The sequence below is a fragment of the Pseudomonas sp. GW822-FHT06B12 genome, assembly GCF_058799675.1.
Map to the genome: position 1 here is coordinate 1 of NZ_JBXALR010000012.1, position 114,894 is coordinate 114,894.

96 protein-coding genes, 4 tRNA genes and 1 pseudogene (1 of these 101 only partly in view) are annotated in these 114,894 nt (G+C 59.3%); 57 read left to right on the forward strand and 44 right to left on the reverse strand.

The window, feature by feature from the left end; all coding sequences use genetic code 11:
- Positions 1–286 precede the first annotated feature (286 nt).
- Positions 287–2,179, forward strand: a complete 1,893-nt coding sequence (gene mrdA, locus AC1RKH_RS22935) for a penicillin-binding protein 2 (protein ID WP_493063871.1) — start codon at positions 287–289, stop codon at positions 2,177–2,179.
- 11 nt (positions 2,180–2,190) lie between these two features.
- On the opposite strand, the gene AC1RKH_RS22940 is transcribed toward mrdA, so the two are convergent.
- The gene (locus AC1RKH_RS22940; protein WP_493063870.1) at positions 2,191–3,147 is read right to left on the reverse strand and encodes a LysR family transcriptional regulator; all 957 of its coding nucleotides are present in this window, start codon (positions 3,145–3,147) and stop codon (positions 2,191–2,193) included.
- A 174-nt stretch (positions 3,148–3,321) separates the two neighbouring features.
- On the opposite strand from AC1RKH_RS22940, the gene AC1RKH_RS22945 reads away from it, so the two are divergent.
- The 5 genes from AC1RKH_RS22945 to qhpG all read left to right on the forward strand — a co-directional run bounded on the left by AC1RKH_RS22945 (position 3,322) and on the right by qhpG (position 9,898).
- A complete protein-coding gene (locus AC1RKH_RS22945; protein WP_493063869.1) occupies positions 3,322–4,077 on the forward strand; it encodes a class II aldolase/adducin family protein in 756 nt (251 codons plus the stop codon).
- A gap of 239 nt (positions 4,078–4,316) precedes the next feature.
- Positions 4,317–6,221 carry a sigma-54-dependent Fis family transcriptional regulator gene (locus AC1RKH_RS22950; protein WP_493063868.1) on the forward strand — a complete coding sequence of 635 codons (1,905 nt, stop codon included), beginning with the start codon at positions 4,317–4,319 and terminating at the stop codon, positions 6,219–6,221.
- Positions 6,221–7,939: an ABC transporter ATP-binding protein gene (locus tag AC1RKH_RS22955; protein WP_493063867.1), complete on the forward strand. Its 1,719-nt coding sequence runs from the start codon at positions 6,221–6,223 to the stop codon at positions 7,937–7,939. The genes AC1RKH_RS22950 and AC1RKH_RS22955 overlap by 1 nt, the downstream gene beginning before the upstream one ends.
- Complete coding sequence (gene qhpE, locus AC1RKH_RS22960) at positions 7,929–8,606, forward strand: subtilisin-like serine protease QhpE (protein ID WP_493063866.1); 678 nt, start codon at positions 7,929–7,931, stop codon at positions 8,604–8,606. The genes AC1RKH_RS22955 and qhpE overlap by 11 nt, the downstream gene beginning before the upstream one ends.
- Positions 8,603–9,898: a flavin-dependent monooxygenase QhpG gene (gene qhpG, locus AC1RKH_RS22965; protein WP_493063865.1), complete on the forward strand. Its 1,296-nt coding sequence runs from the start codon at positions 8,603–8,605 to the stop codon at positions 9,896–9,898. Before qhpE ends, qhpG begins: the two co-directional genes overlap by 4 nt.
- A 123-nt stretch (positions 9,899–10,021) precedes the next feature.
- Here qhpG and AC1RKH_RS22970 read toward each other — a convergent pair whose 3' ends face one another.
- Positions 10,022–11,512 (reverse strand): aldehyde dehydrogenase family protein, encoded by a 1,491-nt coding sequence (locus AC1RKH_RS22970; RefSeq protein ID WP_493063864.1) that lies wholly within the window; start codon positions 11,510–11,512, stop codon positions 10,022–10,024.
- Positions 11,513–11,667: 155 nt separating this feature from the next.
- Positions 11,668–12,330, reverse strand: a complete 663-nt coding sequence (locus AC1RKH_RS22975; protein WP_493063863.1) for an HAD family hydrolase — start codon at positions 12,328–12,330, stop codon at positions 11,668–11,670.
- A gap of 314 nt (positions 12,331–12,644) precedes the next feature.
- On the opposite strand from AC1RKH_RS22975, the gene peaA reads away from it, so the two are divergent.
- The 4 genes from peaA to peaD all read left to right on the forward strand — a co-directional run bounded on the left by peaA (position 12,645) and on the right by peaD (position 17,204).
- Positions 12,645–14,225, forward strand: coding sequence for a quinohemoprotein amine dehydrogenase subunit alpha (gene peaA, locus AC1RKH_RS22980; RefSeq protein ID WP_493063862.1), 1,581 nt, complete (start codon positions 12,645–12,647; stop codon positions 14,223–14,225).
- A gap of 81 nt (positions 14,226–14,306) precedes the next feature.
- Positions 14,307–15,737: a quinohemoprotein amine dehydrogenase maturation protein gene (peaB, locus tag AC1RKH_RS22985; RefSeq protein WP_493063861.1), complete on the forward strand. Its 1,431-nt coding sequence runs from the start codon at positions 14,307–14,309 to the stop codon at positions 15,735–15,737.
- A 1-nt stretch (position 15,738) separates the two neighbouring features.
- Entirely contained in the window at positions 15,739–16,062 is a 324-nt protein-coding gene (gene qhpC / locus AC1RKH_RS22990) for a quinohemoprotein amine dehydrogenase subunit gamma (RefSeq protein ID WP_054596428.1), read from the forward strand.
- A 23-nt stretch (positions 16,063–16,085) separates the two neighbouring features.
- Positions 16,086–17,204, forward strand: coding sequence for a quinohemoprotein amine dehydrogenase subunit beta (gene peaD, locus AC1RKH_RS22995; protein ID WP_493063860.1), 1,119 nt, complete (start codon positions 16,086–16,088; stop codon positions 17,202–17,204).
- Positions 17,205–17,366: 162 nt separating this feature from the next.
- Here the strand turns inward: peaD and AC1RKH_RS23000 are convergent, their stop codons facing one another.
- Positions 17,367–17,756, reverse strand: a complete 390-nt coding sequence (locus AC1RKH_RS23000) for a GFA family protein (protein WP_493063859.1) — start codon at positions 17,754–17,756, stop codon at positions 17,367–17,369.
- A gap of 184 nt (positions 17,757–17,940) precedes the next feature.
- Here AC1RKH_RS23000 and AC1RKH_RS23005 point away from each other — a divergent pair, with 184 nt between their 5' ends.
- Together AC1RKH_RS23005 and AC1RKH_RS23010 are read left to right on the forward strand one after the other, a co-directional pair.
- The gene (locus tag AC1RKH_RS23005) at positions 17,941–18,399 is read left to right on the forward strand and encodes an SRPBCC family protein (protein WP_493063858.1); all 459 of its coding nucleotides are present in this window, start codon (positions 17,941–17,943) and stop codon (positions 18,397–18,399) included.
- Positions 18,386–18,748 carry an ArsR/SmtB family transcription factor gene (locus tag AC1RKH_RS23010; RefSeq protein ID WP_493063857.1) on the forward strand — a complete coding sequence of 121 codons (363 nt, stop codon included), beginning with the start codon at positions 18,386–18,388 and terminating at the stop codon, positions 18,746–18,748. The genes AC1RKH_RS23005 and AC1RKH_RS23010 overlap by 14 nt, the downstream gene beginning before the upstream one ends.
- A gap of 525 nt (positions 18,749–19,273) precedes the next feature.
- Here AC1RKH_RS23010 and inhA read toward each other — a convergent pair.
- On the reverse strand, positions 19,274–19,972 hold the full coding sequence (inhA, locus tag AC1RKH_RS23015; RefSeq protein WP_493063856.1) for an isonitrile hydratase: 699 nt from the start codon (positions 19,970–19,972) through the stop codon (positions 19,274–19,276).
- Between the two features lie 109 nt (positions 19,973–20,081).
- Between inhA and AC1RKH_RS23020 the strand changes: the two genes are divergently transcribed.
- On the forward strand, positions 20,082–21,068 hold the full coding sequence (locus AC1RKH_RS23020; RefSeq protein ID WP_493063855.1) for a GlxA family transcriptional regulator: 987 nt from the start codon (positions 20,082–20,084) through the stop codon (positions 21,066–21,068).
- Positions 21,069–21,075: 7 nt separating this feature from the next.
- Here the strand turns inward: AC1RKH_RS23020 and AC1RKH_RS23025 are convergent, their stop codons facing one another.
- Positions 21,076–21,465, reverse strand: a complete 390-nt coding sequence (locus AC1RKH_RS23025; RefSeq protein WP_123426626.1) for a hypothetical protein — start codon at positions 21,463–21,465, stop codon at positions 21,076–21,078.
- A gap of 547 nt (positions 21,466–22,012) precedes the next feature.
- On the opposite strand from AC1RKH_RS23025, the gene AC1RKH_RS23030 reads away from it, so the two are divergent.
- Entirely contained in the window at positions 22,013–22,375 is a 363-nt protein-coding gene (locus tag AC1RKH_RS23030) for a DUF6124 family protein (RefSeq protein WP_493063854.1), read from the forward strand.
- 225 nt (positions 22,376–22,600) lie between these two features.
- On the opposite strand, the gene AC1RKH_RS23035 is transcribed toward AC1RKH_RS23030, so the two are convergent.
- The 9 genes from AC1RKH_RS23035 to idi form a co-directional block, all read right to left on the reverse strand.
- On the reverse strand, positions 22,601–24,427 hold the full coding sequence (locus tag AC1RKH_RS23035) for a glycoside hydrolase family 15 protein (protein WP_493063853.1): 1,827 nt from the start codon (positions 24,425–24,427) through the stop codon (positions 22,601–22,603).
- A 164-nt stretch (positions 24,428–24,591) separates the two neighbouring features.
- Entirely contained in the window at positions 24,592–25,872 is a 1,281-nt protein-coding gene (ispG, locus tag AC1RKH_RS23040) for a flavodoxin-dependent (E)-4-hydroxy-3-methylbut-2-enyl-diphosphate synthase (protein ID WP_493063852.1), read from the reverse strand.
- Positions 25,873–25,897: 25 nt separating this feature from the next.
- Positions 25,898–26,827, reverse strand: coding sequence for a 4-hydroxy-3-methylbut-2-enyl diphosphate reductase (gene ispH, locus AC1RKH_RS23045; protein WP_493063851.1), 930 nt, complete (start codon positions 26,825–26,827; stop codon positions 25,898–25,900).
- 99 nt (positions 26,828–26,926) lie between these two features.
- The gene (locus AC1RKH_RS23050; RefSeq protein ID WP_493063850.1) at positions 26,927–28,048 is read right to left on the reverse strand and encodes a terpene synthase family protein; all 1,122 of its coding nucleotides are present in this window, start codon (positions 28,046–28,048) and stop codon (positions 26,927–26,929) included.
- Positions 28,045–29,082 carry a Rieske 2Fe-2S domain-containing protein gene (locus AC1RKH_RS23055; protein ID WP_493063849.1) on the reverse strand — a complete coding sequence of 346 codons (1,038 nt, stop codon included), beginning with the start codon at positions 29,080–29,082 and terminating at the stop codon, positions 28,045–28,047. Before AC1RKH_RS23055 ends, AC1RKH_RS23050 begins: the two co-directional genes overlap by 4 nt.
- A gap of 11 nt (positions 29,083–29,093) precedes the next feature.
- On the reverse strand, positions 29,094–30,047 hold the full coding sequence (locus tag AC1RKH_RS23060; RefSeq protein WP_493063848.1) for an SAM-dependent methyltransferase: 954 nt from the start codon (positions 30,045–30,047) through the stop codon (positions 29,094–29,096).
- A gap of 25 nt (positions 30,048–30,072) precedes the next feature.
- Positions 30,073–31,998 (reverse strand): 1-deoxy-D-xylulose-5-phosphate synthase, encoded by a 1,926-nt coding sequence (dxs, locus tag AC1RKH_RS23065; protein WP_493063847.1) that lies wholly within the window; start codon positions 31,996–31,998, stop codon positions 30,073–30,075.
- Positions 31,999–32,040: 42 nt separating this feature from the next.
- Complete coding sequence (locus AC1RKH_RS23070) at positions 32,041–32,172, reverse strand: hypothetical protein (RefSeq protein ID WP_493063846.1); 132 nt, start codon at positions 32,170–32,172, stop codon at positions 32,041–32,043.
- 73 nt (positions 32,173–32,245) lie between these two features.
- The gene (gene idi / locus AC1RKH_RS23075; protein WP_493063845.1) at positions 32,246–32,791 is read right to left on the reverse strand and encodes an isopentenyl-diphosphate Delta-isomerase; all 546 of its coding nucleotides are present in this window, start codon (positions 32,789–32,791) and stop codon (positions 32,246–32,248) included.
- A gap of 498 nt (positions 32,792–33,289) precedes the next feature.
- Between idi and AC1RKH_RS23080 the strand changes: the two genes are divergently transcribed.
- The 7 genes from AC1RKH_RS23080 to AC1RKH_RS23110 all read left to right on the forward strand — a co-directional run bounded on the left by AC1RKH_RS23080 (position 33,290) and on the right by AC1RKH_RS23110 (position 41,630).
- Positions 33,290–33,718 (forward strand): hypothetical protein, encoded by a 429-nt coding sequence (locus AC1RKH_RS23080; RefSeq protein ID WP_493063844.1) that lies wholly within the window; start codon positions 33,290–33,292, stop codon positions 33,716–33,718.
- Between the two features lie 185 nt (positions 33,719–33,903).
- The gene (locus AC1RKH_RS23085; RefSeq protein ID WP_493063843.1) at positions 33,904–35,082 is read left to right on the forward strand and encodes an MFS transporter; all 1,179 of its coding nucleotides are present in this window, start codon (positions 33,904–33,906) and stop codon (positions 35,080–35,082) included.
- A gap of 196 nt (positions 35,083–35,278) precedes the next feature.
- Positions 35,279–36,013: a thioesterase II family protein gene (locus AC1RKH_RS23090; RefSeq protein WP_493063842.1), complete on the forward strand. Its 735-nt coding sequence runs from the start codon at positions 35,279–35,281 to the stop codon at positions 36,011–36,013.
- 226 nt (positions 36,014–36,239) lie between these two features.
- On the forward strand, positions 36,240–36,956 hold the full coding sequence (locus tag AC1RKH_RS23095) for an MgtC/SapB family protein (RefSeq protein WP_493063841.1): 717 nt from the start codon (positions 36,240–36,242) through the stop codon (positions 36,954–36,956).
- Positions 36,957–37,151: 195 nt separating this feature from the next.
- Positions 37,152–37,586, forward strand: a complete 435-nt coding sequence (locus AC1RKH_RS23100; RefSeq protein WP_493063840.1) for a response regulator — start codon at positions 37,152–37,154, stop codon at positions 37,584–37,586.
- Between the two features lie 150 nt (positions 37,587–37,736).
- On the forward strand, positions 37,737–38,384 hold the full coding sequence (locus tag AC1RKH_RS23105) for a response regulator (protein WP_493063839.1): 648 nt from the start codon (positions 37,737–37,739) through the stop codon (positions 38,382–38,384).
- Positions 38,385–41,630 (forward strand): transporter substrate-binding domain-containing protein, encoded by a 3,246-nt coding sequence (locus AC1RKH_RS23110; protein ID WP_493063838.1) that lies wholly within the window; start codon positions 38,385–38,387, stop codon positions 41,628–41,630.
- Positions 41,631–41,640: 10 nt separating this feature from the next.
- On the opposite strand, the gene dkgB is transcribed toward AC1RKH_RS23110, so the two are convergent.
- Complete coding sequence (gene dkgB, locus AC1RKH_RS23115; RefSeq protein WP_493063837.1) at positions 41,641–42,444, reverse strand: 2,5-didehydrogluconate reductase DkgB; 804 nt, start codon at positions 42,442–42,444, stop codon at positions 41,641–41,643.
- Positions 42,445–42,604: 160 nt separating this feature from the next.
- A complete protein-coding gene (locus AC1RKH_RS23120; protein ID WP_123426608.1) occupies positions 42,605–43,510 on the reverse strand; it encodes a LysR substrate-binding domain-containing protein in 906 nt (301 codons plus the stop codon).
- Between the two features lie 108 nt (positions 43,511–43,618).
- Here AC1RKH_RS23120 and AC1RKH_RS23125 point away from each other — a divergent pair, with 108 nt between their 5' ends.
- From AC1RKH_RS23125 to AC1RKH_RS23140, 4 genes are all read left to right on the forward strand, one after another.
- Positions 43,619–44,485: a pirin family protein gene (locus tag AC1RKH_RS23125; protein ID WP_493063836.1), complete on the forward strand. Its 867-nt coding sequence runs from the start codon at positions 43,619–43,621 to the stop codon at positions 44,483–44,485.
- A gap of 94 nt (positions 44,486–44,579) precedes the next feature.
- On the forward strand, positions 44,580–45,263 hold the full coding sequence (locus AC1RKH_RS23130; protein ID WP_123426606.1) for an isochorismatase family protein: 684 nt from the start codon (positions 44,580–44,582) through the stop codon (positions 45,261–45,263).
- A 57-nt stretch (positions 45,264–45,320) separates the two neighbouring features.
- Positions 45,321–45,947 (forward strand): isochorismate family cysteine hydrolase YcaC, encoded by a 627-nt coding sequence (gene ycaC, locus AC1RKH_RS23135; RefSeq protein ID WP_493063835.1) that lies wholly within the window; start codon positions 45,321–45,323, stop codon positions 45,945–45,947.
- 243 nt (positions 45,948–46,190) lie between these two features.
- A complete protein-coding gene (locus AC1RKH_RS23140; RefSeq protein ID WP_493063834.1) occupies positions 46,191–47,627 on the forward strand; it encodes a mechanosensitive ion channel domain-containing protein in 1,437 nt (478 codons plus the stop codon).
- A 299-nt stretch (positions 47,628–47,926) separates the two neighbouring features.
- On the opposite strand, the gene AC1RKH_RS23145 is transcribed toward AC1RKH_RS23140, so the two are convergent.
- Positions 47,927–48,307, reverse strand: a complete 381-nt coding sequence (locus tag AC1RKH_RS23145) for a DUF6124 family protein (protein WP_493063833.1) — start codon at positions 48,305–48,307, stop codon at positions 47,927–47,929.
- Between the two features lie 442 nt (positions 48,308–48,749).
- Here AC1RKH_RS23145 and AC1RKH_RS23150 point away from each other — a divergent pair, with 442 nt between their 5' ends.
- Complete coding sequence (locus AC1RKH_RS23150; protein ID WP_123426601.1) at positions 48,750–49,190, forward strand: carboxymuconolactone decarboxylase family protein; 441 nt, start codon at positions 48,750–48,752, stop codon at positions 49,188–49,190.
- 7 nt (positions 49,191–49,197) lie between these two features.
- On the opposite strand, the gene AC1RKH_RS23155 is transcribed toward AC1RKH_RS23150, so the two are convergent.
- Together AC1RKH_RS23155 and AC1RKH_RS23160 are read right to left on the reverse strand one after the other, a co-directional pair.
- The gene (locus AC1RKH_RS23155; protein ID WP_493063832.1) at positions 49,198–50,790 is read right to left on the reverse strand and encodes a DHA2 family efflux MFS transporter permease subunit; all 1,593 of its coding nucleotides are present in this window, start codon (positions 50,788–50,790) and stop codon (positions 49,198–49,200) included.
- Positions 50,787–51,914, reverse strand: a complete 1,128-nt coding sequence (locus AC1RKH_RS23160; protein ID WP_493063831.1) for an HlyD family secretion protein — start codon at positions 51,912–51,914, stop codon at positions 50,787–50,789. The genes AC1RKH_RS23155 and AC1RKH_RS23160 overlap by 4 nt, the downstream gene beginning before the upstream one ends.
- 299 nt (positions 51,915–52,213) lie before the next feature.
- On the opposite strand from AC1RKH_RS23160, the gene AC1RKH_RS23165 reads away from it, so the two are divergent.
- From AC1RKH_RS23165 to AC1RKH_RS23175, 3 genes are all read left to right on the forward strand, one after another.
- Positions 52,214–53,941 (forward strand): ShlB/FhaC/HecB family hemolysin secretion/activation protein, encoded by a 1,728-nt coding sequence (locus AC1RKH_RS23165; protein WP_493063830.1) that lies wholly within the window; start codon positions 52,214–52,216, stop codon positions 53,939–53,941.
- 107 nt (positions 53,942–54,048) lie between these two features.
- Positions 54,049–58,827 carry a hemagglutinin repeat-containing protein gene (locus AC1RKH_RS23170; protein WP_493063829.1) on the forward strand — a complete coding sequence of 1,593 codons (4,779 nt, stop codon included), beginning with the start codon at positions 54,049–54,051 and terminating at the stop codon, positions 58,825–58,827.
- Between the two features lie 608 nt (positions 58,828–59,435).
- Positions 59,436–60,266, forward strand: coding sequence for a PA4824 family protein (locus AC1RKH_RS23175; protein ID WP_493063828.1), 831 nt, complete (start codon positions 59,436–59,438; stop codon positions 60,264–60,266).
- A 77-nt stretch (positions 60,267–60,343) separates the two neighbouring features.
- On the opposite strand, the gene AC1RKH_RS23180 is transcribed toward AC1RKH_RS23175, so the two are convergent.
- From AC1RKH_RS23180 to AC1RKH_RS23195, 4 genes are all read right to left on the reverse strand, one after another.
- Positions 60,344–61,702: an OprD family outer membrane porin gene (locus tag AC1RKH_RS23180; RefSeq protein ID WP_493063827.1), complete on the reverse strand. Its 1,359-nt coding sequence runs from the start codon at positions 61,700–61,702 to the stop codon at positions 60,344–60,346.
- A gap of 63 nt (positions 61,703–61,765) precedes the next feature.
- On the reverse strand, positions 61,766–63,112 hold the full coding sequence (locus AC1RKH_RS23185; RefSeq protein WP_493063826.1) for a citrate-proton symporter: 1,347 nt from the start codon (positions 63,110–63,112) through the stop codon (positions 61,766–61,768).
- Positions 63,113–63,195: 83 nt separating this feature from the next.
- Positions 63,196–64,584 (reverse strand): amidase, encoded by a 1,389-nt coding sequence (locus AC1RKH_RS23190; RefSeq protein ID WP_493063825.1) that lies wholly within the window; start codon positions 64,582–64,584, stop codon positions 63,196–63,198.
- Positions 64,585–64,740: 156 nt separating this feature from the next.
- The gene (locus AC1RKH_RS23195) at positions 64,741–65,628 is read right to left on the reverse strand and encodes a LysR family transcriptional regulator (protein WP_493063824.1); all 888 of its coding nucleotides are present in this window, start codon (positions 65,626–65,628) and stop codon (positions 64,741–64,743) included.
- Between the two features lie 133 nt (positions 65,629–65,761).
- Between AC1RKH_RS23195 and AC1RKH_RS23200 the strand changes: the two genes are divergently transcribed.
- The 7 genes from AC1RKH_RS23200 to panB are packed head-to-tail and all read left to right on the forward strand — an operon-like array spanning position 65,762 to position 72,803.
- The gene (locus AC1RKH_RS23200; RefSeq protein WP_493063823.1) at positions 65,762–67,303 is read left to right on the forward strand and encodes an AMP-binding protein; all 1,542 of its coding nucleotides are present in this window, start codon (positions 65,762–65,764) and stop codon (positions 67,301–67,303) included.
- Positions 67,290–67,550: a phosphopantetheine-binding protein gene (locus tag AC1RKH_RS23205; RefSeq protein WP_493063822.1), complete on the forward strand. Its 261-nt coding sequence runs from the start codon at positions 67,290–67,292 to the stop codon at positions 67,548–67,550. Before AC1RKH_RS23200 ends, AC1RKH_RS23205 begins: the two co-directional genes overlap by 14 nt.
- 29 nt (positions 67,551–67,579) lie before the next feature.
- The gene (locus tag AC1RKH_RS23210; RefSeq protein WP_493063821.1) at positions 67,580–68,707 is read left to right on the forward strand and encodes an acyl-CoA dehydrogenase family protein; all 1,128 of its coding nucleotides are present in this window, start codon (positions 67,580–67,582) and stop codon (positions 68,705–68,707) included.
- Positions 68,708–68,751: 44 nt separating this feature from the next.
- A complete protein-coding gene (locus AC1RKH_RS23215; protein WP_493063820.1) occupies positions 68,752–69,933 on the forward strand; it encodes an acyl-CoA dehydrogenase family protein in 1,182 nt (393 codons plus the stop codon).
- A 6-nt stretch (positions 69,934–69,939) separates the two neighbouring features.
- On the forward strand, positions 69,940–71,142 hold the full coding sequence (locus AC1RKH_RS23220; protein ID WP_493063819.1) for an MFS transporter: 1,203 nt from the start codon (positions 69,940–69,942) through the stop codon (positions 71,140–71,142).
- The gene (locus AC1RKH_RS23225) at positions 71,142–71,936 is read left to right on the forward strand and encodes an alpha/beta fold hydrolase (protein ID WP_493184052.1); all 795 of its coding nucleotides are present in this window, start codon (positions 71,142–71,144) and stop codon (positions 71,934–71,936) included. The genes AC1RKH_RS23220 and AC1RKH_RS23225 overlap by 1 nt, the downstream gene beginning before the upstream one ends.
- Before the next feature lie 42 nt (positions 71,937–71,978).
- Entirely contained in the window at positions 71,979–72,803 is an 825-nt protein-coding gene (gene panB / locus AC1RKH_RS23230; protein WP_493063817.1) for a 3-methyl-2-oxobutanoate hydroxymethyltransferase, read from the forward strand.
- A gap of 136 nt (positions 72,804–72,939) precedes the next feature.
- Here panB and AC1RKH_RS23235 read toward each other — a convergent pair whose 3' ends face one another.
- Positions 72,940–74,091, reverse strand: coding sequence for an MFS transporter (locus AC1RKH_RS23235; RefSeq protein ID WP_493063816.1), 1,152 nt, complete (start codon positions 74,089–74,091; stop codon positions 72,940–72,942).
- A gap of 151 nt (positions 74,092–74,242) precedes the next feature.
- Here AC1RKH_RS23235 and AC1RKH_RS23240 point away from each other — a divergent pair, with 151 nt between their 5' ends.
- Complete coding sequence (locus AC1RKH_RS23240; protein WP_493063815.1) at positions 74,243–75,235, forward strand: diaminopimelate epimerase; 993 nt, start codon at positions 74,243–74,245, stop codon at positions 75,233–75,235.
- A gap of 141 nt (positions 75,236–75,376) precedes the next feature.
- Here the strand turns inward: AC1RKH_RS23240 and codA are convergent, their stop codons facing one another.
- The 3 genes from codA to AC1RKH_RS23255 all read right to left on the reverse strand — a co-directional run bounded on the left by codA (position 75,377) and on the right by AC1RKH_RS23255 (position 78,241).
- Positions 75,377–76,615, reverse strand: a complete 1,239-nt coding sequence (codA, locus tag AC1RKH_RS23245) for a cytosine deaminase (protein WP_493063814.1) — start codon at positions 76,613–76,615, stop codon at positions 75,377–75,379.
- Positions 76,616–76,710: 95 nt separating this feature from the next.
- Positions 76,711–77,067 (reverse strand): 6-carboxytetrahydropterin synthase QueD, encoded by a 357-nt coding sequence (gene queD / locus AC1RKH_RS23250; RefSeq protein WP_123426580.1) that lies wholly within the window; start codon positions 77,065–77,067, stop codon positions 76,711–76,713.
- Between the two features lie 94 nt (positions 77,068–77,161).
- Positions 77,162–78,241 carry a patatin-like phospholipase family protein gene (locus AC1RKH_RS23255; RefSeq protein WP_493063813.1) on the reverse strand — a complete coding sequence of 360 codons (1,080 nt, stop codon included), beginning with the start codon at positions 78,239–78,241 and terminating at the stop codon, positions 77,162–77,164.
- Between the two features lie 258 nt (positions 78,242–78,499).
- Here AC1RKH_RS23255 and AC1RKH_RS23260 point away from each other — a divergent pair, with 258 nt between their 5' ends.
- From AC1RKH_RS23260 to AC1RKH_RS23270, 3 genes are read left to right on the forward strand one after another with little or no spacing between them, the layout of a single operon-like run.
- Positions 78,500–78,814 carry a PepSY domain-containing protein gene (locus tag AC1RKH_RS23260; RefSeq protein ID WP_493063812.1) on the forward strand — a complete coding sequence of 105 codons (315 nt, stop codon included), beginning with the start codon at positions 78,500–78,502 and terminating at the stop codon, positions 78,812–78,814.
- Positions 78,814–79,482 (forward strand): response regulator transcription factor, encoded by a 669-nt coding sequence (locus tag AC1RKH_RS23265; protein ID WP_493063811.1) that lies wholly within the window; start codon positions 78,814–78,816, stop codon positions 79,480–79,482. The genes AC1RKH_RS23260 and AC1RKH_RS23265 overlap by 1 nt, the downstream gene beginning before the upstream one ends.
- Positions 79,479–80,792 (forward strand): sensor histidine kinase, encoded by a 1,314-nt coding sequence (locus tag AC1RKH_RS23270; protein WP_493063810.1) that lies wholly within the window; start codon positions 79,479–79,481, stop codon positions 80,790–80,792. The genes AC1RKH_RS23265 and AC1RKH_RS23270 overlap by 4 nt, the downstream gene beginning before the upstream one ends.
- Positions 80,793–80,938: 146 nt before the next feature.
- Here AC1RKH_RS23270 and AC1RKH_RS23275 read toward each other — a convergent pair whose 3' ends face one another.
- Positions 80,939–81,694, reverse strand: a complete 756-nt coding sequence (locus AC1RKH_RS23275) for a methyl-accepting chemotaxis protein (RefSeq protein ID WP_410017498.1) — start codon at positions 81,692–81,694, stop codon at positions 80,939–80,941.
- A 102-nt stretch (positions 81,695–81,796) separates the two neighbouring features.
- Positions 81,797–83,086, reverse strand: a pseudogene (locus AC1RKH_RS23280) (cache domain-containing protein); the annotation flags it as partial.
- A gap of 262 nt (positions 83,087–83,348) precedes the next feature.
- Between AC1RKH_RS23280 and AC1RKH_RS23285 the strand changes: the two are divergent.
- Positions 83,349–84,665, forward strand: coding sequence for a Na+/H+ antiporter family protein (locus AC1RKH_RS23285; protein ID WP_185015418.1), 1,317 nt, complete (start codon positions 83,349–83,351; stop codon positions 84,663–84,665).
- Positions 84,666–84,734: 69 nt separating this feature from the next.
- Positions 84,735–86,417, forward strand: coding sequence for a methyl-accepting chemotaxis protein CtpM (gene ctpM, locus AC1RKH_RS23290; protein ID WP_493063809.1), 1,683 nt, complete (start codon positions 84,735–84,737; stop codon positions 86,415–86,417).
- A 141-nt stretch (positions 86,418–86,558) separates the two neighbouring features.
- Here ctpM and trhP read toward each other — a convergent pair whose 3' ends face one another.
- On the reverse strand, positions 86,559–87,884 hold the full coding sequence (trhP, locus tag AC1RKH_RS23295; protein WP_493063808.1) for a prephenate-dependent tRNA uridine(34) hydroxylase TrhP: 1,326 nt from the start codon (positions 87,882–87,884) through the stop codon (positions 86,559–86,561).
- Between the two features lie 157 nt (positions 87,885–88,041).
- On the opposite strand from trhP, the gene AC1RKH_RS23300 reads away from it, so the two are divergent.
- Positions 88,042–89,103, forward strand: a complete 1,062-nt coding sequence (locus AC1RKH_RS23300; RefSeq protein WP_493063807.1) for an AI-2E family transporter — start codon at positions 88,042–88,044, stop codon at positions 89,101–89,103.
- Here the strand turns inward: AC1RKH_RS23300 and AC1RKH_RS23305 are convergent.
- The 3 genes from AC1RKH_RS23305 to AC1RKH_RS23315 form a co-directional block, all read right to left on the reverse strand.
- Complete coding sequence (locus tag AC1RKH_RS23305) at positions 89,100–89,282, reverse strand: hypothetical protein (protein ID WP_019692817.1); 183 nt, start codon at positions 89,280–89,282, stop codon at positions 89,100–89,102. The genes AC1RKH_RS23300 and AC1RKH_RS23305 overlap by 4 nt on opposite strands.
- A gap of 106 nt (positions 89,283–89,388) precedes the next feature.
- Positions 89,389–89,583 (reverse strand): hypothetical protein, encoded by a 195-nt coding sequence (locus tag AC1RKH_RS23310; RefSeq protein ID WP_123426570.1) that lies wholly within the window; start codon positions 89,581–89,583, stop codon positions 89,389–89,391.
- A gap of 261 nt (positions 89,584–89,844) precedes the next feature.
- Positions 89,845–90,186 (reverse strand): hypothetical protein, encoded by a 342-nt coding sequence (locus AC1RKH_RS23315; protein WP_123426569.1) that lies wholly within the window; start codon positions 90,184–90,186, stop codon positions 89,845–89,847.
- A 245-nt stretch (positions 90,187–90,431) separates the two neighbouring features.
- Here AC1RKH_RS23315 and AC1RKH_RS23320 point away from each other — a divergent pair, with 245 nt between their 5' ends.
- Entirely contained in the window at positions 90,432–91,250 is an 819-nt protein-coding gene (locus AC1RKH_RS23320) for a shikimate 5-dehydrogenase (protein WP_493063806.1), read from the forward strand.
- A gap of 220 nt (positions 91,251–91,470) precedes the next feature.
- Here the strand turns inward: AC1RKH_RS23320 and AC1RKH_RS23325 are convergent, their stop codons facing one another.
- From AC1RKH_RS23325 to AC1RKH_RS23350, 6 genes are all read right to left on the reverse strand, one after another.
- Positions 91,471–92,118, reverse strand: a complete 648-nt coding sequence (locus tag AC1RKH_RS23325; RefSeq protein ID WP_493063805.1) for a YceH family protein — start codon at positions 92,116–92,118, stop codon at positions 91,471–91,473.
- A gap of 194 nt (positions 92,119–92,312) precedes the next feature.
- Positions 92,313–94,136, reverse strand: a complete 1,824-nt coding sequence (ftsH, locus tag AC1RKH_RS23330) for an ATP-dependent zinc metalloprotease FtsH (RefSeq protein WP_493063804.1) — start codon at positions 94,134–94,136, stop codon at positions 92,313–92,315.
- Between the two features lie 179 nt (positions 94,137–94,315).
- On the reverse strand, positions 94,316–96,703 hold the full coding sequence (locus tag AC1RKH_RS23335) for an exo-beta-N-acetylmuramidase NamZ domain-containing protein (RefSeq protein WP_493063803.1): 2,388 nt from the start codon (positions 96,701–96,703) through the stop codon (positions 94,316–94,318).
- Positions 96,655–97,926, reverse strand: coding sequence for a putative glycoside hydrolase (locus tag AC1RKH_RS23340; RefSeq protein WP_493063802.1), 1,272 nt, complete (start codon positions 97,924–97,926; stop codon positions 96,655–96,657). The genes AC1RKH_RS23335 and AC1RKH_RS23340 overlap by 49 nt, the downstream gene beginning before the upstream one ends.
- Positions 97,923–98,741 (reverse strand): polysaccharide deacetylase family protein, encoded by an 819-nt coding sequence (locus AC1RKH_RS23345; RefSeq protein ID WP_493063801.1) that lies wholly within the window; start codon positions 98,739–98,741, stop codon positions 97,923–97,925. Before AC1RKH_RS23345 ends, AC1RKH_RS23340 begins: the two co-directional genes overlap by 4 nt.
- Positions 98,742–98,898: 157 nt before the next feature.
- Positions 98,899–99,600, reverse strand: coding sequence for a VIT1/CCC1 transporter family protein (locus AC1RKH_RS23350; RefSeq protein WP_493063800.1), 702 nt, complete (start codon positions 99,598–99,600; stop codon positions 98,899–98,901).
- 183 nt (positions 99,601–99,783) lie between these two features.
- Here AC1RKH_RS23350 and AC1RKH_RS23355 point away from each other — a divergent pair, with 183 nt between their 5' ends.
- On the forward strand, positions 99,784–100,293 hold the full coding sequence (locus AC1RKH_RS23355) for a DUF1993 domain-containing protein (protein ID WP_493063799.1): 510 nt from the start codon (positions 99,784–99,786) through the stop codon (positions 100,291–100,293).
- 167 nt (positions 100,294–100,460) lie between these two features.
- Here the strand turns inward: AC1RKH_RS23355 and sstT are convergent, their stop codons facing one another.
- Positions 100,461–101,693, reverse strand: a complete 1,233-nt coding sequence (gene sstT, locus AC1RKH_RS23360; protein WP_493063798.1) for a serine/threonine transporter SstT — start codon at positions 101,691–101,693, stop codon at positions 100,461–100,463.
- Positions 101,694–102,017: 324 nt separating this feature from the next.
- Between sstT and AC1RKH_RS23365 the strand changes: the two genes are divergently transcribed.
- The gene (locus tag AC1RKH_RS23365; protein ID WP_071554627.1) at positions 102,018–103,172 is read left to right on the forward strand and encodes an MFS transporter; all 1,155 of its coding nucleotides are present in this window, start codon (positions 102,018–102,020) and stop codon (positions 103,170–103,172) included.
- A gap of 4 nt (positions 103,173–103,176) precedes the next feature.
- Here AC1RKH_RS23365 and nhaR read toward each other — a convergent pair whose 3' ends face one another.
- Positions 103,177–104,076: a transcriptional activator NhaR gene (gene nhaR / locus AC1RKH_RS23370; protein WP_493063797.1), complete on the reverse strand. Its 900-nt coding sequence runs from the start codon at positions 104,074–104,076 to the stop codon at positions 103,177–103,179.
- A 135-nt stretch (positions 104,077–104,211) separates the two neighbouring features.
- Here nhaR and AC1RKH_RS23375 point away from each other — a divergent pair, with 135 nt between their 5' ends.
- From AC1RKH_RS23375 to AC1RKH_RS23385, 3 genes are all read left to right on the forward strand, one after another.
- Entirely contained in the window at positions 104,212–104,466 is a 255-nt protein-coding gene (locus AC1RKH_RS23375; RefSeq protein WP_493063796.1) for a hypothetical protein, read from the forward strand.
- A 29-nt stretch (positions 104,467–104,495) separates the two neighbouring features.
- Positions 104,496–105,251 (forward strand): TerC family protein, encoded by a 756-nt coding sequence (locus AC1RKH_RS23380; protein WP_493063795.1) that lies wholly within the window; start codon positions 104,496–104,498, stop codon positions 105,249–105,251.
- A gap of 468 nt (positions 105,252–105,719) precedes the next feature.
- Complete coding sequence (locus tag AC1RKH_RS23385; RefSeq protein WP_493063794.1) at positions 105,720–106,409, forward strand: peptidase C39 family protein; 690 nt, start codon at positions 105,720–105,722, stop codon at positions 106,407–106,409.
- 69 nt (positions 106,410–106,478) lie between these two features.
- On the opposite strand, the gene pbpG is transcribed toward AC1RKH_RS23385, so the two are convergent.
- Together pbpG and folD are read right to left on the reverse strand one after the other, a co-directional pair.
- Positions 106,479–107,420 carry a D-alanyl-D-alanine endopeptidase gene (gene pbpG / locus AC1RKH_RS23390; protein ID WP_493063793.1) on the reverse strand — a complete coding sequence of 314 codons (942 nt, stop codon included), beginning with the start codon at positions 107,418–107,420 and terminating at the stop codon, positions 106,479–106,481.
- A 260-nt stretch (positions 107,421–107,680) separates the two neighbouring features.
- The gene (gene folD / locus AC1RKH_RS23395) at positions 107,681–108,535 is read right to left on the reverse strand and encodes a bifunctional methylenetetrahydrofolate dehydrogenase/methenyltetrahydrofolate cyclohydrolase FolD (RefSeq protein WP_493063792.1); all 855 of its coding nucleotides are present in this window, start codon (positions 108,533–108,535) and stop codon (positions 107,681–107,683) included.
- Positions 108,536–108,810: 275 nt separating this feature from the next.
- On the opposite strand from folD, the gene AC1RKH_RS23400 reads away from it, so the two are divergent.
- The 8 genes from AC1RKH_RS23400 to lon form a co-directional block, all read left to right on the forward strand.
- Positions 108,811–108,887 (forward strand) — tRNA-Arg (locus tag AC1RKH_RS23400).
- Positions 108,888–108,919: 32 nt separating this feature from the next.
- Positions 108,920–108,995: transfer RNA gene (locus AC1RKH_RS23405), tRNA-His, on the forward strand.
- Positions 108,996–109,051: 56 nt separating this feature from the next.
- A tRNA-Leu gene (locus AC1RKH_RS23410) sits at positions 109,052–109,136 on the forward strand.
- A 77-nt stretch (positions 109,137–109,213) separates the two neighbouring features.
- Positions 109,214–109,289 (forward strand) — tRNA-His (locus tag AC1RKH_RS23415).
- A 399-nt stretch (positions 109,290–109,688) separates the two neighbouring features.
- Entirely contained in the window at positions 109,689–110,999 is a 1,311-nt protein-coding gene (gene tig / locus AC1RKH_RS23420; RefSeq protein ID WP_103316154.1) for a trigger factor, read from the forward strand.
- Between the two features lie 92 nt (positions 111,000–111,091).
- Positions 111,092–111,727 carry an ATP-dependent Clp endopeptidase proteolytic subunit ClpP gene (gene clpP / locus AC1RKH_RS23425; RefSeq protein WP_090456702.1) on the forward strand — a complete coding sequence of 212 codons (636 nt, stop codon included), beginning with the start codon at positions 111,092–111,094 and terminating at the stop codon, positions 111,725–111,727.
- A 112-nt stretch (positions 111,728–111,839) separates the two neighbouring features.
- Positions 111,840–113,123 carry an ATP-dependent Clp protease ATP-binding subunit ClpX gene (gene clpX, locus AC1RKH_RS23430; protein ID WP_493063791.1) on the forward strand — a complete coding sequence of 428 codons (1,284 nt, stop codon included), beginning with the start codon at positions 111,840–111,842 and terminating at the stop codon, positions 113,121–113,123.
- 197 nt (positions 113,124–113,320) lie between these two features.
- On the forward strand, positions 113,321–114,894 hold the 5' portion of the coding sequence (lon, locus tag AC1RKH_RS23435; protein WP_493063790.1) for an endopeptidase La. Its footprint extends 823 nt past the window's final position; only the first 1,574 of its 2,397 coding nucleotides appear in the window; its start codon is at positions 113,321–113,323; its stop codon lies beyond the right edge, outside the window.

Here is a 114,894-nt window from a genome sequence, read left to right on the forward strand (position 1 = left end):
CCCATGTGAGAGTAGGTCATCGTCAAGATTAAATTCCGAAACCCCTATCTGCGACCGCAGGTAGGGGTTTTGTTTTGTCTGCGAGAAAGTGACCTTCGCTCATGGCCGTGTCTTTACTGTGAGCCCGTAGCGCGTCCGACTGTCGTTTTGGCCGTCAAGGACAGCCACTCAGGAAATTAGTCCTAAAGCGGCCGTGCAGTTTTTGGTATGGTGCAGCTCGTTTTTTGATGGACTGATGTCACGCGCAGGGAATGGCGTTTAACCCAGTCAAAGAGTTGCTGCAGAAATGCCCGAACCGATCCCGATCAAAGACCATGAAACAGAAACGCGTCTGGTCAACAAGCGGTTGTTGGCTTGCGCGCTGTTCGTGGTTGCCATCACCTGTGCACTGGTTGCGCGCCTGTACGTTCTGCAAGTGGTCGAGTTCGACTATCACTCGACGATCTCCGAAAACAACCGGGTGCATGTGCTGCCCATTACCCCGACTCGCGGCCTGATCTATGACCGCAATGGCGTGCTGCTGGCCGACAATCGGCCGAGCTACAACCTGACCATTACCCGCGAGCGCGCGACCGATGTGAAGGGTGAGCTGGATTCGGTGGTCAGCCTGCTGCATTTACCTCCTGAAGACCGCACGCTGTTCGACAAGGCGATGAAACAGGCGCGCCATCCCTTTGTTCCGGTCACCCTGTTCTACGAGCTGACTGAAGAGCAGATCGCCGTACTGGCGGTGAACGAGTTCCGTTTGCCGGGAATCGACGTCGAGCCGCAGTTCGTTCGCAACTACCCGCTGGGCGCGCATTTCGCCCACTCGATCGGTTATGTCGGGCGCATCAACGAGAAAGAATCCAAGGCACTGGACACCGTCGAGTACCGCGGTACCCAGTCGATCGGCAAGACCGGTATCGAAAAATTCTACGAGTCCGAGTTGCATGGTCATGTCGGCTACGAAGAGGTCGAAACCAACGCCCAGGGGCGCGTGCTGCGAGTGCTCAAGCACACGGACCCGATTCCTGGGAAGAACATCGTGCTCAGCCTCGATGTAAAGCTTCAGGAAGCAGCAGAAGACGCGTTGGGCGACCGTCGTGGCTCAGTGGTTGCTCTTGATCCGGCAACCGGTGAAGTGCTGGCGATGGTCAGCAAACCGAGCTTCGATCCGAACCTGTTCGTCACCGGCATCAGCTTCAAGGAATACGCGGCGCTGCATGACTCCATCGACCGCCCGCTGTTCAACCGGGTATTACGCGGGTTGTACGCGCCGGGCTCGACGATCAAACCGGAAGTGGCGATTGCCGGGCTCGACACCGGCGTGGTGACGGCGTCCACTCGGGTCTTCGATCCGGGTTACTACCAACTGCCGGATTTCGACCACAAATACCGCAACTGGAATCACAGTGGCGACGGTTGGGTCGACATGGATGCAGCGATCATGCGCTCCAACGACACCTACTTTTACGACCTGGCGCACAAGCTCGGTATCGATCGTCTGCACGATTACATGGCGATGTTCGGCCTCGGCGAGAAGGTCTCGCTGGACATGTTCGAAGAGTCCGCCGGGTTGATGCCATCCCAGGCCTGGAAGCGCGCTACTCGTCGCCAACCGTGGTTCCCGGGTGAAACGGTGATCCTCGGGATCGGTCAGGGCTATATGCAAGTGACGCCGCTGCAACTGGCTCAGGCGACCGCTCTGATCGCCAACAAAGGCGTGTGGAATCGACCGCGCCTGGCCAAGACGATCGACGGCGTGGCGCCGGTGGACGAGCATCCGATGCCCAACATCCTGCTGAAGAATCCACGGGACTGGGACCAGGTCAACCACGGCATGCAAATGGTCATGCACGATCCACGCGGCATCGCTCGTGCGGCAGCGGTGGGGGCGCAATACCGGATCGCAGGCAAGAGCGGTACCGCACAAGTGGTAGCGATCAAACAGGGTGAACGCTACGACCGTTTGAAGACCCGCGAGCGTAACCGCGACAACGCCTTGTTCGTCGGTTTCGCCCCGGCCGAACATCCGCAGATCGTGATTTCAGTAATGATCGAGAACGGCGAGGCCGGCGGTCGGGTTGCCGGTCCCGTGGTACGGCAGATCATGGATGCGTGGCTGCTGGACAAGGACGGTCACCTGAAGCCGCAATACGCGAGCCCGAGCAAACCACCAAACGATCCTCACGTTTGAAGCGCTAACAGCTACAGCACCTGTTCATGCTTGCCGAGCAGGTGCTGGAAGCTATCCAGGAACACCGTTTCGGCCTGAGTCATTTTCTGCTCGCGATTCCAGAGCAATTGAATATCCAGATCCGCCACGCCTTCCGCAGGCGGCAAACGCCACAGCAACCCCTGCTCGACGTCTCGCCGTACCAAGTGAACGGGCAAACAACCAATCCCGAACCCTGCGCAGATCAATCGGTGAATCTCTTCGAAACTGGTCGATGATGCGACGATCTTGCCAGTAAAGCCTTGCTGGTCGCGAAACAGTGTCAGCGGTGAAAGATTGCCGCCCAACTGGTCGCTGGTGAAGCTGACGAAGTGCTCGGCGACCAGTTGTTCCAGCGTCAGGTTCTCCTGCCCAAACAGCCGATGACGCGGCCCACAGAAGTACCCGTAACGCTCGCGAAACAACACGCGTTGCTCCAGCCGAGGCTGGCGCAGTCGGCATAAACCAACGCCGACCGTCGCCGTTTTTTGCAGCAATGAACTGATGATGTCCGAACTACCCATCACCTTGACTTCCAGCTCGACGTTTGGGTGACTTTCATGGAAGTCCGCCAGAAACTCATCGTAATGCGCCGACTGGATGCCGCTGATGGCAAGAATCCGTACCTTGCCCACGACATCATCGTGACGACTCTCAAGCACCGTCCCCAAACGGGAAACATCACCATAAATATCCGCCGCGATACGCAGCACTTCTTCGCCGGTTTCGGTGAGGTCGAAGCGCCGGCCGCTGCGAACAATCAGTACACAGTCGAGTTGCTCTTCGAGACGCTTGAGCGCCTGGCTCACCGCCGATTGTGTGATGTGCAGGCGCGCAGCAGCGCGGCTCATGCTGCCTTCCTGGGCGATCACCAGATACGTGCGCAAGAGGTTCCAGTCGAGCCGGTCATTGAGAAAGCGTCGGCTGGAATGGGAGAGGAATGAGTGCATAAATGTTCCTGCTATTAGAGTGGCTAATAGCAAAGTTAAGAATTTGAAAATTGACTAATCCTAGCCCGGCCGCGATAAAGCCCACAAGCACACCGTGCTGTCGATAATCGGCGTCTGCGCTTCGCTCACCCAAGGAACGCCAGGTCGCCATCACGTACAAGAAGAGGTGGATTTGTGAGTAAGCCTGAAGAGATGAACGCTGTTGAATGGCAAGCCCGGTGCGAGTTGGCAGCCCTGTATCGGCTGGTCGCGCATTTTCGCATGACTGACCTGATCGACACCCACATCACGTTGCGGATTCCGGGTCCCGAGCATCACTTCCTGATCAACCGTTACGGGGTGATCTTTGATCGCATGCGCGCCTCGGATCTGGTGCGCATCGACCAGCAGGGCCGAATTGTCGACCCGGCTTACGCGGATCATCGAGTCAATACCGCGGGCTTCGTAATCCATTCGGCTATCCATATGGCGCGTGCCGATCTGAACTGCGTGATTCACACGCACACTGCGGCGGGCATGGCGGTGGCTGCGCAGAAGCAAGGCCTGCTGCCGATCACACAACACGCACTGAAGTTCTACGGCAAGCTGGCCTATCACACCTATGAAGGTATCGCCTTGTCGCTGGACGAGCGTCAGCGGTTGATTGCCGATCTGGGGCCGCACAAGGCGATGATTCTGCGTAATCACGGGCTGTTGGTGGGCGGCGCCAGCGTGGCCCATGCGTTCCAGGAAATTTACTTCCTGGAGCGCGCCTGTCAGGCACAGGTCCAGGCACTTGCGGGCGGTTGTGAGCTGAACTTCCCATCGTCAGCGGTTTGCACCCACACGGCTGAACAGTTCGAGCAGGACGATGCCGAGAACATCATCGAACTGGCCTGGACCGCGGCATTGACCCTGATCGAGTCACAACGCGAGTCCTATTGCTCATGAACACCGAGTCAGGCGCTCTGTGGCACTTGCCAGTCCTTTGACGTTAACGTAAAGATAAGCGCTGGCGCCGATTTCCCAAGGCGCAGGTTTTGCTTGAAGGAAGGGCTGTCCGAGGTATCGGGCAAACTTCCCTTTACTGCCATCTGAACCGGGTAGATATTTCCCCATGACATGCGTGCTTCGTCGCATGCCTGGAAGTGACCCGGCCAGAGACTGGGCGGACCGATCCGGAGCGCTTGATGACTCTTATAAAAACAATAACTCCAGAGCTGCAACATGAGGCCCGGCTGGCCCGGGAGAAACTTCACCTTGAAGGCGAAGTCCCCAGCGGGGTGTTGCGCGCTGAAATCGATGCCTCATGGCGGCGCAGCTTGAGCCATGGCGTGCACTTCAATGGCAAGCATGAGCTGGCGCTGGAATCGAGCGCGAGCCTCGAGGTGTTGCTGGCGAGCAATCGCTTGCTGATCGACGCCGCGATGCCGGCCATCGATTACCTGGCCGCGCGTCAGGGCAAGGAAGGGCTGATCATCCTCGCCAATTCCGACGCGACCATTCTCGCGGTCGAAGGCCGCGCCGACCGACTCAAGGGCAGTGGCCTGCAAGACATCACCCTGGGCGCCTGCTGGAGCGAAGCTGTACGCGGCACCAACGCCCTCGGCACTGCGCTGGTGGAAGCCCGGCCAACACTGATCGACTGCGGCGAACACTACCTCGATCGTCTCAGCGATTTTTCCTGCACTTCGGTGCCGATTCATTGCCCTCAGGGCGACATCCTTGGTGTACTCGACCTGACCCGCGAAGGCCCGTTGGGTCGGGTGCATGACAGCACCTCGTTGCTGGCGATGGCGGTCAGTCAGATTGAAAGCCGGGTGTTCAACGCAAGTTTCCCCGAGCAGATCGTCCTGGCCTTCCACAGCCGTCGACAGTACCTCGAATCGCCTTGGCAAGGGCTCTTGGCGGTAAGCCTCGGCGGGCAGATTCTGGCCGTCAGTGCTCAAGCCTGCCAGTTGCTCAATGCCGAGCGCTCAGCCTTGGTCGGTCGTCGTTGCGAAGAGTTTCTCGGGGTTGATGGCCTGCAATTGCTGGCGCGTCTGCAACAAGACGGGATCGGCAGTCTGCAAACCGCCAAGGGCGAATTTTTCTACAAAACCCTGCGTGCGCCACAGCGCTCGATCAACGTCAGCAGCACGCCGCGCAGCGTTGCCAAAAGCACCAAATCCCAACCTGATCTCGAATCCCTGGCCGGTAGCAATGCGCGGTATTCGCGTGCATTGCGCATGGCCCGGCAAGGCCTGGCCAATCAGTTGCCGGTGTTGCTGCTGGGGGAAACCGGCACTGGTAAGGAAGTCATCGCCCGGGCATTGCACATGGCCGGCAGCCGCTGCGACAAACCCTTCGTCGCGGTCAATTGTGCAGCGATCCCCGAAGGCCTGATCGAGTCGGAACTGTTCGGCTACCGTGAAGGCGCGTTCACCGGTTCACGGCGGGGCGGGATGATCGGTCGATTGCAACAGGCCCATGGCGGCACGTTGTTCCTCGATGAAATCGGCGACATGCCGCTGGCGTTGCAAGCGCGCCTGTTGCGGGTGTTGCAGGACCGCAAGGTCGCGCCGCTGGGCGCCGGTGAAGAGCAAGACATCGACGTCGCGCTGATCTGCGCGACTCACCGCGACCTCAAGCGTCTGGTCGAGGACAAACACTTTCGCGAAGACCTGTTCTACCGGGTCAATGGCATCAGCGTGATGCTGCCGGCGTTGCGCGAGCGCGATGACTTCAGCGAGCTGGTGAACCGCTTGCTTGGCAAACTGGACGCCCCGACGGTCAAGCTCAAGGACGACCTGAGCGACCTGCTCGCCGGTTACCACTGGCCGGGCAACATCCGCCAGTTGGAGATGGTGCTGCGTACCGCGCTGGCGATGCGCGAGCCTGGTGAAAGCGTGCTCAGCCTGGATCATCTGCCTGACAGCATGCTCGATGAGCTGAATGCCAGCGAACGTTTGCCCACCGGCAGTATCCGCGAGAACGAGCTGGAGCTGATTCGACAGTCCCTCGACAGCCATCACGGTAACGTTTCGGCCACCGCCGATGCGCTGGGCATCAGCCGAGCGACGCTGTATCGCAAGCTCAAACAGTTGCGCAACTGATGCGTCGCTTGATAGTCAGGCTGGTCGACAGCCATAACCCCCAGGCACTGGATGCCGCGCTTGCGTGGCTCTACGGCTTCGTGCGCCCGCATCGGCTGGCGATAGCCGGGCTGCTCGGGTTGTCGGTGTGCGCCTCGTTACTGGTGCTGGTGCAGCCCTGGCTGACCAAGTTGCTGATCGACGATGGGCTATTGGCGCACAACTTTTCCATGCTGGTGCTGATCGCCGGGTTGATGATTGTCGCCGGACTGCTCGGTACCGCGTTGTCGGGGATCAATCGCTACCTGCACACGCGGTTGTCGGGGCGCATTCTGTTTGCCCTGCGCGATGACCTTTATCGACACTTGCAGACCTTGTCGCCAGGCTTCTACGGGCAACGGCGGATCGGCGACCTGATGTCGCGCCTCGACGGAGACGTCGCGGAGATCCAGCGGTTTGCCGTCGACTCGCTGTTCTCGGCCGTTTCCAGTGTCATCGGTCTGGTCTGCTCGGTGGCGATGTTGCTGACCCTGTCATGGAAACTCTCGCTGCTGGCGTTGGTGTTGATTCCGCTGGACGTGCTCTGGCTGCGCTGGATGCGGCGCAAGGTCGAGCGCGATGTACGGCAGTTGCGTGAGCGCTCGGCGGACATGTCCTCGTTCATGGTCGAAACCCTGCCGGTGATGAAATTCATCCAGTCCGCCGGCCAGCAGCAACGCGAAGCGCGGCGTCTCGAAACATTGGGGCAGGGCTACATGAGCCAGTTGCTGCGCCTGCAAGTCACCGAGTTTTTCACCCAAGCAGTGCCCGGCACACTGACTTCGTTGTCGCGGGCCTGTGCGTTTTTGATTGGTGGTTACTGGGTGGTGCAGGGTACTTGGCAGCTCGGCGCGTTGATCGCGTTTTCGACCTATCTGGGGATGGCGGTCGGGCCGGTGCAGAGCTTGCTCGGGTTGTATGTGGCGATTCAACGGATGACCGTCAGCCTCGGTCGGGTCATGGAGCTGCGCGGTGAACAGCCGAGCGTCGTCACGCCGGTAACGCCGCAGCCAATGCCGAGTTCTGGCGAACTGTGTTTCGAGGCGGTGCATTTTAGCCATCCTGGCCGCCCGGTGACCTTGCGCGGGATCGAGGCGCGTATTCCTTACGGTTTGAAAGTTGCCCTGAGCGGCGGCTCCGGGGTTGGCAAGTCGACACTGATCGACCTGCTGCAACGGCACCACGACCCGCAGTCCGGCCGGGTGCTGCTCGACGGCATCGATCTGCGTGAACTGGAGCTGTTCGAGTTGCGTCGGCGGATTGCCGTGGTCAGCCAGGACATCGTGCTGTTTCGCGGCAGCCTGGCGGATAACCTCGCGTATGCGGTGCCGGACGCCAGCCGTGAGGCGGTGGTCGAAGTGGCGCGGTTGGCGCAACTCGACAGCTTGATCGCGTCCCTGCCCGAAGGCCTCGACAGTCCTTTGGGCGAGCGTGGTCAGCAGTTGTCCGGCGGGCAGAAACAGCGGATCGCTATCGCCCGTGCGCTGTTGCAGGATCCGCTGATTCTGGTGCTCGATGAAGCCACCTCGGCAGTCGACGAGGCCACAGAGCGGGAAGTCATCGAGGCCATCGACCGACTGTTTACCGGGCGCACGCGGATCCTGATCAGCCATCGCCCCTCAACCCTGGCCGATGCCGATCTGCGCTTTGAATTATTCGACGGTGTGCTGACGCCTGTGCAGGTGTTGCATGAAGCCTGAGCTACGGATTGGCGTGGTCGACAGTGGGCATTCCGTAGCGCAACGCGGGCAGGTGAGCGTCGGGCGAAGGTTTTATCTGGTCGAGGATGGGCTCGCCGAAGACGAACTGCGTGACGACCCTCTAGGCCACGGCAGCGCGGTCGTCGAGGCGATCAGCCGACGTGCTGCCTCGGCGCGTTTTTGTGTGGCGCAAGTATTCGACCAGCGTGGGGTGACCAGCGCCTTGCAAATCGCCACGGCGATCGATTGGCTGGTGGCGCAGGACGTGCGGGTAATCAACCTCAGCCTGGGCTTACGCCAGGACCGCAGCCTGCTGCGTGAAGCCTGTTCGGCAGCATTGGCCCGTGGTGTTTTGTTGTGCGCGTCGAGCCCGGCGCAAGGTGAGGGCGTGTACCCCGCGAGTTACCCGCAGGTGTTGCGGGTGACCGGCGATGCACGCTGCGGCGAACACGAGTGGTCGTGGTTGAACAGTCAGCAGGCCGACTTTGCCGCCTGCGTTCAAGGCACCTATCCAGGGCAATCCGGTGCCAGTCTCGGTTGCGCGGCGTTGACCGGGCATATCGCCAATTTCCTCGCCGGACACCTCGACGCGAGCAATCCGCAGATTCTTCAATGGCTGCGGGACAACGCCCGTTATCGTGGCCCCGAGCGGCGAGTCTGGACATGAGCGCGATCCTGATTCTCGGCGCCGGGCCTGCGGGTGCGGCGGTGGCGTTGGGGCTGAGCCGGCTGGGTTATACGGTAACGCTGGTCAGCGATTGGCGGCGTTTTGCCGCGCTCGAAGGCGTCTCGCAGCGGGTGCTCGAAGCCCTGCGCAGCGCCGGTTTGAATCAGGCACTGGCAGAGGCCGCGTTGCCGTCGCAGCGGCAGGTGTCGTGGAACGGTCAGCAGCATGCGCAAAACATCGAGTTTCTGCTGGATCGGCCGAGCTTTGATCGAGGCCTGCGTGAGGACTTGCGCCTGGCCGGCGTCGAGCTGATTGAAGGCCGAGTGCTGGCCGTCCACTCCCAGGCGTCAGGCCATCGGGTTGAGGTCGAAGGTCATGGTGAGTTGTTCACCGGGTTTCTGGTGGAGGCTCGCGGTCGTCAGGCGCCAGCGCTTGGCAAAGGACAGCGCGGACCGGAGACGGTCAGCCTGCTCAACCGTTGGCAGGGCGCGCCCGGCAGGACCGCCAGCGCAGTGGAAAGTCTGCAGGACGGTTGGGCCTGGATGGCGCGACGGGCCGATGGTCAATGTTATTGGCAGTTGACCGTGGACGTGGCCAGCGCCGAGTTGCCGGGCAAAGCGCAGTTGCTCGACTACTGCCGCCAGCGCCGTCAGGGCTCACCGTTGGCCGCCGATTTTTTCGGGGGGCAGGCTGAAACCGATCTGCAACTGCATGCCCGCAGCAGCACGGCGATTCTCAATCCACAGGTGTGCGGCGATAACTGGATTCGGGTTGGCGATGCGGCCATGGCGGTTGATCCGCTGTCAGGCAACGGCATCTTTCAGTCGTTGTCTTCAGCGTTGCAGGCGCCGGTGGTGATCAACACCTTATTGCGTAAACCTGAGCGGGCGGCATTGGCTCAGCGTTTTCATCAACAACGGGTCGAGCAGCTGTTTTTGCGGTTTGCGCGCATTGGCCGGGATTTTTATGCCGATGAACTGCGCTGGCCGGAACAACCGTTCTGGCGGGCGCGTCGACAGTGGCCGGATGCGGAGCTTGCTCACGCAGGCGCAGACTTCGCGTCTCTGAGAGTTGAACGCGCACCGGTACTGCGCGATGGATTTGTCGACGAGGCCGAAGTGGTGATCACGGCGGATCAGCCGTTGGGGATCTGGCACGTGCAAGGGGTGGAGTTGGCGCCGTTGCTGCGTCGCCTGCAAACCGAACCCGCCGAGCAAGCGCTGGCAGGTTTGACGGTGGGTCAGGGGCGAGTGGTGCGCAGTTGGTTGCTTGCGCAGGGGTTTAAACCCTGACAGTTGAGGTGACCGGTCTGGCGCCATCGCGAGCAAGCTCGCTCCCACAGGGATCTGGTGAACGCTAGAGATCCAACGTGGGAGCGAGCTTGCTCGCGATGGCGGTCTGGAGAGCGCCAGTGATTACAGTTTGATCAACACCGACTTCAACTCGGTGTAATGCTCGATCGCCGCATACCCCATCTCCCGGCCCACGCCGGACATCTTGTAACCACCAAACGGCAATGCCGGGTCGAGAGCGCTGTGGCAGTTGACCCAGACCGAACCGGACTTGATCCGTGGAATCATCCGGTGCACGGCCGCCAGGTCGTTGGACCAGATGCTCGCGCCCAAGCCATACGGACTGTCATTGGCCATGCGCAGCGCATCGGCTTCGTCATCGAACGGAATCGCCACCAGCACCGGGCCGAAGATCTCTTCCTGAACCAGCGAATGCTTTTGATCGACGTCGACAATCACTGTCGGTTTGACGAAGAACCCAGGGCCGAATTGCTCGCCGCCACAGGCGATGGTCGCGCCGCTTTCACGGCCCATTTCGATGTAGTTGTAGACCCGCTCCTGCTGGCGCGCCGAAATCAGCGGGCCCATTTCAACGCTCGGGTCCAGGCCGTTACCCAGCTTCATGGCGTTGGCAATACCGGCAATGTCGGCCACCACATTGTCGAAATGCTTGCGTTGCACATAGAGCCGCGAACCTGCGCAGCAAACCTGACCCTGGTTGAAGAAAATCGCGCCGGCCGCTCCGGCGGCAGCACTGCCGAGGTTGGCGTCGGCCATGACGATCGTCGGCGATTTACCGCCCAGCTCCAGGGTGACCCGGGTCATGGAATCCATGGCGATCTTGCCGATCTGCTTGCCGACGGCAGTGGAGCCGGTGAAGGTCAGTTTGTCCACCAACGGGTTGTGGGTCAGCGCCGAACCTGCGGTGATGCCAGTGCCGGTGACTACGTTGAACACCCCGCTCGGGTAGCCGGCTTCCAGCACCAACTCGGCGAGTTTCAGCGCGGTCAGCGGCGTTTCATCCGCCGGTTTCAGCACCACGGTGCAACCGGTGGCCAGGGCCGGGCCGAGTTTCCAGCAGGCCAGCAGCAGCGGGAAGTTCCAGGCAACGATGGCGCCCACCACACCCACTGCTTCACGACGGATAAAGCTGTGGAACTGATCGTCCGGCATTAACGGCAGCGAGACTTCGACGCTGGAGCCTTCGATCTTGGTTGCCCAACCGGCCATGTAGCGCAGGAAGTCGATGGACAACTGCACGTCCATGACCTGCGCCACCGCCGCACTCTTGCCGTTGTTCAGGCATTCCAGTTGCGCGAGCAATTCGGCGTCGCGCTCCATCAGGTCAGCGAGTTTCCACAACAGGTTTTGCCGCTCCCGAGGTCGGGTTCGGGTCCAGGCTGAATCATCGAATGCATGACGTGCGGCGAGCACGGCGCGATCAACATCGTCTGGCGTAGCCTTCGGTACAACGCACAGCACTTCGCCGGTCGCCGGGTTGTGCAAAGGCATGGTCTGGCCGTCGGTGGCCTCGACCCAGTCGGCGCCGATCAGCATGCGCGGCGCGCGTTGGATGAACGCCGAAACGGCAGGAAGCAGATAAGGGAGCGGCATGGTGAAACCTCGTCTTGTTCGTGTGACGAGGTCTTTCGCAACGGTTGTGCCAGTTTGCCGAAGGGCTGTGTTTAGCGGGGTTCAGTGCCAAAAGCAGCTGACTGAAGCGCGCGGAGCTGTCGCAATCTGAGACGTGAGTGAGACAGCCAAAGCCGTTAACGGCTCAACATGCGATCAATCACGGCCCACAACTGCGGATCGTTAAAGTCCTCGATCACCAGATGCGCACCCGCCGCCAGCAACGTCTCGCGGCGTTGGCTGGTTACCAGGCCCACGGTGAAGATCCCGGCTTTCACCGCCGCCGTCAGACCGGGGATCGAGTCTTCGAACGCCAGGGTCACCCCGGCGCTGGCGTGCAAACGTTCGAGGCCGGTGAGGTAGGGCAGAGGATCGGGTTTGGCGCGGGGCAATTCCTCGGCGACCACGATATGTTCGAAACGCTCACGCAGGCCCAGAGCTTCAAGCATGTGATCGGCGTTGGCCCGTGGCGCGTTGGTCACCACGGCGATGCCGATGTCTTGAGCCTTGGCGAAATCCAGTAAACGCAGCAGCCCGGCAATCGGTGTCAGTTGCGGTGACAGCTTACGGAAGCGCACTTCCTTGCGTTCGGCGAACGCTTCGCGCTCGGCCACCGAGCGGTCCGGGAACAGGTAGCGGCACATGTTGGCGTTGGCCTGGCCACTCACATGGGCTTCGAACTCGGCTTTGCTGAAGACCCGGCCATCCTCCTCCAGCAACAGCTGTTGCAGCGCCAGCAGATGGAGCGCATCGGTGTCGGTCAGGGTGCCGTCGAGGTCGAAGAGCAAAGCATTGAGCATGGCGCAGTTCCCGTAGCTGAAGCGGTTAAGCGGATAGCTGGCCATCGTATACGCAGGGCGTCATCTATGCTCGTCTCAGAGTGCAACAGTTGTCGCGATATTAGACGCCGCTCATGTTTTTCAACTGTGATCAAAAGTCGCTACTTATCTCTAATTATCTGATTTTAAAGACTATTAATAAGCTGGCACGCTCCGTGTATTGCTCCTTCGCAGACGTTTCTCTTGCCTCCGCCAGCGACCGGTTCGCTGGCGGCAGAAACCATAAAAACAACAGATCACAACAATAAGAAAGCACCGTGCGAGGTTCGACGTTGATGAAGAGAAAACTCCGATCAGGCATGAGCGCCAGTCTGCTGGCGCTCGCTGCGTGTGCCGCCCTGCATGCTCCGCAAAGCATGGCTGCGCGTGACGCCCAAACCATTCTCAAGGAAACCTGCCAGGGCTGTCATACCCCTGAAGCCGGCAATGCCTTGAGCCGTATCAGCCACCAGCGCAAAACCCCCGAAGGCTGGCTGATGAGCATCGCCCGGATGCAGACCATGCACGGTTTGCAGATCAGTGATGAGGATCGCCGCACGCTGGTCAAATACCTCGCCGATACCCAAGGCCTGGCACCGAGTGAAACCGACGGCGTGCGTTACGCGCTGGAGCGCCGACTCAACACTGTCGAGCATTTCGACGACCAGACCAGCCAGATGTGCGGCCGCTGCCACTCCGGTGCGCGGGTGGCCCTGCAACGGCGGCCGGCCCAGGAGTGGGAGCGTCTGGTGAACTTCCACCTCGGCCAATGGCCGTCTCTGGAATACCAGGCGCTGGCCCGCGACCGCGACTGGTTCGACATTGCCCGCAAAGACATGGTGCCGTTGTTGGCCAAGCGCTATCCGCTGGACAATCCGGCCTGGAGAGCCTGGCAGAAAACCGCGCCGAAGGCAGACGCGCTGGTGGGGGACTGGAGCTTCAGCGGTCACTTGCCGGGCAAGGGCGAACTGGCCGGTGTCATGAGCGTCAGCGCCTCGGGCTTTGATCAGTTCAAGGTCACGGTCAAAGGCCAATACGCCGATGGCAGCCCGTTCAATGGCGACGGCAGCGCGATCCTCTACAGCGGCTATGAATGGCGCGGCAACGTGACCATCGATGGCGTGGTCATGCGTCAGGTGTTCGCCGCCAAGGGCACGGAACTGCAAGGCCGGATGTTCGACGCCGAGCACGATGAACGTGGCCTCGACTTTATCGCCGCCAAACAAGGCTCCAGCCGTTTGCTGGCGGTGCAGCCGGGTTATCTGAAGGCCGGCAGTGAAACCGAAGTCACCCTGATCGGCAGCGGCCTGCAAGGCACGCCGAACTTCGGCAGTGGTGTGGAAGTGGCGCAAGTGCTGGAGCAAAGTCCGGAGCGCATCAAGGTCAAAATCAAAGCCGCCGTCAATGCCAAACCTGGGGCGCGTGAGGTCAGCATTGGCAGCCTGAAAGGTCCGACCCTGTCGGTCTACAGCCAGATTGCCGAGGTCAAGGTGGTGCCGGAATTCTCGGTGGCGCGGATCGGTGAGGGCGGCGGTTCGACGCCGAAAGTCCAGGGCCGTTTTGACGCCGAAGCCTGGGGCAAAGGCGCCGATGGCAAGCCGTATCGCATCGGTGTATTCCCGGCGCAGTGGAAGGTCGAAGCCTTCGACGACCGCGCCAAGGAAGACCAGGACGTCAAGTTTGCCGGCACCATGCAGGCCGACAGCGGCGTGTTCACCCCGGGCGATGCGGGGCCAAACCCTGCGCGCAAGATGTCCACCAACAACGCCGGCAACCTCAAGGTGATCGCCGCCGTCGACGACGCAGGGAAATCCCTGACCGGCGAGGGCCACATGATTGTCACCGTGCAACGCTGGAACAATCCACCCATTCCATGAGTTGGCTGAACGCAACCGCTTCAGACACTTTTTCGGAATGACCGCAGGCCTCGTGAAACGGGGTTTGCACAGGAGGTTGTAATGGGCGCTATCTTGAATCTGGTCGAGCGTAATCTGCACGAAGTGCACGTCGATGCCGACCGCATGTTATTTCACATTCCCAGCAGTTCGCTGTTCGCCAGCGATGAGCTGACCGGCACCATCATTGATACCTTGCGCGGTCCCGGCTGTTCGTCGGAGGACTTGATCCAGCGCTTGGCGGCACGCTTCAACGGCGAAGAAATCACCGAAACCCTGCGCGAGTTGATCTCCCTGGAATTGGTCAGCGACGGTTCGCCGCTGACCCCGGACATCGGCACCAAACGGGTCGAACGTACGGCGATCAATACCGTGGTGCTCAACGTCAACACCGGCTGCAACCTGAGCTGCACCTATTGCTACAAGGAAGACCTCGACAAGCCCTCGGCCGGCAAGAAGATGGACGTCGACACTGCCGTGGCGTCGGTGGAAATGCTGCTGCGCGAATCGCCAGATGAAGAGCGTTTTACCGTGGTGTTCTTCGGTGGCGAGCCGTTGAGCAACCGCAAGCTGATCGAATACATGGTCGACTACTGCGAGAAGCGCTTTCGCGAGGCCGGCAAGTTCGTCGAATTCGTCATGACCACCAACGCCACGCTGCTCACCGAGGAAACGGTCGACTACCTCAATGCCCATCGTTTTGGCTTGTCGGTGAGCATCGACGGACCGAAAACCGTGCACGACCGCAACCGCATCACCGTGGGCGGGCAGGGCACCTATGACGTGGTTCGGCGCAAGGCCGAGATGCTGCTGTCGCGCTACAACAGCCGCCCGGTCGGTGCACGAGTGACCCTGACTACCGGCGTTACCGACGTCGAAACCATCTGGGATCACCTGTTCAACGAGTTGGGTTTCGCTGAAGTCGGTTTTGCCCCGGTGACCTCGGGCGACATCAGCAGCTTCAACCTGTCCAGCGACGAGTTGATCGAAGTCTTCGCCAACATGAAAAAGCTCGGTCGGCGCTATCTGGAAGCGGCGCTGGAGCACCGCAACATCGGTTTCTCCAACTTGCACCAACTGATCACCGACATCCACGAGGGCCACAAAAAAGCCCTGCCGTGCGGTGCCGGACTGAAGATGCTGGCGGTGGATCACAAGGGCGAACTCAACCTCTGCCACCGTTTCACCGGCTCGTCATTGCCGACCTTCGGCAACGTTCACAGCGGCGTGAAACAGGTCGAGTTGAACGACTTTTTGTCCCAGCGCCTGGACCGGACCAACACCGGCTGCGAAGACTGCCAGATCCGTAACCTGTGTTCCGGCGGCTGCTACCACGAGAGCTATGCCCGTTATGGCGACCCGACCCACCCGACCTATCACTACTGCGAACTGATGCGTGACTGGGTCGACTTCGGCATCGAGGTCTACACCCGGATCATGGCCCACAACCCTGCGTTTATCAGCAGTTACATCACTCCGCGCAAGGCTCACTGATATGAAACATCTCAAGGCAATCAATAACAAAGCCCAGAAGCTCGATCAGGCCGCGGCCGAAAACCGTATCGAAGAAGTGGTGGCAATGAGTTCCGTCGCCGGTTGCGCTTCGACCACTGACCCCGGCTGGGAAATCGACGCCTTTGGTGGTGTGTCGTCGCTGTGCCAGCCCATGGAAGCTGACCTTTATGGCTGCTCCGACCCTTGCTGGTGGCCAGCTCAGGTGCCGGACATGATGAGCACCTACCCGGACTGGAACAAGGACGCCCAAGCCTCCAACGAGAGCTGGCGCAACCTCGGCACAGTATTCCCAAAAGATAAATGATCGGACAGAAGAAGGATTCCTGCATGCGCCTTATCAATGCCTGCGGCCTGGCCGCTTCCGCCCTCCTGAGTGTCTGTTCACTCAGTGTTCTGGCCGATGAAAACACAGTGCTTCAAAGTGGTTACGAGTACATGTTGACCACCAATTACCCGAACAACCTGAACGTCATCGACCTTAAAACCGACAGCCTATACAAGACCTGCAAACTGCCGGATGCCTTTGGCCCTGGCACCATTCAGTTGTCGCCGGACCGCAAGACCGCGTATGTGCTGAACAATCATTACGCGGACATCTACGGCGTCGAACTCGACAGCTGCAAGCAGGTGTTCCACGCCAGTATCACCCAGCAACCGGGGGAGAAGGCCCGTTCGATGTTCGCGTTCACCCTCAGTCACGACGGCAAGGAGTTGTACGCCGTCGCCAACCCGACCTTGATGCTCAATGATCATTACGAAGTGCAACAACCACGGCTGGATGTGTACGCCACTGACGCCGGCATGAGCGCCAAACCGGTTCGCAGCTTCCCGGCACCGCGCCAGCTGACCATCATGCAAAGCGGTGACGACGGCACGCTGTATGTGGCGGGTGCGGACATCTACAAGGTCAACGTGAAAACCGGCAAGTTCGACGTGCTGATCCCTAGCCGTCACTGGAAACGTCCAAACTACAGCGCGCCGGACGTGCTCTACGTGTGGAATCAGCAGACGTACCGGCATGACTTCTCGCTGCTCTACACCACGGCGAAATTCAAGGACGAGAAACAGGACCCGGCCACTGCCGAAAACCTCTACGGGCTGTTCAGCATCGACCTGAAAACCGGCAAGACCGAAACCACCGATTTCGGCCCGCTGATCGAAATCTATTTCAGCGGTATGCGTTCACCGAAGGACCCGAACCTGATGTTCGGCGTGCTCAATCGTCTGGCCAAGTACGACATCAAACAGAAGAAGCTGCTTCAGGCGACGAACCTGGATCACTCCTACTACTGCATTTCCTTCAACAAGGACGGCAGCAAGATCTACCTGGCCGGGACCTTCAACGACGTGGCGATTTTTGATGCCGACAGCCTGAAACAGATCGGCAGCATCAAAATGCCGGGCGGCGACATGGCGATCACCACGGCGCAGGTGTTTATCCGGTAGCGGCGGTGTCTGAGCGGACGCATTCGCGAGCAAGCCCGCTCCCACATTGGATCTCGGTCGTACACACATTGTGTGTACACCGAAAATCTACTGTGGGAGCGGGCTTGCTCGCGAAGAGGCCCTGACAGACGCTAGAGCATCAAGCCCCGGGAACCGGGCAACTCAGGTCTCCTTCCTGGCAATCCCTTCATAAACCAACCAAGGCACATCGTGAGACGTCCAGATGTGTACCTGCGGCGTCATCTGCGGATCATCATCGAGCGTCGCCACCCGCACAATCACATGCGGCTGAGCCAAACGTTCGGCCACCAGATGCGAGCCGCACTGCGAGCAGAAGTGTCGCAGTTTGCCGGGCGAGGACTCGAAGGATGACAACTTGTCCAAACCCCTGACCCAACGAAAATGCTCACGCATGACCCCGGCCGTCGAAGCGAACGCCGCCGCGTGGGCCTTGCGACAGGTATGGCAATGACAGTGACTGATCGGCATGTCGAGGCTGTCGAGTTCATAGGTGATGGCCTTGCACAGGCAACTGCCGTGGAGTGTGGTCATGGCGTGTTCCTTCAACGGTCTGGTGGGCTGACTGACGAGCGGTAGAGAGTGGACGTTACCACCGTCAACCGGGGGTGTTGAGCTCATAAAGGCTCTCGTACTGGCGGGGCATACCTGTTTAATGCAACTCACAGGTTGCGCATCCGGCTATCCGGGCCTAGTGTTCATCAAAAGGAGGTGACCTATGCACTCATCAGATCGCATCGAAAGAAAGATCCTGCTCAAGGCTCCACGCTCCACTGTCTGGCGCGCCCTGGCCAATGCCGAATCCTTCGGTAAGTGGTTTGGCGTCGCGCTCGATGGCAAACGTTTTGTCGCCGGTGAGCGAACCCAGGGGCAAATCACTTATCCGGGCTATGAACATCTGGTCTGGGACGTACAGGTGGCGCGGGTCGAGCCCGAGCGGGTGTTTGCGTTCCGTTGGCATCCGTATGCGGTGGAACCGGACATGGACTATTCGTCGGAGCCCACCACCCTGGTGCTGTTCGAGCTCGAAGACATGGACGGCGGTACTTTGCTAAAGGTCGTGGAGTCCGGTTTCGATAACATTCCGGTAGAACGCCGTCTCAAAGCCTTCCGCATGAACAGTCGGGGCTGGGATGACCAAATGACCAACATCGAGACGTACCTTGCCGCACCCTGACGCCTTGACACTGGATGCACCGTCGGCCGCCACTGCGCTGGGCCGTTCGGCGCTGACCTTCGCCGCGCTCGGCGACGAAACCCGGCTGCGGCTGATCGACGTGCTGTGCGGCGGCGGGGCGATGTCGATCGCGCAACTGACCGTGGGCACCGACATCAGCCGTCAGGCCGTGACCAAACACTTGCGGGTGCTGGCGGACGCCGGTCTGGTGCGTGACACCAAGCTGGGGCGTGAGCGCCGCTGGGTCTTTGAGCCGACGCAACTGGACGAGGCGCGCCGCTCGCTGGAAATCATCAGTCAGCAGTGGGACCACGCGTTGACGAATCTGAAATCCTTTGTAGAACAATGAATTGACCCAGCATGTTTGATCCTTGTCTGACGCACTACTCGCGACCCGGATGCTTGAAGCCTGACGGCTCTAAGGGTTTTCGGAAGCGCTGCAATGGCGAATGTCTTACACGCGCTAGTAACGATGTCGTCTATTTCAGATTGGATCCGAAGTTTAATCTACACCCATCAACTGAAGCGCAGGACGCGCTCAGGGTCATGGATGATCGACCATTTGCAAGGATCGCAGCGACAGGATGTCGTCATGGTCTTGAAAACCCGCTTCGGCGGGTTTTTTTTCGTCTGCAGGAAAGGGGCTGTTGAGGGCTCACGTTGACGCATAGCCAATGGCTTACGCACGGTCGATGGTATGTCGTCTTTTGCGCTTTTTGTTTCAGGCCTAATCTGACTCCATCAACTGCAGCGCAGGACGCGCTCAGGGTCATGGATGATCGACCATTTGCAAGGAATGCAGCGACAGGATGTCGTCATGGTCTTGGAAAACCCGCTTCGGCGGGTTTTTTTATGAGCGCTGTAAAAGTCTGTTTCAGACCTGGCCAAGCGCTTGACCGAGCCGTGCCGCTACGCGTTCGGTGATCAGCGTGCGCTGGTTGAGCGAGGCGGCTGTCCGCCGATGAGCTTCCTCCAGCACGGCTTTCGGCGCGGTGTGCGGGTCGCCGGAATTGAACGGCGGTGCAGGCGCGTATTCGAGTTGCAACTGCACCCGTTGCGCCACGTCATCGCCATACAACTCGGCGGCCAGGGTCAGGGCAAAATCGATACCGGCAGTGATCCCTCCACCGGTCAGCAGATTGCCGTCGCGCACCACCCGGTCCCGAACCGGAATAGCGCCCAAAAGACTCAGTAATTCATGGTAGGCCCAGTGGGTCGTCGCACGTTTGCCCTTGAGCAATCCAGCGGCGCCGAGCACCAATGCGCCGGTGCACACCGAGGTCACGTAGCGTGCCTTGGCGGCGTGTTTGCGAATGAACGCCAGGGTCTGCGGATCTTCCATCAATGGCCCGACACCGCTGCCGCCGGGGATGCAAATCACATCCAGGTCCGGGCAGTCATCAAATGTGGTGGTCGGCTTCAGGACCAGGCCGGTGCTTGCCGTCACAGGGACCAGGTCCTTCCAGATCAAATGCACCTTCACGTCCGGCAGCGAGGCCAGCACATCGTAAGGTCCGGTCAGGTCCAGTTGCTGCACCTGTGGAAACAACAGAAAACCGATCTGCAACGTCATGACGCTATCTCCTGGGTCTGCGTGTTCGCACCCGGTTCGGGTGGACGGTTTGACTGTATGCCCGTAGGATTTGGCGTACACGCCAATAAACCCTCGAATTACGCCAATCATGCCGAAACCGCCGAAAACCGTTCATGTGCTGGCCTTCGCCAAAGTGCAATTGCTCGATGTCACCGGGCCGTTGCAAGTGTTTGCCACGGCCAACGACATTGCCGCGCAGCGAGGATTGCCGCCGCCCTATGCGCCGACGGTCATTGCCGATGGCGGCGGGGCGGTGATGTCCTCGGCCGGGTTGGCGTTGCTGGCCGAACCGTTACCGGACGGACCGTCCGACACGTTGATCATCGCGGGCGGCTGGGGTGTCTATGCGGCGGCCGAAGACGCTGTGCTGGTGGACTGGGTGCGCCAACAGGCTGCGGTTTCCCGGCGCATTGCGTCGGTGTGCACGGGCGCATTTTTGCTGGCGGCCAGCGGTTGGCTCGACGGTCGCCGAGTGGTCACCCACTGGACCCGCTGCGATCAGCTGGCGCAAAAGCACCCGAAACTGCGAGTCGAGCCCAATCCGATTTTCATCAACGACGGCCCGGTCTGGACCTCGGCCGGAGTCACGGCCGGCATCGATCTGGCGCTAGCGCTGGTGGAAGCGGATCTGGGGCGCGGCATCGCCCTGGAAGTCGCCCGACAACTGGTGGTGTTCCTCAAACGCCCAGGCGGCCAGTCGCAGTTCAGCGTGACTCTGGACCTGCAACAGCACGGCAACCGCTTTGATGAGCTGCACGCCTGGATCGCCGAAAACCTCTCCCTGGACCTCGGCATCCCGGCGCTGGCCCTGCAAGCTGGCATGAGCGAGCGCAGCTTCATCCGGCACTATCGCGCCGACACCGGCCAGACCCCGGCGCGGGCGATCGAACTGATCCGCGTCGAAACTGCACGACGATTGCTGAGTGACACCGGAGTGCCGATCAAACGGATCGCCGTGCAATGCGGGTTCGGCAGCGAAGAAACCCTGCGCCGCAGTTTCCTGCGGGCCATAGGCGTGACACCGCAGGCGTATCGTGAGCGGTTTTCGCGGGAGAGTGTTGTTGAGGAGGTTTGAGTCGCCCCTAGGCTTCCATTTCCGACGGCTGGTTGAAGTATTTCGAGCGATCCGGGGTGAAGGTCACGACCATTCTGGTGCTGGAGCAGGTCATCGTCCGTTCCTGAGTCAGGTCGATATCCAGGTCTTCACCGCGCAGGCCTTGCCATTGGGCGAGGTATTTGAGGGAGCCGAACTTATCGCGTTTCTTCAGGCTACGGCTGACGCCACCTTTCCAGCCGAGTACCGGGAGTTCGCCGGCCAGGCAGCGTTTTGAAAGATCGGGGAATTTAGCGGCGCGTTCGCGACCGATTTCCCAGCATTTGATCAGACCTTTGTCTTCGGCTTCCCAAAGTTGATCCCGGGTCAGGCCCGATCGGGGAGGTGCTTTGATGCTGCATTGGATGCGCTGGGTCATTCTGGTTCCTTGAATGCGGGTTTTGTTGAACAGCTCCGCTGTACCCGTTGAGGGGGCGATGTTATGAGGCCGGTGGCTGGCTTGCAACCGCATATTTCAGCGTGCGGGATCGCCAGGATCGCAGCCTGCGGCAGCTCCTACGCAAATCCGTAGGAGCTGCCGCAGGCTGCGATCTTTTGGGGCTTTCATCATTAAACGCGTTTCGTCAGGTAGACCGGGTCATCGTTCATCGCTAGCAAGCTAGGCTCCTACAGAAGTGGTGTTGGCCGGGGAAATATCCGACGGGGATTTAAGGTTGCGGTTGGGAAGGGTGCAGGGCTAGTGTTTGCGGGTCGCTGCAAAATCAGTGACTGGGTTTGGTCGCCCGGGTTTAGAATGGCGCACAGAACCGCGTGAGCGGTTTTTTTGCTTATTGGCAAACTGTGCGTGGGAGGGCTTAGGCCCTGCCGGGTTTCCATTCCCTGGTCGACCAACCTGCGTACAGTTCGCCACCCTTCTGCTTGGTCGCAGAAATGGCGAACTCCAATTTCTGAATGGAGTTTCAACCATGGTCAAAATCACCCCCAATCCCCCCGAAAACCCTAGCGTTTCCCCTTACGACGCCCTCGACTCCAGCAAGCTGCATGACGCCGCCGAGCGCGCGTTGGATTACCACTTGCCGCCGTTCACCCCGCCACCGAAACTCGATACCCGGCCGGGTAAAATGTTTGTGGTCATTCCCGATGCCGATAACGAAACCCTGCTGGCCCACGCCAGCGAAACCCTGGCATCGGTGAATGTGCTGGCCAGCGATCTGGCCTTCGAACTGGAAGGCTCGCGCCGTCATGTGGCGCTGGCGATTCAACAGATGGTGGTGTTGAGCGAGTTATTGGTGAACCGGGCGCTGGATAATTTCGATCCTTACGACTAGGACGCGTAGAGCACAACCTGTGGCGAAGGGGCTTGCCCTAATGCCAGTCAATTAAGGTGAAAACCTGTGGGAGCGAGCCTGCTCGCGATGACGGCATTACATTCAAGATCAATGTTGACTGACCCACCGCTATCGCGAGCAGGCTCGCTCCCACATGGATTGCCCTTAACTTACCGGTAAAAGGGCGAGTCTCCTTGTCACAAAGGATTGTCTGTCACCAGAACCTTACGGCTGCCAGTAACTCTTTTCCCCACCCAGTTTCCGATCGAGAAAACTCGCCGCGCTGATCAGTGCCAGATGGGTCAGCGCTTGCGGCGTGTTGCCCACGTGCCTTGCGTGGCTGTCGAACTCTTCGGCGTATAGCCCGAGCGGGTTGGCGTAGCGCAGCAGTTGTTCGAATTCCAGGTGGGCTTTTTCGAGCTGACCGGCGCGGGCCAGGCATTCGACGTACCAGAACGAGCAGGCGGCGAACGCACCTTCGGTGCCGGGCAGGCCATCAATCTGGCTATCGTCATTGTGGTAGCGGTAAACCATACCGTCGCGCACCAGGGTTTTCTGGATCGCTTGCAGGGTCGACAGCCAGCGCGGGTCCTTGGCGCTGACGAAGCGCACCAGAGGCATCAGCAGCATCGAACCGTCGAGCGCGGTGCCACCGATGTGCTGGACGAAATGACCATGTTCGGCGTTCCAGAAATTGCTCCAGATGTCGGCGTAGATCGCTTGACGGGTCTGATCCCAGCGGGCGAACGGGGCGGGCAGTGAGCGTTTCGAGGCAAGACGGATAGCCCGATCCAGCGCCACCCAGCACATCAGCCGCGAATGCAGAAAGTGATGCTGCTCGCCGCGCATTTCCCAGATGCCGACATCCTCTTGCTGCCAGGTGCCGCAGACCTGATCGACGACCTCGACGGTGTGCAGCCAACCCTCGTGGGAAATCGCTTCACCGTACTTGTTGACCAGGTACACCGCGTCCATCAACTCACCGAAAATATCCAGCTGAACCTGATCGTAGGCCTGGTTGCCGATACGTACCGGTCTGGCGTCGCCGTGACCGGACAGGTGCGTGAGTTCGGTTTCCGGCAGCTCCTGACGACCATCGATGGCATAAAGGACGTTGAGCTTCATCGGTTTGCCCTGGCAGTCGCTGACCCGTCCGCGCAACCAGCGCATGTAGGCGTTGGCTTCCTCGATAAAGCCCAGACGCATAAAGGCGTAAACGGTAAAGGAGGCATCACGGATCCAGGTGTAGCGGTAGTCCCAGTTGCGGACGCCGCCGGGTGTTTCCGGCAGGCCGAAGGTCGCGGCGGCGAGGATCGCACCATGTTTGCGCGAGGTCAGCAATTTCAGTGTCAGTGCCGAGCGGTTGACCATTTCACGCCAGCGTCCACGGTAATTGGATCGACCGATCCAGTCGCGCCAGAACTTCAGCGTGCGTTGCAGGCACAGGTCGCTGTTTTCATCCTTGAAACGTGGGTCGTCGAGGGCTCCCAGGAGGAATTCGGCGCTTTGTCCCTGTTCGAGGCTGAAGGTGGCGACGGCCGCGTTTTGTACAACCTGCATCGGCTGATTGGCACGCAAGCGTAAACCAGACTGATGAGCGGCTTCGAAGCAGATGTCTGCACCGTCGATCCGCGCCTTGGTCTGCGCTCGGGCGTAGTCATGGCGCACCGCGCAATGCAGGTGGAACGTGGCGCGGCCACTGACCAGTCGCACACGGCGGATTAATAGTGGCTGGTTCTCGTCGCTGTCGCCGATGGGCAGCAGGTCGGTGATTTCCACGACCGCACGTTCACTCAGCCAGCGGGTTTGCAGCACATTGGTGTCGGGCAGGTAGATTTGCTCGCGTCGAGCATCGGGCAGGTCGGGTGCCAGTTGGAAAATCCCGGCCTCCGGGGTGTCCAGCAATGAGCAGAAAATCGACGGGCTGTCGAATTCCGGCCAACAGAAAAAGTCCACGCTGCCCTTGTCGTTGATCAGTGCAGCGCTGCGCATGTCACCGATGATGCCATGAGCGTCGATAGCGCTTTGTCGCTCGTTGTAATGATCAGCCATTGCCGCGTAACTCCGGCAGCCTTGAGGGAGGGCCTAATTAGCTGACTGGCAAGGGAGCCAGGAGTTCAAGAAGCCGATTTTTTTGCCCAAGTATGTGAAGAGCAAATAGTTGTACGCTTACGACAGTCAATGAAAGCTGCAGACTTTTGCTCTTGGGTTGGTTGTCAGGCATGAGGGATCAAGGACGAGCCAAGGGCTGCGGCCAGTTGTAACCGAGCCTGCTCCTGCCCGCCATAACGAGCCGCAACATAGAGTCCGAGCAACTGCGTAAAGTCCTCGGCAATACTCGCGCCCTTTAGCGTCAGAACCCGTTCACCGTCCATGTAAACCGGGGCTGACGGATGCTCTCCAGCGCCGGGCAGGGAAATACCGATGTCGGCCAGACGACTCTCGCCCGGGCCGTTGACCACGTAGCCCATGACCGCCACCTGCATCTGTTCGACGCCCGGGTACACGGTCTTCCAGACTGGCGTTTGGCTGCGTAGAAAGTCTTCGATCTGTTGCGCCAACTCCTGAAAAAAACTGCTGGTGGTGCGTCCGCAACCGGGGCAGGCGACGACGCTCGGGGTAAAGGCTCGCAGTCCCATGGTTTGCAAAATCTGCTGCGCGACCAACACTTCGCGACTGCGGTCGCCATTGGGTTCCGGGGTGAGGGAAATGCGTAGCGTGTCGCCGATGCCTTCCTGCAACAGCACCGCCAGCGCGGTGGAGGAGGCGACGATGCCTTTGGAGCCCATGCCGGCTTCGGTCAAACCCAGGTGCAGCGGAAAATCGCAGCGCGCCGCAAGGTTGCGGTACACCGCGATCAAATCCTGCACATGACTGACCTTCGCCGACAACACAATGTGATCTGCTGGCAAACCCACCTCGATGGCGCGCTGGGCGTTTTCCAGTGCCGAGACCACCAACGCCTCGCGCATCACCGCATCAGCGGCCAACGGTTGAGCGAGCGTCGCGTTGGCATCCATCATGCGTGCGAGCAAGTCAGGATCAAGGCTGCCCCAGTTGACCCCGATCCGCACCGGTTTGTCGTAGCGGCAAGCGACTTCGATCATGCTGCAAAACTGTTCGTCGCGTTTGGCACCTTTGCCGACGTTGCCGGGGTTGATCCGGTACTTGCCCAACGCCTCGGCGCACGCGGGATATGCCGTGAGCAATCGATGGCCGTTGAAGTGGAAGTCGCCCACCAGCGGCACGCTGATGTTGCGCCGGTCAAGCAATTCGCGAATGTTTGCCACTTGGGCGGCAGCGTCATGGCTGTTGACCGTGATCCGCACCAGCTCGGCACCGGCGGTCGCCAGGCTTTCGACCTGGCGGGCCGTGGCCTGGGCATCGGCGGTGTCGGTGTTGGTCATGGCTTGCACCACGATCGGACTGTCGCTGCCCAGCTTCACCGAACCAATGGCGACCTGGCGGGTGCGACGTCTGGGGATGGCGCTGTTCATCGATTCGGCTCCTGTGGGGCGTGCCTTACTGGCGCGCAATCAACCCTTCGGGCAGGCGGAACTGCACGTGTTCTTCACGACCTGGCAGGGCCTCGATTTCAAGCGGGGCGATCCGTGCCAGGGCAGCGATTACATCGTCAATCATGGACTCCGGCGTCGAGGCTCCGGCAGTAATACCGACAGTCGGCCCAGTGCCAAACCATTCACTGCGCACCGCATTGCCATCGGCGATCAGGTAGCTGGGTTTTCCGCTTTCGCCGGCGATATCGCGCAAGGTCACGGAGTTGGCGCTCTTAACGCTGCCAACCACCAACACCAGATCGGCGCAGCGGCTCAATTCACGTACAGCGGTCTGACGATTCTGCACGGCATAACAAATGTCCCGGGTATCCGGTCCGACTATCTGCGGATAGCGCCGCTTGAGCGCCTCAACGACCGCGTGGGTATCGTCGACGCTCAGGGTGGTCTGGGTGATGTAGGCCAACGGTGTATCCGCCGCGAACGTCAACTCTGCCACTTCAGCGACATTTCGCACCAACGTTACCGGCGCCGGAATCTGCCCCAGAGTACCCACCACCTCCGGATGCCCGGCGTCGCCAATCAGAATCACCTGATATCCCTTGGCCGCATACTGCCGACCCTGGTTATGCACCTTGGTCACCAGCGGGCAGGTCGCGTCCAGCACCCGCAACTGACGCTCGCGGGCCTCGTCCTTCACGTCAGTGCCCACACCATGGGCGCTGAAAATGGTCACCGCATTCGCCGGCACTTCATCCAGTTCCTCGACAAACCGTGCGCCCTTGCCGCGCAGACTCTCGACCACATGCTGGTTATGCACGATCTCGTGACGCACATACACCGGGGCGCCGTATTGTTCGAGGGCCTGTTCAACGGTTTCGACGGCCCGGACCACTCCGGCGCAGAAGCCACGGGGTTGGGCGAGGATGACTTTCATGGGGTTCCCTCATGTTGAGTAGAACGTGAAAGGGAAAAATTTTGGTGTTCAAGTTTGGATGTAAGTCGATAGGTGGTTTGTTGTTAGTCAATTATCTTTTCATCGCTTGGAAACCAACGGATCGTATTGCCACCACCACTTCAAAGCATCTATCTCAATGGGTTTGGTGCTGTTGAAAGTTTCCGTTGGTTGTGGATCCGTTAACTGGCCCCCCACAAAGGCGTTATCGTCTGTATTACCGCTCATCGATTTATAGCGTCGTGTGTTTTGTGACCACACGGTGGCGCCGACGTAATAACGAATGACGGATTCGATGTAGGCTTTTACGCCGTCAGAGGCGTCTTTCTCCACATCCTCCTTTAAACGCAGGAACAACCCCAGCAAGCGCAAGCGCATATCCAGGTACTCATCGATAGCGGCATCAAAGCTGCACTGGCGTTCACGGATCAGCACGCGGATCAGGTTGTGCTCTTTATAATTCGAGCCGCGTGTCATTTCCTTCAAATAGGCATGCGGTTCAGTTTCCCAGGCCATCAGGTGAGCCAGCATTTCGAATAATGCCCGCACACGACGATCCTCATAGTCTCGTTGGGAGATGTCGACGTTGGCAATTACATGTCCCAGCGTCGGGAATGACCAGGCACCGCCGCCGGTTACCCGCATGGACACATAGTCGTTAACCGATGGCGTAGGGTTAACGGCCTTCCACATCTCCGCCATCATGTAGATACGCATGGATTCAACGAAGCAGGCGGTTTGCTCTGGTTTCGCGAATTTATCAAGGCGTATACGCAAATCACGAGCGGCCAAGGCATAGCGGTCCTGCGAAAGTGCGTACTCCGGCGATTCGAACTGACGCCAGATTTCGGCTGAGGCCTGAATGAATTTGTCTGGTTTACTGGAGATATCCCCTTCATCGCAATATTCATCGTCGTAAGCAAAGGCCCACATGCAGAAATCGATGCCAACTTGCAGCAGTTCATCACTGCCGACGGGATACATCATTGAGCCCAGCCAACTGCAATGGATATTGGCCAGCCGTTCGCGTTGATGGTCATCCTGATACAGTTCAAAGCGATCGGCATAAGCACGGGTGGCCTGCTCGAACGGACTATTATCGTAGCGATCCAGGTCCAGATAAGGGGTTGGGTTACCTATTGCAAAGTGGGGATGAACAGCAAGCGTGAATGGCTGGGGAAGCGGCGGTAATTTGATGGTCATGATTTTGCCCTCTGCGGATAGAATTGAGTGGTCCAACGACGGTAAACGGCCATATTGGATTCATCGTTAACCAGTTGAGGGGCGCTCAAAAAGCGTCGGTTACTCCACACGACAAAGTCTTCTTTAACCGTTTTTACGAACCAGCGATGAATGAAAAAAAGTGCCAACGCATAGGTGATACGACACAGCGGTTGTGGCAGCGATTTGATCCGGTCAACACGAATGGTATCTACCATGCGGAACGTCCAGCCCAAGGGGGTCGTTTGGGTGCCCAACGCCTGCGTTCTTGCCAGTAAACCTAAGCGTTCAAACGAGGCTTCACCCACTGCGTACCCGATGCCGTAACACGTCATCCGCATAGTGACGACCTGGCCGAAGACCTTTGCCCGCATGGTGTAAATCATCCGGTGTCCGTCCTCTTGATGGTCTGTGGTGACCTCCTGCAGGCCATGCAGATACGAAAAGTGATTAGGGTCGGCGCTGTTTTCCGTCATGTCCTGGGACAGTCCCTGTAACTTGAACGTCTCGTAACGCCCCTGAGAAAAACCAGCACAGTCCAATTCAGGTAATTCCCAGTAAGGTGGCTGATTATCTTCATGCCGCCAGACAAAGAGGACGTTATCGACCTCTTTGAAATAGCGCTGTGTCAATGCAGCACAAGGGGGTTTTTGGCCGTTTCCCGTTCTGATGCACTGTCCTTGTGGGTTGAAGGTGAGGCCATGAAACGGACAGACGAGATCCTCACCGATGACTTTGCCGCCATAACCCAAGTGGGCACCCAAATGTGGGCAATAAGGGTCAATCGCTCGGGCTAACCCCGAAGCCGTACGGTAAAGCACCAACTCCTGCCCCATGAAGGGGACTCGTATCACCGCACCTGGCTTCAACTCATGGCTAAAGCAGGCCGCGAACCACCCATTGGGATAAGGCAATGCGACCTGCGCTACCCCTGTTGCACTGCGCTTATGGCCGATATTTTTCCGGGCAGGGATTGAAACAACCTCTTCCTGCTCGGTGATGGGAGACGCATCCATAACCCGCTCCTTCACTGACCCGGTTTTGTGACGATCACGCTATACGTCGATACCTTGTTCTTGAGCAGCGCCACCGACCAGTTCTCCGCCAGCACCCGCAACTCCTCCAACGCACCCGTCACCCCGTGAGGGAACAGTTCCTTGTTCTCGATATTGGCTTTCGAGTCCATCAACCAGCGCGCCACATCGATGTTGGACGGCAACACACGCATGTCGTGGGTGGTGAAGCCACTCTGTTCCAGCACTTCACGAAAGTACGTCGGTGATTTGCGGTGTTTGCAGGCGAGACGGTCGACCTCGTCCGGGGTGTCGGAGGTGTAGGCCGTGGGCGGGGTGTTGTAGAGGTTGTCCGAGATGACCACCACACCGCCTTCGCGCACGCGGCCAGCAAGGGCGCGCATGGTGGTTTCGTAAAGCTCGTCGGGGAAGTGCGAGATTACCCCGCGGATGATCACCAGATCGTAGGGCTCATCGGCGTCCGGCAGCAGTTCGACATCCTTGGCGTTGCACAGGTAGAGGTTGATGCGTTCGGACAACCCTTGCTCGGCATGGAACTTCGCGCAGTGCTCCAGTTGCCGGCGGCTGACATTGACCCCGTCCAGGCGTTGGCATTCGGGGAAGCGTTCGGCCAGGTATTTGAGGATGTAGCCCCAGCCGCAACCGATGTCGAGGATGCGTTTGATCGGTGGGCGATCCGGCGCTTCGAGGCCGGCGAGTTTCAGTTGCCGTTCGAAATAACGAATACCGGACTCGTCGAGGCTGATAGGCGGGGTCGAGCGCGGATCGTCGTAGACGCCGAACTGAAACAGCCGGTAATCACCAATGGCCTTGCCCCAATCATCCGGGCTGTCGCCATAGGTATACGCGACCTTCTCCTGATAACTGTCGACACTCGAACCCTGGATGATTTCATAAGGCAGTCGGGTTTTGTCGACGCGGGTGTTCTTTTCTGGTTGGCTGCTCATGGCTCTCTCCTTGTGATAGTTCACTTCATGCTCTTGCGCGCAACGACGCGGGTGTTGTCGGGCTTTCGATCAGCGGATTGTCCAGGCTGCGCTCGATCAGAAAGCGCTGGATCGATGCGGTGATACCGGTGGCATCGAGGCCGCAAGCACTAAGCATCTGTTCGCAGGTGCCGTGCTCGATGAACTGGTCGGCAAAGCCCAGTTGCAACACTGACCGGGAGAGGCCGGTGGTGATCAGGTGCTCAAGGCAGGCCGAGCCGGCCCCGCCCATGACGCTGCCTTCTTCGACGGTCACCAGCACGTCGTGGCTGTGGGCGAGGTGTTCGATCAATGCCCCGTCGAGCGGTTTGATAAAGCGCATGTTGGCGACGCTTGCATCCAGGGTTTCAGCCGATTCCAGCGCAGGGAGCAGCATCGAACCGAAGGCCAGGATTGCGATGCGGCAACCCTTGGCTTGGCTCGAGGTGCGGCGAACTTCGCCTTTGCCCAAGGGCACTCTCGTCAGTTGTGGCAGCGGCGCTTGACCGCTGCCGACACCCCGCGGATAGCGCACGGCGGTTGGGCCGTCATGCAGCAGGGCGGTGTGCAGCAGTTGCCGGCATTCGTTTTCGTCGGCGGGTGCCATGACCGTCAGGTTCGGCACGCAGCGCAGGTAAGCAATGTCGAAGGCGCCGGTGTGGGTGGTGCCATCGGCACCGACAATGCCGGCTCGGTCGATGGCGAACAGCACCGGCAGATTCTGGATCGCGATGTCGTGGATCAGTTGGTCATAGGCCCGTTGCAGGAACGTCGAGTAGATTGCCACCACCGGCTTGAGGCCTTCGGCGGCCAACCCGGCGGCGAAGGTCAGGGCGTGTTGCTCGGCGATGCCGACGTCGAAGTAGCGCTCAGGGAAGCGCCGCTCGAACTCCACCAGCCCGGAACCTTCGCGCATGGCCGGAGTGATGGCGACGACACGCGGGTCATGTTCTGCTTCATCGCACAGCCACTGGCCGAACACCTGGGTGTACGTTTGTGTGCTGGCGGGCGTTGGAAGAATGCCCTGTACCGGATTGAATTTCCCTGGTCCGTGGTACATCACCGGGTCGGCGGCGGCCGGCGTATAACCGTGACCTTTTTCCGTGACGATGTGCAGTAGTTGTGGCCCGCGCAGACTTTGCATCGCTTGCAGCGCGTGGACCAATTCGTCGAGGTCATGACCGTCAACAGGGCCGGAATAGTTGAAGCCCATGGCTTCGAACAGCGTGGCCGGTGCAACCAGCCCTTTGAGGTGGGCCTCGGTTTTGTGGACCAGTTCGTGTACGGCGGGAACATCGCGCAATAGACGCTTGATATGTTCCTTGGTCGAGATCGCGCAGCGATTGGTCGTCAGTTTGCCCAGGTAATGACGCAGCGCGCCGACGGCTGGCGAGATCGACATGTCGTTGTCATTGAGGATCACCAGCAACGGCAGATCCTTGTAGAGCCCGGCATTGTTCATCGCTTCGAACGCCATGCCACCGGTCAGTGCGCCATCGCCGATCACCGCAATGCAGTGGCGCTGCTCGGCCTTGTTCCGCGCCGCCAGTGCCATGCCCAGCGCCGCCGAAATCGAGGTGCTGGAATGGGCGGTACCAAAGCTGTCGTAGAGTGATTCACAGCGCCGCGGGAATCCGGAAATTCCACCCAACTGACGAATGTTTGCCATGGCGTCGCGACGCCCGGTGAGGATCTTGTGGGCATAGGCCTGATGACCGACATCCCAGACAATCCGGTCCTTGGGTGTGTCGAACACGTAGTGCAATGCAATGCTCAGTTCGACGGTGCCCAGATTTGCCGAGAGGTGGCCGCCGGAGCCCGAAACGCTGTGCAGGATGAACGCCCGCAGTTCGTCTGCCAGTGGGGCCAGCGCACCGGTATGCAGGGCTCGCAGATCAACCGGGCTGTCGATGGTGTTGAGCAACTCGAACATGCTGGACTCCTTCCTTGAGCGTTATCCGGATGGCCGTGGATTTCAGTGAGCGCGCTTGATAATCAGGTCCGCGAGACCGTGTAGCCAGGTCGCTGCGGCACCGATAGGTTCCAGCGAGTTGTGGGCCTGCTCGACCAGTTGCTGCGCCAGTTGCGTGGCCGGATCCAGGCCCATGATCGAGACGTAGGTGGGTTTATAGTCGCGGGCATCCTTGCCTCTCGTAAAAATGTGGACGGAGCGACAGTGCTCAGCGGTGGCTATGCGCGAGTTCTTTCCAGCCGCGCACCCCCGCCGGCCCGACCTGTTCGAAGATCCGGCGAAACCAGATGCTGAAGGCTTCAGGGGTTGCCGCGATGCGTCCCGGTATCTCGGAGAGCTTCAGCCATTGCCAGCTATGGGCTTCCTCGGGATTGGCAATCGGCGGAGTGCGGCTGATACCGGCGAACACGTGGTCGTATTCATGCTCGATAAGCTGGTTCGATACGCGTTCGTGGTAGAGCAGGGTGGAAACGGGCGTCAGTTTGCAGTTGAGCCCCATCTCTTCGCGCAGTCGGCGTTTGGCCGCCGCGCAGGTCCGTTCACCCTGGCGTGGGTGTCCGCAGCAAGCGTTGGTCCACAGGCCTTGAGAGTGGTATTTGCCCAGGGCACGTTGTTGCAACAGTACTCGACCATTGCCATCGAAAATGAAGATCGAGAATGCCCGGTGCAGAAGACCCTGTTGATGGACACGCAACTTCGGTGCAGTGCCGATTTCACGATCGTCTGGATCAACAAGTATCAAAGTTTCTTCCATGGTCAAACTCCATTGGGTCTTCGCTACGGGGCGTTATTGTGGAGCGGATGACTGTGTGGGTTTGGTTTTGTTTGTGTGTGGGTCAGAAATTTAGTTGGGTTTTTAATATGTGCAAGTATTTTTTATGTTTTTAATTGGGTGGGTTGTTAGTTGTGCTTTTATATTTATTTTGTATAGTTATTTAGAGAAAACCTTTAGGTCTATACGGTCTAGTCAATATAGCTAATGCTCATGGGGCAGAAACTTGTAAAGTCGTGGCTGTTTGCTATCTTCGAGGCCGAAGGCTCAAGATCAGTGTTCTTTTTGCAGGTAGTGGGCGGTGGTGATGAGTTGCGCAAAGTTCTCTGCTCATGTTTTAGCGTCGGGGAGAGGAGGGTTTGACTGCGCTCTGTCAGCGGATGAATAAACGGTAATTGGGAGGTTGATAGGCTCAGTTGCGTTTTTTATAGGGGATTAGCTGATTTTTTATTCGGGTGAATAAGTCAGGGGTGAAAGCTTATGGCACAGCGCCTATTGGTTATCGACTCGACCGGCTCTAGGGGAGACAGTACTTTAGAGACGGTCGCGCGCAATTCGGATATATTCGTTGTGTTTGCGCTCAGTGCGCATTGCAATATGCAAAAACTATTTGAACAATGTTTAAAATTTGAGCCGGCGTTGGCCATTGTCAGTGAGCCGCATCACGCCATTGAACTTCAGGCTCATCTGCAAACTACGCGACTGCGGACCGAGGTTCAGTGCGGCATTGCAGCGTTATGCGCAGCGGCCGCTGCGCCTGAGTGCGACATGGTGGTGGGCACTGAAGGCGCGGAGGGGCTTTCAGCGGCGATGGGTGCTGCGCGGGCGGCCAGGAAAATCCTGCTGCTCAATTGGGACGCGTTGCTGACGTCAACCCGAATAGCGCCTGATGTCGTTAGCACCCGCTGAAAGAGTCTTTTCATCCAGCAGAATCTGCCACCACTCGCAGTCCTCTTAAAAGCAACTCCAACCCCTGCAATGCCTCCCTCAACCTTTCACCGGGCTCATGACTCTCCCTCGAATCGGCAATTTCCGATTTTACAGGCGGGCGCTTTATGGCAAGTTGCACACCCCAGCAAAGGATGGCCCCCCTGATGGCAAACCCTTATCGAGCGCTGTTCAACGCCCCCGGCAGCCGCGCCTTTGTGCTGGCGGGGATGGTTGCGCGCATGCCGATTTCGATGACCGGTATCGGCCTGATCACCATGCTCTCGCAATTGCAGGGCGGTTACGCGTTGGCCGGGTCGGTGGCGGCAACCTTCGCCTTGGCCACGGCGTTTTGCGCGCCGCAGGTATCGCGCATGGTCGACCGTTTTGGTCAGCGCCGGGTGCTGCCGATCTCTGCTTTGATCGGTGGTGGCGCGTTGTTGCTGCTGTTGCTGTGTACAAGATTACAAGCGCCGAACTGGACGTTGTTTGTGTTCGCCGCGCTGGCCGGTTGCATGCCGAGCATGTCAGCGATGGTGCGGGCGCGCTGGACCGAGCTGTATCGCGGTCAGCCGCAGTTGCAAACCGCCTATGCCCTGGAGTCGGTGCTCGACGAGGTGTGTTTTATCGTCGGGCCGCCGCTGTCGGTGGGGCTGTGCGTGGGGGTGTTTCCCGAGGCCGGGCCGTTGGCGGCGTTGCTGATGTTGGCGGTTGGAGTGACGGCGTTTGTGTTGCAACGTAGCACTGAGCCGCCGGTGCATCCGCATGACGCAGATCAACCGGGCTCGGTGGTGGGTTCGGCGGATATACGCCTGTTGATGCTGTTGATGGGCGCCATGGGCACTATCGTCGGGGTGGTGGACGTGGTCAGCGTGGCTTTCGCCCAGCAGCAGGGCCAGCCGGCAGCGGCGAGTATCGTGTTGTCGGTGTATGCCATCGGTTCGTGCCTGGCCGGGTTGGCGTTTGGGGCGTTGAAATTCAACGTGCCGTTGCCTCGGCTGTTTCTGTACGGCGGGGTGGCAACGGCGCTGACCACGCTGCCGTTGCTGTGGGCGGGGAACATTTTCGGGTTGTCGCTGGCGGTGTTTGTCGCCGGGCTGTCTTTTGCACCGACACTGATTGTCGCCATGGGTCTGGTGGAGCGCATTGTGCCGCCGGCCAAGCTCACGGAGGGCCTGACCTGGTTGATTACCGGTTTGAGCATTGGCGTGGCTATCGGTGCGGCGGGTTCCGGCTGGTTGGTGGATGCCTTCGGCGCACGCAGCGGGTTCTGGCTGTCGATTGCGGCGGGAGCCGTGGTGCTGGGTTCGGCTGTTCAGAGTTTTCGCCGACTCAATGAGCGTTAGCGCCAACTGACTCAGATCCACAACCTGGCGCCGTACCTGTGGGAGCGTGGCTTGCCCGCGAAGCGAACACCGCGATTTTTCAGGCATTGCGCGTCATCGTTCATCGCGGGCAAGCCACGCTCCCACAGGTATGGCGACTAATTTGTGTTGTGCGTCATCCGTACTATTTTCAGACAACTTGAGTGAGGGGAATGCGGTGACCCAGCTGACACTGCTGTGCCTGCCCTATTCGGGCGCCAGTGCCATGGTTTACAGCCGCTGGCGGCGCAAGCTGCCGGAATGGGTGCAGGTCAAACCGGTGGAGCTGCCGGGGCGGGGCGCGCGTTTTGACGAACCCTTGCAGACCGACATGCGCGAACTGGCGATGCAACTGGCCAGGGAACAACGTTCGTCCTTGAAAACGCCTTATGCGTTATTTGGTCATAGCCTCGGGGCCTTGCTGGCGTGTGAAATGGCCCACGCTTTTCGGGTGCTGGGCGCGCCGGAACCAGTGGCGCTGTTCGCTTCCGGAACGGCTGCGCCGACGATGCGTTCGGACTACGACCGGGGCTTTTCCGAGCCCAAGTCCGACGTCCAATTGATCGAGCAATTGCGCAGCCTCAGTGGCACTAGCGAAGAAGTGCTGGCCAATGAAGAACTGATGAACCTGACCTTGCCGATCCTGCGGGCGGATTTTTTGCTGTGCGGGCGTTTTCAGCCTCTTGAGCGCCCACGACTCAAATGCCCGGTGCACGTGTTCGGTGGCAAGGCCGACCGGGCCAGCTCCGAACAATTGATTGGCTGGAGCAAGGAAACCCAAGGCAGTTTCTCGGTGGACATGCTGGCCGGCGGGCACTTCTTCATTCATGAACATGAAGCCCAAGTGCTGCGGGCGATCCAGAGCTATCTGGAGGTTCATCATCGTCGGCATGCGATGGTCGCCGTCGGTTAATTATCATTTCCTATAAAGATCGCAGCCTTCGGCAGCTCCTACGTTGGGATGGCATACGCCCCGTAGGAGCTGCCGAAGGCTGCGATCTTTTTTATGTTTCATGCCCTGAGCGTTCAGTCTTTGACATATTGATGCTCGCCTTGATGTGGTATGTGTTTGGTGCCAGCACCCCTGGACAATCAAACCTTGTTCCTGCGAAGGGCTTAGGCTAACAAGGAGAGTGCTCATGCAAGCCATCGACAACATCAACCTGACCTCGCTGGTCGACACCCTGGTCAGCCTCAGCGCGGCGTTCATCTTGGGCGGATTGATCGGCTTCGAGCGCCAGTACCGCCAACGCACGGCGGGGCTGCGGACCAACGTGCTGGTGGCGGTCGGCGCGGCGATTTTCGTCGACATGGCCAACCGTCTCGGCGGTGCCGACGGGGCGGTGCGGGTGGTGGCCTACGTGGTGTCCGGGATTGGTTTTCTCGGTGCCGGGGTGATCATGCGTGAGGAGGGCAACGTGCGCGGCCTGAACACCGCCGCCACCCTGTGGGCCTCGGCGGCCGTCGGTGCTTGCGCCGGTGCCGACCTGGTGCTCGAAGCGGCGCTCGGCACCGTATTCGTCCTGGCGGCGAACACCCTGCTGCGGCCAATCGTCAACAATATCAACCGTCAACCACTGGACGTGATCTCGGCCGAGGTCACGAACATCGTTTACGTCATCGCTCAGCGCTCGAAGCAAAAGGCGGTGTTTTCCCTGCTCGAAGCCGAGCTGGAACGCAGCAACTACCCGGCCAGCGATGTCGACGTGCACGCCTTCGGCAACGACGAGGTGGAAATCGAAGCCACCCTGGCCACGACTTCGGTGGACGGCGACGAGCTGGATGCGCTCGTGGCGCGGCTCTCCATTTCACCACTGGTGCAACAAGCGTTCTGGAGCCCGAGCACTACCGAGTGACCGATCGATGAGCGGCACTGACCTGCTGCGCTGGCTGCTGGTGTCATCGGTGTCACAACAAAAAAAATAAAAGTAGATGGAACTGTTTCTTTCAGAAATGTCCTACAGAAATACCGCGGCATTGCCCTTAGTCTCAGGCGCTCTTGATAAGGGTGGGCGCAAACGGCCGCACCGTCATTGCAGGGTCAATCTACTATGCCGAATAAATCGTTACGTATCCTGATCGCCGATGAGCAGCATTTTCATCGCATGAAAATCGAGCGCAACCTGAACCAGCTCGGTTATTTCCGGATCGCTCCCGTGCACTCCCTTGCGGAGCTGCTCAGCGTTGTCGAATACGGCTGTGAGCCGTTTGATCTGGTCATCATCAATGCAACCTTGTTTACCGGGACCGGCCTCGACCCGGTGGCCTTCTGCCAGGACAACCAGCAAATCCGCCATACGTTGATCTACGATGCCCAGAAAGCCGGATTGCCCGCGTTGTTCGCCGTCCAGCGGCACAACGTTCGGATCAGCCAGGCTCGCGTACCGGACCAGGAAACCCTCGAAGGTCTGATGAATCGCGTCGATATGCCGATTCACGGTTCCCAGCGTGGACAGGCCCGGCAGCAGGGCGGTTTGCGCGCCTGAGCCACACGACCGTTCGTCTGAACTGTCAATTCTGACAGGTAGTTTCGCTCCGTTTCTCGTGCAACAGTCGTTGCGCAGCCGTTGTGTCAGCCTTGGCAAATGCCATGGGCGGTACGCCGGGATTTTGGAGGCGTTTCTACAGGAGTTGCCATGAGTTCAGCGCTGATCGTTGACGATCATCCGGTTATTCGGGCCGCCGTCAAAATGGTGCTTGGGGCCCTCAGGGATTCCAGCGACAGGGTGATGTTCCAGACCATTCTGGAGTCATCCGATGGTGCAGAGGCCCTGCAAACGATCCTCGCCCAGTCACCTGACCTGGTGGTGCTGGATCTGAATATTCCCAGGCTTGGCGGGCTGGAATTGCTGAGTCGTCTACAGCGCGATCAATCACCTTCTCGGGTTGTGGTCTTCACTTCCTATGAGCCCAGGTTTTATGTCGACCGCTGCATGAGAACCGGGGCCTTGGGCTTCGTCTCGAAAACCAATGACCTGCAAGAGCTGCGTAAAGCCGTTCAGGCGTTGATGTCCGCTTACACCTATTTCCCTCGGCTGGACAGCAACTCAGTGAGCCTGGACCCGCTGCAGCTCAACGAACTGCAGATGATCGAGAAACTCTCCGATCGCGAACTGACCATCTTTCGATATCTGGCGCTTGGCTTTGGCAACAAGGAGATCGCCGAGGTCATGTTCCTCAGTCACAAGACCGTCAGTACCTACAAAACCCGTCTGATCGCAAAGCTCAACGTGCAGTCCCTGGTTCACCTGAGGGATTTCGCCAAGCGCAATCAGCTGATCTGAATGCACATGAACCTGCGCACATGGCTGATTGCCCTGACGTTGCTCAGCGCCTTCTGGTCGCTGAACAGCTTCGCCGCAAAACCACAGCTGCTGAAACTGCAGGGGCGTTCGACCGTCGACGGTTACCAGGTCGAGCTGGAAGAGGCCGACTGGCGCTGGCTGCGCGAGCAGGGCCGCTTGCGACTGGGCGCTTCGGCACCCGATTACGCGCCGTTCGAGGTGACGATCAACGACACGTATCTGGAAGGCATCACCGCTGATTTTGCGCTCTTGCTCAGCCAGTTACTGCACATCAAGGTCGAGGTGAAACGCTACAGATCCCGTGGAGAGGTGATTGCCGCGTTGAAGCAGGGCAATGTCGATCTGTTGGGCACTGCCAACGACTTTGAAGCGGCCGATCCGCAGTTGCTGATGTCACGGGCCTATGCCGAAGACGCACCGGCGCTGGTCGCCCGTACGGGCGACAGCGCCAGGCTGACAGCGGACCTTTCGGGTCTGCGGGTGGCGATGCTCGATCATTACTTGCGACCCGAAGCGGTCGAAGCGGTTTACCCCCAGGCCCGTCTGCAACTGTACCCCTCGACATTGAGTGCCATCGGCGCCGTGGCTTTCGGCGGTGCCGATGCCTACCTTGGCGACTCCATCAGTGCCAGCTACCTGATCAACAACAGTTACCTGAACAATGTGCAGTTGGCGGGGTTCGCCCGGCTGGACGTCAACGCGTTCGGATTTGCCGTGAGTGCTGACACTCCTCGATTGCGGCGGATTATCGATGCCGCGTTGGCGGCGATTCCCGTGCAAGAGCGCATGACCATCCTGCGCCGCTGGCGTGCCGGCAGCAGTTTCAGCGGTGTGCAACGCTTGCAATTGAGTGCCAGCGAACAACGCTGGCTGGATAGCCATCGGTCAGTCAGGGTCGGGGTCATCGAGAATTTTGCACCGTTGTCTTTTTATGACGATAAAGGTGAGTTCAGAGGCCTCAGCGCCCAGGTCCTGGACCGGATCAGCCTGCATACCGGGCTGAAGTTCGAACTCGTGCGCGGCAATTCGTTGTATCAACAAATAGAGCAGGTCAAACAAGGCGGGCTCGACCTGCTGGCAGTGATTACCCCGAGCACCGAGCGTCAGGCAGAACTGCGTTTCACTCGACCGTATCTGATCAATCCCTTTGTCCTGGTCAGTGCCGGCGGGGCTCGGGATCCGGCGACGCTGGACGACATGAGCGGCAAGCGACTGGCAATCTACAGTGGCCACGCGCTGCGCGAGGTCATTCTTGCGCGAGTTCCCGGTGTGCGCTTCGTTGATGTGCAAACTCCGGCCCAAGGCATGGATCTGGTCATCAAGGGTCAAGCCGATGCGGCGTTAAGTTCGTTGATCATTGCTCGCTACCTGATCGCTCGGGAGCACCGCCACGCTCTGGCGATCACCAGTACGGTCGGCACTGAACCGGCGCACATCAGCTTTGCGACCAACCGCGGAGCCCTTGAGCTCTACTCAATCCTCAATAAAGCCCTGTTAAGCATTCCCCCTGAGGAAATGGACGAGTTGGCCAACCGCTGGCGCAACGAACTGCCGCTGGATGACAGCTACTGGTCGCGTCACCGCACTACCCTCATTCAGGGGTTTGCGGCCGCGGGACTGCTGTTGCTGCTGGCGCTGGGCTGGATTGCCTACCAGCGCAGCCTGATCCGCAAGCGTCAGCAATTACTGCAGCAAGTGCAGCAAGCCCGGGACGCGGCAGACGATGCCAACCGGGCCAAAACGACTTTCCTGGCAACCATGAGTCATGAAATTCGTACGCCGATGAATGCGCTGATCGGCATGCTCGAACTGGCAATGAAGCGAGCCGAGGAGGGTGTTACCGACCGTTTTGCGATTGAGGTCGCGTCGAATGCAGCGCAGCAGTTGCTGGAGTTGATCGGCGACATTCTGGATATCTCGCGGATCGAATCGGGGCATTTGTCCCTCACCTCGGAGCGCGCGAATCTGCGGGCCTTGGTTGAATCGGTAAGCAAGGTGTTCGAGGGGCTGGCGCGGCAAAAGAACCTGCTCTGGCAGGTCGAACTGGATGCGCGAAGCAACTGTGACGTACTGATCGACCCAATGCGTTTCAAGCAGATCGTTTCCAACCTGCTGAGTAACGCGATCAAGTTCACCCGCACCGGGCAGATCAGCCTGACGCTGCGGGTAGAACCCGGCGCCGTTCACGGGAATTTGGCGATCAGCCTGCGTATCGAGGACAGCGGGATTGGCATCAGCCATATTGACCAGCAGCGGCTGTTCAGTCCGTTTGTTCAGGCCGCCAATAGCACACAGGATGGCCGCAGTGGCTCAGGGCTGGGCCTGGTCATCAGCCGTTCGCTGTGCGAAATGATGGGCGGGCGATTGCACTTGAGCAGTGTACTGGGCACTGGCACCCAGATCGATATCAGCCTCGATGTGCCGGAACTGCAACCGCTGGCCGAGCTGCCGACAGTCGACACTGCGCCGACAGCGCAGGGCGGCTCGTTGAACATTCTGGTGGTTGACGACTACCCGGCCAATCGCCTGTTGCTGTCACAACAGTTGAGCTATCTGGGGCACCGTGTGCTGGCGGCCAACGACGGTGAACAGGGGCTGGAATACTGGCGTGAGCATTCGTTTGACGTGGTGATCAGCGATTGCAATATGCCTAACCTCAGTGGCTACGAGTTGGCAGGGATGATTCGTGACGAGGAGCGGGCCAATGGCTATACACCCAGCCTGATTCTCGGTTTCACCGCCAACGCCCAACCCGAAGAAAAGATCCGCTGCATGGAAGCGGGGATGGACGATTGCCTGTTCAAACCCATCAACCTGCACGATCTGAAGGCCCGGTTGGCCGGCAAAGCAGCGAATACGAGTGCGCTGACGCAGGGCGAAACGTCGCCGGCCGCCGGTGCCGAGATCGACCTCGGCAGTCTTGAACAACTGGCCGGAGACAACCGCAGTCTGATCAATAAACTGCTGGCTGACCTGGCCACCAGTAACGCCGAGGACCTGGCACGATTGCAGGACTTTTACCGGCAACGTGATCGCATGGGTTTGCGTGACCTGGCTCATCGGATCAAGGGCGGTGCGCAGATGGTCAAGGCGCAGCGCCTGGTCCGCTGTTGCGAGCAGTTGGAGGTCGCGTGCGGTCATCGCGACCACACGTTGTTGAGCCAGGCGGTGCAGGCCTTGCAAGACGCCATGGAGCGTTTGGCTCTGCACCTGGCGCAACGCTGAGCGGTTCTGCTCAATCCCAGTCGGGAGCGATACCCTTCGGGCTGGTCAGGCGCTGGCCGCGTTCAAGTCCGGCGATCAGCGCCATGTCCGCAGCGCTCAACGTCAGGTCGCGGGCGGCCAGGTTGCTGTCGAGGTTGGCACGCTGGGTCGACGACGGAATCACCGCGTAACCCAGTTGCATGGCCCAGGCCAGCGTGACTTGCGCCGCAGTTGCCTGATGACGTTCGGCGATCTGTTGAATGACCGGGTCTTTCAGGACTTCGCCATAGGCCAGGGTCATGTAGGAGGTGATCTGAATACCTTGGCGCTGGGCGAACTCGACCACCTTGCGGTTTTGCAGATAAGGGTGCAGCTCAACCTGATTGGTCGCGATGTTGTGCGCGCCGACCGCGTCGATGGCTTGTTGCATGAGGTCGACGGTGAAGTTCGACACCCCGATCTGCCGGGTCAGGCCCAGCGCTTTGGCTTCCAGCAGGGCGCCCATGAACTCGTGCACCGGCACCTGGTTTTCCGGGGATGGCCAGTGGATCAGTGTCAGGTCGAGGTAATCGGTTTTCAGTTTGCGCAGGCTGTCTTTCAGGCTGGCGATCAGCTGGTCTTTGGCGAAATTGGCGACCCAGATCTTGCTGGTGATGAACAGTTCTTCGCGGGCAATGCCACTGGCGGCGATGGCCTCGCCGACATCGGCTTCGTTGTCGTAGATCTGCGCGGTATCGATCAGCCGGTAACCGAGTTCAAGGCCAGTGCTCACCGAATCGATGACCACTTGGCCTTGCAGGCGAAACGTACCGAGGCCGAAAGCGGGAACAGACATGTGTGACTCCAGGGGTTGTGACGGGAATGGCCACGAGTATCCCGGTCTGCATCCTTGAGAAAAACCGCTGTATCGGCAAAGCACTCTTTACCCAAAGTCACGAATCATAGAAGCAGCTTCAAGCTTCTTGCCGCTTGTAGCTTCAAACTTGCAGCTGCTACTAGGCAATATCGCTTTGGCTGAACTCCTCACCCAGGAAGTCGATCAGCGTTCGCACCGACGGCAGCAAACCACGGCGCGAAGGGAAGATGGCATGGACGATCCCGCATTTGGGTGCCCAGCCCGGCACCAGTTCGACCAGTCGGCCAGCGGCCAGATCCTCGCGTACCACCACGGCGGGCAAGTGGGCGATACCAAGACCGGCCAGCACCGCCTGGCGCAGGGCGATCAGATCGTCGGTGACCAGCCGCGGATGATGGCGGATCACCGCACTGGCGGCGTCCGGGCCGAACAGTTCCCACTGGTATTCACGTTGCGCGGCGCCCCAGTGCAGGCTCGGCAAGCCACTGAGGTCGGCGGGCAAGGCGGGTGACGACAAACGTTCGAGAAAGGCCGGGCAGCCCACCAGGCTTTGGGTACTGTTGCCCAGTACTTTCATTACCAGGTCGGTGTTTTCCAGGGGCGGAAAGCGCACTCGCAGGGCGATGTCGAAACCTTCGTGGATCACGTCCACGCGGCGGTTGGTGCTCTCGATGAACAACTCCACCAACGGGTACTTGAGCATGTAGCGCGTCAGCATCGGCCCGACCCAGGAATTAAGCAGCGCCGTCGGACAACTGATGCGTACCAGCCCTTGAGGCTCGGAGCGGTTGCGCTCGATCAGCTCCGCGGCGCTTTCGGCTTCCACGCGCATGGCCAGGCAACGCTGGTAGTAGGCCTGGCCAATGTCAGTAAGCGAACAATGCCGACTGGTGCGATGGATCAGCCGTACACCGAGGCGTTCTTCGAGCTGGGAAATCCGTCGGCTGAGTTTCGACTTGGGCATGTCCAGCGCGCGTCCGGCAGCGGCGAAACCTCCGTGTTCGACCACTTGGGTGAAGTAGTAAAGGCTGTTCAGGTCTTCCACTGTCGTTCTCCAAATAGAACGCTAAGAGTGATTTTCGCAGTCTAGCGCATCAAAGGTGCCGGATTTAAGCTTTGTCCATGTTCTGACTCACCCACATTCGGAGGCACCATGAAAAACATCATCGGTATCTACACCAGTCCAAAAGCGCACTGGGTGGGCGACGGTTTCCCGGTTCGCACGCTGTTTTCCTACGACAACCTGGGCAAACACATCAGCCCGTTCCTGCTGCTCGACCATGCCGGCCCGGCTGAATTCACCCCGACCACGGCGCGTCGTGGTGTAGGCCAGCACCCGCACCGCGGTTTCGAAACCGTGACCATCGTTTACAAGGGCGAACTGGAGCACCGTGACTCCACCGGCAGCGGCGGCAAAATCGGTCCCGGCGACGTGCAATGGATGACCGCAGCGTCTGGAATTCTGCATGAAGAGTTTCACTCCGAAGCGTTCGCCAGGAGCGGCGGCACTCTGGAAATGGTCCAGCTGTGGGTCAACCTGCCGGCCAGGGACAAAATGGCCGAGGCCGGTTACCAGACCATTCTCGACGGTGATATCCCAAGCATTGCGCTCAAGAACAAGGCCGGCAGCCTGCGCTTGATAGCCGGTGAGTTCGATAGCCTGCGGGGGCCTGCGAAGACCTTCACCCCGATCGACGTCTGGGACATCCGCCTGAACGCCGGCAAGTTGCTGAACCTGGATCTGCACGAAGGTCGCAACACGGCGCTGGTGGTGTTGCGCGGCACGGTTCAGGTCAATGGCCTGGAGCTGGTTCGCGAAGGGCAGTTGGCGTTGTTCGAGCGCACTGGCGACCAACTCAGCCTGGAAGCCAACAACGATGCGGTGGTGCTGCTGCTCAGCGGTGAACCGATCGACGAGCCGATCGTCGGTCACGGCCCGTTCGTGATGAACACCGAGCAAGAGATTCATCAGGCCTTCGCCGACTTCCAGTCCGGTCAGTTCGGCCGGATGCACGGTTAACAGCACTCACGTTTAAAACCCCGCTCTACACAGGATACGTAGGCCGGTTCACAGGCCAGGGATGGCTGTTGCCTGAAAGAAAGAGGAAACGCTCATGAGCACGATCAATGCGGCCAACTTCAACGGCCTGAAACCGACCATCGACCCGAACGACAGCGCATTGCTGTTGATCGATCACCAGAGCGGACTGTTCCAGATCGTCAAAGATATGGACGTCCCGCAACTGCGCGCCAACGCCATCGCCCTGGCCAAAGCCGCGACCCTGCTGAAGATGCCGGTGATCACCACGGCTTCCGTACCGCAAGGGCCGAACGGACCGTTGATTCCGGAGATTCACCAAGAGGCGCCGCACGCTCAGTACGTGGCGCGCAAAGGTGAAATCAATGCCTGGGACAACCCGCAATTTCATGCGGCAGTCAAAGCCACCGGCAAGAAAACCCTGGTGATTGCCGGCACGTTGACCAGCGTTTGCCTGGCATTCCCGTCCATTGCGGCGGTGCACGAAGGCTACAAAGTATTCGCGGTGGTCGATGCCTCCGGTAACCACTCGAAACTGGCCACTGATCTGACAATTGCCCGTTTGGCCCAGGCCGGGGTGGTGCCGATCGACATCATGGCTACGCTCTCTGAGCTGCAAGGTTCGTGGAACCGCCCGGACGCCGAGCAGTGGGCCGCTGTCTACGCCCAGGCCATGCCGCATTATCAATTGCTGATCGAGAGTTACCTCAAGGCCCAGCAAGTGGCGAATGAACACGAAGTGCTGGATTCCCAGCGCTAACCGAACAACCCCCACGCCGATTCCACTCGGCATCGATAAAAAGCGAGGACTACTGCAATGACTACCTCTTACAAACGTCTGGACAAAAACAACGCCGCCGTTCTGTTGGTCGATCATCAGGCTGGCCTGCTGTCGCTGGTCCGCGACATCGAACCGGACAAGTTCAAGAACAACGTGCTGGCGCTGGCTGATCTGGCCAAGTACTTCAAGCTGCCGACCATCCTCACCACCAGTTTCGAAACCGGCCCCAACGGCCCGCTGGTGCCGGAGCTCAAGGCACTGTTTCCAGAAGCGCCGTACATCGCTCGCCCTGGCCAGATCAATGCCTGGGACAACGAAGACTTCGTCAAGGCGATCAAGGCCACCGGCAAGAAGCAACTGATCATCGCCGGTGTGGTAACCGAAGTTTGCGTAGCGTTCCCGGCGCTGTCGGCCCTGGCTGAAGGCTTTGAGGTGTTCGTGGTCACGGATGCTTCCGGTACCTTCAACGAAGTGACCCGGCATTCGGCCTGGGACCGTATGTCGTCCTCGGGGGCACAATTGATGACCTGGTTCGGCCTGGCGTGCGAGTTGCACCGCGACTGGCGCAACGACGTGGAAGGGCTGGCGACTTTGTTCTCCAACCACATTCCGGATTACCGCAACCTGATGACCAGCTATAACACCCTGACCAACGCCAAGTAACAATGGTCGGGTGGCGTACACAGATTCTGTATACGCCAACGCTCAACTGTGGGAGCGAGCCTGCTCGCGATGACGGTGGAACAGACACCTATACAGTGACTGTCAGACCGCTATCGCGAGCAGGCTCGCTCCCACATTGGTTTTGTGGTGTTTTGCAGGTTGCGTTCATCTCACAATCAAACACTCCTACACTGTGCCCAATCTGTGCGATCTTCACGCCATTGGCTTTGCTGGAGTTGCTTGATGTTGTCACTTCTCACCGATCACCCAATGTTCTGCGCCCTGGCGCTGATTCTGGTCGACATCCTGCTGTGGCGGTTGATCAGTGTCAGTCACTGGCAGTTGGTCATGCGGCTGGTGATTTTTGCGTTGTTCAGCGCCGTGTTGTTCAACGAAGGCATGAACCCGATGGACGTGGCGCCCTGGCCGGAGAACGTGCCGCTGCATCTGGCCGCGACCGGATTGCAGATTGGTTGGTGGCTGTTTGGCGCGCGGACCCTGACGGTATTGCTCGGCACGGTGATGATGCAACGGGTCGGGCATACCGGCCGGCTGTTGCAGGATTTGCTTGGTGCGGTGATTTTCCTGATCGCGATCATTGCTGCCCTCGCGTATGTGCTCGACCTGCCGGTCAAAGGCGTGCTCGCGACTTCCGGTGCCTTGGCGATCATCGTCGGCCTGGCATTGCAGAGTACCCTCAGCGACGTGTTTTCCGGCATCGTGCTCAACACCACCAAACCCTATCAATTGGATGACTGGATCTCCATCGACGGCACCGAAGGCCGGGTCACCGACATCGATTGGCGTGCCACGCGCTTGCAAACCTCACAGGGCAGCATGGCGGTGATTCCCAACTCATTGGCGGCAAAGGCCAAGATCATCAACTTCAGCCGGCCCAGCGACATATTCGGCATTACGATCAGCCTGCAAGTCAGCCCCCACTCGCGCCCGCACACGGTGATCGAAGCGTTGGAGCGGGCGATGCAGGGTTGCCGGCCACTGCTCAGCAAGCCGGCGCCGAGCGTTTCCTTGAAAAGCTCCAGTGCCAGTGGCGTGGAGTACGAGATCATCGGGTTTGTATCGTCCATGGGGCAAAAGCGCGAAGTGCGCAATCTGCTGTTCGATCTGGCTTTCCGGCATTTGCGTGCATCGGGTGTCAGCCTGTTGTCGACAGGGGAGACGTCGACACCGCTCGGCCTTTCGCGGCCAAGGGCGTTGCTGGAAAGCTCGAGTATTTTCTCGACTTTGCGTCAGGAAGAGAAAGACACTTTCAGCCAGAACATGAAGCTCGTCACCTTCCGAGCCGGGGAAATGATCCTGCCGGCTGGCGAGGTCAGCGATCACCTGTTCATCATCGAGTCGGGCGTGGTGTCGGTAGCCTTGAGCCGTGGCGGCAACAAGTTCGAAGCTGGGCGCATGGGGCCGGGCGAGGTGATCGGCGAGGCCGGCATCCTTTCGGATAAATCGGTGCCGGCGGACTTTTCGGCCAAGACCTTCTGCACCCTGTACCGGATCGAAAAGGAATACCTCAAACCCTGCCTCGACGCCCGTCATGACATCAACGAAGCGATGCAAGCATTGCTGGATTTCCGCTTGCACACCGCACAAACCCTGACGCAGGAAGTGCCGAAGGTTGTCGAGAAGAAGGGCTTCTTGCAGTGGTTGCGTAGCCGTGCGTAGTTCGTTACGAGGCCTTCACAGTGTTCTCACTCGTGAGAGCAATCAAAAACCCGCCAGCCTTGCGAAAGGATGGCGGGTTTTGTGTGGTCTGTGCGTGCTACCGGCCTGTGGCGAGGGGGCAGCCCTAATGCCAGTCAGTTAAGTGAACACAAAGTTCGAAACAGCAAGGATCGAATGTGGGAGCGAGCTTGCTCGCGATAGCGGTGTGACAGTAACCATTGATGCTGAATGTAAAACCGTCATCGTCGGATCGCCGCCCGGAGCAAGCTCGCTCCCACAAGGCCTCACGGCGTTGGCCGTTACTCCGGTGAATCCGGTGGATCGAGGTGGTCCAGCGCGCGATTCACTGTCAACTCGGCCAGAGAAATCATCTGTTGAATCGCCAGCGCGGTATTGCGCTTGGGGCCTTCGAGCTCAAATGCCAAATCGCTGGCCATGACATTCACCGAAGCGAGGGTTTCGCAGGCGTGGGCCAGCAGGGTTTCGCTGTCGACGTCGGGGGCGATGACGAAAATGCAGCCGGGACGGCGGTCGGCTAACAATGCCTTGGTCTCGGGCAGCACCAGGTAATGATCGAGCGCACGGTGAGCGGCGGCGTGGAGTTCTTTTGAATCGAGAGAGGCGTAGGGGGAAACGGGATCGCTTTCTGTTTCAGGGGGATTTGGAGTTGGTTTGAACATTCTCGTGATTTCCTATTTGGAGCTACCACCGATTCGCTGCTAAACGAGGGTGGCGGCTGTACGCAGGTTAGCAGACCGGGAGGAATCACGAAAAACCGGCGCGCCCGAGGGCGCCCTGCGCACAGCCACCATAGCGTTCAGGGATAGGGAATACCTGAATTTCTGGAGTGCAGTGCACCTACGTGAAACCTCCGAGCTGCTAAACCCGATCGCTGATGGGCAGCGACAGGAGAACAATAGAAGCCAGGGCCAAGGCGCACAAGCCGGCGGATTCTGGCGCAGGTGTAGGCCGTGACGCAAGGTGTTGTAGCCTGTTGTAACGTCTTCGTAGGCAAGCCGGTTCCCACGGATTGGCTACCTCGACTTCTGAATAATTGGCTATTTGTGCCAATGGCCAGTGGCGCTACCGTATGGCGCATCCCCACTTGCTACGGAGTTCACCATGCAATCTCGAGCCGATTTCTACACCGCCTCGCCGGATGCCCTTAAAGCCATGATCGCGCTGGAAACCGCGGTCTCCAAGCTGCCGTTGGAAAAGTCGCTGATCGAACTGGTCAAGCTGCGTGCTTCGCAGATCAACGGCTGCGCGTTCTGCATCGACATGCACACCGCCGATGCCATAAAGGACGGTGAAACTCCACGTCGCCTGTTCGCCGTTACCGCCTGGCGCGAAGCCCCGTTCTTCAGCGACCGCGAGCGTGCGGCCCTGGCCTGGACCGAATCCCTGACCCAGCTCAGCCTGACCCACGCCCCGGACGAAGACTACGAAATGGCCGCCGCGCAATTCACGCCCAAGGAAATGGTCGATCTCACCGTGGCGATTACCACTATCAACAGCTGGAATCGCCTAGCGGTGGGTTTCCGCAAAATGCCGCAGGCCTGATCCGCGATCAATGGGCGTCTGCTGACGGTGCGGCCGGTGGTTGCACCTTGCGCATCAAGGGCACCATCAGCGTCGCGATAATGAAACAGACCATGATCATCAGGAACGCGTCGCCATAGGTTTGCGTCTGGGCTTCGCGGTAGGTCAGCAGCCACAGTTGGTGCAGGCTGGCAGTCACGCCCGCGTCGCCGCTCTGACCGAGGGCGGCAAAGTTGCTGCCGACCTGTGATAGCCACTGGTTCATGGCTTCATTGCTACTGTTCAGGTGCTCGGCCAGCCGAGTGAAATGCAGGTTGGTGCGGTCATTGAGGATCGTTGCGCAGGCGGCGATGCCGATCGCACCCCCCAGGTTGCGCATCAGATTGAACAACCCCGACGCATGCTTCAACCGCGCTGGGGCCAACCCGCCGAGGGTCAGCGTGACCGCCGGTGGCACTGCCAGTTGCTGGGCAATCCCACGCAAGGCTTGCGGCAGTATCAATTCCCTGGCGCCCCAGTCATGGGTGATCGGGCTGAAATCCCACATCGACAACGCGAACAACCCAAGGCCGGCCATCATGATCCAGCGCAGGTCGACGCGGTTGGCCAGAAAGGCATACAGCGGAATCGCCATGATCTGGAACACCCCGGTGGAAAATACTGCCAGGCCAATGTCCAGTGCGCTGTAGCCGCGCACTCGCCCAAGAAACAGCGGCGTCAGGTAAATAGTCGCGAACAGGCCGATCCCGGTGACGAATGAAAAGAAGCAGCCGAGGGCAAAGTTGCGGTCTTTCAGCGCCCGCAGATCAACGATCGGGTTAGCGACGTGCAAGCTCCGGCCGATAAACGCCAGGCCTGCCAGCCCGGAGATCCACGCGGTGGTCAGAATCGTCTGATCGCTGAACCAGTTCCAGCGTGGACCTTCTTCCAGGGTGTACTCCAGGCAACCGAGAAACAGCGCCATGAACACCATGCTCAGGTAATCCGCGCCCTTGAGCAGAGACAATTCCGGCTGGTCGATTTTCACCAGCATCGGCACCGCGACGGCGACGAAAATCCCCGGCACCAGGTTGATGTAAAACAACCAATGCCAGGATGACACATCAGTGATCCAGCCACCGATGACTGGCCCTAATGTCGGTGACAACGAGGCCACGGCGCCGATGGTCGCGGCGGCGATGACCCGTTGTTTGCCGGTGAAGAAAAAGAACGCAGTGGTGAACACCAGCGGGATCATCGAGCCGCCAAGAAAGCCTTGCAGGGCACGAAAGGCGATCATGCTCTGGATGTTCCAGGCCGCGCCGCAGAGCAGGCTGGCCAGGGTAAAACCGACGGCCGAAACGCAGAACAGCCAACGGGTGGAAAACACTCGCGACAGCCAGCCCGACAACGGAATCACGATGATTTCGGCGATCAGGTAACTGGTCTGTACCCAAGCGGTTTCGTCGGTGCCGGCCGAGAGCCCGCCGCCGATGTCACGCAGCGAGGCCGAAACGATCTGGATATCCAGCAGCGCGATGAACATGCCGATGCACATCGTGGCGAAGGCAAATACCTTGGTCGCCGTCGCCATGTTCGCGGCATCGAACGGTTGCGCCTGGGCAGTGAGGGCGCGGCTCATGGTGCGCTGGCCTGGGCTATGGCAACAGTCGTTTCCTTGGGCGCGGTTTTGGTATCAACCGACGCGGTCACCGACAGCCCCGGACGCAACTGGCCGAGTACGCCATCGGCCGGATCAAGGAGGATCCGCACCGGCACCCGCTGGACGATTTTGGTGAAGTTGCCGGTGGCGTTTTCCGGCGGCAGCACGCTGAACTGCGCGCCAGTGGCTGGCGCCAGGCTGTCCAGATGACCATGGAATTCGCGGCCCGAAAGCACGTCGGCATGAATGCTCACGCGCTGGCCCGGCACCATGTGCGCCAGCTGATCTTCCTTGAAGTTGGCATCGACCCACAGTCCGCTGGCCGGTACCACCGAGAGCAATTGCGAGCCGGCCTGGGCATAGGCGCCAACCCGTGCCCGGCGGTTGCCGATCACTCCGTCGACCGGTGCGCGCAGTTCGGTGTAACCGAGGTTCAATTGCGCCAGATCACGTTCGGCACGCGCCTGCATCAACGCCGCTTTGGCTTGTTGCTTGCGGGTCGCGATCACGTCCAGTTGCCGTTGCGTCGCGAGCAATTCGGCTTGTGCCCGGGCACTCTGCGCTTGAGCCGTCTTGAAGGTGGCATCGGCGCGTTGCGCACTTTCCACCGACACCGCATTACTGCCGACCAGTTGTTTGTAGCGGGCATTGTCATCCCGCGAACGGGCGGTTTCCGCGCCTGCGGCATCAATCCCGGCGCGCGCCTGACCGATCACCGCGTGTTGCAATTGCTCTGTGGCATCGAGGTTGGCCAGCAGCGCTTCCTCCGCTGCAACGGCGCCTTCGGCCTTGGCCAGGCTGGCGCGATAGTCGCGTGAATCGAGGCGTATCAGTAGGTCGCCAGCCTTGACGCGCTGGTTGTCGGTCACCAGCACTTCTTCGACATAGCCTGCGACCTTTGGCCCGATCACCGTCACGTCGCCACCGATGTAGGCGTCGTCGGTTTCTTCGATAAAGCGGCCGCTGGTCCACCAGTGCGAACCGTAGAGGGCGATCAACGCCAGAGCAATGAGGCCCGCAACGGCGAGCAGTAAGCGCTTGAGCAAAGGAGGGCGCGCAGGTTGCACTGCGAGGGAAGGATCAACGGCGTTCAGGCTGGTCATGGCAATCCCCTATGGGGTATCAGTCGTTATTACGAACGTAATATGACGCAGGTAATATTTTCTGACAATTGATTTTTTTGGCCGCTCGTCGGGTGCCGATCATCCTGGGTGGACGCTTTTGATAGGCGGTGTTTTTGAGCAGGCGTGCGAGCCACACGGCCTGATCGGCGAAAACTGTAGTGATGTTTAATTATTAAATACTACGTAGGAAGCGCCTTGCATTTGTGAAGTCAGGGTTTGACTATCACGCCTATTGATAGCGTGGCATTAGGCCAGTTAATCGAATGCAAGGATGTTGAGTGCCGTTTTCGCTTTCCGTTGTCCCGCGTTTTTCCAGCCCATTCTTTCCACGTTTGTTGGCCGCGCTGCTGAGCCTGAGCATCGCTGCGCTCCAGGCTGCAGAACCCTCGGCACTCGGCCAGGAAGGGCTGCGTCAGCAACAGCAGCAACAACGCGATCTGCAACAACTGCAACTGGAACAACGTCGCCGCCAATTGGAACGCGGTAGCTTTGGACCGGCGCCAGGTACTCCGGCGTTGCCTGCGCAGGTCACTGCCGATGAACGTTGCTGGCCCTTGAGCGGGACGCGTATTGGCGGCGTCACGCTGTTGAACAGCCGTGAACTGAACGCGCAACTCAAGCCGCAGATCGCTTCGTGCATGGGGGTTGGCCAGATCAATCACCTGCTGGCGACCATCACCCGCTTGTACGTCGACGCTGGTTACATCGCCAGTCGGCCGTACCTGGTCAGCGCTCCGGCGGCCGGTCAGTCGCTGGATATTCGGGTCGATGAAGGTTACGTCGAGTCCATCGAACTGCAGGATCAGAGCCTGCCGGTCTCATTGGGCGGGGCCTTTCCCGGCATGCTCGGCAAGCCGCTGAACCTGCGCGATCTGGAGCAGGGTCTGGATCAGTTGAACCGCTTGCGTTCGCTCGATCTGACGGCCGACATTGCCCCCGGCAGCCAGCCTGGAGCTTCGCGGATCATTTTGCGTTCGCGCAGCAGTGCAGCCTCGCGCTGGGCGTTGGGGCTGGGCCTGGACAACCTCGGAAGCGCCAGCACCGGACGCGATCGCGACACGTTAAGCCTGAGTCTGGACAGCCCGTTGCAGCTCAACGACCTGCTCAGCATCAATCTCAGCGACACCCTCAACCATGGCCCGCGTTACAGCCGTAACGCCAGCCTGTATTACGCCATCCCTTACGGTTACTGGACCTACAGCCTGTTCGCCAGTCATGCCGAGTACCGCGCACCGTTCAAACTGAGCACTACCACGTTGTACAGCAGCGGGCTGACCGACCAGCTCAGCCTACGCGCCGACCGCGTGTTGTGGCGTGATCAGGGTCACCAGCTCAGTGCCAATCTGCAACTGGCGCACAAGGACGTCGACAGTTATCTGGAGAACATTCGCCTCGGCATTCAGAGCCCGACGCTGACCGTGGCCGAAGCCGGGTTGAACCTGTTCTGGCTCAACAGCGCAGTGTGGAACCTCGACATCAACTACGCCCAAGGGCTGCATTGGTGGGGCGCCGACGACGATGCCCAGCGCCAGAACAGCAACCTGCCCAAAGCGCAGTTTCGCAAATACCGCGCGAACCTCAGCCAGTGGCGCAATGGCCAGTTCGCCGGGCAGGCCTGGCAGTGGCAGAGCCAGCTCTCGCTGCAATACAGCCCCGATCCGTTGCCCGCCATCGAGCAACTGCTGGGCACCGATGATTCTGCTGTCCGCGGCTACCGCGAAAACAGCGCATCCGGCGCTACCGGGGCGATCTGGCGCAACACGCTGCGCTTGCCGCTGAACAGCGGCCTGCCAGTGCAAATCACCCCGCGCCTGGGTCTGGACAACGGTTGGCTCAAGGCCGATCAAGGGGCGCAGAGCCAACGGCTGAGCGGTGCCAGTGCCGGGCTCAACCTGAGCTGGAAAAACCTGCAAGTCGACTTCGATTACCAACGCAGCCTCAACACCCCCAAAGGCTTTGGGAATGAGCCCGAAACCTGGCTGATGCGCCTGGGCCTGCAGATATGAAAACGGCCACCCCCGACAGCCTGAAACAGCCGCTGTATTTGAGCGCGACAGCAGCGGCGTACTCCTCAACGCGCAACTTGACTCAGCCAATTTATTGAGAGGTTCTCATGCCGATAGAAAAGTTCGCGTTTCACCTTTCCCCTCGGGGCAAACTGCGTTGGGCGATTGCCAGTCTGTTCCTCGTTGCCCAACTGCCTCAGGCGTTTGCCGGTGGCTTGACGGTCGCGCCCGGTCCGGGCGGCACCCCACAGCTGCAAAATCAGGCCGGTGTACCGATCGTCAATATCGTTGCGCCCAATGGCGCCGGTCTGTCGCATAACCAGTTTCTCGATTACAACGTCGACCGTCAGGGGCTGGTGCTGAACAACGCCCTGCAAGCCGGGCAGTCGCAACTCGCCGGGCAGTTGGCCGCCAACCCGCAGTTCCAGGGGCAGGCCGCGAGCGTGATCCTCAACGAAGTGATCAGCCGTAACGCCTCGGCCCTCAATGGTGCTCAGGAGATTTTCGGGCGCTCGGCCGACTACGTGCTGGCCAACCCGAACGGTATCTCGGTCAACGGTGGCAGCTTCATCAATACCCCGAATGCCAACCTGGTGGTCGGCCGTCCCGAGCTGAACGACGGTAAATTGCAGGGGCTCAATACCCGTGACGCCACCGGTCAATTGCAGATCCAGGGGCAGGGCCTGACGAACCGCGAAGGCAGCATCAACCTGATCGCTCCGCGCATCGACAGCCAGGGCCGCATCGATGCACGTGACCAGTTGAACCTGACTGTCGGCCGCAATCAGCTGGATTACGCGAGTGGTCAGGTGCGTAACGTCGACCCGGCCGGTAACACTCAGGATTCACGCATCGATGCCAGCCTGTTTGGTGCCATGCAGGCCGGGCGCATCAACATTGTCAGCACCGCGCAAGGCGCCGGCGTACGGGTCGGCCCGGTCCAGGTTGAAGGCCGTGATGGTGTGAAAATCCAGTCTGCGGGTGACTTGCAGATCAGTGGCCAGGCACTGCCCAACAGCCTCGACGTCACTCGCAGCGCGGTGCGCAGCAGCCAGGGCGATGTCGCGTTGCGCAGTGACAAGGACCTGACGTTGGCGGCGGCGGATGTCAGTGGCCGCAACGTCAAGCTAGACGCCGGGCGCAACCTCACGCTGAGCAGCATCGAAGCGCGCAAGCTTCAGGAAAAACGTGAGAGCTGGAACAACAGCACCATCGGCATCACCTGGGAAACCTACGACCGGACCCAGACCGACAGCGACTCGCGCCAGCACGACAGCCAGGTCGTGGCCAGCCACAATGCCGAACTCAAGGCCGGCGCCAGGACCGAACTCAAGGCCGCCAAGGTCGAGGCCGGTGACACCCTGAAGGTCGACAGCGGTGCTGATCTGCGTCTCACGGCGGCGACCGAAACCCGCACCCAGACCGATCAGGGCAAGCACCGCAAGCACCTGTGGAAAGCCGATTGGGACAACAGCAGCGAAGAGCAACGCAGCGTCACCAGCCAGTTGAAGGCCGGCAAGAAAATTGCCATCAGCAGCGGTGAGCTGTTGTCTTCTCAAGGCGCGGAGCTGACCAGCAAGGGTGACATTCAGCTGGCTGGCAAACAGGTTGATATCAGCAGCGCCAGTCGTACGCAAAGCAGCAGCAAAAACGGCTACTCGGGCGACCTGGTCGGTGGCGGGTTCTTTGGCAAGACCGGTGATGCCGATCAGGGCAAGACCCTGAATCAGGGCAGCAAGATCAACGCCGACGGCAAGTTGATCGTCAAGGCTGACGACGTGCGTATCAGCGGCAGTCAGGTGCGTGGCCGGACCGAGGCCAGCGTCATCAGCGACAAAGGCTCGTTGACTATCGACGGCGTGCAGAACACCTCGCACAGCAACAGCCATGACAAGGACAGCAAATTCTTTGGTATCACCAAGGATGAAAACCGCCAGAACCTCAAGGGCAGCACCACCGTCAGCAGCCAGCTGAGTTCCGACAGTAACCTTGCGCTCAAGAGCGCCAAGGACATCGACGTCGTCGGCGCCACTGTCTCGGCCGGCGGTTCGCTCAGTGCAGACGCGGCGGGCAAGCTCACCGTCAGCTCGGCTCAGAACACCTCTGACAGCAGCACTTCGACCCAGAACCGTGGTTTCGATGCCTACGCCAAAGAGAATGCGCCGGGTGCCGGTCAGTACCGCGCCGGCATTCACTATGAAGATAAACAACAAACCACTACCGCCAACGAAACCCGTCAGCAGGGCTCGAGCCTGAGCGGTGCCAACGTCGAGCTGACGGCGGGCGGCGACCTGACGCTCAAAGGCGCCAATGTCAAAGCCACTGCTGGCGATGTCAGCCTCAGCGGGCAGAACGTTGCGCTGCTGGCCGAGCACGACAGTAAGTCCAGTTCCACGGAGACCACCAGTAACGGCGGCGGTTTCTACTACACAGGTGGTCTGGATCGCGCCGGCAGTGGTGTGGATTTCGCCCACAGCAGCAGCCAGGACAGCAATACCCAAACCACGGCTCGCACAACGGGCGTCGAGAGCAGCGGCAAGCTGCAGATCAACGCCGGCAACGGCACATTGACCACCCAGGGTGCACAGGTTGTCGCCGGCTCGACGCTTCAGGTCACGGCGGGGCAGGTCGACAATCAGGCTGCCAACAACACCGACAGCCGTTCCCACAAGGAGAACAACTGGTCGGCCGACGTCGGTGCCAATGTCGAGTACAAAGGCATCGCCCGTCCTGTCGCCAAAGCCATCGAAGGCGTCGCCCAGAGCAAGGTTCAGCAACCGGGCTTGCTGGATAACCTCACACAGCCGAATGTCGGCATTGACGTCGAGGTCGGTCATTCGAACAACAGCCGCACCGAGCAAAACAGCGAAGCTGTCGTCAGCCAGTTCAAGGGCGGGACCGTTGATGTTCAGGTGGCCGGTGCAGTGAAGGATCAGGGCACCCAGTACCATGCAAACGACGGCGCGCTGACGATCAAGGCCGACAGTCAGGTCGCCACGGCAGCCAGCAACACCCACAGCAGCAGCGAGCAATCGGTGGATGCCAAGGTTGGCGTTCGTGTCTACACCACCACCGGTGAAGACGTGAATGTTCGCGGCAGCGGGGCAGGCGGTAGCCGCCAGACTTCCGAGTCCAGCGCCAAAGCCATGGTCGGCAGCTACGCCGGCAATCAGGGCGTGAAAATCGATCTGCGCGGTGACGGCCAGTTCGAAGGCAGTCAGTTCAACGGCGGGCAGAGCGGTGTGGCGATCAAGAGCGGCGGCGATCTGGCGCTGAATCAGGCCAACGACCGTCAGAGCCACAACACTTCCAGCCTGCGTGGCGATGCCTCGTTGACGGTCGGCACCAATCCGGGCGCCGAAGGCACCAACGTCAACGTGGGCGCCGGTTTCCAACTCGATCACAAGGCCAACCAGATCGAAGACAGCCAGGCCCGCGTCGCGAGTATTCAGGGCAAAGGTCCGGTGCAACTGAGCAGCGGTGGCGATCAAGTGCTGCAAGGCACCACCATCGGCACGGTGGTGAACAAGGCAGCTGACATCTCGCTGAACGCTGGCGGCAAGCTCGATCTGCTAGCTGCGACGGATACCCATAGCGCCAATGGCAGTAATCTGGGTGGTGGCCTCAATGTCGGTGGCGGTAAAAGCAGCACTGAGCAAAGCAGTGGCCTGAACGGCAACCTGAGCGCCAATTTCAACATCGGCCGGGTCGGTGAAAACAGCCAAAGCCTTAAGGGCGGCAGCCTGAACAGTCAGGGCGCGGTGCTGCTGAGCAGCGGCTCCGGCGCTGCTGACGCCATCCACTTGCAAGGTACTCAGGTCAACGCACCGAGCGTGACTCTCGATGCGCAACAAGGCGGGATCTATCAGGAGTCGGCGCAGTCGACTCAGGCCGTCAACAATTGGGGGCTGACCCTCGGCGCTGGCGGTAATGCGAGCAAATCCACACCGTCGGCGACCAACGATCAGGACGTTGCCAAGAGCGGCCACGGTTTCGACGCGCGAGCGAAAATCGACGTCGACAATCGCAACAGCACCACCCAGAAAAACAGCCATATCCAGGCTGACAGCGTGGTGCTGAACAGCGCTGGCGATACTCACCTGGCGGGTGCACGCATCGACGCCAAACAGGTCAGCGGCCAGGTCGGCGGTGATCTCACGGTCGAAAGTCGTCAGGACCGGGAGAGCAGCGTCAAGGTCGGTATCGACCTGCGTTTGAACGCGGAGAAGAACCAGCCGGGCGCCGTCGGCAAACTGGCCAAGACTACCGGTCCGCTCAAGGACAAGGTTGAGGGCAAGGCCCAGGAGGCTTTCGACAGCCAGCGCGGCAAGCTGGAAGCCGCCGTCGATAAAAGCGTTGACGGCCTGACCTCGGCCAAGGATTCGCTGACCCGCAGTGGCAGCTACTCGCTCAGCGAGAAAGACACTGCCGGCACCAAGGTCGCCGACGCAACGCAAAGTGCGCTGTTCGGCGACAAGAGCGGCAAAACTTCGTACACCCCAACGCTGTACCTGGACGTCAGCCACACCAGCAAGAACAGCGTCACTCAAGCGTCCGGCATCAGCGGCAGCCAAGGCGTCGACCTTCGGGTGGGCGGGGAGACGCAACTGACCGGTGCGCGGGTTTCTGCCAAAGAAGGTTCGGTGGATCTGGGCGGTTCCAGAGTCACCAGTACCCGCCTGAGTGGCAGCGACTACCGCGCCGATGTTGGCCTCAACCTGTCCAAGTCCGCGGTCAACCTGGCGACCGGCGCCAAGGATGAACTCACCCAAACCCCTGACGCCGCCACGGCCAAGGATCGCAAGTTCAACCTCGGCCCGCTGAGTGTCGGAGGTCATTACGACACCCAGGTGCTGCAGGCAGGAATTGACGAGAATACCCGCTAAACCGGGTCAGGCCAGTGACCGTTGTCACTGGCTTTGCTTTCGACTGCGGTAACTAATTAGTACCCTGATTTTTTCTGTCGGCTACCTGAACGTTATTCAGAAAGTAGTGCGCATTCTCTGTTGACTGCGGACAAGTCAGTAAGTCGGTGGATATACTCCGTCGCAGATGAAGAGCGACTGTTTAGTTGAGAGGGTATCGCTGATCAATCACTTTGATAGTGTTTGTTTTTATGTGCGCTTATCAGAAATAAGTGCGCTGATGTTTCGTGATATGTATCAATATGTGTAACAGCTTTTTTGATGAAAAGCGCTGTAGGTTGCGCTCGGCATGGGTTGCAAGTCAGGCTTGGTTGCCGGCTGTGAATGTTTTTGGGTGAAATAAGCTTGTCATAAATTGAAATGAATACTGTCCGACCAAGTTGGGTGGTGGTCCCTCGTTATTGCCATTAATGAAAGATCAGGAGCGTCGAAGATGACCGAAGAACCTAGTTGTAACTCTCAATGCTCGAGCACTACCGCAGTGTTGAACACATTAACGTTAACCGTCGAAAACTCTCCTCGTTATAGGCATGAGGGGCGTTTCCGTGAACAAGTATTCAAGGTCGATCATGTCAAATTACACACCTCGCCACACCGCCCGGACCGTCCATTCGAAAATCACTGCGCAGGCCGTTGAGGCCGGTTCATTTACTGCTTTTATTGATGATTTGTCTCCCCACAAACGCGGGGTCATGCGACAAAACCTTCTGTTTGTCGGTATGGCGGTTGGCGTCTCCCTTCTGCTGACTCTTGCTTCCAAAGCCCACGCCGCCGGTGGCCCCTATGTGGTCGACGACGGTTCCATCAACGCCCCCGGCGAATGCAACGTCGACGTCTGGTACAAAAGCCAGCGCCATCAACAGTCGAACCATGAAACGGAGCTGTCCCAGGACTGCACGTTCAAGGCGCTGCCCTCGGTGCAGTTCGGCGCTGCGGTGTCCCATGGCCACGACGACGGCGACCGGGAGACCCAGGTCAGTCCGAAGATCAAGGCGCAGGTATTCAGCGATGATGATCTGGGACTGGAAGTGGCCCTCGCTGCGGGCGCACATTTTGCCCTCAACCGCCGCCACTCCTTCGATGGCGCCGATCTGACCCTGCCCATGACGTATCAGCCTATCGAGCCCTTGCGCCTGAACGTCAGTGCCGGCTGGACCCACGAGTACGACGACGGCAAACAAAACAACAGCTGGACCTGGGGCACCGGCGTTGAATACGCGCTGGCCGAATCCCTGACCCTGATTGCCGAGCGCTTTGGCCAGCAGGGTGGCGACCAGGGCTGGCAGGCCGGACCTCGTCTGCATCTGGGCAAACAGGTCGATATCGATCTGGTGGTTGGACGCCACCTGAACAACGACCGTGAACAGTGGCTTGCCACCGGTGCCACGTTGCGTTTTTAAACACCCGTTGTTCAGCCCCATGTCACCCGCCGGCGCAGAACCCACGCGTTCCCCGCTAGATGCGGGTTGTCAGAGCCTCAGAACAGGTTGATCGGCACGTTGGCGACGATGCGGAACTCATCGTAACTGCCGTCAATCTGCCCGCCGCTGGCGAGGTGGTTGTAGATGATGGTGCGTAGCACCGAGTTTTTGAGTCTTCCAGACTGGATGGTGTAGCCCAGCATCAAGCCGTTTTCGTTGTGTTTCGCGTCGTCCAGGCCGCGCACGTTGTAGCCGGTATTGTGGCCGTTGCGGTCGCCGTCGTAGTGGGTGCCGTCGATGCCCCAGCCTTTGGCGTGCCAAAGGCTGGCGGTGAGACCAGGGACGCCGTAGGCCGCGAAGTCCAGGTCGTAGCGCAATTGCCAGGACTTTTCGTTGGGGGCGTTGTAGTCCGCGTATAACGAGTTGGCCATGTAGTTGCCAGTGGATTCCCACACATAGTCAAAGTACTCGTTGCCGAATACTTGCTGCCAGGCAAGCGTCAGGCTGTGGGCCAGGTGAGTGCCGGTGAAGGCCAGGCTGGCGGCGTTGTTGTCGATGTAGCCGAGGTTCTTCTTGCCTGAATCACTGGTGTGGTAGTAGTTGAAGGCGGTCTTGAGGGCCAGATTATCTGGGTCGCCCATGCGGTGCGTAACGCCGACGTAGGTCTGGTCCCACATGTCTTCGAAACGCGAGGCGTAGACGCTGGCTTCCAGCCCAAAACCCGGTTTGACCGTCGCCCCGAGGTAGCTGATGCGCGCGCCACTGTAGGCGCGGTTGCCAAAGGTGGTGGTCAGCTTTTCGGCGCCGGTGCCGGTGCGCGGAATCGCCCGTTCGAAGCTGCCGCCCTGCATCGACAGCCAGTCAAGCTCATTGCTGAACAGGCCCACGCCCTGGAAGCTGGAGGGCAGAGCGCGGTTGTCCTTGTAGCGCAGGATCGGATTGTCGGTCATCAGCCGGCCGGCCTTGAGCTCGGTGTTGGACAGGCGAACACGCACATCACCTACACCCAGGCGACTCCATGTGGAAATCGCATCGCCGTCGCCGTCTACCAGCACCCGGTCGCCGCCGTTGGCCACCTTTCCGTGGCCGCGCTCCAGGTTTACGGCACTGAAGATCCCTGCATCCATGCCGACGCCGATCAGGCCCTGGGTATAGCCGGAGCTGTACTTGAGCATGCTCGCCTGCACCCACGTTTCGCGAACACGGGTGGGTTCGATGCCGCCGGGTTTCTTGATGCTCAGGTGAGTGGTGCGTTTGGTGTGCTGGTTGGAATAGTAGTGACGCAGGTTCAGGTCCAGGGTACTGCCTTCCAGAAAGCCAGGTGCGTTGACCTGGGTCTGCTCTGGGGAAAATGGCTGAGCGAAAGCCTGGGTGCCGGATGCCAAAGTGACGGCCAGCAGAAGACGTGGATACATGGTAAATCCCATACAAATCGGATGTAAGGCAACCGTCCCGGGAAGGCCCCGGGGGCGCGTTTATCAGCGGACCTGGGCTTCTGCAAGCCGGGTTTCGCGGGCGGGGCGTTCATGCAGCGACGGACGCGTTTCCTTGGCGAGCCAGGCGGCGGACAGGCACACAAGGTTAGCGATCAGCAGGTACCAGACCGGTGACATCGGGTCACCGGTGGTGCCGATCAGCCAGGTAATGATGATCTGCGCCGTACCGCCAAACGCAGCTACACCGAAGGCGTAGACGATGGAGAAACCGGTGGCGCGCACCGATTTCGGGAAGCTCTCCACCAGCAGCACGATCAACGCTGCGCCGCTCATGCCATGCAAGCCCGAGAGGACCGCCAGGGTCAGCAGGAAGGTCGCCGGGCTGGGGTGCTCGGTCATCAGTTGCAGGGCCGGAAACAGGATCAACAGCAACACCACTCGGGGCGTCATCAGAGTTACCCGACGCCCGAAGCGGTCGCAGAGCATGCCACCGGCCACCGCGCACACAGCCATGGCGGCGCCGGCCACCAGGGTCGAGAGCATGGAAATGCTGGTGGGCAGCTTCAATTCGGTGAGGGCGAAGGTGGTCATGTAGTTCAGGAAGTACTGGGTGATAGTGCTGCCGGAAAGAATCAGCAGCCCCAACACCAGAGCGCGCCGGTGTTTGCCGCCTATTTCCCGTACCAGATCGCCGGTGCGGGTTTTTTCGGTGTGGCCGTGGAAGGTTTCAGCAAGATTGCGGCGGATGTAGATACCGATCGGCAACACCAGCAGGCCGAACACGAACGGTACACGCCAGCCCCAACTATTGAGGTCTTCCGGGGACAGAACTTTTGTCAGGGTGAACCCCACCAGCCCGGCTACCATGGCGGCGACGCCCTGGGCAACCACTTGCCAGCAGGCGTAGGTGCCGCGTTTGTGGGGGGGCGCCGCTTCAAGGATGTAGGTGGTGGCGGGGCCGGCTTCACCGCCCCAAGCCAGGCCCTGGATCATGCGGGTGACCACCAGCAGGATCGGCGCGGCGATGCCGATGGTCTCGTAGCCGGGCAATATCGCGATACTGCCGGTGCCCACAGCCATCATCACCAGGGTCAAAAGCATCGCCGGTTTGCGCCCGACGCGGTCGGCGTAGGCGCCGATCAGCACCGCACCCAGGGGCCGGACGATAAAGCCGGTGCCGAACGCGATGACCGATAGCATCAGGCTGACGAAGGCACTGTCGGACGGGAAAAACGTGTGGCCGATCATCACCGCAAAAGTTGCGTATACACCAAAGTCGAAAAATTCCACGGCGTTACCCAGGACTACAGCGAAGATGCTCTTCTTGCCGGCGTCCAGAGGTGATGTGTCGAGTGCAGGATCGGGTCGTGTCAATTGTTGTGTGGGCATTCCATTGCCTTTTAGGTCGATAGAGCTCTGGCCAGGACGGCCCGGAGCAACAAGGTGGGAGGAGAGTGCTTGAAGGGTCGAAGTCAGGCAGGATTCGGCCAGCAGTGGATCGCGCCACGCCAGTTTTCGTAGGTTTTTGCGATTTGCAGCAGCCATTGATCGGCAAAGCGCGGGGCGATCATCTGCAGCCCGATGGGCATGCCGTCGGCGGCGAAACCGCAATTGATCGACAGCGCCGGTTGTTCGCCCATGTTCCAGGGCACAGTGAACACGATGTGTTCGAACGGTTGCTGCGGGTCATTGCTCGGTGACGGCCAGTCGGCCGCAAAGGCGTTGATCTGGTTGGTGGGAGAGAGCACCAGGTCGAGTGTGTTGAACAACTGAGCGGCGCGGCGGCGCATTTCGAAGGTCTGGTTGAAGCCCCGTACGGCTTCCACTCCGGTGATATCGGCGCCTGGGGCGGCCCAGTCGCGGATGTACGGCAAGACTTTGTCGAATTGCTCACTGCTCAAGGCCGACAGTTCGGCCCATTGGCGAGCGCGCCAGAACTGGTCGAGGCCGTCGAGCTGGGCGCGGTCCATGATCGGCGCAATCACTGTGACCTTGGCACCGTGGGCTTCGAACAGCCGAGCTGCTTGCTCCACGGCTTTACAGACGAAATCTTCAGGTGCGAGGCCTGCACCGGGTTCGAGCATCAGGCCGATACGCAGTCCCTTTACCGACAGCGGCTGATTGCTCCATTCAGTGGTGAGCGGAGGCAGGCTGGTAGCGTCGCGCGAATCGGGGCGGGCCAGGTGTTGCATCAACAACACGCAATCATCGACTGTGCGGGTCATGGGGCCGGCGGTGCGGCCGGTGTAATACGGGTCGATGGGGATGCGCCCCAGCGTCGGCTTGAAACCGACCAGCCCGCACCAGGCTGCGGGCAGCCGCACCGATCCGCCGATGTCGGTGCCGACGTGCAGCGGCCCGTAACCGGCGGCGGCTGCGGCGGCGGCCCCGGAACTCGATCCGCCAGTGTTGTTGGCTGTGTTCCATGGGTTGCGGGTGATGCCGTGGAAGCTGGAAAGGCCCGAAGAGAGCATGCCGAAATCCGGAACGGTGGTCTTGGCCAGGATGATTGCGCCGGCTTCACGCAAGCGTGCGGCGGGCGGTGCATCCTTCTGCGCCGGCGTCAGGCGGGTGGCGGCGCTACCCAACGGGATGGGCTGGCCCTCAGTGGCGATCAGTTCCTTGAGGGTCACCGGCACACCGTCGAGGGCGCCGTTGGGTTGGCCTTTGTTCCAGCGTTCGGTGGAGGCCTGGGCCTGCTGACGCACTTGTTGCGGGTCGAAGGCGTAGAGCGCATTGATCTGCGGTTCCCAGCGGTCGATGTGGGTCAGGAGTTGGTCGTAATAGTCGATGGGGGTGAGTTGCCGGCTGGCGAATCGGGCCAGCAGTTCGGCGGCCGTAAGGGTGTGCAGGTCACTCATCATTCTCTTCCTTGGAATGGGCCGGCGGGTTGCAATGGGGGCGACTATATACACCCCGCCGTGCATCGGCCAACACCTGTTCAGCAAAAGCGGTGGGGCATTTCTGTTCAGACCTTTGTTTTTTGGCGCAGGGAGCGACGTCGAAGATTTGCCAGGTTATTGGCCTGCGTCGGTTGCTAACAGTTCAAGCCATTGCTGTGCCGCTACCGACAGCTGTGAGTTTTTGCGCCAGATTACGACGAGTTGCCACCGTAGTTCGGCGCATTCGAGCGGGACGATTTCCACTCCGGGTGGGATATGGTGTTGAGCCAATAGCCTGGGCAGTACCATCAGGCCTGCATTCGCGGCCACTAATGACAGGCAAAAGGCCAGGTTGTCGCTCTTGGCTGTCTGTAGACGGCTGACGTCCAGAGCAGGGCAACAGTGCTTAATGCGGTGATTGAGGATAGAGGCACCCTGTAGCTGTACCCATGGGTGATGCGCTAAATCTGGCAGAGTCAGTCGATGGCGGCTGGCGAGTGGGTGGCGAGGCGGCAGGACGACAACGAGTGGCTCCTCACAAATCGGAAGCCAAGCCAGGTCGTCGCCCTCTGGTCGCAGACTGATAGCCAGTTCTATCTCGCCCTTGCGAACGGCCTCTTCCAGGGCTTGTCCTCCTTGTTCACGCAATTGGAGTTCCACTTGGGGAAAGCGTCGCCGAAACTCGGTCAACACGACCGCTACTTGATCGGTACTACCTAAAGGAGGTAGCCCCAGCCGAAGGACGCCGGTGACGAGGCTATTAAGCAAGCTTACGTCGGTCAGCATTTGCTTGCTGCGGCTCAGTAATCCTTTGGCGTGGTGGAATACCACTTCGCCCGACGGGGTCAAGCGTGACGGTACGCCTGGACGGCTGCGAACCAATAGCGTCGTACCCAGTTCTTCTTCGAGCAATTGAACGGCTTTGCTAAGCGCCGATTGGGTGACGTGAATAGTGTGGGATGCCTTCGAGAAGCTTCCATGCTCTGTCACTTCCACGAAATAGCGCAAGTTCTTCAGATCCATCTGTATTCCATTTCCGCATAGAGTTTATAAAAATTGTTCACTCACTCTGGTTGGAGAAATGCTTCTACTATCGCCCCCCCAAAACGTCCGGATGCCAAGACGGGGAACATCAAATTAGAAGTAGAGGCCAACCTTGTTCAGTGATTGTATTCGGCTTGATCAGGCGCTGGTTGAATCTGCACAGCGCTATCCACAGAGGCCCGCGCTACAAGCGGAAGATGCGTCATTCAGCTATCAACAACTGAACGAAGCGGTTAATAAATTATGCGAGTTGATGTGTGCAGAAGGCGTGCAGGCCGGTGATCGAATAGGCATCTATATTGCGAAGAGCGCAGCCGCTGTTGTGGCCATTTATGCCGCATTAAGGCTGGGGGCATTAGTCGCTCCGATGGATGTCAAGGACCCCGCGGAACGGGGCGCACGGATGTTGGCCAACGCCGACCTGGATTTTTTATTGGCTACCCCTGCAAGCCAGGCAGCAGCATCTAAGTTGGTTTCCATTCATGGTCAGTCTGGCGACGCTCGCACAGTGGGCGATCTATGGCTTTTCCCCTTGCGAGGACAACCACGTCGACATGCCGGGTGCGAGGGTGGCTATGTTTTGTTTACATCAGGCAGTACCGGCGCGCCCAAGGGTGTATGGCTGTCCCATGCCAATGTCCTGCATTTTGCTGCCTGGGCGGCACGCGCAATTGCTCTGGACTGCGAGGACCGTGTTGGATCACAAGCGGCACTCACATTCGATCTGACGACCTTCGATCTGTTCTCGACCGCACTGGCCGGAGCCTGTCTTTGTCTGTTGCCAGACTATCTCAAGACTTTTCCTCGCGATGTGACGCGTTGGCTGGGTGAGCAGTGTATCTCAGTGTTCTACGCAGTACCCACCTTGTATCAGATGCTGCTGCAGCAGGGCGGGATTGAGCAAACGAGGCCGTCTGCACTACGCGCTGCGTTGTACGCGGGTGAACCGTTCCCGCCACAACTGCTTAAGCGCTATCTGACTACATTCCCCGACTTGCCGTTCTACAACCTGTATGGGCCTACGGAAACCAATGTGTGCACCGCAGAACAGGTGAGCCTGCCGAGTATCGAGACGGTTTTGCCGTCGATCGGTTGGGCGATTGATGGAGTGGAAGTCGACATCATCGGTGACGACGGTCGCGCAGCGTCGGAGGGTGAGATTTTCGTTGCGGGGCCGACGGTATTCGCTGGTTATTTGGTTGATGGCATCTGTCGCGATGCCCGCCGTGCAGTGTACTTCCGCGATGGAGTGGAAAGGTTGGCCTATGGCACGGGGGATATCGGGTATCAGGTGGCGGATGGTCGCTTTCATCTGCAAGGTCGACGAGACCATCAGGTGAAGCGTCGCGGCCACCGCATTGATCTTCTGGACATAGAAAGTGCGGTATTGGCATTGCCGGGTGTTGAAACTGCCGCCGTTGTAGCTCGCCATGGCACAGCGCCGGACTGTGAGATCTGGGTACATGTGGTGAGTGCAAGTACAGGTCGTGATGAGATTGTTCGCGGCTTGAGCAGAACATTGCCGAAGAGGATGCAACCGGATGGAGTTCGTATGGCGCGAACGCTGCCAGCTACTGCCAACGGCAAAATAGATCGACGTGCTTTGAGCCTGTTGAGTGTAAACATGGAAGAGATAAGTAATGAAGAACATTGAAACGCTGTGCTCACTGATTCAGTCAAATCTGCTGACGCAATACCAAAGTGCAGACCTTACTGTGGTACCGGATACGGCGTTACTGGAGGAGGGCTGGTTGGACTCTCTCACCATCACATCCATTGTCGTCGACGTTGAGAAAAAGTTCGAGATAGCTTTCCCTGAAAACAAAGTTGTCGCGGCTTCATTTCGCACGCCGGCCGCACTATGGGCCGTCATTGAGGCCAGCCTGGTCGAGCTCGCTTGAGTCTGTGCCGATAACAGAGAGGGCGAGTGATGCTGTTCGCAGACGAAGACAAGTTAGTTGAACAAGCGGTGCAGGAGAGTTGCATCCAGGGGCAGGCTTTGTTGCCTGAGCTGGAAGGAAAAACCTTCCGCGAGCAATGGTTGCTGGCAGCGGCTACAGGGCTGCTGCGCACCTCCAATTGCACCGTGACAAACAAGCTCGCGATGGTGGAAGGATTGGGCATGAGCGGTCTGAGTCCTGCCCTTTGCTATGCGCTGGCTTCACAGTTGTTCGGTATGCAATTGCCTATGCAGCCTTGGCTGAATGCCGAACAGCGCAAACAACTGGCAGGCCTGGAAACCGGAGAGACGCTGTTGTGTCACGCGCTGACTGAAGTGCAGGGCGGTAGTGATCCGAAGTCGATGGAAACCGTGGCTGAACGTCAGGCGGACGGTAGTTATCGTTTGACGGGCGAGAAGCGCTTCATTACCGCCGCCCCGGTAGCCGATCACGCTTTGGTGTTCGTTCGTACCGGCAAGGGCCGATCACCATTCGATTTATCAGTCGCACTGGTTGACCTGTCGGATGCGGGCGTAGTGCGCAGTGAGCCGCTGGACAAGACCGCGTTGCCCGGCGTACCGATGGGGGTGTTGACCTTTGACGGTGTGCGGTTGGAAGAGCACAGCCTGTTGGGAGGCGAGGGTGCGGGTTTCTCTGTAATGACCGCGACCACGACCTGGGAACGAGCGCTGCTGATGGGGTATGCGCTAGGCCCCATGCGCAGGATGCTGGATCAGACGGTGGAGTGGAGCCGGGAGCGAACTCACTTCGGTAGATCCATGAGCTCCAGTCACCTGGTGGCGGGGCATGTGGCCGACATGAGCATGTACCTTTACCGTTCGCGAAAACTGCTCTACGGCATTGCGCGGCGCATCGATGCCGGGGTGACGATTCGTCAATTGAGCGGTGAGGCCGCGATGGTAAAGATTTCGGTTTCTGAAGACTTTACGCGGCTGTCGCAGTTGGCAGCCCAGTTAGGTGGTGTGCGTTCTTACATCACCGATTCCGGTCGGGCGATCGATCTCATCAGCCCATTGGCGTCAATGACCTATGCGGGGGCGAACGATCTGCTACGTATCAGCGTGGCGCGCCAGGCTGGTTTGCCAGTCGAGAACTGAGCGCTCGCTAGCGTTTTTGAATCATATACATAAGGTCAACGCATATGGCTTTGCCACATCAAATCGATGAAATTCTCACGTTGGTGGATCGCATCGGTACACGGCTGGTCGACTTGGCTCCGTTGGTAGATAACCAACAATCGGATAGTAGCGAGAGCTATCAACTGATCAAGGAGTCTGGTCTGTTGGGGTTGCTGATCCCTCGCGAGGCTGGGGGGGCGGGTCTGAATTATTTGGAATATAGCCAGGTTCTGGCGCGACTTGCTCAGTATGACGCGGCAACTGCGCTGGGATTCAATATGCACAATGTGGCGCTTGGCTCGTTATGTGAGTCGGCGGGGAAATCGCTGTCAGCGGCTGCGGATGCCTTTCGCTCCTGGGTATTTGATGAGGTGATATCGCACAACAAGATGTTTGCATCTGCGACGTCAGAGCTGGGTAGTGGTGCGCGGTTGCGAGGTATCCAGACACATTACCGCCCGCATGAAGGTGGCTTCCTGCTCAATGGCAACAAGTCTTTCGTGTCGTTGGCAGGCTCTGCAGACTATATCGTAGTAACGGCAAAACCTGAGGGTAACGACAGCGACAGCGAAATCAGCCACTTCGTGGTCGGTCGCAATGACGAAGGTGTGCGTTACGGCCAAGTTTGGGACGGGTTTGCCATGAATGGTACCCAGACCGCCAGCATGACTTTTGAAAATGTGCTTTTGACCCGCCAGCGTTTGTTTCTGGCAGTCGAAGGGATGTCTTTATTCAAGCTGGTACGTGAGCCTCATTGGATGATTTCCGGTTATACCGGTGTTTATCTTGGGATTGCTACTGCGTTGCTGCAACACATCACCGAGGCCGTGCGTTCCACGCCTTCCCAACTTGAATCCAGCGCGATCCATCAGGAAGTCGGCAGGCTATCGGCTGAATTACAAGCGGGTCGAGCGTTGCTGAATGAGGCTGGCACACTCATCGTGCAACGGCGCGGAACGATAGAGGCGAATGCCGCTGTGCATGCTGCCAAGTACTTCATCGGTGAGCTTGCGCCGAAGATGGCAATGGCGGCGGTTAAGATTTGTGGTGCGAGCACATTGAATCGTAGCCGACCGCTGGAACGATTCCTGCGCGAATCGTTCTTTTGCAGTGTGATGCCGGCCAAGCCAATGGACTGTCTGGAATACTTAGGCAAGGCCCAACTGGGGGTTAATCTGTTCGATGCACGACAGATTAACTGGTAGTGGCTCATGCGAATTCCAACTCAATTCAGACGCGCCGCCTGGCTCAGCACTTATCTGTTGTTGGTGGTAATGATGGTGGGTACGTTGCCGACGCCGTTGTATCCGCTCTATGCCACGCAATTAGGCTTGTCTCCATTTGTGGTGACGTTGGTATTCGCGTCCTACGCACTAGCCATCCTGTTCAAACTGATGGTGTTTGGTCGATTGTCTGATTTGTTGGGCAGACGAGCAGTGCTGGGGCTCGGGATCGGGCTGACATTTGCCAGTCTGTTGAGTTTTTTACTCTGGCCCACGTTAGCCGGTTTGTTCGTTGGGCGAATATTGTCCGGGATGGCAGTAGGGTTGATGGTGGGAGCCACGACTGCCTATCTGAGCGAGTTGCTGAGTAATCGGTCACTCGCGGCTCTGATCTCCAGCTTGAGCAACATGAGCGGTCTGGGGCTTGGGGCGTTACTGTCTGGCTGGGTGGCAGAGAGTGCTGCGCAGCCACTCCATGCCAGTTATATCGCGCTGCTGTTCATGCTGTTGCCAGGTTTGCTGTTGCCATGGCTACCCGAAACAGTGATGCATGGAGGTTCTCGCCCACCGTTGCGATTGCAGCGATTGAGGATACCGAGTGAGATGCGGCAAGCCTTTATGGCCGTGGCAATGTCGGTGCTGTGCGGCTTTAGCTTTCTTGGCTTGTTTGCCGCACTGGCAGGTCGTTTCCTCGCTGTTGGATTGCATCACAGTGGCCTTCTGTTGAGCGGAGGCATTGTCTTTTTGACTTTCTGCAGTGCTGCAATCGGCCAGTTGTTGGTGTTGCGATTGTCGCCCCGTCGAGTCGTTCCCGTTGGTGTCTGGCTGCTGCCCTTGGCTTTGGCCTGTGTCTGGCTGGCCTTTCATTTTGCATCCTTGTCCTTGTTCCTGGGGGGAGCGGTCTTGGGAGGGATGGGTGCGGGCATGGTGCTGCGCGCAGGTCTGGGACTGGTGACGATGTTGTCTCCTGCCGATCGTATTGCGGAGGTCAGTTCAGGCTTTTTCGTCGCGGCCTATTTGGGGTTGATTGTGCCCGTGGTCGGGGTGGGTTTGCTTTTGTCCGTATGGGATATGTCTTCAACCATTGGCCTGTTCGGCGGACTGGTGACGATATTGGTGATTTTCAGCAGCCGTGCGGTTTTGGGGCTTGGCCCGGCACCCGGTTTGTCTATCGCAGTAGGGGGTGAATGATGGCGACGATCTCGCTGAATGGCGGAGAAATTGATTATTTGCTGATCGACGGTGAGTCAGATCTTCCTCCGCTTGTACTGCTGCATGAGGGGCTCGGTTGCATTGCGATGTGGCGACGTTTCCCTTATCGACTGGCAGCAATGACTGGACGCCGAGTGCTCACTTATAGCCGCTATGGTTACGGTCACTCGTCTCGAGCGGATCTGCCACGTCGTTCTGACTATATGCACGTGGAGGCGCAGCAGGTATTGCCTGAACTGCTGGAAAAACTGCAGCTTCGCAATCCAGTGCTGGTGGGGCATAGCGATGGCGCGTCTATCGCGCTGCTCCATGCGAGCAAATTCCCTGTTGTGGGGCTGGTGCTGTTTGCTCCACATGTTTTCGTCGAATCCATCACCTTGAGCGGCATCGACGCCGCGCGAAATTCGTTCCTGGCCGGGAACCTGGAGCGACAACTCGCTCTGTTTCATCCCGATCCCAAAGCAGTCTTCGAGGGGTGGAGCAGTGTCTGGAGGTCCGATCATTTTCTTGACTGGAATATTGAGCAGTGCCTGGCCGATATCCGTTGCCCTGTCTTGTTGTTGCAGGGAGATCGGGACGAGTACGGAACGCTGGCGCAGCTGAGCGCGATTCAACGGAAGATACCCGCAGTGGTCACCCAGCATTGCCTGATCGATTGCGGACACTCGCCGCATCTTGATCAGACCGCTCACACACTTGATCTGATAGTCGAATTCTTTGACCAGATGACGGGCGTATCGCCCAGAGCCGAATGGGTGTCTGCGTCGATTTAAGAGGTCCTTCCTTCAACGTTATTTTCGCGAGGAGCTAACTTCATGAGTACCGCAGTCAGTGAAACCCGCCGTCTAACCGTACCCGACATCAGGGCTTGCAAGGGCAAACGCAAGATCGTGTCGTTGACCGCGCACAATCGATCGCTCGCTGAAATCGTTGACGAATTTGTCGACGTTATCCTGATGGGGGATTCGACCGCGATGGTTGCCTACGGGCAGCCCAACACGCTGGATTTCACTTTGGATCAGACGATACAACACAGTCGCGCGGTAGTGCGTGCCACACACCGCGCGTGCGTGGTGGCTGATCTGCCGTTCGCCTCCTACCAGGAGTCGCCGGCTCAGGCTTTCCGCAGTGCAGCGCGGTTGATGATGGAGGCGAATATCGCTGCAGTAAAGTTGGAAGGCAGTGCGATCATGGCGCCCACCGTGCAGTTTCTGGTGGAGCGGGGCATTCCAGTGATGGCGCATATCGGGTTGATGCCCCAGTTCGTCAACACCATGGGTGGGTTCAAAGCCCAAGGTATGGATGAGCAATCGGCAGACTCTATCCGTGAGGCAGCCATGGCGATGGAATCAGCAGGTGCCTTTTGCATCGTGCTGGAGGGGGTAGCAGAGCCGCTGGCCCGAGAGTTGACCGAGGTACTGCGCGTGCCGACGATCGGAATCGGGGCCTCGCCCGCGTGCGATGGCCAGGTGCTGGTGATCGAAGATATCCTGGGTCTTGGTGGTGAGTTCGTACCGCGTTTCGCTAAACGTTATGTTGATGCCCATGCTGTTATCCGCGATGCCGTGGGCCTGTACGCATCTGATGTCCGCGATGGCCGCTTTCCTGAACTCTCGCACTGCTTTGGAGTGAAACGCTGACATTAATACTGCTTAACTCAGGTTGACTGTCTCGATGCCTCCACATAACGGCCCAAGAAGCGCACTCGTGCAGGCCAGCGGTTAAGTAAGGCCGAGGATCAAAAGACCGCAGCCTGCGGTCTTTTGCTTTGGTGATTCAAAGTTTCAACGCTTTGCCACTCACCGCCACAGCCAGCAGCAACATGGCGATCAACCCAAAGGCAAAACTCAAGCTGCTGCCGTGGGCGATAAAACCGATCACCGCAGGCCCCGCCAGAATCCCTGCATACCCCAACGTCGTGATGGCCGGAACGGCAATGCTTTCCGGCATGACTTTCTGTTTGCCGACGGCGGTGTACAGCACCGGCACGATGTTCGAGCATCCAACCCCGACCAACGCATACCCGATCAGCGCGGCTTCCCAGGCCGGTGCCAAGGTTGCCAGCAGCAAACCGGCAGCCGCGGTCAAACCGCCAAACACAATTACGCGCGTGGCCCCCAGCTTATGCACGATGGCATCGCCCGTCAGCCGCCCGATTGTCATGGTCAGGGCGAACGCGGCATAGCCCAGTCCTGCATACGCGGTGTCGAGATGACGTTCGGAGGCGAGGAACACCGCGCTCCAGTCCAGCACTGCGCCTTCGGCAAGGAACACGATGAAACACAGGCTGCCGATAAACAGCACCACACCGTGCGGGATGGCGAACGCTGGCCCTGAGCTTTCGCTGCCGTAGGGCAACAGATGCGGTGCGGCCTTGAGCAACGACACCAGCAGAAACATGATTACTACCAAGGTCGCGCCCAACGGCGAAATGCCCAGGCCGAGCAGGGCGCTGACGCCCGCCGCGCCGACGATCCCGCCGAGACTGAACAGTCCGTGAAAGCCCGACATCATGGTCTTGCCGCTGGCTCGCTCGACGATCACCGCTTGCAGGTTCACCGTCGAATCCACCGTGCCCAACCCTGCGCCGAACAGGAACAGCGCGGCGATCAGCAGCGGGATCGACGACACCGTCGCCAGCAGCGGCAGTGCCAGGCAGATCAGCAGCGTGCCGCCACTGAGCACCCGCCGACAGCCGAAGCGCGAGGCCAGCGCACCGGCCATTGGCATCGCCAGAATCGAACCGACCCCCAGACACAGCAACAGTAAGCCGAGCGTACCGTCATCGAGCCCGGCCCGGGCCTTTGCGTAAGGCACCAGCGGCGCCCACGCCGCGATACCGAAACCGGCGATGAAGAAGGCGATGCGCGTCGACATCTGTTCGAGGCGCCCGGGGCGGACGGAGACTGGAGGGATGATGGCGGTCATGAAAGTCCTTGCTACTTCGGGGGAGGCTGTGAGCAGGGCCACATCCTTGCACATCAGTGACCGTCAGACGACCTTGAGGTTCTATGGGTGTGATTCGAGTTGCCTGCGCTTACAGTAGCGACGTGTTCCAGACCTTACTCAGGGCCTATCCATGACCTCGATTTATGATGCTCGCGGGAATATTTACGCCGTTGTCAGCCCAGACGATCTGCGCCAGCGCGGTATCGATCTGCCGGAGGACGCCAGCCCGTCGGCGCAAAATCGTTCCGACTGGGCCCTGTCTGCGGTGGAAGCCATTTGCAGCTGGGCGCCCGGTACGCGACCAGCCGGTGCCAAGGAGCACCGTTCGGACGGCTTGCTGGTCGGTCCGTTTCAGGCTTCGCCACCGTTTGACCTGCTGATCGTTAACACTGATGGGACGTTGGCCGAGCGCAGTGGCAACGGCCTGACGATTTTTGCCCAGGCGCTGACCGAGCAGGGCTTGATGCCGGCGCAGGGACGTTGCCTGCTCAAGGTTCACCACGACAAGCGCGATGCGTTGTCGCCGGTTGAGACCTCGGTGGAGCCTGCGCAAGTGGAGGGTGTGCAAGGTTTCTGGCTGGACCTCGGCAAACCGGCCTTCGGACCACACGCGGTGGGAGCTCTGGCGGTGCAAGCGTGGATGTTGAATCAACGTGAGTTGAGCCATGTGCCGATGCTTGCGCGGCTGAATCGGCTATGGGATCACAGCCAGTTCGTGCGGATCGGCAATCCCCATTGTGTGACGCTGGTCGAACAGGCTGCTGCGCTGCCGAGCAATGAGCAGATGCGCGAGCCTGGGTTGTCGGCCGACCTGACGCGCATCGCTTTTGCGCCACCGACCGGGGCTGGTGAGCCTTGTCCGGCGGGCGTCAATTTGCAATGGGCGATGCGCGAATCCGCTAATCGCATGGCTGCTCGGGTTTTCGAGCGCGGTGAAGGGCCGACGGCATCTTCCGGCACCAGCGCCAGCGCGGTGGCCTGCGCGGCGTGGAGCGTGGGTTGGGTGACGGCGGGGACTGTGGCGGTGGTGATGCCCGGTGGTACGGCGCCGGTGTTGCTCGAGGAGTTGGACGGTGAACTGAGCCGGGTCAGTTTGTTTGGTACGGCGCGGTTGATGCTCTGATGATGCGGTGCCGGTCAGATCGCCATCGCGAGCAAGCTCGCTCCCACAGGTGAACTGCGACGACCACAACAATTGTGAACGACACAGATCCAGTGTGGGAGCGAGCTTGCTCGCGATGGCGTCAGCCCGGTCAGAGCCCGGTCAGCCGAAAAACTCCACCACCGGCATCTGCCGCTTCATCAACACTTTGCCGGCGCGAATCGAGTACAGCGGCAAACCCTGGCTGCGGATCACTTCGTAATCGCTGTCCGCCGAGAGAATCAGCAAGTTGGCCGGACGCCCCGGCTCCAGTCCGTAACGATCCCCCAGGGCCATGGCCTTGGCGCTGTTGTCGGTCACCAGGTCCAGCGCGGTTTGCAGGTTGCGGTAACCGAGCATGTGGCAGATGTGCAGGCCCGCTTCGAGCACCCGCAGGATGTTGCCGTTGCCCAACGGATACCACGGGTCGACGATCGAATCCTGACCGAAACACACGTTCATCCCCGCTTCCAGCAACTCGTTGACCCGGGTGACGCCACGGCGTTTCGGGAAGTTGTCGAAACGCCCTTGCAGGTGAATGCTTTCGGTCGGGCAGGAGACAAAACTGATCCCCGAGTGCCCGAGCAGGCGAAAGAGCTTGGCGCAGTAGGCGTTGTCGTAGGAGCCCATGGCCGTGGTGTGGCTGGCGGTCACCCGTGAACCCATGTCGCGGCTGCGGGCTTCTTCGGCCAGCACTTCAAGAAAGCGTGAATGCGGGTCGTCGGTTTCGTCGCAATGCACATCCACCAGGCAGCCGGTGCGCTCGGCCAGGTCCATCAGGAATTTCACCGAACTGACACCTTGATCGCGGGTGTACTCGAAATGCGGAATCCCACCGACCACGTCGGCCCCCAGGAGAACGGCTTCCTCCATCAAATCGCGGCCATTGCGATAAGACTCGATACCTTCCTGAGGGAAGGCGACGATTTGCAGGTCGATCAGGTGTCGACTCTCTTCGCGCACTTCAAGCATCGCCTTGAGCGCGGTCAGCGCAGGATCGGTTACGTCGACGTGGGTGCGCACATGCTGGATGCCGTGAGCGGCGAGGGCGTTGATGGTCTTTTTGGCGCGGGTCTTCGTGTCTTCAGCGGTGATGGTTGCCTTGCGCTCGCCCCAGCATTCGATGCCTTCGAACAGCGTGCCGCTCATGTTCCAGCGTGGTTCACCGGCGGTCAGCGTTGCGTCGAGGTGAATGTGCGGCTCGACGAAGGGCGGCACGACCAGATTGCCGCCTGCGTCGAGGTCCTCAGGCCCCAGGGTCGGGGCTTCGGTTTGCCGGGCAATACTGGCGATCAGGCCGTTTTCCAGGTGCAACTCATGCAGGCCTTCACGGTTGCGCAGGCGGGCGTTGATGATGTGCATGGGTCAGGTCCTTTCTCGATCGATAGCGTCAGTGAATGCCTGAATCATAGGCACAAAAAAACCACCGGTCTCGGTGGTTTTTTTGATCCCCAGGCTTATTCGCCGTGGTAGATGCAACCGCTGGTGCAGGTCTCGTGGATGCGGATCGCACTGAGTTCCGGCAGCAGAGGCTTCAATTCATTCCAGATGAATTTGGCGAGGACTTCGCTGGTCGGGTTTTCCAGGCCAGGAATGTCGTTCAGGTAGTTGTGGTCCAGGCGCTCATACAGCGGCTTGAAGATTTCCTTGATTTCCGAGAAGTCGCGGATCCAGCCAGTGTGCGGATCGAGGTCGCCGCTCAGGTGAATCGCCACTTTGAACGAGTGACCGTGCAGGCGGCCGCACTTGTGGCCTTCCGGGACGTGGGGCAGGCGGTGGGCGGATTCGAAGGTAAACTCTTTGAAGATTTCCACAGTGGTTTGAGCTCTGTCAGGTGGCTATCGCCCGCGGCGATGGGGCAGGTCGCAAGTTTAACAGCTTGGGTTCCGGGTTGCGGGAAAACACTGACTAAAGGGTCAACAGCTGCTCGCCCAAACGCCCGCTGGCAGTGAGTTCGAGGAACTCGTCGCCGAGCCGCTGGCTCTCGTCCATGGCGGTTTTCCAGTATTTCTGACGGCTGGCCGGGTCAGCCATGAAGCGCTTGAAGTCGTTCCTGTCGGGCAGTTTTCCGAAGGGCAGGCGCGACAGGTAGGCCTTCGACGGCGCCACCAGCAGCACGTCCTGCAAGCGCCGGGGATTGCCGCGTCGCCATGGCAGGGTTTTGTCGAACCAGCCAGGAATCACCCGATCGGTGAAGTGCGGGTAAAGCACGATGTCATCCCCGCTGTAGGGCAAGTCGAGGTGGTAATCCAGCAAGCCGCCATCGCGATAAGTCCCGGCGCCCGCACCGGGCAGGTCACGTACGCCTTCCATGACCATCGGGATCGAACCCGACGCGAGCAACGCCTGACGCAAGTTGCCGGCGTTCAGCGGGACGAAACGCGACGGGAAGTCGTTCAGCGCGTTGAGCGGTGGCGCCAAGCGTGGGTCATGGACGATCAGCCGTTCAAAGTGCCGCGACAACCGTGAACGCCCACGCAGGTTGTCGGCGATCACCGAAGACAGGCCCAGCCCGAGCCGTCCGCGATGGTCGTCGGCGAGCAGGCCGTGGCTTTTTACAATCATGATGTTCAGCCGATAGAGCGGGTTGTCCAGCAGCAGCGTATCGCGGCCGTCGAGCAAATCATGCAACATGCGCTGCGAACTCTGGCTGATCTGCGCCATGGTCACGCCCTTGGAAAAACTCTGCGCGTTGTACAACTCACCGAGACGTCTGATGCCTTCGGCAGCGTCCGGCAAGCAAGCACTGGCGAAGCGCCAGGAACCCACCGAGGCGCCGATCAACGAGCGCTCACGCGGTGCGGCCGGCAGCCATTGCCCGAACAGCGCCAGGTCCAGACCTTGAATCCCCAACGCTTTCGGTCCACCGGCGGCACCCGGCAGCGTGCCGACATCCAGGGCGCTCAAGCCGTTATCGCGAATCCGCGTAAAGGCTCGTGGGCCGGCCTTGAGGGTCAGGGCGGGGAATTTGATGTGGATGGCGGTCATACCGGTCTCTGTGCGGGCGAACGGGTGATTATGTAGGAGCTGCCGAAGGCTGCGATCTTTTCTGTCAATGTCACCTGAATATTGAGTGAAAGATCAAAAGATCGCAGCCTGCGGCAGCTCCTACGGACGTGTGTATATAGAAATGGAGTGTAAACGCACCAATGATGGCAATTCAGTTTCAGTTAAGTTCATGTGGCTAGGGTGACTCCCCAGGGAATCCATGAAGAATACGCAGGCACTCCATGCTCAGGATACGTAATGAAGGTTAATCTGCGCGCTTATGGTCTGGCGACCCTGACGCTTCTGGCATTTTGCTCGGTGGTGCTGGCCCGTGACCTGGATCAGGACGAAGCCCTGCGCCTGCGTCAGCAAGGGGTGATTCTACCGCTTGAGCAACTGTTGCAGCAGGCCATGGACCGCTACCCCGGCGCTAAATTGCTGGAAGCCGGGCTTGAACAAAAGCACGGCGTCTACCTCTACGAAGTCGAGTTGCTGACCGTCGATGGCGTGGTGCGTGATCTGGACCTGGAAGCCGCCACCGGACGCTTGATCAAAGACAAGGAAGATGACTGATGCGCCTGCTTCTGGTGGAAGACCACGTACCGCTGGCCGACGAATTGATGGCCGGGCTCAACCGTCAGGGTTACGCGGTTGACTGGTTGGCCGATGGCCGCGATGCGCTGTATCAGGGCCGCAGCGAACCCTACGACCTGATCATTCTCGATCTGGGGCTGCCGGGGTTGCCGGGGCTTGAGGTGCTCGGCCAATGGCGTGCCGCTGGCCTGGCCACGCCGGTGTTGGTGCTGACCGCGCGCGATTCCTGGGCCGAGCGCATCGAGGGGCTCAAGGCCGGTGCCGACGACTACCTGAGCAAACCGTTTCACCCGGAAGAACTGCACCTGCGGATTCAAGCGCTGCTGCGGCGCTCCCACGGCCAGGCCAATCAACCGACGCTCAAGGCCGCCGGATTGCAGTTGGACGAGGGCCGTCAATGCGTGACTCGTGACGGTACCGAGATTCAGTTGACCGCTGCCGAGTTCCGCCTGTTGCGTTATTTCATGTTGCACCCGCAGCTGATCCTTTCCAAAAGCCACCTTGCCGAACACCTTTACGACGGTGAAACCGAGCGCGATTCGAACGTGCTGGAAGTTCACGTCAACCACCTGCGCCGCAAACTCGGCCGTAGCGTGATCGAAACCCGTCGTGGTCAGGGTTACCTGTTCGGTGGGCAAACCCGGTGAGATCGATTCAGCGTTGTTTGAGCCTTGGACTGATTAGCGTCATGGTGATCGTGGGGCTGGTGCTGGCGCAAACCAGTCTGTGGTTGTTCGAAATGGGCTTGCAGCGTTATCTGGAAGCCGGGCTGCGTAATGAAAGTGAAAACGTACTGATGGCACTGGTGCGTGGTCCGCAGGGGATGCAACTGGACGAACGACGTCTGTCACCGGCTTACCAGCGACCGTTCTCCGGGCATTATTTCCATATCGACTTCGCCGACAACCACTGGCGCTCACGTTCGTTGTGGGATCAGGAATTGCCACTGCTCGATCGTCCGGGGCTGCACAGCAACCTGCAACTGGGGCCGGAAGGCCAGCAATTGCTGGTTTTGCGCTCGGACTATCGGCGGTTGGGGCAGTCGTTCTCCATCAGCGTGGCGCAGGATTACACCCCGGTGCGCGAGAGCTTCCAGCGCATGCGCCAGATCGGGCTCGGGTTGGGGCTGACGGGTTTACTGGTGATTCTGGTGTCGCAGCGTGTCACCGTGCGCCGCTCCTTGCGCCCGCTGGAAAGCGCCCGTGAGCAGATCGCTCAGTTGCAAAAAGGGCAACGTTCGCAACTGGACGAGCAAGTGCCGCTAGAGCTTGTGCCCCTGGTGGCGCAGATCAACCATCTGCTCGCGCACACTGAAGACAGCCTCAAACGCTCACGCAATGCTATTGGCAACCTCGGGCATGCGCTGAAGACGCCACTGGCGGTGCTGCTGAGTCTGGCGTCGAGTGAAAAACTCGACGCCCATCCAGAGCTGCGCAAGATTCTTCAGGAGCAACTCGAACAGGTTCAACAGCGACTCAATCGTGAACTCAACCGCGCACGCCTGGCGGGCGATGCCTTGCCCGGTGCGCAGTTCGATTGCGCTGCCGAGCTGCCGGGGTTGCTGGCGACCTTGAACATGATCCACGGCCAGCACCTGTACCTGAGCTACACGGCACCGGCCGGTTTGCACTTGCCTTGGGATCGTGAGGATTTGCTGGAACTGCTCGGCAACCTGCTGGACAACGCCTGCAAATGGGCGGATGCCGAGGTTCGCTTGAGCGTCGTCGAGACGGTTGAAGGGTTTGTGTTGGCCGTGGAGGACGATGGGCCGGGAATTCCCGAAGCGCAACGTGATCAGGTATTCAGCCGCGGTGCACGCCTGGATGAGCAGACTGACGGGCATGGCCTGGGGCTGGGGATCGTTCGCGATATTGTCGAGGCGTGGGGCGGGGAGATGGTGTTGCAGGAGAGTGAGTGGGGTGGGTTGAAGGTGGTGGTGGAGTTGCCTCGCCGCTGACACCAGTCTGAAGCACGCCGATGAACCTGTGGGAGCGAGCTTGCTCGCGATGGCGGTATGACAGCCAACATCAATGTTGAATGTTCCCGCCTCATCGCGAGCAAGCTCGCTCCCACATTAGGTTTCCAGTGGATACAGTGTCTGCGTCACACTCGGAACTGATCCATCAAACTCTGCTGCTGATTCGCCAGACTATTGAGCGACTGGCTGACCCGTGCCGATTCATTGGCCTGCCCCGACAGCGACTCCGTTACGTCACGAATGGTCGCCACGTTGCTGTTGATTTCCTCGGCCACCGCGCTCTGCTCTTCGGCAGCGCTGGCGATTTGCAGGTTCATGTCGGTAATCACCGTCACCGCGTCGCCGATCTGCCGCAGGGCGGTGACCGCCTGGCTGACTTGCTCGACGCTGCCCTGGGCCTGGCGATGGCTGTTACTCATCGAGCCGACCACATCCTGCGTGCCGCTTTGCAGTTGTTCGATCACCTGACGGGTTTCTTCCACCGACTCTTGCGTGCGGCGCGCCAGGTTGCGCACTTCATCGGCCACCACCGCAAAACCACGGCCGGCTTCACCGGCGCGGGCCGCTTCGATGGCCGCATTCAGCGCCAGCAGGTTGGTCTGCTCGGCGATGGCGCGAATCACTTCCAGCACCGAACCGATCTTCTCGCTGTTGGCGGCCAGGCCTTCGACCTGGGTCATCGCCGTGCTCATGTCTGCCGCGAGGCTGTCGATGCTGGCGGTGGTGCGGTCGATCACGGTCAGACCCTGACGGGTTGCCTGATCGGCATCGCGTGCCGCTTGAGCCGCCTGTGCAGCGCTGCGAGCGACGTCCTGGGCGGTAGCACTCATTTCGTGGGACGCGGTGGCTACCTGATCGACCTGGCGGTACTGCTGCTCCATGCCGGCGCTGGTCTGGGTGGCGATGGCCGACGATTGATCGGCCGTGCTGCGCGCGTCCTGCACCGAGCGCTTCACTTGCGCGATGATCGGTTGCAGCTTGTCGAGGAAACGGTTGAACCAGCCGGCCAATTGCCCGAGCTCGTCTTGTTTGTCGTAGGCCAGACGGCGGGTCAGGTCGCCTTCGCCGCTGGCGATGTCTTCAAGCATCTGCGCCACGCCGAGAATTGGTTTGGTCACGCTGCGCGCCATCAGCCACACCAGCAACAGACCGATGACGGCCGCCAAAACGCCGAGGCTGAGCTCGATCAGCGTGCCGGCGGTGTTGCGTTCATCGAGTTGCTTCTTCAGGGTTTCGGCGGGGCCGACCAGGACTTTCTCCGGCACATCGAGCAATACGCCCCACGATTTGCCGCCGGGGATCGGCTGGAATGGCGACAGCACCTTGAGTAGCTGATTGTTGTGCAGGCTTTGGGTTTGAGTGCTGGCGGCGAGCATGCGGATCAGCTCGGCGCCGCTGTCCTTGTCCACGCTGTCCAGGCGCTGGCTGAGTTTGCTGGCGTCCGGGCTGTAACCGGCGAGCAGGCCGACCGGGCTGAGGATGCTGACGTTGGTCTGGCCGCTATAAAGCTTTTTGCTCGCTTGCTGGCTGACGGCTTGCAGGCTGTTGAGATTGATGTCGACCGACAGCGAAGCGATGACCTTACCGTCGACCATCAACGGGAAGACGATGCTGGTCATCAGCACGTTCTGGCCGTCGATCACATAAAAGTACGGTTCGATCACGCACGGCTTGAGGGTGGTGCGCGGGCAGGTGAACCAGGCGTTGGCCGGCTCGCCGCTTGGGCCGGTGCTGGTGTCGGCCATGTCGCTCTCCGGTAGCGCCATCGAGTTCAGCTTGCCGGCGGTCGGTTGTGACCAATACAGGGCGAAGCGGCCCTTATCGTTGCTGCCGATTTCTTTCTGGCCGGCGAACAGTTCGTCCTTGCCGTCCAGTGCGTTGGCTTCGAACACCAGCGACAGGCCGAGCAATTGCGGGTTGGCTTGCAGCGCCGACTTGACCTGACGGGTCAGGTCTTCACGCAGGTCGAAGGCGTCGAGGAAACGCTTCTCGGCCTGTTCGCGGAGGAACAACACCTGACGCGAGAAGCCATGGCCATATTGATAGGCGTCCATGAACTGCTGGCGAATCCCCAGCGCCTGAACTTCACCCTGCGCCTCGATACGTGCTTGAGCCGCTTCGTTGAGCATCTCCATGCTCGAGGCTTTCACCAGCTCCGAACTGTGCTCCATGCGATACAGCGAAAGACCTACCAGCAAGGTCACGATACCGGCCAGGCACAGCCCGGCTAGCAGGGTGATCTTCCATTGAATGGAAAGTTGTCTGAGCTGCATGGAGACGTCCTTTTATTCGATATTTATCTGAGACTTTGCACTGTAGCGGCATAGAAGCAGCTTTCTTGAGCGGCAAGCTTCAAGCGGCAAGTGGGTACAAAAGCTTGCAGCTCAAAACTTGCAGCTTGCAGCTGCTTCCTTCACAGTGCCCGCCCTCTAATAAAACCCTCTCTTCAATCCGCCGTCGGCTCATGCAGCTGGCTGGACGGACTCATCCTGTTTGCGCCGGGTTTAGCCGTCGCCGTGTTTTGAGGTAACGATGATTAATGCAGTAATTGCCGCGGTCGGCATCATGCTGGTGCTCAGCTTGTCCCGCGTGCATGTGGTGATCGCGCTGATTGTCGGCGCGCTGGTGGGCGGATTGACCGGCGGCCTGGGCATCGATGCAACGCTCAAGGCCTTCAACAGTGGCCTGGGCGGCGGTGCGACCGTGGCCTTGTCCTACGCCTTGCTCGGCGCTTTCGCGGTGGCGATTGCCAAATCCGGTTTGGCCCACGCCCTGGCGGACAAGGCCTTGCTGCTGGTCGACCGGCAGGACGCCGCTGGCGGTGGCCAGGTCAAATGGCTGTTGATCGGGTTGCTCTGGATGGTGGCCATCGCCTCGCAGAACATCCTGCCGATCCACATCGCTTTCATTCCACTGCTGGTGCCGCCGCTTCTTTATGTACTGACCAAGCTGCAACTGGATCGCCGACTGATTGCCTGTGTCATGACCTTCGGCCTGATCACACCGTACATGTTCTTGCCGGTGGGTTTCGGCAACATCTTCCTGAATGAAATTCTGCTGGCCAACGTCAGCAAGAGCGGGGTAGACATCAGTGGTGTCAACGTCACTCACGCCATGGGCATTCCGGCGTTGGGCATGGTCTTCGGGCTGTTGATGGCGTTCTTCAGCTACCGCAAGAAGCGCGTGTATGACCTGGAGAAAATCGAGCGGGTCGAGCAGGTGGCGGTGCAGTACAACCCGCTGACCTTGATGGTCGCGGGCCTGGCAATTACCACAGCATTCATCATTCAGTTGTTGCTGGACTCGATGATTATCGGCGCGCTGGCCGGGTTTCTGATCTTTTCGGTGTCGGGAGTGGTGCGTTGGCGCGAGACTGACGACCTGTTCACCGAAGGCATGAAGATGATGGCGATGATCGGTTTCATCATGATTGCCGCTTCGGGTTTTGCCGAGGTCATGAAGGCCACTGGTGACGTGAAAACCCTGGTTGAGGCCTCGGCCTCGTGGATCGGTCACAGCAAAGGCGTCGGTGCATTGCTGATGTTGCTGGTCGGCCTGCTGGTGACCATGGGCATCGGCTCATCGTTTTCCACGGTGCCGATTCTCGCCGCGATATTTGTGCCGCTGTGCGTGCAACTGGGTTTCAGCCCGTTGGCGATTGTCTGCATCGTCGGCACGGCTGGAGCCTTGGGCGATGCCGGCTCGCCAGCCTCTGATTCGACCCTGGGCCCGACCTCCGGTCTGAATATCGACGGCCAGCATCACCACATCTGGGACACCGTGGTCCCGACATTCCTGCACTACAACCTGCCGCTGCTGGCGTTTGGCTGGGTGGCGGCGATGATCCTCTGACCCTACAGTTTTGCGCAGGCCTGCCGTTAATGCTTTAACCACGCCAATAATATCCAGAGTGAACAACACATGCGCCTGAGCCTTAAAGCCAAAGTCTTGTCCCTCTCCGTCCTCCCGGTTTTGCTCTTTGCGCTGGTGATCAGCCTGACCACCGCATTCATCTTGCAAGAGCAGGCCCGCAAAGAAGTCGAAGAAACCCGTCAGCGTTTGATGAACGATGCCAAGGCCACCCTGCAAAGTTACGTTGCGGTGGCGATGACCACGATCAAACCGCTCTACGACGCGGCGACCCCTGACGATGCGGCGGCCCGCGCGCAAGTGATCAAATTGCTGTCGAGCATCAGCTATGGCAAGGACGGTTACTTCTTCGGCTACGACTCCAACACCGTGCGCCTGTTCAAGGCCAACAGCGCGGAAGGCGTCGGCCAGAGCTTCAAGGACAACCGCGATCCGAACGGTGTGTACGTCAACCGTGACCTGGTAAAAGTCGCCAAGGACGGTACGCACTACCTGCAATACAGCTCGCCATTGCCGGGCGACAGTAAAGTCCTGGTGCCCAAACTGGGTTACACCGAATACCTGCCTAAATGGGACATGGCCATCGGTACCTCGGTGAATCTCGATGGTGTCGAAGCCCAGGTCGCGGCGGTCCAGGCTGAGGTTCGCGAGCGCATGGAAGGCGTGGTGCTGAGCATCGTCGGCATCGCGGCGGTGGTGCTGCTGGTGATCGCGGCGGTCGGCCTGTTTGTGGCCAACACCATTTTGCGTCCGCTAAACCTGATGAAAGCCAATCTGGATGACATCGCCGCAGGCGAGGGTGATCTGACGCGTCGGCTGGCGATTACCTCTCAAGACGAACTGGGCGAGCTGGCCGGCTCGTTCAACCGCTTTGTCGACAAGATCCACAGCCTGGTCCGGCAGATTACCGAGATGACGTCGCAGTTGACCGGGCTGGTCAATCAGGTCTCCGATCAGGCCCAGCGTTCGGATCAGGCCATGGAGCGCCAGCGTCACGAGACCGATCAGGTGGCCACGGCGATCAACGAAATGTCGGCGGCAGCGCAGGAAGTGGCGAAAAGCGCCCAGGGCGCGGCGGTTGCGGCCCAGCAAACCGACGAAGAAGGCCAGGCGGCCAAGCGCGTGGTAGCTGGCAGTATTTCGCAGATCCATGCACTGGTGAAAGATATTCGCAGCAGCGGGGTCTCGCTCGACAGTTTGCAGCAGGACGTGTCGTCGATCGTCAGCGTGCTTGGGGTGATCCGTTCGATTGCCGATCAGACCAACCTGCTGGCGCTCAACGCTGCCATCGAAGCCGCTCGCGCCGGTGAGGCCGGGCGTGGTTTTGCGGTGGTCGCCGATGAGGTGCGTGCGCTGGCCAGTCGCACGCAGCAAAGCACTCAGGAAATTCAGGGCATGATCGACCGCTTGCAGGCCGGCACACAGTCGGCGGTCGACGCGATGCGCCGCTCCAGCGAGGCCGGTGACGGCACCTCGGCCCAGGCCAATGAAGCGGGCGCTTCGTTGGACACCATGGCGCAGTTGATCGGCACCATCAACTCGATGAACGCGCAGATCGCCAGCGCCGCCGAAGAGCAAACCGCTGTGGCCGAAGAGATCAACCGCAGCGTGCATCAGATTGCGGTGGCAGTGGACAGCGTCGCCGACGAAACCCAACTTGGTGCGCAGACCTCCCGTAGCTTGGCGGATCTGGGGCAGCGGTTGGGTAAATTGGTCGGGCAGTTCAGGATCTAAGCACCTAACAGACCGCCATCGCGAGCAAGCTCGCTCCCACATTTGATTGATGGTGTTGTCGCAATTTGTGGCAGCACACAAATCTACTGTGGGAGCGAGCTTGCTCGCGATGAGGCCCGCCCAGGCACCCTCAATTCCGGGTTAATCCCCCCGCACATCCCGCATCAACAACCCGAACCGCAGATCCACCGCATCCGGAATCGGCAGATACACGGTGTGCCCGTCCCCCGGTGCCACTTCAACCGCCTCACCTTTGGCGTTCTGCAACTGATGCAAGTCGAAGTGGAAGTTGCCCTTGGGTGTCATCAATTCCATGTGATCGCCCAATCCAAAGCGGTTCTTCACCTTGACTTCGGCCAGCCGATCACGGCGCTCGCCAGTCAGCTCACCGACAAACTGCTGACGCTCCGACACCGAACTGCCGTTCTGGTAGTTCTGGTATTCGTCATGCACATGCCGGCGCAGGAATCCTTCGGTGTAGCCACGCTGGGCCAGGGATTCGAGGTCGGTCATCAAGCTACGGTCGAACTCGCGGCCGGCCACGGCATCATTGATGGCACGGCGGTAGACCTGAGTGGTCCGGGCGCAGTAGAAGTGCGACTTGGTCCGGCCTTCGATCTTCAACGAGTGGACGCCCATCCGGGTCAAGCGAGCGACATGCTGCACGGCGCGCAGGTCCTTGGCATTCATGATGTAGGTGCCGTGTTCATCCTCGAAGGCCGGCATCAGTTCATCGGGGCGGTTGGCTTCCTGTAGCAAAAACAGCTGATCGGTCGGTGTCCCGATGCCCAGCGCAGGTTCCGGGATAAACGTTTGAACGATCTCGCCCACGAGGTTTTCCGTGGCCGGCTGTGCCGAGTATTTCCAGCGACAGGCATTGGTGCAGGTGCCCTGATTCGCATCGCGCCTGTTCAGGTAACCCGACAGCAGGCAGCGCCCGGAATAGGCCATGCACAGTGCGCCGTGAACGAAGACTTCCAGCTCCATGGCGGGGACTTGCTGGCGGATTTCGGCGATTTCTTCCAGCGACAGCTCCCGCGACAGGATGATCCGGCTCAGGCCCTGCTGCTGCCAGAACTCGACGCTGGCCCAGTTCACCGTGTTGGCTTGCACCGAGAGGTGGATCGGCATCTGTGGGAAATGCCGGCGCACCAGCATGATCAACCCGGGATCGGACATGATCAGCGCATCCGGGGCCATGGCGATGACCGGCTGAAGGTCCTTGAGGAAGGTTTTCAGTTTGGCGTTGTGCGGGGCGATGTTCACCACCACATAGAAGCGCTTGCCTTGGGTCTGGGCCTCACGGATACCGAGGGCCAGGTTGGCATGATCAAACTCGTTATTACGCACGCGCAGGCTGTAGCGCGGCTGGCCGGCGTAGACCGCATCGGCACCGTAGGCGAAGGCATAACGCATGTTTTTCAGGGTGCCGGCAGGGGCGAGCAGTTCAGGCGTGGCGAGGGACATGAGGGTCTCGATCACAAAAGCTCGCGAGGGTAGGGCAATCGCGTCGGGCGTTTATTGATCTGGATCTATGCTGGATGAACAAAGCAGAGCACTCGGGCGTCTCGTGGCTGACTAAAACAGGCAGCCAGTGTCTGCGTGCTACTGACAGGGATCGGACATGAACCAACCCGTTGTGCGAGACAAATCACTGCTGGTGCTGTTGGTACTGGTGACCGCAGCGTTCCTCTGGATTCTGCTGCCGTTCTACGGTGCGGTGTTCTGGGCGGTGATTCTCGGCATTGTGTTCGCGCCCTTGCAGCGTCGGCTGCACGTGAAGTTTGGCTGGAACCGCAATCTGACGGCACTTTGCACGTTGAGCATCTGCCTGATAATTGCCATTTTGCCAGTGATCATTACCAGCGCCTTGCTGGTGCAGGAGGGGGCGAACCTCTACAAGAATATCGAGAGCGGCCAGTTGGATATCGCCGGCTACCTGGCGCAGTTCAAACACAGCTTGCCACCGTACTTTCAGCACCTGCTGGACCGCTTTGGCATGGGTGAGCTGAACGCCTTGCGCGAGAAAATCGTCAAGAGTGCGATGCAGGGCAGTGAGTTTTTCGCCAGTCAGGCGTTCAGCTTCGGTCAGGGTACGTTCGAGTTCGTGGTGAGCTTTTTCATCATGCTCTATCTGCTGTTCTTCTTTCTGCGCGACGGTGCCGAACTGGCGCGCGAGGTCCGTGCGGCCGTGCCGTTGGCGGAACATCAAAAGCGCCGCTTGCAGATAAAATTCAATCGCGTGGTGCGAGCCACGGTCAAAGGCAACTTGCTGATGGCGATCACACAAGGCGCGCTGGGTGGGTTGGTTTTCTGGTTTCTGGACATCCCCAGTGCATTGCTCTGGGCGGTGATAATGGCGTTTTTGTCGCTGTTGCCAGCGGTGGGGGCGGCGATTGTCTGGGTACCGGTGACCGCGTACTTCCTGCTCAGCGGCGCGATCTGGCAGGGTGTAGTGCTGGGCTTGTTCGGGGTGTTCGTGATCAGTCTGGTGGACAATTTGCTGCGGCCGATGCTGGTGGGCAAAGACACCAGGATGCCGGATTATCTGGTCCTGATATCGACCTTGGGCGGTCTGGCGATCTTCGGTCTCAATGGTTTTGTCATTGGGCCGCTGATCGCCGCGCTGTTCATGTCGAGTTGGGCCTTGTACATCGAAACCAAGCCGCGTGTGCAGTTGCCTTAAGCGCCCAGCGCGTAGGTACCGATGCGTTGCGACAGGGCTTGGGCGGCAGGCAGTGAAGTGAGCGGGCCGCTGATCGCGACGCCGTCCTGAACCAGATACCAACAGGCGAGCAATCCTAGCTCTCTGAGCGGTGCGGGAACGGCGCTGCCGATAACGGACATGATCTGAACCTTGGGCATAAGTACCTCCATCAATCTATGGAGCTACCTTACTGACCCGACGGTTCAACAGAAAATCAACACGCTCGATAGTGGACATTGACGACAACGTGGCGAATTGCCGCTGTCAGTCGACGACCTGGTCGAGCATGTTCATCACTTCATGATCATTGAGCAGGCCTTTGCGCACCAGGTTTTCGGCGAGCAGCGAGAGAAACTTGGCGCTGCGATGGCCTTCCAGGTGTTTGAGCTCGGTCAATGCGTTATAGACCTTGCTTGAGGTGCAGAGTCCAACAATGTGGTGCGGGTTTTGCGTGGGCATAAGGGTCGTCCTTGTTTTTATAAACCGTTTATTACGGACAATTCAAAGCTTGCTGAACTGTCATGACATAAATATGACGGTTGTTGCGCTGAAGCCAGGGCATTCGTCGGATCGATCATGTCAAATTTAACCGCAGTCACTGTCCCGGTAGCGACCTTGGCGAGATTTATTCAGACATTGTTTAACGCGTGGAACGAAAACAGGCCCCGTTTCGAGGCGGGGCCTGTGTTATATAGCCTGAAGTGATTACCCGCCTGGGCCTCAGTAACGAGGCTGAACGTAATACCCCGGTGCCGGGCGGTAGTAGACCGGTGGCGGTGGCTGGACATACACCGGTTGTGGCTGAACGTAGACCGGTTGTTGTACGTAAACCGGCTGCGGCTGAACGTAGACCGGTTGTTGTACGTAAACCGGACGCTGCGAGTCGGCGACGACTGATCCTGCTACCACGGCGCCCAACACAGCGCCAACGGCGAGCGGCGCACCCCAGCCCCAGCCGCCGCCATGGCCATGACCATAATAGTAGCCGCCATGGGCTTGCGCCTGTCCTGCGACAGCAAATGCACCGATCAGCAAGGCTATTACAGGGAGTTTGCGGATCATGATAATTCCTCGTGTTTTCGCCCCAACGCTTGAGCCTTTAATAGATTCAAGGATAGTCGCGGGGATAACTGTAAGACAGCGTTTTTTGGCGAATCTGCGACGCGTCTGAGTAAAGATTGTGTAAGGTCTGTACCGGCGTCTTTACCTTGCAACGCCAACTGGGCCAAGCATTTGACTATGATCGGATAAACCCGATGCTCTGGCTAATCCCGTCCATCTGAAAGTGCAATTCGAAGGAGCTCCACATGCTGATGAACCCGAATAAAGACACCCAACTGTGCATGTCGCTGTCTGGGCGCCCCGGGAATTTCGGCCTGCGTTTCCACAATCATTTGTATGAGCAACTGGGCCTGAATTTCTATTACAAGGCCTTCAGCAGTCAGGACCTGCCGGGGGCGATTGGCGGGATTCGCGCCCTGGGTATTCGCGGTTGCGGCGTGTCGATGCCCTTCAAGGAAGCCTGCATTGCGCTGGTCGATGAGCTGGACGCGTCGGCCGAGGCCATTGCCTCGATCAATACCATCGTCAACACCAACGGACACCTCAAGGCTTACAACACCGATTACATCGCCATCGAGCAACTGCTGAAAACCCATGCGGTGCCGCAGGACTCGACGTTCGCCTTGCGCGGCAGTGGCGGAATGGCTAAAGCGGTGGCCAGTGCATTGCGTGATGGTGGCTACAAAAACGGACTGATCGTGGCGCGCAACGAAAGTGCCGGTCGTGCCCTGGCCGAATCGCTGGGTTATCGCTGGCAAGCAGAACTCGGCAGCGAGCGCCCGCAGATGCTGGTAAACGTTACGCCGATCGGCATGGCCGGTGGTGCGGAGGCCGATCAACTGGCCTTCGGCGCCGACGCCATCGATGTCGCAGAAACTGTCTTCGATGTGGTGGCGATCCCCTCGGAAACCCCACTGATCGTGCGTGCTCGTGCCGCTGGCAAGCGGGTCATCACCGGGCTTGAAGTGATCGCCATTCAAGCCCTTGAGCAGTTTGTGCTGTACACCGGCGTGCGCCCCAGCGATGAGCAATTCCAGAAGGCCGTGGCGTTCGCCCGCAGCTAGCAAATGTAGATCGAGCGCAACCTGTGGCGAGGGGGCTTGCCCCCATCCCTGTCAGTTAAGGCACAAACCTGTGGGAGCGAGCCTGCTCGCGATGACGGCATCACATTCAACATCAACGTTGACTGATCCACCGCTATCGCGAGCAGGCTCGCTCCCACATGGATTGCGCTTAACTGACAGGTATTAGGGCAAGCCCTCTCATCACATAAAAGCTGCGGTGTTACTCGAGGCGCGCCAGGCGCTCTTCGAGGGCGGCAATCCGCGCTTCAAGCTCTTCAATACGCTCCACCGACACGCCGCTGCTGGCGCCGCGTTCCACCGGATTCTGGCGAGCGGCGAGGATCGCTTCGATATCTGCCGGGTCGCCCAGCGAGTGCATGTAGCGGTCTTCGCGCTGGCCCGACTGGCGTGGCAGCAACATCGCTAGACCGCGGGCAATCAAGCGCTCCAGTTGATGGACAACCTGTTCGGCATCTTCGAAGTCATGCATGCGGCCGCTGCGTGTCAGCAGTTCGTTGACTGTCTGCGGGCCGCGCAGAAACAGCAAACCGGCCAGAATGACCTGGGCCGGCACCAGCTCCAGCGCCTTGTCGAGCCGATGCTCCCAGCGATCGGCGCGGCTACCCATGACCAGCCTGGTGAAACCACGACCTTCCAGGGCACGCAAACTTTGCCCGACCTGGCCCTGGCTGAGGTTCATCACTGGTTCACGACTGGTTTTCTGGTTACAGGCGATAACCAACGCATTAAGGGTCAGCGGATAGGTTTCCGGGCTGGTCGCCTGTTTCTCGATCAAAGAGCCGAGAATCCGCAGCTCCGTGCTGCTCAGCTGCAGTGCATCGGTGGACGTCTCTGGTTCTGCGCTCATGTGTTCTGGGCCCTTGCTAACCGTTGCTTCCATTGTTGACTCCCTAATTTAGCAGCAGACCCTTGTTTGCGGGTCAGATCGCTCCGCCTTCACGTTGTTCTGTTTGACGTCCAGAACCCGGTTCTCGGCGAGCAGAACCTCGTTGGGGAGGCGAGTGCGGCAATCTTAGCGCACCCCGCATAGGCGGACCTCAATCATGGCGAACCATCAGGGGAGGATTTGAGAGGCATCAATGGAGGGAACTCTTCAGGCGTCAGTGTTTCCTTTTCCAGCAGCAGGCGGGCGCCGGCATCCAGGTCGGCCCGACGACTGTCGAGCAGCGTTTTGGCACGGTTATAGGCTTCTTCGAGCAAGGCGCGGATGCCCAGGTCGATTTCACGCGCGGTTTGTTCCGAATAGTCCTTCTGGCCAAATCCGGGCATGTTCTCGCCCAGATAAGTTGGACTTTGCCGTTCCAGTACCGACTGACCGAGTTCGGCACTCATGCCGAAACGGGTGATCAACTGCCGGGCGATATCGGTCGCCCGCGTCAGGTCGTCGGCTGCGCCTGTGGAGATCTGGCCGTAGACGATGTACTCGGCGGCCCGACCGGCCATCAGTACGGCGATTCGATCCTTGAGCATCTGACAGCTGATCAGGAAGTGATCCTCGGTCGGTCGCTGCAAGGTATAACCCAGCGAGCCAATGGAGCGGGGGATGATCGAGACTTTGTGGACCGGGTCCATCCCGGGCAAGGTGCCAGCGGCCAAGGCATGCCCCATTTCGTGATAGGCCACCACCAGACGCTCGTCAGGCCGTAACAGGCTGCTCTTGCGTTCGACACCCGCGACCATGCGTTCTACCGCAGCCGTGAAGTCGTCGAGGCTGACGGTCTGGCCTCCCCGGCGGGTGGCCACGATGGCGGCTTCGTTGATCAGGTTCGCCAGGTCCGCACCGGTGAAGCCCGTGGTGATTTCGGCGATACGTTCGCAGTCGATGTCGGGCGCTACGGTGATTTTTTTCAGATGGACCTTGAGGATGGCCTGCCGGCCTTTTCGATCGGGGCGGTCGATCACCAGTTGACGGTCGAAACGACCGGCCCGCAGCAGTGCTGGGTCGAGGACCTCCGGCCGATTGGTCGCCGCCAGCAGGACCACACCTTCGCGTGGGTCGAAGCCGTCCAGTTCGGCCAGCAGCTGGTTGAGGGTCTGCTCTTTTTCGTCGTTGCCGCCAAACGCACCGATACCGCGCATTTTACCCAGGGCGTCGAGTTCGTCGATGAAGATGATGCACGGTGCCGCCTGCCGTGCCTGCTCGAACAAGTCGCGCACTCGAGCGGCGCCGACACCGACGAACATTTCGACGAACTCGGAACCGGAAATCGAAAAAAACGGCACGCCAGCTTCACCGGCGATCGCCTTGGCCACCAGGGTCTTGCCGGTGCCCGGTGGGCCGACCAGCAGGGTGCCCTTGGGAATGTGCGCTCCCAGGCGTGCGTATTTGGCCTTGTCCTTCAGGAACGAGACGATTTCCACCAGCTCGGCCTTGGCTTCATCGATGCCCGCTACATCGGCGAAAGTCACCCCGGTATCGCGTTCGACAAAGACCTTGGCCCGTGACTTGCCGACATTCATCAGTCCGCCAAGGCCCTGTTTTTCGGCCATGCCGCGGAACAGGAAGTTCCAGAGCACCATGATCATGGCAAAGGGCAGCAGCCAGCCCAGCAGCGCGTTCATCAGTGTGTTTTCGCTGATACCGGAAAAGCCGACGCCTGATTGGGCCAATTCAGTCGCAAGCGTAGGATCGACCCGCACGGTGGTGAACAGGTCATGGCCGTCGATGGGCTCTAGCAGCTTGCCGCTGATCTGCTCCTTATCGACCCGCAACTCGCTGACCTTATGCGCGTCCAACAGTTGCAGGAACTGACTGTAAGGGAGGTTCTGCACGGAATGGCGTTCAACAAAAAAAAGCTGAGTGAGTGCAAGAACCAGAAAGGTGATCGCGAAGTAGGAAAGGTTCCACTGGTGATTCTTCTTCATGGCCTTGACTCAGGGGGTAAGGGGCACGATGCGTGGCGATTCAATCCTTAACCCCCATGGGCATTTAAATAGAATTTTAGACGCCAGCCGCTCGAACGCAGGGTTTTACGCCGCCCTCCGGGCCCACAGTAAAATGCTGATGCAGGTTGAACTCGATGATGCCTACCATCGCGTCGAGGTCAATAGAGCAGGTTCTCCTGGCGTAGTCGCGCGAAGCGTTCAAGCGCTGCGGCGTCGATCGCTTGCGCTGCGTCAGGTGCCACGCCGTCGCTGATCGCTTGCCACACGATTTGCGAGCCGATTGAGCCGCGGGTTGCCGCAAGATCTAACGTGCCCGGATAGAGCGCATGCAGTGTGGCGAGCAGCGCCAATCCCAGGCGCGCGACGGGACGTCCTTCAGGCACCGGGTCGCGAGTGATACTCACGCCATGACAGAGCTGACCGTGCCAGGTCGATTCGGTGGGCACGAAGTCGACCGGCTCGAAATGCGCGCCGACGTCGAGGGCATTCAGCGCGTGTGCGAGCCGGGTCGCGTCGATCCACGGCGCGCCGATCCACTCGAACGGATGCGCTGTGCCGCGTCCCACACTCAGATTCGCGCCCTCGAGCAAACCGACATCCGGGTAGAGGTCCAGCTGGGACAGTGTGCGCAGGTTTGGCGAGAGCGGCACCCAACCGAGACCGGTGTCGGCGAAGGTCATCGCGCGCCGGTAGCCCTGCATCGGCACAACACGCAGATCTGCGCCAATGTGCTTGTTGCGGTTGAACAGCCCCGCCAGCTCGCCGACCGTCATGCCGGGCTGCAGCGGCGCCGGGAAATAGCCGGTGAACGATTCGTGGCGGCTGTCCAGTACCGGTCCGCCGAATCGCTGCGCACCGAGCGGATCAGGCCGGTCCAGCACGAACAGCGGAATGCGCCGCGCCGCTGCGGCCTCGAGTGCGTAGCCAAGCGTCGTTTCGTAGGTGAAAAAGCGCACGCCGGCATCCTGAATGTCGAAGATCAGCGCATCCAGTCCAGAGAGCGAACCGGGCGGGAAGCGCCGTGCCGCGCCGTAGAGACTGTGTACGGTGAGGCCTGTCGCCGTGTCGAGGGTGTCGCCGACGCGCTCGTCCATATCGATATTCAGCCCATGTTCCGGCGAGAACAGCGCCGCCAGTTTGACGCCTGGCGCGTGCGCGAGTACGTCGACGGTGCGCCGGCCCTCGGCGTCGAAGCCGCTGCGATTGGTGATCAAGCCCACGCGCAGGCCTGCGAGCGGCGCAAACCGCTGTGCCTCGAGCACGTCAATGCCGGTCTGTACCGGGCCCGTCGAGGTCGGCAGGCGATCGGCGGCACTCAGTGCCGGCAACGTCGATGGCAGCCATTGACCGATTTGCGCGACGCTCGCAGGCGGGGCCCGGCTTGCCAGCAGCGCGAGCAACTGCGCACGCAGCGGGCGGGCGTCACCGCGGTCGTTCGGGTACACGCGGTTGGTCAGGATAACGATGAATTGGCGCGTCAGCGGATCGATCCACAGGCCCGTGCCGGTGTATCCGGTGTGGCCGATCATGCCAATCGGCGGCAAACGGTCATGGTTCGACGCGAACGGTGCGGCCAGGTCCCAGCCGAGTCCGCGCCACGGCGCCGTCGCGAGCGGCGAGGCGGCACTCGTGAGCGCGGCGATGCTCGCTGGCCGCAGAATCTGCAGGCCGCCAGCGCGCCCCTCGTTGAGCATCATTTGCGCGAAGCGGGCGAGGTCATCCGCGGTGGAAAACAACCCGGCGTTGCCGGAGACACCGCCCATCCATTCGGCTGTCGGATCGTGCACGCGGCCGCGGCGGATACCGGCCTTGTTCGCGAGTGTCGGCGCACTGCGGGCTGCTCGCCCGGGGTCCGGTAGAAAGACTGTGTCACGCATACCGAGCGGCCCGAAGATGTAAGCCTGGCAATACGCGTCGAGCGTGCGGTGCGTGATGCGCTCGACCAGTTCGCCAAGCACCACGAAATTCAGGTCACTGTAAATGACACGCTCACCTGGCACGCTACGTAGTCGTTGCGCCGCGATGGCGCTCAACACGCCTTCGCGGTCCGGATGCAGCGGTCGCACAGGCAGGTCTGGCAGCAGCCCGGAGGTGTGCGCCAGCAGATCACGCACCGTCACCGCGTCTTTGCCGAAGGCCGCAAAGGCCGGCCAATACTGTGCAACGCGTGCGTCCAGGTCGATGCGGCGCGCTTCGGCCAGTTGCATGATCGCTGTGGTGGTCGCGATGACTTTGGTCAGCGACGCGAGATCGAACTCGGTGCTCAGCGTCATCGGTTCGGGGTCAGGCGTTGTCGCGCGTAGCCCAAAGGCTTGGCGATAGAACACGTGCGTGGCGTCCCCGATCAGGACGACGGCCCCCGGAACGCGTCCGGCGGTGATCTGCCCCAGGGCGATCTGTGCGGCTTGCAGGCGCGCCGCCGCATCGAAGTCGGCGGCACCCGCGAACTGTGCCGCCACCATTGCAAGCAGCATCGCCCAGCGTTTCAGCACACCGATCAAGGGTGCGGCAAATCGGCGGCGTTGTAGTGATTGTGTGGATTCCATAACATCCATCCATCGGTGCCGGCTGCATCGGCGGCGTTGATCTGTGCACTGATCGCCGCAGCATCAAACAGGCGATGATCGAATGCATAGTCGCGAAAGGCCTGTAGCCACGGACGAAAACGCACACCCGACAGATGGGTGCGCTTCAGCGCCTCTGTCAGGGAGCGTCTGACGATTTGACCGGGATCGCTGACCGGGTTGGTCAAACCCGGCAGCCCCCAGGTAAAACCGGACGGGTAGAGCATCGGCGAAATATAGTCGAGCGGCTCGCCGAGCAATTCGATCTGCTGGCCGATCGCGGTATCGTCGAGATTCCAGCAGACATAGCCGAAGATGTCTGCGGAGACGAATACATTGTAGGGCGCCAGCCGTGTGCGCGCGGCCTGGAGGAAGCCGACGATAGCCGCGGTCCGGTTGTGCCGGGTGTTCTTGAGGGCAAAGTGCAGTCCGCTCTTGTCGGGAAAGCGCACATAGTCGAACTGAACTTCGTCGAAGCCCATCCGCGCCGCTTCCTCGGCGACATCGAGATTGTGCTGCCATACGTCCTGCGAAAACGGATCCATCCATTGCAGGCTCTCGCCATCGCGCCACGGCAGGCCTTCTGCGGTGTGCACGCTCCACTCCGGGTGCGCGTCGGCGAGTGGGTCGTCCTTGAACACCACGATACGCGCGATCAGGTACAGGTGTTGCGCATGCAAGCTGGCGAGCAGCGCCGGAAAGTCCTGAGCTTGCGGTGCGCGCTTGGTCACGCGGGCTGCAGCGCCGATCGCCTCGCGCGCCGCGCTGCGATACGGCGTCATGCCGCGATCACCCTTGACGTCGATCACCAATGCATTGATCTCGGTGCTTTCGGCAAGGCTGACGGCGTTGCTGCGCAGCGCCTTGCTGGTCACGCCGAACACCGACAGGTAGAGCGCTTTCGGGCGAAACGGGGTCAATGCGAGTGTCACGGGCGTATCGCCGGACACCTTGGCCTCGGTGCGCAGATACCCCGGCGCGCGGGTCGCAACGCTCTCGACCGGCTGAGCGATTTCGAATTGCCCGTGTTCGTCGGTGCGTATCACACCCGCCGATGTCGTGATGATCGCGTCGGCGAGCGGATTCTGTGTGCTTGAGTCGAGCACGACACCGGTGACGGCCAGGGCGCCTCGTTCGGTCAGCAGGGCCGTGACGGCGAGTAGCGTCGGGATCGCATAGCGCCTCATTGCGCGTGTGAAGGTCATCGTGCGCTCTCCGTAGCGGGTATCGCCGGGGTGTTCGGTTCGCCGAGCAGGTGCGCGAATGCGCTGGCGCCGTAGGCATCGGTCATCAGAAAACGCGGCAGCGCGAGCAGCCGTGCATGCCGGTCCGCCTTGTGCGCGTCCAGTGTGAAGGCCACGACGTAACCCTCGTCGGAGGCGAGTGCGATCAACTCGTCGTCGTAGATCCCGAACGGCCACGCGAGCATGTCGATATGCGTACCGGTTTGCGCCTCTAGACGTCGACGGGACTTGTCGAGTTGCATGCGGACAAATTGCTGGAAATCTGCCGGTGTACGGTGTCTGCGCTCGACCTTGAAATTGGGATGCCAGTACGTGTGCGACTGGATGTCAAAGAGCCCGGTCTGTTGCAGGCTACTCAATTGCTCCCAGGTCAGCGCATAGGACGCGTTCGAGATCGCCGATGGATAGATGAACAGCGTGACCGGAAAACGCTCGCGCAGCACGATGGGCAGCAGCTTTTCGTATACCGAACGATGCCCGTCGTCGACGGTGATCGCTACCGGCTTCTGCGGTAACGTCGCATTCGGATCCTGCAACCAATCGACCACTTCACGCAGCGGCACGATGTGGTAGTCATGCTCGTGCAGGACACGTAACTGGGTTTCGAAGGTGCTCATGCGCACGGTCATCGAGTCGTCCAGTGTCTGCGAAAAACGGTGATATACGAGGATCGTGACGCGCTGTTCGGCGCTCTGCGCAGCTGCGTCCGTGCCCAGGGCCAGCCCGCAGATGCACACCAACATGGCGCACACCAGAAGCCGAATCGAACCATTCATATAAGCAACCCACCGTACGGACGCTCAGAGGGATCCGGTCCGAACACCTGGATTAATCATAGTGCAGGGACTGTGTTGCCGATGGCGGTGACTTGATATAAATCAAGACCAGGGAGACTTCATGGGAGGACGCTGGATAGCACATTTCATACAAGCGCTAAACAACGGCACCCAATGAAATACCTGCTGTCGCGGTGATAGCCATCGCCAGCGCGCCCCACAGTGTCACCCGCCATGCCCCGATCAGAAGATTGGCGCCGCCTGCCTTGGCGGCAATGCCCCCTAAAGCGCCCAGAAAAACCAGCGACATGCCGGATATCCAGGCAATCACACTGTGCGTCGGCGCGAGGATGGTCACGCCTAGCGGCAATGCGGCGCCCACAATAAAGCTGACCGCTGAGGACATTGCCGCCTGCAGCGGTTTTGCGCTGAGCGCATCGGAAATGCCCAGCTCGTCGCGCGCATGTGAGCCCAGTGCATCGTGTGCCATGAGCTGCGTGGCGACTTGACTGGCCAGCTCGGGTTCAACACCGCGATCCACATAGATGGCCGCCAACTCCCGGTGCTCGGCAAGCGGCGCCATCTCAAGCTCTGTTTGTTCGCGCAAAAGATCAGCCCGTTCGGTATCGGCCTGAGAATGCACAGAGACGTATTCTCCCGCCGCCATCGACATCGCACCCGCCACCAGCCCGGCAACACCCGTGACGAGTAAGGTGCTGTGGGTGGCATTGGCGGCGGCGACGCCGATCAACAGACTGGCGGTCGATACAATGCCGTCGTTGGCGCCCAATACCGAGGCCCGAAGCCAGCCGATCCGCTCATGTTTATGGGATTCAGCGTGTCTGCGAAAGAACTTCATCGTTGAAACCTGCTCACTTGGGTGGATGGGCCGTTATCAGGGGCGCACTGGATACGTCTGCTGGTCGGTTGACAGTTCGTGCACCTTGCGCGATCAAAGACAAGCCGCACGGTGCTTCAAGCATGGCTATAATCGCGCCACGTTTCACTCTTATCACAACACCCGCCACCCAACGAGACTGCCATGACTATTTCTCTGTACGCTGCTTCCGTTCCAGTCTTCAAGCAAATGCTCAACGCGTTGAGCGATGTTCTGAACAAGGCCGAAGCCCACGCCACCGCAAAAAACATCGAGCCGAACGCTTTCCTGCAAGCGCGTCTATACCCGGACATGTTCCCGCTGGTACGCCAGGTGCAGATCGCCGTTGATTTCGCCAAAGGCGTTTCTGCCCGTCTGGCCGAAATCGAACTGCCGAAGTACGACGACACCGAAGTAACCTTCGCCGAACTGCAAGCACTGATTACCAAGGTGCTGTCCTTCATCGACGGTATCAAGCCTGAACAAATCAACGGCAAGGAAGGTATCGAGATCGTTACCCGTCCTGGCACCCCGAAAGAAAAACGCTTCAGTGGCCAGGCTTACCTGCTGACCTACGGCCTGCCGCAGTTCTTCTTCCACGTCACCACCGCCTACGCGATCCTGCGTCACAACGGTGTTGAAGTCGGCAAGCGCGATTACATGGGCGCGTTCTAAACCCGCCGGAAACGAAAAAGCCCGCCAAGGTGTGAACCTTGGCGGGCTTTTGTTTTTGCATTGTCCCGTCTATTGCCAAGATCGCAGCCTGCGGCAGCTCCTACACCGGAATCGTGTACCCCCTGTAGGAGCTGCCGAAGGCTGCGATCTTTTGATCTTCGCCTTCCTTACGCGAGACGCTGAGCCTTTTCGTCTTCACCCAAACACGCCGCCGCAGTAAACAGCACATCAGTGGAGGAGTTCAACGCGGTTTCCGCCGAGTCCTGCAGCACGCCGATGATGAAGCCGACAGCCACCACCTGCATGGCGATCTCGCTCGGAATGCCAAACAGGCTGCACGCCAGCGGAATCAACAGCAGCGAACCACCGGCCACACCCGAAGCACCGCAGGCGCAGATTGCCGCCACCACACTGAGCAGCACGGCAGTCGGGATGTCCACGGCAATCCCCAGGGTGTGCACGGCCGCCAGGGTCAGCACGGTGATAGTAATCGCCGCACCGGCCATGTTGATGGTCGCGCCCAGCGGGATCGATACCGAATAGGTGTCCTCATGCAGACCCAAACGCTTGCTCAGCTCCAGGTTGACTGGAATATTCGCCGCCGAACTGCGGGTGAAGAACGCGGTGATTCCGCTTTCCCGCAGGCAGGTCAGCACCAGCGGATAAGGGTTGCGGCGCAGTTTCCAGAACACGATGGCCGGGTTCATCACCAACGCCACGAACAGCATGCAGCCCAGCAGTACCGCCAGCAGGTGCAGGTAGCCGATCAGCGCGCCGAAGCCCGAGGTGGCCAGCGTGGAGGCGACCAGACCGAAGATCCCCAGCGGAGCAAAACGAATCACCAGACGCACGATCACGGTGACGCCGTTGGACAGATCACCCAGCACAGTGCGGGTCGTTTCTCCGGCATGACGGATGGCGACGCCCATGCCGATCGCCCAGGCCAGAATGCCGATGAAGTTGGCATTCATCAGTGCGCTGACCGGGTTGTCGACCACGCTCAGCAGCAGGCTTTGCAAGACCTCGGCGATTCCGCCGGGAGCGCTGATCGCCACGTCGTGGGTCGACAGCACCAGGTTTGAAGGGAACAGCGTGCTGGCCACCACCGCGACCACCGCTGCGGCAAAGGTGCCCAGCAGATACAGGAACAGAATCGGCTTGATGTGGGTTTCCTGGCCATGCTTGTGATTGGCAATCGAGGCCATCACCAGCACGAACACCAGAATCGGCGCGACGGCTTTCAGTGCCGAGACAAACACTTTGCCGATGAACGCGGTGGACTTTGCCACGTCAGGCGCGAACAGCGCCAAAGCAATACCGGCGATCAGGCCAATAACGATTTGCGTGACCAGGCTGGTGCGTTTGAGTCGTTGCAAAAGAGCAGGCGGAACAGCAGTCATAGCGGTATCTCTGATTTTTTTAAGGTGCTGTGAATCGAGAAACCCGGTCAGCAAAAAACGGGCAGGCTGACCGGGCAAGAGCACATTGCGTCATCAGCATCGGCGGGTGAGCAAGGTTGAATTTTTTTGCGGGCGCGGACTTTATCACAGCGTAGGCTTGATCCTTCAGGCCTGTGACGATCTGCCGCCCGAGTGTTTAAGCGGATAGGTCAGGTTCGTGCCGCGCTGTCGGGCACAGTCTGTTAAGCTTCGCCATCCTCTTTTTCATCTCCCCTCAGTGAGCCCTTGGGCTGTCGCTGGCGTTGTTGTTTTCTGGAGTTACCCATGCTGTTGCCCATCCTGTTGTTGTCAGCTGCCGGTTTCACCGTGCTGACCACAGAATTCATCATTGTCGGTCTGTTGCCGTCGATTGCTCGCGACCTCGACGTCAGCGTGTCCCAGGCGGGACTGCTGGTGACCTTGTTTGCGTTTACCGTCGCTGCTTTCGGACCGTTCCTGACCGCGTACTTCGCGCGCTTTGAGCGTCGGCGTCTGTTTATCAGCGTGCTGATCATGTTCGGGCTGGCGAACACCCTGGCGGCCATGGCACCGAACATTGGTGTGATGGCTGTGGCGCGGCTGATTCCGGCATTGGGGTTGCCAGTGTTCTGGGCGTTGGCCAGTGAAACGGCAGTGGATATCGTCGGGCCGGACTACGCCGGACGGGCGATTGCCAAGATCGGTTTCGGGATTGTCTGCGCGACCGTGTTCGGGATCCCCGTCGGTACGCTGATTTCCGATGCGTTCGGCTGGCGCACGGCTTTCGGCATTCTCGCGGTGATTGCCTTTGCCAAGGCGCTGCTGCTGTTTATCTATTTGCCGAAAACCAACTTGCACAACCAGCAGGTGAGCTTCCGTTCGCAGTTCAAGATTCTGCGCAGCCCGCTGATGCAAGGGCATGTGTTGTTGTCGATTCTGGTCTTCAGCGGGATGTTTACCGCTTATACCTACCTGGCCGACATCCTTGAGCGACTGGCCGGTTTCAACGGCACCGTGGTCGGCTGGTGCCTGATGGGCTTTGGCGCGGTCGGGCTGATCGGCAACTCGCTGGGTGGGCGCATGGTCGACCGCCATCCGCTGATCGCGTCGATGGTGTTCTGTGGCTTCATGATCGGCGGCATGGTGGCGCTGGTGCCGAGTATTCACTCGACGTTGGGATTGGCGGCGGCGATGGGCATCTGGGGCGTGACTCAGGCCGCATTGTTCCTGGTCAGCCATGTGCGCTTGATGAAAGCCGCTCCGCAGGCGCCGGCCTTTGCCGCGTCGCTGAATATCGCCGGGGCCAATCTGGGGATTGGCTTGGGCGCGATGGTCGGTGGGCACGTGATCGACACCTTGGGCCTCGGTAGCCTGGGGTTTGCGGCAGCCGGTTTTATCCTGGTGTCGATTGTATTGGCGCTGTTGTTGATGAAGGTCAAAGCCCCGGCTGTTTGCGCCTGAGGCATTAAAGAGCGGTAAACAACTCGCGTCGGGCACCTTCGGTAATGGCCACAATGCCAGGGTGCTTGACCTTGCGCTCCACCGAGATCGCGTAAAACGACTCGGTCACCGCGTCGGTTTGCCCGATCAACTCGACGCCGTATTGGCGTTTCACCTCCTCGGCAATCACGCTCGGACCGATGAAAATCCCGCTGCCGGATTGGCCAAACGCCTGCATCAGTGCGCTGTCATCGAATTCGCCAACTATGCGCGGCTGAATCTGCTGTTCGGCGAACCAGCGCTGTAAGCGATTGCGCACTACGGTTTCCTGCCCTGGAATCAGCAGTGGAGCGCCGTGCAGGCAGCGAGGGAAGTCTTTGCCATAGCGTTGTGCAAGCTCCTTCGTGGCGAAAAAGCTGATGCCGCATTCACCGAGCTTCTGGCTGTAGCCCTTGATGTCCAGGTGCGACGGCATCGGGCTGTCGGAGATCACCAGGTCCAGCCGCTGAATGGCCAGGTCGGCCAGCAAGCGTTCCAGTTTGTCCTCGCGGCAGGTAATGCGCAGCGGCTCACTCAATTCCATGGTCGGCGCAATCAGGCGATAGACGATGGATTTGGGTACCACATCGGCGACGCCCACCCGAAACAGAATCTGCTGTTCATTGGGTTGTGCCCGGAGCATGGCCTCCAGTTCGCCGCCCAACTGAAACATCTGCTCGGCGTAGGGCAGCGTCTGACGCCCGGCCTCGGTCAGCTCAAGTTGCCGGCCGACCCGCTGAAACAGCTCTATCCCGTAGGTTTGCTCCAGCAGGCTGATCTGTCCGCTGATGGTCTGTGGGGTCAGGTTCAGTTGCTCACAGGCACGCACGATGCTGCCGGTTTTGGCCACGACCCAGAAGTAATGCAATTGCCGATAATTGAGCATGTGCGCTGCCGATTCGTAAAAACCGAAGTATAGCTGCTAAAAATACGAATTTTCCTGAAGTGTTCGTCTCCTTAGAATGCCTCGCTATCGACGGGCCATTGCCTTGGCCAAGTCCGTTCTATCGAGGAAAGCATGATGAAACTCAATTCCCTGACCGCCGCTTCGTTGCTGGTCCTCTCTGCACTGGTGCTGACGGGCTGTGATCAAGCCGAGAAAAGCGCCCGGCAACTGATGGGTAAAGCCGCCGAAACCGCCAGGCAGGCGATCGACGATACGCATAAGGCGGCAGAACAAGCGCTAAACGATGCCACCTCGAACATCGTCGGCAACAAGGAAAAGCCGGCTCGCGATGACAGCGAGAAGAAAGAAAGTTCGTCGCAGGAAATCTAATTCGTTTACCACCGAGCCAGGACTGACCCATGGAATATCTTTTACAACTTGCTGCAAGCCCCACCGCCTGGGTCGCCCTGGCGACGTTGATCGTGATGGAAATCGTGCTGGGCATCGACAACCTGATCTTCATTTCGATTTTGACCAACAAACTGCCCGTGCAACACCGTGCCAAGGCACGCCGCATCGGTATCAGCATGGCCCTGGTTCTGCGTCTGGGCTTGCTGAGCACCATCGCGTTCATCGTGCAACTGACTGAGCCGGTGATTGAACTGTTCAATCATGCGTTCTCCTGGAAAGACATGATCCTGATCGCGGGCGGTCTGTTCCTGTTGTGGAAGGCAACCAGCGAAATCCATCACAGCATGAGCCCGTCGCCGGAGGACCCGAAGTCGCAAACGTCTGGCGTGACATTGGGCTTTGCCGCGGCGATCGGTCAGATCCTGATGCTCGATATGGTGTTTTCCATCGACAGCATCGTTACCGCTGTCGGCATGACCGAGCACTTGCCGATCATGATCATCGCGGTGCTGGTGTCGGTGCTGGTGATGTTGTTGGCCGCTGAACCTCTGGCCAGGTTCATCAACGACAACCCGACGGTGGTGATGCTGGCTCTGGGCTTCCTGATCATGATCGGCATGACCCTGATCGCCGAAGGCTTCGGCGCCCATGTCCCGAAAGGCTACGTCTATGCGGCCATGGCGTTCTCGGCAACGATTGAAAGCCTGAACATATTGTCGCGTCGGGTTCGGGAGAAACGGCTCGCTGCGCAAGCTGAAGCGTAAGCGGTAAGGTAAAAACACAACGGTCGTCTGCACTCGAAAGCGTGCAGGCGGCCGTTTTTTTGGGGGGAGGGGATTTCAACCGGATCGATCAGTGCGCCGTAGCGTGGTGTTGCGCAGGTTTCCCGGCTTTGGCGGGGGGCGCAGGTTGAACAGGCGTGTGATGGTGTCTGCGGGTAATGCGCAATACGCCCCACAGCATCGCGGCCGCTACGGCTAACCAGCCCCCGATCAGCATCAGGATTATCATCGTCAGGCTCATCCGTGCCTCCTCTTTACCCTGCTTCGAGCTCTTACTCTTTGTAAGGGGCAGTCTAGTCGCTGATGTGTTGCAGGCAATTGACCAATAGTCGTGAGTCACCAACCAGTTCGCTCTATCAGCTGCACGCAACTGCCGTTAAAGGCTATACCGCTGCTATGATCATAGTCGAAGCCGGGAGACCAATTGCCTGGCGCCTGAACAAGTGAGTGATGATGTCGCCGGTATTTTCCCGATCCCGCTTCGCCTTGCTGGCAGCGGCCTGCGTCTTGAGCCTGGCCGGTTGTGCCGGGAGCGTGCAACCTGAAATCCAGCGTCTGCCAGAGCGCGTCGAGCTCAGTGGTATGCCGTTTTACCGTGGCGAAGCCTACCAAAGCGGGCCGCAATCCCTGGCCAGCATGCTTTCCCAGCAAGGCATCGTGATTACTCCGGGTTTACTCGACAAGCCGTTGCATCTACCGGGCGCCGAGGCGCAGTTGCAGCAAAACATGCAGAACCTGGCGCGTGAATACGGGATGGTCGTGTATCCGCTGGACAGCAATCTGCCGGCGTTGTTGACCCAGGTCGCGGCGGGTTACCCGGTGCTGCTGCGCTTCAGTGAAGGCTCGGCATTCTGGAAAGAGCCGAGGTACGCCATTCTTGCCGGCTACAACCGTCACAAGCAGACAGTGCTGTTGCGTTCTGGAATGGATCGCCGCTTGTTGATGGACTTCAAGTCGTTTGAATCCGCTTTCCAGAACGCTGGTGGTTGGGCGGTGCTGATTCAGGCGCCGACCCAGATTCCGGCCAGGGTTGACCAGCAGCGCTGGCTCAAGGCCGCTGAAGATCTGGCACGGGTCGGACAGGAGCAGGCCGCAGCCAATGCGACCAAAGCGCTGACAGTCCTTAATCGAGCCGAATAAAAAACGGCGCCTTGAGGCGCCGTCATCGATAAAGGTCCCGACTCACGTCGCGGGCCTTTTTTCGTACGCTTATTTGCCGGTCTGCGCCATGCCGCTACCTTGACGATGTTGCAGGTTTTTCTCGGCTTTGTAGTGCAGGGCAACACTCGGCGCAGAAGTGCTCTTGCCGGTTTCAACCCATTGACGAATCCGTCCGGCGTCTGCGAAGTGGGTGTACTTGCCGAAAGCATCGAGAATCACCAGCGACACCGGGCGATTACCCATGCTCGTCACCAATACCAGGCAGTGGCCAGCCTGGTTGGTGAAGCCGGTCTTGGTCAGCTCGATGTCCCAGTTGGCTTTGTTGATCAGGTGGTCGGTGTTGTGAAAGCCCAAGGAGTAGTTGGGCCTACGGAACGTCACGGTTTTTTCCTTGGTGGTGCTCAGTTGACTCAGCATCGGGTACTTGCGTGCCGCCTGAAGCAATTTACTCAGGTCGCGGGCCGTGGAAACGTTGTTGACCGACAGGCCGGTCGGCTCGACGTAATGGGTGCTGGTCATGCCCAGCACCTTGGCCTTGGCGTTCATTGCGGCGATAAAGGCCGCGTAACCACCAGGGTAGTGGTGGGCCAGGCTCGCGGCGGCGCGATTTTCCGAGGACATGAGCGCAATCTGCAGCATTTCCCTGCGCGACAGTTCGCTATTGAGTTTGACTCGGGAGAACACGCCTTTCATTTCCGGGGTGTCGCTGATCGATACGGAAATGTACTCGTCCATGTTCTGCTTGGCGTCCAGCACGATCAGCCCGGTCATCAATTTGGTCACCGAGGCGATCGGCACGATCACGTCCGGGTTGCTGGCATAGATGACTTTGTTGGTTTGCAGATCGATCAGCATTGCGCTGCCGGAAGCGATGCGCAGATTTGAGGTGTCTCGGGGGGCTGCGATGGTTTCACGAGCATCGACGTTCGACGTGATGACACTGCCTGATAATGCAAAAAGAAGACTCAGGATGGAAAGACGGATTTTCACGCGAGTAGACTCGATAAATGTGGGTATACCGTTTTGCAACGGGCTGTTTCCAGAAAAGCGTTACATTTTATGAGCGTAGTTGAGGAACTGTCGAATGTTCTTCGGTGCGCAGATGAAACTCCCTGTTTTCGTCTAAAAAACGGGGGTTTACGACGAACTGACGTCGTCTGACGGTTCGGCTGAGACTCGGTGTGATGCCTTAAGCAAAGAACCCCGCCAAATGGCAGGGTTCCTTGTCTGGCTTCAGGGGAAATCTGCACTTAGCTGTGCAGGGTTTCCGCTGCGTACAAGGTGTTTTCCAGCAGGCAGGCGCGAGTCATCGGGCCGACACCGCCAGGTACTGGAGTAATCCAGCCGGCGCGGGGCAGGGCGGTTTCATAAACCACATCGCCTACCAGCTTGCCGTCTTCCTGGCGGTTGATGCCGACGTCGATGACGATGGCGCCTTCCTTGATCCACTCACCTTTAACCAGGCCAGGTTTGCCGGCGGCGACTACGACCAGATCGGCGCGACCGACGTGGCCGGCCAGATCCTTGGTGAAGCGGTGGGTCACGGTCACGGTGCAACCGGCCAGCAGCAATTCCATCGCCATCGGACGACCGACGATATTGGAAGCGCCGACGATCACTGCATCCATCCCGTAAAGATCGGCACCAGTGCTTTCCAGCAAGGTCATGATGCCTTTAGGGGTGCACGGACGCAGCAAAGGGATACGTTGTGCCAGGCGGCCGACGTTATAAGGATGGAAACCATCCACGTCTTTATCCGGACGAATGCGCTCCAGCAATTTGGAGGCGTCCAGGTGTTCAGGCAGAGGAAGCTGCAGCAGTACGCCGTCGATGTTCGGGTCGTCATTCAGACGGTCGATCAGCTCGGCCAGGGCTTGCTGGGTGGTATCGGAGGGTAGGTCATAGGCTTGGGAGAGGAAGCCGACCTCTTCACAGTCTTTACGCTTGTGCGAGACATAAACCTGAGAGGCGGGATCGCTGCCGACCAGGATCACCGCGAGGCCTGGCGTGCGCAGACCTTGCTGGCGACGCTCGGCGACACGTTTGGCGATCTGCTGGCGCAGGCTGGCGGCGATCGATTTGCCGTCGATTAGTTGTGCAGTCATTGCGCGTGATTAACCATCGAGAGGGGGAAGAAAAGAGAACGCATTCTCGCATGTCAGAACGTGAGGGCAAAGGCGCTTGGTCTGCAAATTCCCCTAAGCCCTTTAATTAAATGAATTTTTTTTAAAAAGGATTTGACGGTCTCCGGGGGGCTCTATACTATTCGTCGCACTTGTCGGGCACAGCCTAGCACTGGTTAGGAAGGTCAAGCGGAATTACGGTTCTGCAAGGCTGGAAAGCACTTAGTTTGTAGTCCTTCAAGGGTACAGCTAACAAGGCGCCCGTAGCTCAGCTGGATAGAGCATCCGCCTTCTAAGCGGATGGTCGCAGGTTCGAGTCCTGCCGGGTGCGCCATTAGGCAGCTTTGGCACAAGTAACGCGATATGGTGGGCGTAGCTCAGTTGGTAGAGCACGGGATTGTGACTCCCGTTGTCGAGGGTTCGATCCCCTTCGTCCACCCCATATTTAGAAAGGCGCCAGATTAATAATCTGGCGCCTTTGCTTTAAAAGCTTGATACGCGGATGTGGTGGAATTGGTAGACACACTGGATTTAGGTTCCAGCGCCGCGAGGCGTAAGAGTTCGAGTCTCTTCATCCGCACCAATTAAAGCTTCAGTCAGGCCGTTGGCTGGGTTGGAGTTCGGCAAAGAAGTTGTTTGGCTTTTTTGTTGCGCAATATGGTGGGCGTAGCTCAGTTGGTAGAGCACGGGATTGTGACTCCCGTTGTCGTGGGTTCGATCCCCATCGTCCACCCCATATTTCGAAAGGCGCCAGATTTAACAGTCTGGCGCCTTTTTTATTTCAGCGGTTTGTGTGTTCAGCGACTGCAGGTTCCGGGTCGCAAGGGTAGGGCGTTTCGTCGTATTCATGTTGCTCGATGATGCCGCATTGCCTGCCGACCTTGCTCGCAAGATCGGCTGCCAGGGATGTGATGGGCACTCCTTCTATATAGAAGGGTTGGCGCAGAGCCCTGGTGTGATTGACTGTATTAGCCTCCGGGGCGAGGTGCATTCGTGCATTCGCACCTATAAATTGCCTGCTGCGTTTTTACCCGTTTTCAGTAGGGTGACTTCTTGAGTTTGACCCACTAGAATGCATGCCCTTGATTCTGGGGTCGGAAACGGCCGGCTAACGTCTGTGCAACGAGGAATATCCATGCAAGTTTCTGTTGAAAATACTTCTGCTCTTGAGCGCCGCATGAGCATCACCGTGCCAGCTGAGCGCATTGAGACTCAAGTCAACAAGCGTCTGCAGCAGACTGCCCAAAAGGCCAAAATTGCAGGCTTCCGTCCTGGCAAAGTGCCAATGAGCGTGATCCGTCAGCGTTATGAAGCTGATGCGCGTCAGGAAGCTGTAGGCGATGTGATCCAGGCTTCTTTCTACGAAGCTATTGTCGAGCAAAAGCTGAACCCGGCTGGCGCTCCTTCGGTAGAGCCTAAAGTCCTGGAGAAGGGCAAGGATCTGGAATTCGTTGCAACGTTCGAAGTGTTCCCTGAGTTCACCGTTGCCGGTTTCGAATCCATCGCTGTCGAGCGCCTGAGCGCTGACGTGGCGGACGCCGATCTGGACAAAATGCTGGAAATCCTGCGCAAGCAGAACGTTCGTTTTGAAATTGCCGATCGCGCAGCTCAGAACGAAGACCAACTGAACATCGATTTCGTTGGCAAGGTTGACGGTGAAGTGTTCGCCGGTGGTTCCGCCAAGGGTACTCAGCTGGTTCTGGGTTCCGGCCGCATGATCCCTGGCTTCGAAGAAGGCCTGGTTGGCGCTAAAGCGGGCGAAGAGCGCGTTCTGAACCTGACCTTCCCTGAGAACTATCAGAACCTGGACCTGGCTAACAAAGCAGCCGAGTTCACCGTCACTGTTAACACTGTTTCCGAGCCGAAACTGCCTGAATTGACTGAAGAATTCTTCGCTCAGTTCGGTATCAAAGAGTCTGGCATCGACGGTTTCCGTACCGAAGTTCGTAAGAACATGGAGCGCGAGCTGCGTCAGGCGATCAAATCCAAGGTCAAGAATCAGGTAATGGACGGTCTGCTGGCCGCCAACCCGATCGAAGTGCCAAAGGCTCTGCTGTCCAACGAGGTTGATCGTCTGCGCGTTCAGGCTGTTCAGCAGTTCGGTGGCAACATCAAGCCTGATCAACTGCCGGCCGAGCTGTTCGAAGAACAAGCCAAGCGTCGCGTTGTGCTGGGTCTGGTAGTGGCTGAAGTGGTCAAGCAATACGACCTCAAGCCTGACGAAACCCGCGTTCGCGAGCTGATTCAGGAAATGGCTTCGGCTTATCAGGAGCCTGAGCAAGTCGTGTCCTGGTACTACAAGAACGACCAGCAACTGAACGAAGTCCGTTCGGTTGTGCTGGAAGAGCAAGTTGTGGATACTGTTCTGCAGAAAGCTAGCGTGACCGATAAATCGGTCTCTTACGAAGAAGCGGTCAAGCCGGTAGAAGCTCCACAAGCCGACTGATTGTTTTTGCGTTAGAAGCACACACCATAAGCCAGCTTTCGAGCTGGCTTATGCGTATTCAAGACATAACTATTTGGGAGTGACTGCAGAGCATGTTCCGTAATTCGTATATTCAGCAGAACTCTGATATCCAGGCCGCAGGCGGCCTGGTCCCGATGGTTGTCGAGCAATCCGCTCGTGGCGAGCGCGCCTACGACATTTACTCGCGCCTTCTCAAGGAGCGAGTGATCTTTCTGGTTGGCCCGGTAGAGGACTACATGGCCAATCTGATTTGTGCGCAACTGCTATTCCTTGAAGCGGAAAACCCGGACAAGGACATCCATCTCTATATCAACTCCCCGGGCGGTTCGGTGACGGCGGGCATGTCAATTTATGACACCATGCAGTTCATCAAGCCAAACGTGTCGACCACCTGTATCGGTCAGGCCTGCAGCATGGGCGCATTCCTGTTGACCGCCGGTGCTCCAGGCAAACGTTACTGCTTGCCGAACTCGCGTGTGATGATTCACCAGCCACTGGGCGGTTTCCAGGGGCAGGCGTCGGATATCGAAATCCATGCCAAGGAAATCCTCTTCATCCGTGAGCGTCTCAACACGTTGATGGCCAAGCATAGCGGGCGCACTCTTGAAGAAATCGAGCGCGATACCAACCGCGATAATTTCATGAGTGCAGATGCCGCGCGTGAATACGGGTTGATCGATGAAGTGATCACTCAGCGCCCCGCTTAAAATAAGCAGCTCAAAATAGGGTTGGTCGGCTGGTCTGATCACCGGCGGGCTTGAAAAAGCCCGCAATAGCCTTCATCTTGTGTTGCAAGCCTATCGGATTTGGATCGAACGAATGACTGACACCCGCAACGGCGAGGACAACGGCAAGCTGCTCTATTGCTCCTTCTGTGGCAAAAGCCAGCATGAAGTGCGCAAATTGATTGCCGGCCCCTCGGTCTTTATCTGCGACGAGTGCGTCGACCTGTGCAATGACATCATCCGCGAGGAGGTGCAGGAAGCACAGGCCGAAAGCAGCGCGCATAAATTGCCTTCGCCTAAAGAAATCAGCGGCATCCTTGATCAGTACGTGATTGGTCAGGAACGTGCAAAAAAAGTTTTGGCCGTAGCGGTGTACAACCACTACAAACGCCTCAACCAGCGTGACAAAAAGACTGACGACGTCGAGCTCGGCAAAAGCAACATCTTGCTGATCGGCCCTACAGGCTCGGGTAAAACCCTGCTTGCTGAAACACTGGCCCGTTTGCTGAATGTGCCTTTCACTATCGCTGACGCAACCACCCTCACCGAGGCGGGTTACGTGGGTGAAGATGTTGAGAACATCATTCAGAAACTGTTGCAGAAGTGCGATTACGACGTAGAAAAGGCTCAAATGGGCATCGTCTACATCGATGAAATCGACAAGATTTCGCGCAAGTCTGACAACCCGTCCATCACTCGGGATGTTTCCGGTGAAGGCGTGCAGCAGGCCCTGCTCAAGTTGATCGAGGGCACGGTCGCTTCCGTTCCGCCTCAAGGTGGTCGCAAGCACCCGCAGCAGGAATTCCTTCAGGTCGACACCCGTAACATCCTGTTTATCTGCGGCGGTGCGTTCTCCGGCCTGGAAAAGGTTATTCAAAACCGCTCCACCCGCGGCGGCATTGGTTTCAGCGCAGAAGTTCGCAGCAAGGAAGAAGGCAAGAAGGTGGGTGAATCCCTGCGTGAAGTCGAGCCTGACGATCTGGTCAAGTTCGGTCTGATCCCGGAATTCGTCGGTCGTCTGCCGGTTCTTGCGACGCTGGACGAGCTCGACGAGGCTGCGCTCATGCAGATCCTCACCGAGCCGAAAAACGCTCTGACCAAACAGTATGCCAAGCTGTTCGAGATGGAAGGCGTAGACCTGGAGTTCCGGGCCGACGCACTGAAATCGGTCGCCAAGCGCGCACTGGAACGTAAAACCGGTGCTCGTGGATTGCGCTCGATCCTCGAAGGTGTACTGCTCGACACCATGTATGAAATCCCCTCGCAGTCCGAGGTGAGTAAAGTAGTGATCGATGAAAGCGTTATAGAAGGCAAGTCCAAGCCACTGTATATCTACGAAAACAGTGAGCCGGCTGCCAAGGCAGCGCCAGACGCGTAAGCGTCGCACTGCTGGATTAAAGAAGGGGCCTTCGGGCCCCTTTGCTTTTGTAGGAGCTGCCGCAGGTTCGGGCTGCGTTCGGACGATCTTTACTGCGGTTTTTTAATCAGCTTGTTTTTTTTGAAAGCAGCCCCCATCTTGGTTTCAAGCTTACTTCCATCTGTTTCCGGCCTTATGGCCGCCGTAGAGGCGAAATCATGAAGACAACCATCGAATTGCCTCTCCTGCCATTGCGTGATGTTGTGGTTTATCCGCACATGGTTATCCCGCTGTTCGTGGGGCGCGAGAAATCTATCGAAGCCCTCGAGGCCGCGATGACGGGCGACAAGCAGATCCTTCTGCTGGCTCAGAGAAACCCTGCTGACGACGATCCCGGTGAAGACGCACTTTATCGCGTAGGTACTATCGCGACGGTTCTGCAGCTGCTGAAGCTGCCTGACGGCACGGTCAAAGTGCTGGTTGAAGGCGAGCAACGGGGCGCGGTCGAGCGTTTCAGTGAAGTCGACGGCCATTGCCGTGCCGAGGTTTCGCTGATTGACGAAGTCGAAGCTCCCGAGCGCGAGTCGGAAGTGTTTGTCCGCAGTTTGCTGTCGCAATTTGAGCAATACGTTCAGTTGGGCAAGAAGGTTCCGGCTGAAGTCCTGTCGTCGCTCAACAGCATCGATGAGCCAAGCCGCCTGGTCGATACCATGGCCGCGCACATGGCGCTGAAGATCGAGCAGAAGCAGGAAATCCTCGAAATCATCGATTTGTCGGCCCGGGTCGAGCACGTTCTGGCATTGCTGGACGCCGAAATCGATCTGCTGCAAGTCGAAAAACGTATTCGTGGCCGCGTCAAAAAGCAAATGGAGCGCAGCCAGCGCGAGTACTACCTGAATGAGCAGATGAAGGCCATTCAGAAAGAGCTGGGCGATAGCGAAGAAGGCCATAACGAAGTCGAAGAGCTGAAAAAGCGCATCGATGCCGCAGGTTTGCCAAAAGACGCGCTGATCAAGGCCCAGGCCGAGCTGAACAAGCTCAAGCAAATGTCACCGATGTCTGCCGAAGCGACCGTTGTACGGTCCTACCTCGACTGGCTGGTTCAGGTGCCGTGGAAGGCGCAAAGCAAGGTTCGCCTGGATCTTGCGCGCGCAGAAGACATTCTCGACGCCGACCACTATGGTCTGGAAGAAGTCAAAGAGCGGATTCTCGAATACCTCGCCGTGCAAAAACGCGTGAAGAAAATTCGCGGCCCGGTGTTGTGCCTGGTTGGTCCTCCAGGGGTTGGTAAAACCTCCCTGGCGGAGTCGATTGCCCACGCAACAAACCGCAAATTCGTACGCATGGCCCTCGGTGGTGTACGCGACGAGGCGGAAATTCGTGGTCATCGCCGGACTTATATCGGTTCGATGCCAGGAAGATTGATTCAAAAGATGACAAAGGTTGGCGTGCGCAACCCACTTTTCCTGCTCGACGAAATCGACAAGATGGGCAGCGACATGCGTGGCGATCCGGCGTCGGCTTTGCTGGAAGTGCTCGATCCTGAGCAGAACCACAATTTCAACGATCACTATTTGGAAGTCGACTACGACCTGTCCGATGTGATGTTCCTTTGCACCTCGAACTCGATGAACATTCCGCCGGCGCTGCTCGACCGGATGGAAGTGATTCGTCTGCCGGGTTACACCGAAGACGAGAAGATCAACATTGCCGTCAAGTACCTTTCGCCCAAGCAGATTCAGGCCAACGGCTTGAAAAAAGGCGAGCTGGAATTCGACGCCGAGGCGATCCG

Bases quoted from the DNA above. Each gene is read 5' to 3' on its own strand.
- AC1RKH_RS23125 (WP_493063836.1), top strand. From the start codon at position 43,619: ATGAAAAACATCATCGGTATCTACACCAGTCCAAAAGCGCACTGGGTG.
- ftsH (WP_493063804.1), bottom strand. From the start codon at position 94,136: ATGAAGAAGAATCACCAGTGGAACCTTTCCTACTTCGCGATCACCTTT.
- AC1RKH_RS23000 (WP_493063859.1), bottom strand. From the start codon at position 17,756: ATGACCACACTCCACGGCAGTTGCCTGTGCAAGGCCATCACCTATGAA.
- codA (WP_493063814.1), bottom strand. From the start codon at position 76,615: ATGCACATCATCAACGCCCGCCTGCGCAACCGTGAAGGCCTGCATGAG.
- AC1RKH_RS23240 (WP_493063815.1), top strand. From the start codon at position 74,243: ATGACCTCGATTTATGATGCTCGCGGGAATATTTACGCCGTTGTCAGC.
- AC1RKH_RS23020 (WP_493063855.1), top strand. From the start codon at position 20,082: ATGCCGAAACCGCCGAAAACCGTTCATGTGCTGGCCTTCGCCAAAGTG.
- AC1RKH_RS23380 (WP_493063795.1), top strand. From the start codon at position 104,496: ATGGAATATCTTTTACAACTTGCTGCAAGCCCCACCGCCTGGGTCGCC.
- AC1RKH_RS23050 (WP_493063850.1), bottom strand. From the start codon at position 28,048: ATGACCATCAAATTACCGCCGCTTCCCCAGCCATTCACGCTTGCTGTT.
- AC1RKH_RS23300 (WP_493063807.1), top strand. From the start codon at position 88,042: ATGAACCAACCCGTTGTGCGAGACAAATCACTGCTGGTGCTGTTGGTA.
- AC1RKH_RS23155 (WP_493063832.1), bottom strand. From the start codon at position 50,790: ATGAGCCGCGCCCTCACTGCCCAGGCGCAACCGTTCGATGCCGCGAAC.
- AC1RKH_RS23140 (WP_493063834.1), top strand. From the start codon at position 46,191: ATGTTGTCACTTCTCACCGATCACCCAATGTTCTGCGCCCTGGCGCTG.
- peaB (WP_493063861.1), top strand. From the start codon at position 14,307: ATGGGCGCTATCTTGAATCTGGTCGAGCGTAATCTGCACGAAGTGCAC.
- AC1RKH_RS23190 (WP_493063825.1), bottom strand. From the start codon at position 64,584: ATGAGTGACCTGCACACCCTTACGGCCGCCGAACTGCTGGCCCGATTC.
- inhA (WP_493063856.1), bottom strand. From the start codon at position 19,972: ATGACGTTGCAGATCGGTTTTCTGTTGTTTCCACAGGTGCAGCAACTG.
- AC1RKH_RS23160 (WP_493063831.1), bottom strand. From the start codon at position 51,914: ATGACCAGCCTGAACGCCGTTGATCCTTCCCTCGCAGTGCAACCTGCG.
- ispG (WP_493063852.1), bottom strand. From the start codon at position 25,872: ATGAACAGCGCCATCCCCAGACGTCGCACCCGCCAGGTCGCCATTGGT.
- sstT (WP_493063798.1), bottom strand. From the start codon at position 101,693: ATGACTGCTGTTCCGCCTGCTCTTTTGCAACGACTCAAACGCACCAGC.
- dxs (WP_493063847.1), bottom strand. From the start codon at position 31,998: ATGTTCGAGTTGCTCAACACCATCGACAGCCCGGTTGATCTGCGAGCC.
- AC1RKH_RS23170 (WP_493063829.1), top strand. From the start codon at position 54,049: ATGCCGATAGAAAAGTTCGCGTTTCACCTTTCCCCTCGGGGCAAACTG.
- AC1RKH_RS23225 (WP_493184052.1), top strand. From the start codon at position 71,142: ATGGCGACGATCTCGCTGAATGGCGGAGAAATTGATTATTTGCTGATC.
- AC1RKH_RS23265 (WP_493063811.1), top strand. From the start codon at position 78,814: ATGCGCCTGCTTCTGGTGGAAGACCACGTACCGCTGGCCGACGAATTG.
- AC1RKH_RS23305 (WP_019692817.1), bottom strand. From the start codon at position 89,282: ATGCCCAAGGTTCAGATCATGTCCGTTATCGGCAGCGCCGTTCCCGCA.
- AC1RKH_RS23220 (WP_493063819.1), top strand. From the start codon at position 69,940: ATGCGAATTCCAACTCAATTCAGACGCGCCGCCTGGCTCAGCACTTAT.
- AC1RKH_RS23180 (WP_493063827.1), bottom strand. From the start codon at position 61,702: ATGTATCCACGTCTTCTGCTGGCCGTCACTTTGGCATCCGGCACCCAG.
- ycaC (WP_493063835.1), top strand. From the start codon at position 45,321: ATGACTACCTCTTACAAACGTCTGGACAAAAACAACGCCGCCGTTCTG.
- AC1RKH_RS23175 (WP_493063828.1), top strand. From the start codon at position 59,436: ATGTCAAATTACACACCTCGCCACACCGCCCGGACCGTCCATTCGAAA.
- trhP (WP_493063808.1), bottom strand. From the start codon at position 87,884: ATGTCCCTCGCCACGCCTGAACTGCTCGCCCCTGCCGGCACCCTGAAA.
- AC1RKH_RS23095 (WP_493063841.1), top strand. From the start codon at position 36,240: ATGCAAGCCATCGACAACATCAACCTGACCTCGCTGGTCGACACCCTG.
- AC1RKH_RS23345 (WP_493063801.1), bottom strand. From the start codon at position 98,741: ATGAATGGTTCGATTCGGCTTCTGGTGTGCGCCATGTTGGTGTGCATC.
- AC1RKH_RS22955 (WP_493063867.1), top strand. From the start codon at position 6,221: ATGCGTCGCTTGATAGTCAGGCTGGTCGACAGCCATAACCCCCAGGCA.
- AC1RKH_RS23385 (WP_493063794.1), top strand. From the start codon at position 105,720: ATGATGTCGCCGGTATTTTCCCGATCCCGCTTCGCCTTGCTGGCAGCG.
- AC1RKH_RS22970 (WP_493063864.1), bottom strand. From the start codon at position 11,512: ATGCCGCTCCCTTATCTGCTTCCTGCCGTTTCGGCGTTCATCCAACGC.
- AC1RKH_RS23105 (WP_493063839.1), top strand. From the start codon at position 37,737: ATGAGTTCAGCGCTGATCGTTGACGATCATCCGGTTATTCGGGCCGCC.
- AC1RKH_RS23210 (WP_493063821.1), top strand. From the start codon at position 67,580: ATGCTGTTCGCAGACGAAGACAAGTTAGTTGAACAAGCGGTGCAGGAG.
- AC1RKH_RS23365 (WP_071554627.1), top strand. From the start codon at position 102,018: ATGCTGTTGCCCATCCTGTTGTTGTCAGCTGCCGGTTTCACCGTGCTG.
- AC1RKH_RS23235 (WP_493063816.1), bottom strand. From the start codon at position 74,091: ATGACCGCCATCATCCCTCCAGTCTCCGTCCGCCCCGGGCGCCTCGAA.
- AC1RKH_RS23100 (WP_493063840.1), top strand. From the start codon at position 37,152: ATGCCGAATAAATCGTTACGTATCCTGATCGCCGATGAGCAGCATTTT.
- mrdA (WP_493063871.1), top strand. From the start codon at position 287: ATGCCCGAACCGATCCCGATCAAAGACCATGAAACAGAAACGCGTCTG.
- AC1RKH_RS23130 (WP_123426606.1), top strand. From the start codon at position 44,580: ATGAGCACGATCAATGCGGCCAACTTCAACGGCCTGAAACCGACCATC.
- AC1RKH_RS23375 (WP_493063796.1), top strand. From the start codon at position 104,212: ATGAAACTCAATTCCCTGACCGCCGCTTCGTTGCTGGTCCTCTCTGCA.
- AC1RKH_RS23215 (WP_493063820.1), top strand. From the start codon at position 68,752: ATGGCTTTGCCACATCAAATCGATGAAATTCTCACGTTGGTGGATCGC.
- AC1RKH_RS23205 (WP_493063822.1), top strand. From the start codon at position 67,290: ATGAAGAACATTGAAACGCTGTGCTCACTGATTCAGTCAAATCTGCTG.
- AC1RKH_RS23085 (WP_493063843.1), top strand. From the start codon at position 33,904: ATGGCAAACCCTTATCGAGCGCTGTTCAACGCCCCCGGCAGCCGCGCC.
- clpX (WP_493063791.1), top strand. From the start codon at position 111,840: ATGACTGACACCCGCAACGGCGAGGACAACGGCAAGCTGCTCTATTGC.
- AC1RKH_RS23025 (WP_123426626.1), bottom strand. From the start codon at position 21,465: ATGACCCAGCGCATCCAATGCAGCATCAAAGCACCTCCCCGATCGGGC.
- AC1RKH_RS22975 (WP_493063863.1), bottom strand. From the start codon at position 12,330: ATGCTCAATGCTTTGCTCTTCGACCTCGACGGCACCCTGACCGACACC.
- AC1RKH_RS22940 (WP_493063870.1), bottom strand. From the start codon at position 3,147: ATGCACTCATTCCTCTCCCATTCCAGCCGACGCTTTCTCAATGACCGG.
- qhpE (WP_493063866.1), top strand. From the start codon at position 7,929: ATGAAGCCTGAGCTACGGATTGGCGTGGTCGACAGTGGGCATTCCGTA.
- AC1RKH_RS23355 (WP_493063799.1), top strand. From the start codon at position 99,784: ATGACTATTTCTCTGTACGCTGCTTCCGTTCCAGTCTTCAAGCAAATG.
- AC1RKH_RS23060 (WP_493063848.1), bottom strand. From the start codon at position 30,047: ATGAGCAGCCAACCAGAAAAGAACACCCGCGTCGACAAAACCCGACTG.
- AC1RKH_RS23325 (WP_493063805.1), bottom strand. From the start codon at position 92,118: ATGAGCGCAGAACCAGAGACGTCCACCGATGCACTGCAGCTGAGCAGC.
- AC1RKH_RS23150 (WP_123426601.1), top strand. From the start codon at position 48,750: ATGCAATCTCGAGCCGATTTCTACACCGCCTCGCCGGATGCCCTTAAA.
- nhaR (WP_493063797.1), bottom strand. From the start codon at position 104,076: ATGCTCAATTATCGGCAATTGCATTACTTCTGGGTCGTGGCCAAAACC.
- folD (WP_493063792.1), bottom strand. From the start codon at position 108,535: ATGACTGCACAACTAATCGACGGCAAATCGATCGCCGCCAGCCTGCGC.
- clpP (WP_090456702.1), top strand. From the start codon at position 111,092: ATGTTCCGTAATTCGTATATTCAGCAGAACTCTGATATCCAGGCCGCA.
- peaA (WP_493063862.1), top strand. From the start codon at position 12,645: ATGAAGAGAAAACTCCGATCAGGCATGAGCGCCAGTCTGCTGGCGCTC.
- AC1RKH_RS22950 (WP_493063868.1), top strand. From the start codon at position 4,317: ATGACTCTTATAAAAACAATAACTCCAGAGCTGCAACATGAGGCCCGG.
- AC1RKH_RS23320 (WP_493063806.1), top strand. From the start codon at position 90,432: ATGCTGATGAACCCGAATAAAGACACCCAACTGTGCATGTCGCTGTCT.
- dkgB (WP_493063837.1), bottom strand. From the start codon at position 42,444: ATGTCTGTTCCCGCTTTCGGCCTCGGTACGTTTCGCCTGCAAGGCCAA.
- AC1RKH_RS23080 (WP_493063844.1), top strand. From the start codon at position 33,290: ATGGCACAGCGCCTATTGGTTATCGACTCGACCGGCTCTAGGGGAGAC.
- AC1RKH_RS23340 (WP_493063802.1), bottom strand. From the start codon at position 97,926: ATGACCTTCACACGCGCAATGAGGCGCTATGCGATCCCGACGCTACTC.
- AC1RKH_RS23030 (WP_493063854.1), top strand. From the start codon at position 22,013: ATGGTCAAAATCACCCCCAATCCCCCCGAAAACCCTAGCGTTTCCCCT.
- AC1RKH_RS23275 (WP_410017498.1), bottom strand. From the start codon at position 81,694: ATGGAGCAGCAGTACCGCCAGGTCGATCAGGTAGCCACCGCGTCCCAC.
- AC1RKH_RS23350 (WP_493063800.1), bottom strand. From the start codon at position 99,600: ATGAAGTTCTTTCGCAGACACGCTGAATCCCATAAACATGAGCGGATC.
- AC1RKH_RS23055 (WP_493063849.1), bottom strand. From the start codon at position 29,082: ATGGATGCGTCTCCCATCACCGAGCAGGAAGAGGTTGTTTCAATCCCT.
- ispH (WP_493063851.1), bottom strand. From the start codon at position 26,827: ATGAAAGTCATCCTCGCCCAACCCCGTGGCTTCTGCGCCGGAGTGGTC.
- AC1RKH_RS23035 (WP_493063853.1), bottom strand. From the start codon at position 24,427: ATGGCTGATCATTACAACGAGCGACAAAGCGCTATCGACGCTCATGGC.
- AC1RKH_RS23070 (WP_493063846.1), bottom strand. From the start codon at position 32,172: ATGGGCCTGGATCCGGCCACGCAACTGGCGCAGCAACTGGTCGAGCAG.
- AC1RKH_RS23110 (WP_493063838.1), top strand. From the start codon at position 38,385: ATGCACATGAACCTGCGCACATGGCTGATTGCCCTGACGTTGCTCAGC.
- AC1RKH_RS23255 (WP_493063813.1), bottom strand. From the start codon at position 78,241: ATGACCGCCATCCACATCAAATTCCCCGCCCTGACCCTCAAGGCCGGC.
- peaD (WP_493063860.1), top strand. From the start codon at position 16,086: ATGCGCCTTATCAATGCCTGCGGCCTGGCCGCTTCCGCCCTCCTGAGT.
- qhpC (WP_054596428.1), top strand. From the start codon at position 15,739: ATGAAACATCTCAAGGCAATCAATAACAAAGCCCAGAAGCTCGATCAG.
- idi (WP_493063845.1), bottom strand. From the start codon at position 32,791: ATGGAAGAAACTTTGATACTTGTTGATCCAGACGATCGTGAAATCGGC.
- AC1RKH_RS23195 (WP_493063824.1), bottom strand. From the start codon at position 65,628: ATGGATCTGAAGAACTTGCGCTATTTCGTGGAAGTGACAGAGCATGGA.
- AC1RKH_RS23315 (WP_123426569.1), bottom strand. From the start codon at position 90,186: ATGATCCGCAAACTCCCTGTAATAGCCTTGCTGATCGGTGCATTTGCT.
- tig (WP_103316154.1), top strand. From the start codon at position 109,689: ATGCAAGTTTCTGTTGAAAATACTTCTGCTCTTGAGCGCCGCATGAGC.
- AC1RKH_RS23260 (WP_493063812.1), top strand. From the start codon at position 78,500: ATGAAGGTTAATCTGCGCGCTTATGGTCTGGCGACCCTGACGCTTCTG.
- AC1RKH_RS23145 (WP_493063833.1), bottom strand. From the start codon at position 48,307: ATGTTCAAACCAACTCCAAATCCCCCTGAAACAGAAAGCGATCCCGTT.
- qhpG (WP_493063865.1), top strand. From the start codon at position 8,603: ATGAGCGCGATCCTGATTCTCGGCGCCGGGCCTGCGGGTGCGGCGGTG.
- ctpM (WP_493063809.1), top strand. From the start codon at position 84,735: ATGCGCCTGAGCCTTAAAGCCAAAGTCTTGTCCCTCTCCGTCCTCCCG.
- panB (WP_493063817.1), top strand. From the start codon at position 71,979: ATGAGTACCGCAGTCAGTGAAACCCGCCGTCTAACCGTACCCGACATC.
- AC1RKH_RS23335 (WP_493063803.1), bottom strand. From the start codon at position 96,703: ATGGAATCCACACAATCACTACAACGCCGCCGATTTGCCGCACCCTTG.
- AC1RKH_RS23185 (WP_493063826.1), bottom strand. From the start codon at position 63,112: ATGCCCACACAACAATTGACACGACCCGATCCTGCACTCGACACATCA.
- AC1RKH_RS23005 (WP_493063858.1), top strand. From the start codon at position 17,941: ATGCACTCATCAGATCGCATCGAAAGAAAGATCCTGCTCAAGGCTCCA.
- AC1RKH_RS23310 (WP_123426570.1), bottom strand. From the start codon at position 89,583: ATGCCCACGCAAAACCCGCACCACATTGTTGGACTCTGCACCTCAAGC.